The 115,343-nt window shown below is 71.3% G+C and carries 92 protein-coding genes, 4 pseudogenes and 1 riboswitch (1 of these 97 running past the window's edge); of the genes and pseudogenes, 52 read left to right on the top strand and 44 right to left on the bottom strand.

The genetic code is table 11. From position 1 onward, the window contains the following. From ACFYZQ_RS27190 to ACFYZQ_RS27175, 4 genes are all read right to left on the bottom strand, one after another. Positions 1 to 287, bottom strand: the 5' portion of a protein-coding gene (locus tag ACFYZQ_RS27190) for a MerR family transcriptional regulator (protein WP_389152810.1). The gene continues 58 nt to the left of window position 1, outside the view; only the first 287 of its 345 coding nucleotides appear in the window; it begins with the start codon at positions 285 to 287; the stop codon falls past the left edge of the window. A gap of 946 nt (positions 288 to 1,233) precedes the next feature. Next, positions 1,234 to 2,100 (bottom strand): class I SAM-dependent DNA methyltransferase, encoded by an 867-nt coding sequence (locus tag ACFYZQ_RS27185; protein ID WP_389152807.1) that lies wholly within the window; start codon positions 2,098 to 2,100, stop codon positions 1,234 to 1,236. Beyond that, a complete protein-coding gene (locus ACFYZQ_RS27180) occupies positions 2,097 to 2,741 on the bottom strand; it encodes a DUF2064 domain-containing protein (protein WP_389152805.1) in 645 nt (214 codons plus the stop codon). Before ACFYZQ_RS27180 ends, ACFYZQ_RS27185 begins: the two co-directional genes overlap by 4 nt. Further along, on the bottom strand, positions 2,738 to 3,463 hold the full coding sequence (locus tag ACFYZQ_RS27175) for a glycosyltransferase family 2 protein (protein WP_389152802.1): 726 nt from the start codon (positions 3,461 to 3,463) through the stop codon (positions 2,738 to 2,740). Before ACFYZQ_RS27175 ends, ACFYZQ_RS27180 begins: the two co-directional genes overlap by 4 nt. 99 nt (positions 3,464 to 3,562) lie before the next feature. Between ACFYZQ_RS27175 and ACFYZQ_RS27170 the strand changes: the two are divergent. Beyond that, positions 3,563 to 3,970 (top strand): annotated as a pseudogene (locus tag ACFYZQ_RS27170) (helix-turn-helix domain-containing protein); the annotation flags it as partial. Between the two features lie 12 nt (positions 3,971 to 3,982). Then, positions 3,983 to 4,258 (top strand): annotated as a pseudogene (locus ACFYZQ_RS27165) (sensor histidine kinase); the annotation flags it as partial. 98 nt (positions 4,259 to 4,356) lie between these two features. On the opposite strand, the gene ACFYZQ_RS27160 reads toward ACFYZQ_RS27165, so the two are convergent. The 4 genes from ACFYZQ_RS27160 to ACFYZQ_RS27145 form a co-directional block, all read right to left on the bottom strand. Continuing rightward, complete coding sequence (locus tag ACFYZQ_RS27160; protein WP_389152799.1) at positions 4,357 to 5,409, bottom strand: NAD-dependent epimerase/dehydratase family protein; 1,053 nt, start codon at positions 5,407 to 5,409, stop codon at positions 4,357 to 4,359. A 53-nt stretch (positions 5,410 to 5,462) separates the two neighbouring features. Beyond that, positions 5,463 to 6,083: a hypothetical protein gene (locus tag ACFYZQ_RS27155; RefSeq protein ID WP_389152796.1), complete on the bottom strand. Its 621-nt coding sequence runs from the start codon at positions 6,081 to 6,083 to the stop codon at positions 5,463 to 5,465. Between the two features lie 80 nt (positions 6,084 to 6,163). Then, complete coding sequence (locus ACFYZQ_RS27150) at positions 6,164 to 6,574, bottom strand: hypothetical protein (protein ID WP_389152793.1); 411 nt, start codon at positions 6,572 to 6,574, stop codon at positions 6,164 to 6,166. 2 nt (positions 6,575 to 6,576) lie between these two features. After that, positions 6,577 to 7,713, bottom strand: coding sequence for a molybdopterin-dependent oxidoreductase (locus ACFYZQ_RS27145; RefSeq protein WP_389152790.1), 1,137 nt, complete (start codon positions 7,711 to 7,713; stop codon positions 6,577 to 6,579). Positions 7,714 to 7,909: 196 nt separating this feature from the next. On the opposite strand from ACFYZQ_RS27145, the gene ACFYZQ_RS27140 reads away from it, so the two are divergent. Beyond that, a complete protein-coding gene (locus tag ACFYZQ_RS27140) occupies positions 7,910 to 9,268 on the top strand; it encodes a hypothetical protein (RefSeq protein ID WP_389152787.1) in 1,359 nt (452 codons plus the stop codon). 442 nt (positions 9,269 to 9,710) lie between these two features. Here the strand turns inward: ACFYZQ_RS27140 and ACFYZQ_RS27135 are convergent, their stop codons facing one another. From ACFYZQ_RS27135 to ACFYZQ_RS27120, 4 genes are read right to left on the bottom strand one after another with little or no spacing between them, the layout of a single operon-like run. Further along, on the bottom strand, positions 9,711 to 11,189 hold the full coding sequence (locus tag ACFYZQ_RS27135) for an NAD-dependent succinate-semialdehyde dehydrogenase (RefSeq protein ID WP_389153092.1): 1,479 nt from the start codon (positions 11,187 to 11,189) through the stop codon (positions 9,711 to 9,713). Positions 11,190 to 11,194: 5 nt separating this feature from the next. Then, entirely contained in the window at positions 11,195 to 12,469 is a 1,275-nt protein-coding gene (locus ACFYZQ_RS27130) for an aspartate aminotransferase family protein (RefSeq protein ID WP_389152784.1), read from the bottom strand. Positions 12,470 to 12,515: 46 nt separating this feature from the next. Beyond that, on the bottom strand, positions 12,516 to 13,250 hold the full coding sequence (locus ACFYZQ_RS27125; RefSeq protein WP_389152781.1) for an SDR family NAD(P)-dependent oxidoreductase: 735 nt from the start codon (positions 13,248 to 13,250) through the stop codon (positions 12,516 to 12,518). A 26-nt stretch (positions 13,251 to 13,276) separates the two neighbouring features. Next, positions 13,277 to 14,665, bottom strand: coding sequence for an amino acid permease (locus ACFYZQ_RS27120; RefSeq protein ID WP_389152778.1), 1,389 nt, complete (start codon positions 14,663 to 14,665; stop codon positions 13,277 to 13,279). A gap of 260 nt (positions 14,666 to 14,925) precedes the next feature. Between ACFYZQ_RS27120 and ACFYZQ_RS27115 the strand changes: the two genes are divergently transcribed. Continuing rightward, positions 14,926 to 15,603: a GntR family transcriptional regulator gene (locus ACFYZQ_RS27115; protein ID WP_389152775.1), complete on the top strand. Its 678-nt coding sequence runs from the start codon at positions 14,926 to 14,928 to the stop codon at positions 15,601 to 15,603. A 442-nt stretch (positions 15,604 to 16,045) separates the two neighbouring features. On the opposite strand, the gene ACFYZQ_RS27110 is transcribed toward ACFYZQ_RS27115, so the two are convergent. From ACFYZQ_RS27110 to ACFYZQ_RS27100, 3 genes are read right to left on the bottom strand one after another with little or no spacing between them, the layout of a single operon-like run. Beyond that, positions 16,046 to 16,690, bottom strand: coding sequence for a 3-oxoacid CoA-transferase subunit B (locus ACFYZQ_RS27110; RefSeq protein WP_389152773.1), 645 nt, complete (start codon positions 16,688 to 16,690; stop codon positions 16,046 to 16,048). Continuing rightward, positions 16,687 to 17,382: a 3-oxoacid CoA-transferase subunit A gene (locus ACFYZQ_RS27105; protein ID WP_389152770.1), complete on the bottom strand. Its 696-nt coding sequence runs from the start codon at positions 17,380 to 17,382 to the stop codon at positions 16,687 to 16,689. The genes ACFYZQ_RS27110 and ACFYZQ_RS27105 overlap by 4 nt, the downstream gene beginning before the upstream one ends. Further along, a complete protein-coding gene (locus ACFYZQ_RS27100; protein WP_389152767.1) occupies positions 17,379 to 18,584 on the bottom strand; it encodes a thiolase family protein in 1,206 nt (401 codons plus the stop codon). The genes ACFYZQ_RS27105 and ACFYZQ_RS27100 overlap by 4 nt, the downstream gene beginning before the upstream one ends. A 71-nt stretch (positions 18,585 to 18,655) precedes the next feature. Here ACFYZQ_RS27100 and ACFYZQ_RS27095 point away from each other — a divergent pair, with 71 nt between their 5' ends. Then, the gene (locus ACFYZQ_RS27095) at positions 18,656 to 19,537 is read left to right on the top strand and encodes a LysR substrate-binding domain-containing protein (protein WP_389152764.1); all 882 of its coding nucleotides are present in this window, start codon (positions 18,656 to 18,658) and stop codon (positions 19,535 to 19,537) included. 435 nt (positions 19,538 to 19,972) lie between these two features. On the opposite strand, the gene ACFYZQ_RS27090 is transcribed toward ACFYZQ_RS27095, so the two are convergent. Beyond that, on the bottom strand, positions 19,973 to 21,229 hold the full coding sequence (locus tag ACFYZQ_RS27090; RefSeq protein ID WP_389152762.1) for an SGNH/GDSL hydrolase family protein: 1,257 nt from the start codon (positions 21,227 to 21,229) through the stop codon (positions 19,973 to 19,975). Positions 21,230 to 21,649: 420 nt separating this feature from the next. After that, positions 21,650 to 22,438, bottom strand: a complete 789-nt coding sequence (locus ACFYZQ_RS27085) for an SDR family NAD(P)-dependent oxidoreductase (protein WP_389152759.1) — start codon at positions 22,436 to 22,438, stop codon at positions 21,650 to 21,652. Between the two features lie 74 nt (positions 22,439 to 22,512). On the opposite strand from ACFYZQ_RS27085, the gene ACFYZQ_RS27080 reads away from it, so the two are divergent. Next, positions 22,513 to 22,968 (top strand): MarR family winged helix-turn-helix transcriptional regulator, encoded by a 456-nt coding sequence (locus tag ACFYZQ_RS27080; RefSeq protein ID WP_389152756.1) that lies wholly within the window; start codon positions 22,513 to 22,515, stop codon positions 22,966 to 22,968. A 161-nt stretch (positions 22,969 to 23,129) separates the two neighbouring features. On the opposite strand, the gene ACFYZQ_RS27075 is transcribed toward ACFYZQ_RS27080, so the two are convergent. Next, on the bottom strand, positions 23,130 to 23,831 hold the full coding sequence (locus ACFYZQ_RS27075) for a TetR/AcrR family transcriptional regulator (RefSeq protein ID WP_389152754.1): 702 nt from the start codon (positions 23,829 to 23,831) through the stop codon (positions 23,130 to 23,132). 130 nt (positions 23,832 to 23,961) lie between these two features. On the opposite strand from ACFYZQ_RS27075, the gene ACFYZQ_RS27070 reads away from it, so the two are divergent. Next, positions 23,962 to 24,744, top strand: coding sequence for an alpha/beta fold hydrolase (locus tag ACFYZQ_RS27070; protein WP_389152751.1), 783 nt, complete (start codon positions 23,962 to 23,964; stop codon positions 24,742 to 24,744). A gap of 270 nt (positions 24,745 to 25,014) precedes the next feature. Here the strand turns inward: ACFYZQ_RS27070 and ACFYZQ_RS27065 are convergent. Together ACFYZQ_RS27065 and ACFYZQ_RS27060 are read right to left on the bottom strand one after the other, a co-directional pair. Continuing rightward, positions 25,015 to 25,228 (bottom strand): annotated as a pseudogene (locus tag ACFYZQ_RS27065) (Rrf2 family transcriptional regulator); the annotation flags it as partial. Between the two features lie 48 nt (positions 25,229 to 25,276). Beyond that, positions 25,277 to 26,500: an acyl-CoA dehydrogenase family protein gene (locus ACFYZQ_RS27060; RefSeq protein WP_389152748.1), complete on the bottom strand. Its 1,224-nt coding sequence runs from the start codon at positions 26,498 to 26,500 to the stop codon at positions 25,277 to 25,279. Positions 26,501 to 27,123: 623 nt separating this feature from the next. Between ACFYZQ_RS27060 and ACFYZQ_RS27055 the strand changes: the two genes are divergently transcribed. From ACFYZQ_RS27055 to ACFYZQ_RS26950, 22 genes are all read left to right on the top strand, one after another. Continuing rightward, positions 27,124 to 27,435, top strand: coding sequence for a hypothetical protein (locus tag ACFYZQ_RS27055; RefSeq protein ID WP_389152745.1), 312 nt, complete (start codon positions 27,124 to 27,126; stop codon positions 27,433 to 27,435). Between the two features lie 535 nt (positions 27,436 to 27,970). Then, on the top strand, positions 27,971 to 29,449 hold the full coding sequence (locus tag ACFYZQ_RS27050) for a sugar transferase (protein ID WP_389152742.1): 1,479 nt from the start codon (positions 27,971 to 27,973) through the stop codon (positions 29,447 to 29,449). Positions 29,450 to 29,519: 70 nt separating this feature from the next. Then, entirely contained in the window at positions 29,520 to 30,836 is a 1,317-nt protein-coding gene (locus ACFYZQ_RS27045; RefSeq protein ID WP_389152739.1) for a nucleotide sugar dehydrogenase, read from the top strand. Continuing rightward, positions 30,826 to 32,091 carry a glycosyltransferase family 4 protein gene (locus ACFYZQ_RS27040; RefSeq protein WP_389152736.1) on the top strand — a complete coding sequence of 422 codons (1,266 nt, stop codon included), beginning with the start codon at positions 30,826 to 30,828 and terminating at the stop codon, positions 32,089 to 32,091. Before ACFYZQ_RS27045 ends, ACFYZQ_RS27040 begins: the two co-directional genes overlap by 11 nt. Beyond that, positions 32,088 to 33,458: a Wzz/FepE/Etk N-terminal domain-containing protein gene (locus ACFYZQ_RS27035; RefSeq protein WP_389152734.1), complete on the top strand. Its 1,371-nt coding sequence runs from the start codon at positions 32,088 to 32,090 to the stop codon at positions 33,456 to 33,458. Before ACFYZQ_RS27040 ends, ACFYZQ_RS27035 begins: the two co-directional genes overlap by 4 nt. After that, the gene (locus tag ACFYZQ_RS27030; RefSeq protein ID WP_389152731.1) at positions 33,455 to 34,975 is read left to right on the top strand and encodes a Wzz/FepE/Etk N-terminal domain-containing protein; all 1,521 of its coding nucleotides are present in this window, start codon (positions 33,455 to 33,457) and stop codon (positions 34,973 to 34,975) included. The genes ACFYZQ_RS27035 and ACFYZQ_RS27030 overlap by 4 nt, the downstream gene beginning before the upstream one ends. Before the next feature lie 3 nt (positions 34,976 to 34,978). Beyond that, on the top strand, positions 34,979 to 36,913 hold the full coding sequence (asnB, locus tag ACFYZQ_RS27025; protein WP_389152728.1) for an asparagine synthase (glutamine-hydrolyzing): 1,935 nt from the start codon (positions 34,979 to 34,981) through the stop codon (positions 36,911 to 36,913). A gap of 18 nt (positions 36,914 to 36,931) precedes the next feature. Continuing rightward, positions 36,932 to 39,139 carry a bi-domain-containing oxidoreductase gene (locus ACFYZQ_RS27020; RefSeq protein WP_389152725.1) on the top strand — a complete coding sequence of 736 codons (2,208 nt, stop codon included), beginning with the start codon at positions 36,932 to 36,934 and terminating at the stop codon, positions 39,137 to 39,139. Beyond that, a complete protein-coding gene (locus tag ACFYZQ_RS27015) occupies positions 39,136 to 41,097 on the top strand; it encodes an alginate lyase family protein (RefSeq protein ID WP_389152722.1) in 1,962 nt (653 codons plus the stop codon). The genes ACFYZQ_RS27020 and ACFYZQ_RS27015 overlap by 4 nt, the downstream gene beginning before the upstream one ends. Before the next feature lie 9 nt (positions 41,098 to 41,106). Beyond that, the gene (locus ACFYZQ_RS27010; RefSeq protein WP_389152719.1) at positions 41,107 to 42,636 is read left to right on the top strand and encodes a right-handed parallel beta-helix repeat-containing protein; all 1,530 of its coding nucleotides are present in this window, start codon (positions 41,107 to 41,109) and stop codon (positions 42,634 to 42,636) included. Between the two features lies 1 nt (position 42,637). After that, complete coding sequence (locus ACFYZQ_RS27005; protein WP_389152716.1) at positions 42,638 to 43,873, top strand: O-antigen ligase domain-containing protein; 1,236 nt, start codon at positions 42,638 to 42,640, stop codon at positions 43,871 to 43,873. Positions 43,874 to 43,875: 2 nt separating this feature from the next. Beyond that, positions 43,876 to 45,126 carry a glycosyltransferase gene (locus ACFYZQ_RS27000; protein ID WP_389152714.1) on the top strand — a complete coding sequence of 417 codons (1,251 nt, stop codon included), beginning with the start codon at positions 43,876 to 43,878 and terminating at the stop codon, positions 45,124 to 45,126. Then, positions 45,123 to 46,373 (top strand): class I SAM-dependent methyltransferase, encoded by a 1,251-nt coding sequence (locus tag ACFYZQ_RS26995; RefSeq protein ID WP_389152711.1) that lies wholly within the window; start codon positions 45,123 to 45,125, stop codon positions 46,371 to 46,373. Before ACFYZQ_RS27000 ends, ACFYZQ_RS26995 begins: the two co-directional genes overlap by 4 nt. After that, positions 46,370 to 47,176, top strand: coding sequence for a glucose-1-phosphate cytidylyltransferase (locus tag ACFYZQ_RS26990; protein ID WP_389152708.1), 807 nt, complete (start codon positions 46,370 to 46,372; stop codon positions 47,174 to 47,176). Before ACFYZQ_RS26995 ends, ACFYZQ_RS26990 begins: the two co-directional genes overlap by 4 nt. Continuing rightward, positions 47,173 to 47,820, top strand: a complete 648-nt coding sequence (locus ACFYZQ_RS26985; RefSeq protein ID WP_389152705.1) for a PIG-L deacetylase family protein — start codon at positions 47,173 to 47,175, stop codon at positions 47,818 to 47,820. Before ACFYZQ_RS26990 ends, ACFYZQ_RS26985 begins: the two co-directional genes overlap by 4 nt. Before the next feature lie 3 nt (positions 47,821 to 47,823). After that, positions 47,824 to 48,849, top strand: a complete 1,026-nt coding sequence (locus tag ACFYZQ_RS26980; RefSeq protein WP_389152702.1) for an NAD-dependent epimerase/dehydratase family protein — start codon at positions 47,824 to 47,826, stop codon at positions 48,847 to 48,849. A gap of 32 nt (positions 48,850 to 48,881) precedes the next feature. Continuing rightward, complete coding sequence (locus tag ACFYZQ_RS26975; protein WP_389153089.1) at positions 48,882 to 50,135, top strand: DUF4910 domain-containing protein; 1,254 nt, start codon at positions 48,882 to 48,884, stop codon at positions 50,133 to 50,135. Continuing rightward, positions 50,132 to 51,439, top strand: a complete 1,308-nt coding sequence (locus tag ACFYZQ_RS26970) for a hypothetical protein (protein WP_389152699.1) — start codon at positions 50,132 to 50,134, stop codon at positions 51,437 to 51,439. Before ACFYZQ_RS26975 ends, ACFYZQ_RS26970 begins: the two co-directional genes overlap by 4 nt. Next, entirely contained in the window at positions 51,436 to 52,383 is a 948-nt protein-coding gene (locus ACFYZQ_RS26965) for a glycosyltransferase family 2 protein (protein WP_389152696.1), read from the top strand. Before ACFYZQ_RS26970 ends, ACFYZQ_RS26965 begins: the two co-directional genes overlap by 4 nt. Further along, a complete protein-coding gene (locus ACFYZQ_RS26960) occupies positions 52,380 to 53,618 on the top strand; it encodes a polysaccharide pyruvyl transferase family protein (protein WP_389152693.1) in 1,239 nt (412 codons plus the stop codon). Before ACFYZQ_RS26965 ends, ACFYZQ_RS26960 begins: the two co-directional genes overlap by 4 nt. Next, positions 53,615 to 54,166, top strand: coding sequence for a dTDP-4-dehydrorhamnose 3,5-epimerase (gene rfbC, locus ACFYZQ_RS26955; RefSeq protein WP_389152690.1), 552 nt, complete (start codon positions 53,615 to 53,617; stop codon positions 54,164 to 54,166). Before ACFYZQ_RS26960 ends, rfbC begins: the two co-directional genes overlap by 4 nt. 15 nt (positions 54,167 to 54,181) lie before the next feature. Continuing rightward, positions 54,182 to 55,525 (top strand): glutamate-1-semialdehyde 2,1-aminomutase, encoded by a 1,344-nt coding sequence (locus ACFYZQ_RS26950; RefSeq protein ID WP_389152687.1) that lies wholly within the window; start codon positions 54,182 to 54,184, stop codon positions 55,523 to 55,525. 15 nt (positions 55,526 to 55,540) lie between these two features. Here ACFYZQ_RS26950 and ACFYZQ_RS26945 read toward each other — a convergent pair whose 3' ends face one another. From ACFYZQ_RS26945 to ACFYZQ_RS26935, 3 genes are all read right to left on the bottom strand, one after another. After that, positions 55,541 to 56,227, bottom strand: coding sequence for a phosphatase PAP2 family protein (locus tag ACFYZQ_RS26945; protein ID WP_389152684.1), 687 nt, complete (start codon positions 56,225 to 56,227; stop codon positions 55,541 to 55,543). A 135-nt stretch (positions 56,228 to 56,362) separates the two neighbouring features. After that, a complete protein-coding gene (locus ACFYZQ_RS26940) occupies positions 56,363 to 56,962 on the bottom strand; it encodes a two-component system response regulator (RefSeq protein ID WP_389152681.1) in 600 nt (199 codons plus the stop codon). Then, entirely contained in the window at positions 56,959 to 61,131 is a 4,173-nt protein-coding gene (locus tag ACFYZQ_RS26935; RefSeq protein ID WP_389153086.1) for a HAMP domain-containing protein, read from the bottom strand. Before ACFYZQ_RS26935 ends, ACFYZQ_RS26940 begins: the two co-directional genes overlap by 4 nt. 261 nt (positions 61,132 to 61,392) lie before the next feature. Here ACFYZQ_RS26935 and ACFYZQ_RS26930 point away from each other — a divergent pair, with 261 nt between their 5' ends. Next, positions 61,393 to 63,246, top strand: a complete 1,854-nt coding sequence (locus ACFYZQ_RS26930) for a SpoIIE family protein phosphatase (RefSeq protein WP_389152678.1) — start codon at positions 61,393 to 61,395, stop codon at positions 63,244 to 63,246. 185 nt (positions 63,247 to 63,431) lie between these two features. Here ACFYZQ_RS26930 and ACFYZQ_RS26925 read toward each other — a convergent pair whose 3' ends face one another. Beyond that, positions 63,432 to 64,394 carry an SDR family NAD(P)-dependent oxidoreductase gene (locus tag ACFYZQ_RS26925; protein WP_389152675.1) on the bottom strand — a complete coding sequence of 321 codons (963 nt, stop codon included), beginning with the start codon at positions 64,392 to 64,394 and terminating at the stop codon, positions 63,432 to 63,434. Positions 64,395 to 64,594: 200 nt separating this feature from the next. Between ACFYZQ_RS26925 and ACFYZQ_RS26920 the strand changes: the two genes are divergently transcribed. Continuing rightward, complete coding sequence (locus ACFYZQ_RS26920; RefSeq protein WP_389152673.1) at positions 64,595 to 65,836, top strand: NUDIX domain-containing protein; 1,242 nt, start codon at positions 64,595 to 64,597, stop codon at positions 65,834 to 65,836. Between the two features lie 145 nt (positions 65,837 to 65,981). Here ACFYZQ_RS26920 and ACFYZQ_RS26915 read toward each other — a convergent pair whose 3' ends face one another. Continuing rightward, positions 65,982 to 68,222 (bottom strand): alpha-L-fucosidase, encoded by a 2,241-nt coding sequence (locus ACFYZQ_RS26915; protein ID WP_389152671.1) that lies wholly within the window; start codon positions 68,220 to 68,222, stop codon positions 65,982 to 65,984. A gap of 422 nt (positions 68,223 to 68,644) precedes the next feature. Here ACFYZQ_RS26915 and ACFYZQ_RS26910 point away from each other — a divergent pair, with 422 nt between their 5' ends. The 9 genes and pseudogenes from ACFYZQ_RS26910 to ACFYZQ_RS26870 all read left to right on the top strand — a co-directional run bounded on the left by ACFYZQ_RS26910 (position 68,645) and on the right by ACFYZQ_RS26870 (position 77,421). Beyond that, complete coding sequence (locus ACFYZQ_RS26910; protein WP_389152669.1) at positions 68,645 to 69,706, top strand: sugar ABC transporter substrate-binding protein; 1,062 nt, start codon at positions 68,645 to 68,647, stop codon at positions 69,704 to 69,706. A 45-nt stretch (positions 69,707 to 69,751) separates the two neighbouring features. Next, the gene (locus tag ACFYZQ_RS26905; RefSeq protein WP_389152666.1) at positions 69,752 to 71,326 is read left to right on the top strand and encodes a sugar ABC transporter ATP-binding protein; all 1,575 of its coding nucleotides are present in this window, start codon (positions 69,752 to 69,754) and stop codon (positions 71,324 to 71,326) included. After that, entirely contained in the window at positions 71,307 to 72,362 is a 1,056-nt protein-coding gene (locus tag ACFYZQ_RS26900; RefSeq protein ID WP_389152663.1) for an ABC transporter permease, read from the top strand. Before ACFYZQ_RS26905 ends, ACFYZQ_RS26900 begins: the two co-directional genes overlap by 20 nt. Positions 72,363 to 72,419: 57 nt before the next feature. Next, complete coding sequence (locus ACFYZQ_RS26895) at positions 72,420 to 73,754, top strand: L-fuconate dehydratase (RefSeq protein WP_389152660.1); 1,335 nt, start codon at positions 72,420 to 72,422, stop codon at positions 73,752 to 73,754. Beyond that, positions 73,747 to 73,887, top strand: coding sequence for a hypothetical protein (locus tag ACFYZQ_RS26890; protein ID WP_389152657.1), 141 nt, complete (start codon positions 73,747 to 73,749; stop codon positions 73,885 to 73,887). The genes ACFYZQ_RS26895 and ACFYZQ_RS26890 overlap by 8 nt, the downstream gene beginning before the upstream one ends. Further along, on the top strand, positions 73,884 to 74,945 hold the full coding sequence (locus ACFYZQ_RS26885; RefSeq protein ID WP_389152654.1) for a zinc-binding dehydrogenase: 1,062 nt from the start codon (positions 73,884 to 73,886) through the stop codon (positions 74,943 to 74,945). Before ACFYZQ_RS26890 ends, ACFYZQ_RS26885 begins: the two co-directional genes overlap by 4 nt. After that, positions 74,942 to 75,703: an SDR family oxidoreductase gene (locus ACFYZQ_RS26880; RefSeq protein ID WP_389152651.1), complete on the top strand. Its 762-nt coding sequence runs from the start codon at positions 74,942 to 74,944 to the stop codon at positions 75,701 to 75,703. Before ACFYZQ_RS26885 ends, ACFYZQ_RS26880 begins: the two co-directional genes overlap by 4 nt. Beyond that, positions 75,700 to 76,732: pseudogene (locus ACFYZQ_RS26875) on the top strand (aldo/keto reductase). The gene ACFYZQ_RS26880 and the pseudogene ACFYZQ_RS26875 overlap by 4 nt, the downstream one beginning before the upstream one ends. Then, entirely contained in the window at positions 76,723 to 77,421 is a 699-nt protein-coding gene (locus ACFYZQ_RS26870; RefSeq protein ID WP_389152648.1) for a FadR/GntR family transcriptional regulator, read from the top strand. The pseudogene ACFYZQ_RS26875 and the gene ACFYZQ_RS26870 overlap by 10 nt, the downstream one beginning before the upstream one ends. Before the next feature lie 48 nt (positions 77,422 to 77,469). Here the strand turns inward: ACFYZQ_RS26870 and ACFYZQ_RS26865 are convergent, their stop codons facing one another. Beyond that, positions 77,470 to 78,396, bottom strand: coding sequence for a LysR family transcriptional regulator (locus ACFYZQ_RS26865; protein WP_389152646.1), 927 nt, complete (start codon positions 78,394 to 78,396; stop codon positions 77,470 to 77,472). A 117-nt stretch (positions 78,397 to 78,513) separates the two neighbouring features. On the opposite strand from ACFYZQ_RS26865, the gene ACFYZQ_RS26860 reads away from it, so the two are divergent. Beyond that, positions 78,514 to 79,185, top strand: a complete 672-nt coding sequence (locus ACFYZQ_RS26860) for an FMN-dependent NADH-azoreductase (RefSeq protein ID WP_389152643.1) — start codon at positions 78,514 to 78,516, stop codon at positions 79,183 to 79,185. Positions 79,186 to 79,202: 17 nt separating this feature from the next. Here the strand turns inward: ACFYZQ_RS26860 and ACFYZQ_RS26855 are convergent, their stop codons facing one another. From ACFYZQ_RS26855 to ACFYZQ_RS26825, 7 genes are all read right to left on the bottom strand, one after another. Beyond that, positions 79,203 to 80,057 (bottom strand): ABC transporter permease, encoded by an 855-nt coding sequence (locus ACFYZQ_RS26855; protein WP_389152640.1) that lies wholly within the window; start codon positions 80,055 to 80,057, stop codon positions 79,203 to 79,205. Further along, the gene (locus tag ACFYZQ_RS26850) at positions 80,054 to 80,989 is read right to left on the bottom strand and encodes an ABC transporter ATP-binding protein (protein WP_389152637.1); all 936 of its coding nucleotides are present in this window, start codon (positions 80,987 to 80,989) and stop codon (positions 80,054 to 80,056) included. Before ACFYZQ_RS26850 ends, ACFYZQ_RS26855 begins: the two co-directional genes overlap by 4 nt. A gap of 105 nt (positions 80,990 to 81,094) precedes the next feature. Next, positions 81,095 to 83,200, bottom strand: a complete 2,106-nt coding sequence (locus ACFYZQ_RS26845) for a xanthine dehydrogenase family protein molybdopterin-binding subunit (protein WP_389153083.1) — start codon at positions 83,198 to 83,200, stop codon at positions 81,095 to 81,097. A 24-nt stretch (positions 83,201 to 83,224) separates the two neighbouring features. After that, positions 83,225 to 84,220: an FAD binding domain-containing protein gene (locus ACFYZQ_RS26840; protein ID WP_389152635.1), complete on the bottom strand. Its 996-nt coding sequence runs from the start codon at positions 84,218 to 84,220 to the stop codon at positions 83,225 to 83,227. Then, positions 84,217 to 84,786 carry a 2Fe-2S iron-sulfur cluster-binding protein gene (locus ACFYZQ_RS26835; RefSeq protein ID WP_389152632.1) on the bottom strand — a complete coding sequence of 190 codons (570 nt, stop codon included), beginning with the start codon at positions 84,784 to 84,786 and terminating at the stop codon, positions 84,217 to 84,219. Before ACFYZQ_RS26835 ends, ACFYZQ_RS26840 begins: the two co-directional genes overlap by 4 nt. Positions 84,787 to 84,882: 96 nt before the next feature. Further along, positions 84,883 to 85,722, bottom strand: a complete 840-nt coding sequence (locus ACFYZQ_RS26830; protein WP_389152629.1) for a hypothetical protein — start codon at positions 85,720 to 85,722, stop codon at positions 84,883 to 84,885. A 95-nt stretch (positions 85,723 to 85,817) separates the two neighbouring features. Next, the gene (locus ACFYZQ_RS26825; protein ID WP_389153080.1) at positions 85,818 to 87,710 is read right to left on the bottom strand and encodes an ABC transporter ATP-binding protein; all 1,893 of its coding nucleotides are present in this window, start codon (positions 87,708 to 87,710) and stop codon (positions 85,818 to 85,820) included. Between the two features lie 183 nt (positions 87,711 to 87,893). Here ACFYZQ_RS26825 and ACFYZQ_RS26820 point away from each other — a divergent pair, with 183 nt between their 5' ends. The 10 genes from ACFYZQ_RS26820 (at position 87,894) to ACFYZQ_RS26775 (ending at position 100,727) form a co-directional block, all read left to right on the top strand. Continuing rightward, positions 87,894 to 88,868: a YbhN family protein gene (locus ACFYZQ_RS26820; protein ID WP_389152627.1), complete on the top strand. Its 975-nt coding sequence runs from the start codon at positions 87,894 to 87,896 to the stop codon at positions 88,866 to 88,868. Positions 88,869 to 89,110: 242 nt separating this feature from the next. After that, the gene (locus ACFYZQ_RS26815; RefSeq protein WP_389152624.1) at positions 89,111 to 90,199 is read left to right on the top strand and encodes a mechanosensitive ion channel family protein; all 1,089 of its coding nucleotides are present in this window, start codon (positions 89,111 to 89,113) and stop codon (positions 90,197 to 90,199) included. A gap of 152 nt (positions 90,200 to 90,351) precedes the next feature. Next, a complete protein-coding gene (locus ACFYZQ_RS26810; RefSeq protein WP_389152622.1) occupies positions 90,352 to 90,933 on the top strand; it encodes a hypothetical protein in 582 nt (193 codons plus the stop codon). Further along, on the top strand, positions 90,930 to 91,604 hold the full coding sequence (locus ACFYZQ_RS26805) for a hypothetical protein (RefSeq protein ID WP_389152619.1): 675 nt from the start codon (positions 90,930 to 90,932) through the stop codon (positions 91,602 to 91,604). The genes ACFYZQ_RS26810 and ACFYZQ_RS26805 overlap by 4 nt, the downstream gene beginning before the upstream one ends. Beyond that, entirely contained in the window at positions 91,604 to 96,337 is a 4,734-nt protein-coding gene (locus tag ACFYZQ_RS26800) for a putative T7SS-secreted protein (RefSeq protein WP_389152616.1), read from the top strand. The genes ACFYZQ_RS26805 and ACFYZQ_RS26800 overlap by 1 nt, the downstream gene beginning before the upstream one ends. Next, positions 96,337 to 96,621 carry a hypothetical protein gene (locus tag ACFYZQ_RS26795; RefSeq protein ID WP_389152613.1) on the top strand — a complete coding sequence of 95 codons (285 nt, stop codon included), beginning with the start codon at positions 96,337 to 96,339 and terminating at the stop codon, positions 96,619 to 96,621. The genes ACFYZQ_RS26800 and ACFYZQ_RS26795 overlap by 1 nt, the downstream gene beginning before the upstream one ends. 46 nt (positions 96,622 to 96,667) lie before the next feature. Beyond that, complete coding sequence (locus ACFYZQ_RS26790) at positions 96,668 to 96,802, top strand: hypothetical protein (RefSeq protein WP_389152610.1); 135 nt, start codon at positions 96,668 to 96,670, stop codon at positions 96,800 to 96,802. Between the two features lie 126 nt (positions 96,803 to 96,928). Further along, a complete protein-coding gene (locus ACFYZQ_RS26785) occupies positions 96,929 to 97,294 on the top strand; it encodes a DUF4186 domain-containing protein (RefSeq protein ID WP_389153077.1) in 366 nt (121 codons plus the stop codon). A gap of 92 nt (positions 97,295 to 97,386) precedes the next feature. Then, a complete protein-coding gene (locus ACFYZQ_RS26780) occupies positions 97,387 to 99,606 on the top strand; it encodes an NADP-dependent isocitrate dehydrogenase (RefSeq protein ID WP_389152607.1) in 2,220 nt (739 codons plus the stop codon). Between the two features lie 320 nt (positions 99,607 to 99,926). After that, positions 99,927 to 100,727: an N-formylglutamate amidohydrolase gene (locus tag ACFYZQ_RS26775; RefSeq protein WP_389152604.1), complete on the top strand. Its 801-nt coding sequence runs from the start codon at positions 99,927 to 99,929 to the stop codon at positions 100,725 to 100,727. A 2-nt stretch (positions 100,728 to 100,729) separates the two neighbouring features. On the opposite strand, the gene ACFYZQ_RS26770 is transcribed toward ACFYZQ_RS26775, so the two are convergent. From ACFYZQ_RS26770 to ACFYZQ_RS26760, 3 genes are read right to left on the bottom strand one after another with little or no spacing between them, the layout of a single operon-like run. Then, positions 100,730 to 101,173: a hypothetical protein gene (locus tag ACFYZQ_RS26770; RefSeq protein WP_389152601.1), complete on the bottom strand. Its 444-nt coding sequence runs from the start codon at positions 101,171 to 101,173 to the stop codon at positions 100,730 to 100,732. Positions 101,174 to 101,178: 5 nt separating this feature from the next. After that, positions 101,179 to 101,817: an RNA polymerase sigma factor gene (locus tag ACFYZQ_RS26765; protein WP_389152598.1), complete on the bottom strand. Its 639-nt coding sequence runs from the start codon at positions 101,815 to 101,817 to the stop codon at positions 101,179 to 101,181. Further along, complete coding sequence (locus ACFYZQ_RS26760; RefSeq protein WP_389152595.1) at positions 101,814 to 103,265, bottom strand: S8/S53 family peptidase; 1,452 nt, start codon at positions 103,263 to 103,265, stop codon at positions 101,814 to 101,816. The genes ACFYZQ_RS26765 and ACFYZQ_RS26760 overlap by 4 nt, the downstream gene beginning before the upstream one ends. 119 nt (positions 103,266 to 103,384) lie before the next feature. Here ACFYZQ_RS26760 and ACFYZQ_RS26755 point away from each other — a divergent pair, with 119 nt between their 5' ends. Next, positions 103,385 to 105,988, top strand: coding sequence for a CHAT domain-containing protein (locus tag ACFYZQ_RS26755; RefSeq protein ID WP_389152592.1), 2,604 nt, complete (start codon positions 103,385 to 103,387; stop codon positions 105,986 to 105,988). Positions 105,989 to 105,995: 7 nt separating this feature from the next. Here the strand turns inward: ACFYZQ_RS26755 and ACFYZQ_RS26750 are convergent, their stop codons facing one another. From ACFYZQ_RS26750 to ACFYZQ_RS26715, 8 genes are all read right to left on the bottom strand, one after another. Continuing rightward, positions 105,996 to 107,729, bottom strand: a complete 1,734-nt coding sequence (locus ACFYZQ_RS26750; protein ID WP_389152589.1) for a LuxR C-terminal-related transcriptional regulator — start codon at positions 107,727 to 107,729, stop codon at positions 105,996 to 105,998. 209 nt (positions 107,730 to 107,938) lie between these two features. Further along, entirely contained in the window at positions 107,939 to 109,312 is a 1,374-nt protein-coding gene (locus ACFYZQ_RS26745) for an NtaA/DmoA family FMN-dependent monooxygenase (RefSeq protein WP_389152586.1), read from the bottom strand. Between the two features lie 20 nt (positions 109,313 to 109,332). Continuing rightward, positions 109,333 to 110,541 carry an LLM class flavin-dependent oxidoreductase gene (locus ACFYZQ_RS26740; protein WP_389152583.1) on the bottom strand — a complete coding sequence of 403 codons (1,209 nt, stop codon included), beginning with the start codon at positions 110,539 to 110,541 and terminating at the stop codon, positions 109,333 to 109,335. Positions 110,542 to 110,617: 76 nt separating this feature from the next. Continuing rightward, the gene (locus tag ACFYZQ_RS26735) at positions 110,618 to 110,728 is read right to left on the bottom strand and encodes a putative leader peptide (RefSeq protein ID WP_389152581.1); all 111 of its coding nucleotides are present in this window, start codon (positions 110,726 to 110,728) and stop codon (positions 110,618 to 110,620) included. Positions 110,729 to 110,840: 112 nt separating this feature from the next. After that, positions 110,841 to 111,860, bottom strand: coding sequence for an ABC transporter substrate-binding protein (locus ACFYZQ_RS26730; RefSeq protein WP_389152578.1), 1,020 nt, complete (start codon positions 111,858 to 111,860; stop codon positions 110,841 to 110,843). 40 nt (positions 111,861 to 111,900) lie between these two features. Beyond that, on the bottom strand, positions 111,901 to 112,689 hold the full coding sequence (locus ACFYZQ_RS26725) for an amino acid ABC transporter ATP-binding protein (protein WP_389152575.1): 789 nt from the start codon (positions 112,687 to 112,689) through the stop codon (positions 111,901 to 111,903). Continuing rightward, the gene (locus tag ACFYZQ_RS26720; protein ID WP_389152572.1) at positions 112,686 to 113,666 is read right to left on the bottom strand and encodes an amino acid ABC transporter permease; all 981 of its coding nucleotides are present in this window, start codon (positions 113,664 to 113,666) and stop codon (positions 112,686 to 112,688) included. The genes ACFYZQ_RS26725 and ACFYZQ_RS26720 overlap by 4 nt, the downstream gene beginning before the upstream one ends. A gap of 357 nt (positions 113,667 to 114,023) precedes the next feature. Continuing rightward, positions 114,024 to 114,134, bottom strand: a riboswitch (SAM riboswitch). Between the two features lie 76 nt (positions 114,135 to 114,210). Continuing rightward, a complete protein-coding gene (locus ACFYZQ_RS26715; protein WP_389152569.1) occupies positions 114,211 to 115,098 on the bottom strand; it encodes a glutathione S-transferase C-terminal domain-containing protein in 888 nt (295 codons plus the stop codon). Positions 115,099 to 115,343 lie beyond the last annotated feature (245 nt).

Genomic DNA, 115,343 nt, shown 5'->3' with positions numbered 1-115,343 from the left:
CGCTGCGCCTCTTCGAGCTGGCCTTCGAGGATGACGATGCGACAGGCGGCCTCTATGGCGGTGCCCTGGTCGACGAGTTCGCGAGCGCGGGCGGCGATGCGCAGCTGGTACCGGGAGTAGCGGCGATGGCCGCCGTCGGAGCGCAGCGGGGTGATCAGGCGGTGTTCATCGAGGGCGCGGAGGAAGGCGGGGGTGGTGCCGAGCATCTCGGCGGCCCGGCCCATGGTGTAGGCGGGGTAGTCGTCATCGTCGAGAGGATCGACGGGACGGGAACCGGCAGGCGGCACAGACCTCTTCTTTCGGGGACGCGTCGGGGGGCCCGGGTGCCAGTACGGCACCCGGGCCCCGAGCTTTCAACACCATCTACCGGCGCGCTGCGCCGGTCTTCTCTTTCCGCAGCTGCCGCCCGTGAGGGCGGGGTTGCGGGGATCGCGAATGCGTGACCGGGGACCACCTTCCAATCCGGGGCCTTGCGATACCCGGGCGGACCGCTTCCTCGCCCGGGCGATCCTGATGGCGTTCTGCTCCTTACCTTTCGATCACGCGGATACCGCGGGTGCTGCTCACAGCCCCACTGGAGCGGTGTCCTTCTGGTCTACCTGCACAGCAGTTCGTGCCTGCTGTGCCCACTTCGACTTCTGGGTACGAAGCCAACACTAACCCTGCGACGGCGGAATATCTACTGTCGCCATAGCAATTTTTATCCACAGAGTGTGCCTACTTCTACCGCAGGCACATCAGGAAGGCTTATCCGCTCGGCCGGCGCCGGGGACGGGGCCAGGCTGCCGGCAGCAGGGAAACGGTGTTCCAGACCGTGCCCCTTGCCTCCTGCCGATCATCAGCCGGTCAGGCCCACGATCGGCGCCGACCCCGGTGACGGCTGCTCGGGAAAGCGTGGAAGGCGTCGACGGACCGCCGGAATGGCCACCGACGTCGATCGCGCGCGCCTGCTGCGAGGGTCTCAGCGTGGCGAGGTCCGCGACGAAGTCGACCGGGGCGACGCCCCTCAGCTTCTCGATGCCGAAGCTGCTCACGGCGCCGCCTCGTACCGGACGGTGCTGAACCTCGACGATCACGGACTCCAGCGGCGTCGACACTCTCCTTAGGCGTACAGCCACACGTCGGCGCTCGACGACGTCACGTCGGGCAGCAACGGCTGCGCCCGCAGCCTCGCACGTCGCCGCACGCACCTGGCGGCGCGGCTGCAGCGAGGCTGCTCACGGCACGGGGTGGTCAGCACCGCTCATCCGTCGCCACCCTTCGTGCGGCCGTGCGGCCCGTGTCGTCGTGCTCCGGCTTCGGGCGGCGGAGTTCCACGAAGGGGCGTGCGCCGACCGTCCATCGGCCCGTCAGGATCCAGCCGGTCGCGTCCGCCGCGTGCAGCAGCGCCGTCGGGCCCAGGCGAGCCCAGGGGAAGGGCCGGCCGTATCTGCCCCGGGCGTCCTCGACGCGTGCGGTGAACCGGTCGTCCACGTCCTGCGGTGCGGCTTCGGCCAGCAGGCAGCCGCCGGGGGCGACCAGTTCGTGCATGCGGCCGAGCAGGGCGACCGGGTCACCGCCGATGCCCACGTTGCCGTCCATCAGCAGGGCGGTGCTCCAACGGCCCTCGCCCGGCAAGCGGTCGTACGCGGACCTGCGTACGGCGGCAGCGCCCTGGCGGCGGGTACGGGCGACGGCGGCCGGACTGAGGTCCACGCCCAACGCCGGTACCCCGAGCGCGGCCAGAGCGGACACCAGGCGCCCCGGTCCGCAGCCGACATCCAGGACCGGGCCCGTGCAGCGGCGCAGCACGCTCTTGTCACCGGCGTCCGGAGGGGCACACCAGCGCTCGACGTCCAGTGGCAGCATCCTCGGCTCCTCCGCGGTGTCCGGCAGCAGACGGCGCAGAAACAGCGGGCCCCGGCCGGTGCGTACCGCGTGGGCGTAGGGGTCGTCGGTCCACGCCTCGCCCGGTTCCGCGGGACGGATCCGGTCGGAAGAACGCGTAGGCGCGGAAACCCGGGTGGTGCGTATCGCCCGGGTCTGCGACCGGAGCGGTGCCGCGTTCGGCATCACGGCCTCGGTCACGGCGGAGCCGGTACCGGTTGCCGTCCCACTCATCGCGCGACCTCCGTGGACGAGGCCACGGTGGCGGCGAAGCGGGAGCCGGGCGGACAGCAGGCGGCGACCGCGGCTGCGTCGGAAGCGGTGTCCACGTCACGCAGTTCCGGGAGGTCGTGCACGAGCAGTCCTGCGTCGGTGAGGCGGCGCCGCTGGATCAGGCCCGTGCGGTCCGTCGACATCGGCACGCCGCGGACCAGGTCCCCGGCCCCTGCCGGGTCGGTGAGGCCCAGCGCCCAGAAGCCGCCGTCGGCGGCCGGGCCGAACCAGGCGTCGGCATCGTCCCGGGCGGGCTCGGCGAGGAGGTCCGGGGTCAGCTGCGGGGTGTCCATGCCCACCAGGAGCACCGGACCGTCGTCGCAGTGGGCGAAGGCGGCCGCGATCCGCTCGTCCAGGCCTCCGTGGGCCTGGGGTACGACCTGGAAGCCGGACGGCAGCCAGGAGCCGGGGGCACCGTCGAGGACGAGTACTCGGCGGCGTGCGGGCGTCCGGAGCACGGTGTACAGGGTGTCGGCGAGAGCCGCCTCGGCCAGGGCGGCCGCCTCCCGAGGCGTGTACGGCGGGGTGAGCCGGGTCTTGACCCGGCCGGGCACGGGTTCCTTGGCGATCACCAGCAGCGCCGCCCACGTCGGGGCGTTCATCGTCCGCCTCCCTGGGAGCTCGCGACCGCGGCCGTGCGGATCGGCTGCTCATCGAGCACGGCGCGCATGTCGCGTACCGCCTGCCAGGTGCCTCGCCAGGTGCCGGTGACCTTCGAGCGGCCGGTGCGCGGGTGGTAGGGCACGTCCGTCTCCTGCACGCGCCAGCCGGCGTCGGCCGCGCTGACCACCATCTGCAGCGGGTAGCCGCAGCGCCGGTCGGTCAGGTCGAGGGCGAGCAGTCCCTCACGGCGGGCGGCTCGCATCGGGCCGAGGTCCCGCAGGCGCAGGCCGGTGCGCCTGCGGATCAGGCGGGCCAGCTCCAGGTTGGCCAGCCTGGCGTGCGCCGGCCAGGCTGCAGGAGTGGTGGGCCGCCTCCGGCCCAGCACGAGGTCGGCGGAGCCGTCGAGGACGGGCGCGGCAAGGCCGGGCAGCAGGGCGGGGTCCAGGGAGGCGTCGCAGTCGCAGAAGCAGACGACGTCGGCCGTGGCGGCGGTCAGGCCCGCGTGGCAGGCCGCGCCGAACCCGCGGCGCGGCTCGTGCACCACGTGGGCGCCCAGCTCTCGGGCGATGTCCGCCGAGCCGTCGGTGGAGCCGTTGTCGACCACGATCGCGCGCCAGCCCTGCGGAATCCGGTCCAGTACCCAGGGCAGGGCCTGAGCCTCGTCCAGGCACGGCAGCACCACGTCGACCCGGGCGGGAGAAGAGGGGGATGTCTCGATCACCCCACTCACCCTACGAACCCAAAAGGAACATAAGGGACTTGGTGGCCTTACGAATCTCTGACGTCCGCAACCCTTACGGATCCCTGACGTCCACTGCCCATGTCGGTGACACCCGATCGCCGGTGCGAAACTCGTCGATGTGAAACGCGCACTCGTCGTGGACGACGACCCGACCGTCTGCGAGGTCGTCGGATACGTGGGCAGGGCGGGCTTCGCCGTCGATGTGGCGGCCGACGGCCCCGCTGCCGTGGCCGCGGCCACCGCGCAACCTCCGGCTGCGCGCCGCGCGGGAGCGGTGGCGGCCGCCGTGCGGGACCGCACCGGCCGCGGCAGAGTTTCGGACGGGGCCGCTCGCCCTGGACCCCAGGCGCCGCCGTGTCACCCCCGCTCGCGGGGTCGAACTCGCCTTGCAGATCCGGGAGTTCGACTTGCTTGAGTTTCCTGCGCAACCCTGGGCGGGCCACCAGCCGCGAGGAACTGATGCACCGCGTGTGGGGGTGGGAGTTCGGTGACCTGTCAACCGTCACCGTCCATGTGCGGCGGCTGCGCGAGAAGATCGAGGGCTCGTGGCGGCCGACGTCGGTGACCGACGGCTGCGGTGGCATCCCTGCCGAGGACCTGCCCCCCCCCGGCGTCTTCGACACCGGCCGGCGCGGCACCGACGCCCGAACCCCGCCCGCAGGCGCGGGCCTCGGTCTCGCCATCGTGCGCGGCATCGTCGAGGCGCATCGCGGTCACGCGGCGGTCCGCAGCGTCCCCGGCGGCTGCCGCTTCGAGGTCCGCCTGCCGGCGGCCGCCCGAGTCCCGGCCGATGTGAGCGGGGGAGGGCGAGAGCGAGGTGACCACCGGCTCCGCGCGTTCCACGCCGCGAGCTCGGGCAGCGTAGGAAGGGGTCAGCCGGCCCGCAGAGGTGCCACCGCGAATTCGGTCATCCCTTCCGTGAAGGCGACCTCCGGCATCCAGCCGTGTTCCTCGCGCAGCCTGCGCGAGGAGGCGGTGATGTGGCGGACGTCGCCGAGACGGTAGTCGCCCGTGACGATCGGGGACGGCCCGCCGTGGGCGGCGGCCAGGACGGCGGCCATCTCCCCCACCGTGTGCGGCTCTCCGCTGCCGACGTTGTACGCCCGCAGGGCGCCCTCCGGCAGACGGGGCAGGCCGTCCAGCGCCACGATGTTGGCCCCGGCGACGTCACGGACATGGACGAAGTCCCGTCGCTGACCGCCGTCCTCGAACACCCGCGGTGCCTCCCCCCGCTCGAGTGCGGACCTGAACAGCGAGGCGACGCCGGCGTACGGGGTGTCGCGCGGCATGCCGGGCCCGTACACGTTGTGGTACCGCAGTGCCGCCACCCGCCCACCGGTCGCCCGCGCCCACGCCGCGGCCAGGTGCTCCTGGGCGAGCTTGGTGGCCGCGTAGACGTTGCGCGGGTCGGCCGGCGCCTCCTCGTCGACCAGCCCCGCGGCGAGCGGCTCACCGCATCTCGGGCAGGGAGGTTCGAAGCGTCCCGACTCCAGCTCGGTCACCCGGCGCGGCCCCGGCCTGACGACGCCGTGGCGCGAGCACTCGTACCGGCCCTCGCCGTAGATCACCATCGAACTCGCCAACGCCAGGCTGCGGACGCCGGTTTCCGCCATGCCGGCCAGCAGCACGGCCGTGCCCAGGTCGTTGCAGCCGACGTAGTCGGGAGCGTCGGCGAAGTCCTTTCCGAGCCCGACCATCGCGGCCTGGTGGCAGACGGCGTCCACACCCCGAAGAGCGTCCGCGACCGCCTCCGCGTCACGGACGTCGGCGTGCCGCCAGTCGACGCCTGCGGGGATCGGCGGGGTGGTGCGATGGGCCGCGGGCAGCAGCGCGTCGAGCACGCGTACCTCGTGCCCGGCGGCGGTGAGAGCGGAGACGATGTGCGAGCCGATGAAGCCCGCGCCTCCGGTGACCAGGATCAACATGTCTCCGACCGTACGGCCGCTCAGGCGTCGGAGGACCCTTTGGTGAGCCGACGTCAGGACTTGGTAAGCCTTCGGCCGGTCGGGCGTACCGGCGGTGCGTGATCGCCGCGGGACGCCGCCACGGTCAGCAGTGCGAAACCGACGGCGAATCCGAGCATGGTGAACACTCCCCGTGGCCAGAAGATGTGGCTGTCGAGGAAGGACCAGCACGCCCCCAGCACCACCACGGCCCCGGGCAGCACCCGAACTCCCTTGCGCCGCAGCAGCACCACGCAGGTGGCGACAGTGGCTACCGCAAGCGCGTAGACCCCGGTCCTGCCCAGTTCGTCGCCGGTCGCGAACAGGTGCCCGACCACCCCGTGCACACCGAGACCGGCCACGGTTCCGGCGGAGATGCCCGCCACCGCGTCCAGCCCGGAGTAGTAGGCGGCGTAGCCCAGGCACCCGGCCCACGCCAGCACCGTGAGAACACCGTCGGCATCACGCCCGGGCCTGCCCCACAGCGGCACCAGCAGACCGAGGGACAGGAGGGGAAAGGCAGGCAGCAGGACAATGTGCAGGCCCGCCCAGTGGCCGGCCGTCGCCCCCGTCAGATGGCGCGGGTGGACCAGGCCCGCCACGGCGAGGAGCAACGGCGGCGCGGTCACGAGGAGTGTCGTACGAAGGGTTCGCATCGCGCCACCGTACGAACCCACCGGGTCGGGCACCGGCTCTCCCACCGGCGCGTAAGACACCCGTAATCAAGGCCGGTCGCTCAGGCAGGCGGACGTCCTCGGCTTCGCCGCACCCCCTGTGCGGTCACCAGCAGAGCGGTGACCGTCGCTACGGCCACCAGCGCGAGCAGCCAGTTGCGTGGGTAGTCCAGCGGCAGCACCGAGGAGTTGCCACGCGGCCCCGGGCGTAGCAGCGGCGGCAGGGCGACCACGGTCAGTGCCCCCGCGACCAGCAGGGCCCCGCGCACCGCCCCGCGTACGCGACCGCGCACCAGCCCCAGCCCCAGCCCTACGAGCAGCACCAGCGGCGCGATCAGTACGTCGTGCAACACCACGGCCCCGCCCAGCCACACCAGCACATCCGTCAGGTCCCGGACGTCCAGCAGCAGGGACACGCCGACGCCGAGGAGGGCGAGACCGGCAGCGCCCGTCATGACCCGCAGCACGCTCATCCTCATGACAGTGCCTCCAGTCGGCCGACCCACTTGGTCTGCAGCGCGCCCGGCCGGTTGGGGGCGATCAGACGTACCGGGTATCCGTGGTCCGGTGTGAGTTCCTCACCGTTCAGGCGGAGTGCGAGCAGTGTCAGCGGGTCACGGGCGTGCTCATGGCCCATCTCGGAGACCCGGTAGCCGCCGCGGGTCTGCAGCGACACCACCCGTACTCGGGCGTGTGCGGGGGCGCCCGCCCGTTCCAGCAGGTCCGTGACCCGTACGCCCGTCCAGTGAGCCGACTTGCTCCAGCCCTCCACGCAGGCGATGGGCAGCTCGACCTCGTACTGCGGCAGGGCGCGCAGTTCGTCGAGGGTCAGTGTGCAGGGGCGTGGTCCGTCGACTGTCAGGAGGTAGCGCTCCTCGTGAATCAGGCCCACTCCGGCCGCGGCGGCCGTCCGGTTGACCGGCAGGCCCTGCGAGCCGTGGTCAGGGTGGCGCGGTGCGAGCAGGACGAGGTCCTTCAGCGGGGTGAAGGACTGCCCGACCGTGGTCAGGGTGACGGTGCCGGCCGCGGCCGCCACCGCGGCGAGCAGCGAGCGCCGGTCGGCCCCTTCCTCGGCCGGCAGCGCGAGCGTGCCCGGCGACCGCCGGCTCCAGTGGTCCCGGATCTCCGGTGCCTTGACCGCGATGTGCAGCACCAGTGATCCGGCGGCCAGCCAGGCGACGGCATAGTGCACCGGGACGAAGGAGAAGGGCCACGGGTACCACTGGGCGGTGTTGAGCAGGCCGGTGGCCACCTCGAAGACGGCGGCCGCCACCAGCAGGGCCACCGACAGCCGTTCCAGACCGTGGCGCACCGAGCGAACCGGCGGCCACTCGAACAGCCGCGGATAGACCGTCCACAGCTTGGCCAGCAGCAGCGGAACGGCCGCGATACCCGACGCAACGTGCAGCCCCTGGGTGAAGCGGTAGCCCCACACGGGGCGGCTCGGCAGATCGTTGGCGAGCCACTGCGGGGGATGCTGCACCCAGTGGCTGATCAGTCCGGTGGCGAAGCACACCGCGAAGGCGAGCCCCAGCCACCGCCCGATCGAGGTCGCCGTGCGGGCGTCGTGCAGCCTGCCCTGGAACACGGGCGGGAAGAAGCGCGATCTCATGGCGTCCATCCCACCGATGGGCAGCCCTTCGTGGAACGCCTCAGCCCCTTACGGAACACGGACGTCTTGTCGACGGGGCCTGCGGTCCCCCGCGCGCAGAAGCGCAGGCCGACGTACTCGTCGAATTGCTTACGATCCGCTGACGCCCGCACCGCCGGCCACAGTGTCGCCCTTTCCAGCGATCTAGCGTTCCCCTGTGAGACGCATCCTCTCCCGCGACCTGTACGCCGCCGCGGCCGCCGCCCTGCTCGTCCTGACGGCGGTGATCGTCGGCCAACACATCGAGCACACCCACCACACACTGCGTGTCAACTGGCCGCCGCTGCTCGGCTCCTGGGGACCACACACAGGTCCGGGAACCCCTGCGGCCCTACTGTTGGCAGCGGTCACGGTGGCGTACGGGCCCTCTGTGGCAGCCCGTCTGCCCTGGCGTGCCGTGCCCTGGACCGCCTGGGCCGCCTCCATGGCCTGGATCTGGTCACTGGCGCTGATCGACGGCTGGCACACGGGCGTCACGGTACGCCTCACCACCCGCTACGAGTACCTGCAGGTCATCGACCGCTTCCACGACATCCCGGCGACGCTGCGGGACTTCACGCACCACATCCTGCTCCACTCCCCCGACAACTGGCCCGCGCACGTCGCGGGACATCCGCCCGCCGCGACGCTGACCTTCGTCCTGCTGGATCGGATCGGGCTGGGCGGCGGTGGCTGGGCCGGGGCCTGGTGCATCACCACCGGCGCCACGGCGGGCGTGGCCGTCATGATCGCGGTCCGGGCACTGGCCGACGAGGAACTGGCAAGGCGGGCGGCCCCGTTCCTGGTACTGGCGCCGGCCGCGGTGTGGATGGGCACCTCGGCCGACGCGTACTTCGCAGCCGTCGTCGCGTGGGCCGTCGCCCTGCTGTCCTTGGCGGTCACCCGCGGGTCGGCCTGGTGGGCGGCCGTTTCCGGGCTCCTGTTCGGCCTCACCTGCTACCTCTCCTACGGTCTGACCCTCTTCGCCCTCATAGCCGCGGCGGTGCTGCTGCTCGGCCGTCACCGGATACGGGAGCGGCCCTTCCTGCTGGTGCCGCTCTGCGCCGGACTGGCTGTCGCGCCCGCTGTGTTCACCGCCGTCGGCTTCAACTGGTGGGAGGCTTACCACCTGCTGGTCACGCGCTACTACCAGGGGGCCGGCGGCGTCCGGCCGTACGGCTACTGGGTGTGGGCGAACCTCGCCTGTGCCGTTCTCATCACCGGCCTCTCCGTGGCGGCGGGCCTGGCGCGCGCGGGCAGCGTACTGACCCGGCGACGCGGCGACGCCCTCACCCGACCGGGCACCTTCCCCGCCGTGGCCGAAGCGCGCCTCGCCCTGGTGGTGGCCTCCGCCCTGCTGTCGCTGCTGATCGCCGACCTGTCCGGTATGAGCAAGGCGGAGACCGAACGCATCTGGCTGCCGTTCGCGATGTGGCTGCTGCCCGCCTGCGCGCTCCTTCCCCGCCCCCGCGCCTGGCTCGCTGCCCAGGCCGTACTGGCCCTCGTGATCAACCACCTGCTGCGGACCGGCTGGTAGCCCGTGGGCGAAGACCGGCGGAAGCCGGGCCACCATCGGACGCCATCGCTTACCTCCGGAAGGCCGCTGGGTGAACAAGGCGACACCACCGCATCGGCCGCGCCCTGGGGGTGGACAGGCATACCAGGCGCAGGTCGAAGTTCCGGGTTGGGATGACCATCGCCGGGGCCGGCATCCTCGCGTCGGCGGCGGTCGCGACCACGGTGGCGACCGCCTCGGCGGGGGAAGTCGCCCACCCCTGCCAGGGGGCGACGACGAAGAGCGCCACGGGAGGAGCCGACCACGCCGTCTTCGTACAGCGCAACGAACTCGCCGGACACCATCCTTCTACCCCGTCCCCCGTCACCGGCCCGGTACCGTCTGGCGCCCCGACGCCCTTGAACCGCCACGTCGGCCGGCGGGCGGTCTCGGCAGGTCGTTGCCGCGGGCCAACGAGAGCCTGTCAACTGGTCGGACGCAAAGAGAGGTTGTAGTAGCGGATCTCCTCGTACTCCTCGAGTCCCTCGCTGCTGCCCTCGCGTCCGAGGCCGGACTGTTTGACCCCGCCGAACGGTGCGGCCGCGTTCGAGGGGACGCCCTGGTTGATGCCGACAAGGCCGGTGTCCAGTCGGTCGGCCACGTTGAAGGCGCGGTCGAGGTTCTCGGTGAAGACGTAGCCCGCCAGGCCGTGCTCGGTGTCATTGGCGCGGGCGATGGCCTCGTCCTGGTGCGAGAAGCGCTGGACGGCCGCGACCGGCCCGAAGATCTCGGTCCGGGCGAGGTCGGCGTCGGCCGGTACGTGGTCCAGGAGCGTCGGCTCGAAGAACGTGCCGGGGTGGCGGGGAGCCGAGCCGCCGACGAGCAGGTGTGCGCCGCGGCGGGTCGCGTCCTCGACCAGGGCGGCGAGTCTGGTCACGGCGCTGTGGTCGATGACGGGGCCGAGGTCGACGTCCGCGGCGAGCCCGTTGCCGACCTCCACGGCGGCCAGTCGCTCGGTCAGGGCGTCGACGAAGGCGCCGGCTATCCCGTCCTGGACGAAAATGCGGTTGGCCGCGATGCAGGACTGGCCGCCGTTGCGCATCTTGGCGGCGAACGTTCCGTCGACGGCCCGCTCCAGGTCGGCGTCGTCGAAGACCAGCAGCGGGGCGTTGCCGCCCAGTTCCATCGAGCTCTTCAGTACGTTGTCGGCCGCGAGGCGCAGGAGCGTCTTGCCCACCCCGGTGGAACCGGTGAAGGACACCTTGCGCACTCGTGGATCGGCCAGCACGGCGGTGCTGAAGGCGGGAGCGTCCGTGGTGGTCGTGACCTGCACCAGGTCTTCGGGGACACCGGCTGTGACCGCGAGCCGGACCGCGAAGATCGTGGTCAGGGGGGTGTGCGGCGCGGGTTTGATGACGACGGGGCAGCCAGCGGCCAGCGCCGGGGCGATCTTGCGGGTGGCCATGGCGAGCGGGAAGTTCCACGGCGTGACGAGGACCGACAGGCCCACCGGTGCGCGTCGGGTGAGCAGACGGGCGCCGCCGGCCGGAGCGTCGCGGAAGCTTCCGGCGGGGCGTACCGCTTCCTCGGCGTACCAGCGGACGAACTCGGCCCCGTAGGACACCTCGCCGCGGGCCTCGGCGAGGGGCTTGCCCATCTCGCGGGTGATGAGCAGGGCGATCGTCTCGGCGTTGTCGAGAATCAGCTCGTACCAGGTGCGCAGGACGTCGGCGCGGTGCCGGGTGGTGGTGGCGGCCCAGGAGCGGCCGGCTTCGTCGGCGCGGGCGACGGCGTCGAGGGCCTGCTGGACATCGAAGTCGGGGACCTGGGCGATCGCCTGGCCGGTGGCCGGATCGTGGATGTCGAAGGTGCGGTTGACGCCGGACACGGCGAGATCGAGGTCGGCCAGAACCTTGTCCGAGTCGGCCAGGCGGGCCGGATCGGCGTCGGGGAGGAGGCGCATGGTGGTCACTTGGCTTCCTGGACGGAGAGGACGGTGTCGATGGCGGCCACGAGCTGCCGTATCTCGTCGTCGGTGGTGATGAACGGCGGGCTGATCTGCACGGTGTTGCCGCGCAGCGGTCGAGTGATGAAACCGTGCTCGACCAGTTCGTCGGTGACCGCTTCGGCGCTGACGTCGTCCGTGAGCGTGATGCCGCCCAGGAAACCCGCCACACGCGTCTCCACCACGGTCGGGCGGGACGTGAGGCCGTTCAATTCGCGGCCGAGTAGTTGCTCCAGTTCGCTCACTCGGGGCAACAGCTTGTCCTCTTCGAGGAGGTCGAGGTTGCGCAGGGCGATGGCGGAGGCGGTCGCGTGCCCGGCGTAGGTGGCGCCGTGGCGGAAGACGGGGGTGTCGGAGGAGTCGCGGTAGAACGGCCGCCAGATGTGGGGCGCGACGAGCACACCGCCCAGCGGGGCGTATCCGGACGTGACGCCCTTGGCGAAGGTGATCAGGTCGGGCCGCAGGCCGTACCGCTCGGAGGCGAACATGTGGCCGGTACGTCCGAACCCGGTGATGACCTCGTCGACGATCAGGAGAATGTCGTTCTCCCGGCAGATGCGCTGCATCCCCTCCAGGTAGCCGGGGGCGGGCGGGTTGACGCCGCCGGTGCCCTGGATGGGCTCGGTCACGATCGCCGCGATGTTCTCCGAGCCGATGGCGCGCACCGTGCGCTCGACCGCGTCGATGTCGTGGGGCGAGACACGCGCGGTTTCGGGCACCAGGGACTCGGTGCCGTAGCCGGCGCGGTTGAAGTCGAGGCCGGCGATGCTGGTTCCGTACGCATGCAGGCCGTGGTAGGCGAACTCACGGCTGAGTATCACCGTCTTGCCGGTGCGTCCTTCGCGCTGCCAGTGACGGCGGGCGAGCTTGCAGGCGACGTCGATGGCGTCGGAGCCACCGCTGTTGAGGATGACCTTGGGGTCGTCGATCGGAGAGAGCCAGGCCAGGCGCTCGGCGAGTTCGACGGCCCGATCGTTCAGATAGCGGCCGAAGATGTGGTACGTCTCCAGGCGCCGCATCTGCTCGTGGGCGGCCTCCGCGAGTTCGGGGCGGGCGTGACCGACGTTCGCGTGCCACAGACCGGCCGTGCCGTCGAACAGACGGCGACCGTCCGTGGTGAAGACGTAGCTTCCTTCGGCGCGGTCGACGGTCAGCTGGCGTCCCAGGACGGACGGGAGGTGGGCCTGGGCGCTCCAGAGGGCGGGGCCGGTCAGGACGGGCGGGTTTTCGTGGGACATGACTGCTCCCTGGGGTGTGCGGGTTGTCGGGCGGTGTGGCCGCTGTTCATCGGGCGGTGTAGCCGCCGTCGACGGGAAGGGTGATGCCGGTGATGTAGTCGGAGTCGGGTGAGGCCAGGAACGCGATGGCGTTCGCGACGTCCTGCGGGGTGGCCGGCTGGCCGAGCGGAATGCTGTCCGCGACTCTGCGGGCGACGGCTTCCGGGTCCTTGTGGGAGCTGAGCCATGCCTCGTGGAGCGGGGTGCGGGTCATGCCGGGTGCCACGGCGTTGACGCGGATGTCGTATGGCGCGAGTTCCACCGCGGCCGCTGCCGTCAGGGCCCTCATCGCGCCCTTGCTGGCGCTGTAGACGCCCATCGTGGGGACACCGACCGTGGCCAGCCGGGAGGTGACGTTGACGATGCTGCCGCCCGACTGCCGCATGGCGCGCCCTGCCGCCTGGAGGACGGCGATCGCGGCGAAGGTGTTGATCTCGAAGGTGTCGCGGATCTCGGCGGCCGGGACGTGCAGCAGTTCTCCGGTGTGGTCGGCTGCCGCGTTGTTCACCACCGCGTCCACCCTGCCGAACCGGTCGACGGCGTGTTCCAGGAGGCGGTCGGGTTCGCCGTCCCGGGTAAGATCGGCCGGGACGAAGCAGGCCTCTTCGCAACCGAGTTCACGCGCAAGGGCCTCACCTCGTTCGCCGCTGCGACCGGTGAGGAGCACGGCGAATCCGTCATGGTGGAGGCGCCGGGCGGCTTCGGCGCCTATCCCGGAGGTGGCGCCCGTGACGAGAGCCACCCGGGACCGCCTCGGTACCTGGCTTGTCATCGACGTGCGACAGCCTTCTGCACGTACCGCACGACCACGTACGTGGCGAGGATGACGGCCAGGCTGAGGACGCTGAGGTAGAGCTGCGAGCGGGCGTCCGGAACCAGCAGCATGGAGCTCACCACGACCAGGATGCCCGCGAGGGTGATCCAGCTCAGGTACGGATAGCCCCACATGCGCAGCTTGAGCCGCTCGGGGGCCTCGCGCTCCAGGCGGCGCCGCATGCGCAGTTGTGATCCGGCGATGATCGCGTAGACGAACAGACCCACGGCACCGGCGGAGTTGATGATGAAGTCGAAGACGGTGTCCGGGGCGACGTAGCTCATGACGACGGCGACATAGCCGGCGGACGTGCAGGCCAGAATGGCCTTCCAGGGCGTTCCCTTCCGGTTGCGGTCGGCGACCCATCTCGGCGCCCAGTTGTGGCGCTGGAGTGCGAACAGCATCCGCGAGGCGGTGTACAGGCCGGAGTTCAGCACGGACAGCACCGAGGTGAGGACGACCACGTTGATGATGGTGGTCGCCGCGGGGATGCCCATCTTGCCGAAGGCGGCCGCATACGGGCTGGTCTGGGTCGGGATCTGGTCCCACGGGGTGATCATCACCAGCAGGGTCACCGAGCCGACGTAGAAGATGATCACCCGCCAGACCGTCGAGGAGGTCGCCTTGACCACCGACTTCACCGGGTCGGCGGATTCCGCCGCGGCGATGGTCACGATCTCCGTGCCGACGTAGGCGAAGATCACCATCACTATGCCGTGCAGGACCGCCGACATGCCGTGGGGAGCGAAGCCGCCCAGGGTGACGTTGCCGACCGACAGCTTCGATCCGGGCCAGACACCGAGCGCGAAGAGAGTGCCGGCCAGGAGGAAGACGACGATCGTGGCGATCTTGACTGAGGCCAGCCAGAACTCGGTTTCGCCGAACGAGCGGGTGGACACGAGGTTCGAGGCGGTCAGCAGGGTCATCAGGATCAGGGAGAAGACCCATTGGGGTACGCCTGGGATCCACAGCATGAGCAGTTTCGCGCCGGCCACCGCCTCGAACGCCACGACCCCCACCCAGAAGTACCAGTACAGCCAGCCGATGGTGTAGCCGGCCCAGCCGCCGAGCGAGGCGCGGGCGTATTCCATGAACGACCCGAGGGTGGGCGAGGCGGTGGCCATCTCCCCCAGCATCCGCATGACGAGGATGACCAGGAGGCCGCCGAGGGCGTAGGAGAGGATGCTCGCCGGACCCGCGGTGTGGATGACCGCTCCACTGCCGACGAAGAGGCTGGCTCCGACGATGCCGCCGAGGGCGATCATCCGGACGTGTCGTTGTCTGAGCGGTCCCGGCGCGTCGGCCTGGCGGCGCTCCGTTGTGACTTCGGGGATTGTCTGCACTGTTCTGAGCCTTTCTGCGGCGTCGTTGCCGGGGTCGCGCATGCGACAACGGGGGCCGTGTGAGCGTCAGGCGGTCCATGGGGTCACAAATGGGCGTGGAGCGCCTGGCATCGCGGCGGCTGGGCGGGGCAGGACTTGCGGCGTCGACTGACGACGCGGAGACGCCGCCCCGGGCAATTCGAGCGGTACGACCGTCGGTGTGGAACTGTAGAACAGTTCTACTGTTGAGCGCTAGAGGTCGGAATCGGTACTATGACGCCATGACGGCACTGGACGGGTTGGTGGCCCGCAGGACGACGACCGCACAGCAGATCGCGGACGGGCTTTCGCACCGGATCCTCGCGGGGGCCTTCCGCCCCGGTGAGCGTCTGCGCGAGAGCGCGATCGCCGCCGAACTCGGCATCGCGCGCAACACGGTCCGCGAGGCGGTCCGCCTGCTCGAGCACGGCGGTCTGGTCCGGTTCGAGGTGAACCGCGGGGCCGTGATCATCTCCCCGACGCACGAGACCGTCGCGGAGCTCTACACCGCTCGTCAGCGCTTGGAGACCGCCGCGCTGGCGGCGCCCCTCTCCGGGGAGCGACTCGCGGTCGTGGAGGAGGCCTACTCCCGCCTGGAGACGGTGACCATGTCACACGAGAGTGCTGACATAGTGGCCGCGGACCTGGCCTTTCACGCGGCGATCGTGGCAGCCCTCGGCAGTAGCCGCATCGACGCGTTCCATGCGGGACTGACCCGGGAACTGCGCTTCTACCTCATGGCCTTGTCCGCGCACGAGCGGGAGTTCGAGAACCCGCGCAAGGTGGTCAGCGAACACGAGCCGCTCATGGAAGCGATCAGGGCGGGCGACGCCCGGCGTGCACAGCGGGAGGCGAGTCATCACATCGAGACGAACGCCGAAAGAGTGCAGCGCATCCTGGCTGCCGACAACGACCACTGACGCCCGCACCCCGCGCACGCGGCCGGCGTCGGCGGCGGCGTGCACGACGGAGGCATCGATCAGGGCTCTGACCGGCAGAAGGGCCCCGACGCCCTTCCCCAGTCATCGGCCCCGGCGCCGGCTTCGTCCGTGACGGCCCGAAGACCGGCCGCCGTGAGCGTCGCGCTCCTCAGGGCATCGGGGGCTGTCCGGACCAGGCGGCCTGGAGGAGCCGGCCGAGGCCCTCCGCGTCCTCCCGGGAGTTGGCGTACGGGCGCGACCGGGGTGACCGCATCGGCCGACGGTGGGGCTTCACCCACCTGAGCCGTTTCTCCGCCGCCTGCCGCCGACGCTTCGGTACCGCTCCCTCCGAGACACTGGCCAGGGCCGGGATGAGCGGAGACAGCTGACCGCGGCTCGCCCTGCGGGGGACGTCCCGACACGTCGGCGGAGCACCACGGTCTCACCGTCTGACGCCGACTCGCTCCGCGAGGTCGTGGGCGCTGACGCCGTACGTCTCGCGGATGCGTATGCCCTCGGAGCCGACGTCGAAGACTCCGTGATCCGTGTAGACGCGGCTGACACAGCCGAGGCCGGTGAGCGGGTAGGTGCACCGCGGCACGAGCTTGGGCTCTCCGGAGCGGGTGAAGAGCGTCATCATCACGTAGACGTCCTTGGCGCCGATGGCTAGGTCCATGGCGCCGCCGACGGCGGGGATGTCGTCGGGTCTGCCGGTGTGCCAGTTGGCGAGGTCGCCGTTGAAGGCGACCTGGTACGCCCCGAGGACGCAGACGTCGAGGTGCCCGCCGCGCATCATGGCGAAGGAGTCGGCGTGGTGGAAGTACGCCGCCCCCGGCAGCTCGGTCACCGGGACCTTGCCGGCGTTGGTCAGGTCGGGGTCGACCGCGTCGCCCTCGGCCTTCGGCCCCATGTTGAGCATGCCGTTCTCGGTGTGCAGCACCACCCCGGAATCGGCCGGCAGATGGTCGGCGATCTTGGTGGGCTGCCCGATGCCGAGGTTGACGAAAGAGCCGGCCGGGATGTCGCGTGCGATGACGGCGGCCAGTTCGTCCATCGAGAGATGATGGTCGGTGGACGTGGTGGTCATCGTGCCCCCTGCACGGTGTAGTGCCGGGTCGCCACCTGGACGACCCGATCGACGTAGATGGACGGGGTGACGACGGCCTCGGGGTCGAGCTTGCCGGGCTCGACGACCTGTTCGACCTGGACGATCGTCGTGGTGGCGGCCGTGGCCATGACCGGGCCGAAGTTGCGGGCGGTCTTGCGGTAGACGAGGTTGCCCATGGTGTCCGCGACATGGGCGGCGATCAGCGCGTAGTCGCCCTTGATGGGGTACTCCAGCAGGTATCTGCGGCCGTCGATCTCCCGCTCCTCCTTGCCCTCGGCCAGCGGTGTGCCGACCGCCGTCGGGCAGTAGAACGCGCCGATGCCGGCACCGGCGGCGCGCATCCGCTCGGCGAGGTTGCCCTGCGGCACGACCTCGAGTTCGATCCTGCCCGCGCGGTAGAGGCCGTCGAAGACCCAGGAGTCGGCCTGGCGCGGGAAGGAGCAGAGCACCTTGCGCACCCGTCCGGCGGCCAGCAGCGCGGCCAGGCCGACGTCGCCGTTGCCGGCGTTGTTGGACACGATCGTGAGGTCTTTCGCGCCCTGCCGGATGAGCGCGTCGATCAGATCGAACGGCATCCCGGCCAGGCCGAAGCCGCCGACCAGGATGGTGGACCCGTCCTCGATACCGGTGACCGCCGCATCGGCGGAATCGAGGATCTCCGCCCGGCTCACCGGGCCACCCCCGTGGAGTCACAGTTCTCCAGTACGACGGCCAGCCCCTGGCCGACCCCGATGCAGATCGCGGCGACGCCGTAGCGCTGCCTCGTCTCGCGCAGCACCTTGGCCAGCGTGCCGAGGACGCGACCGCCCGAGGCGCCCAGCGGGTGGCCGATCGCGATCGCGCCGCCCTTCTGGTTGACGATGGCGGGGTCGACCTTCCACGCGTCCAGGCAGACGAGCGACTGAACGGCGAAGGCCTCGTTGAGTTCGACCGCACCGATCTGCTCCCAGCCGATCCCGGCCCGGGCCAGCGCACGGTTCGCCGCCTCGACCGGGGCGTAGCCGAAGGCCTGCGGCTGAAGTGCCATCACGCCGCGGCCGGCGATGCGGGCGATCGGGTCGGCCCCGATCTCTGCCGCGGCCTTCTCACTGCCCAAGAGCACCGCGGAGGCGCCGTCGTTGAGCGGGCTGGCGTTGCCCGCGGTGATGGTGCCGCCCTGCTCCGGTGTCCGGAAGACGGGCTTGAGCCCCGCCAGCACCTCCGGTGTGGATCCGGGGCGAATGCCCTCGTCGCGGGTCAGCTCGACGCCCTCGACCGACACCACCAGGTCGTCGTAGAAGCCGGACTCCCAGGCCGCGTGGGCGAGTTGGTGGGAGCGGGCGGCGAACTCGTCCTGCCGCTCGCGGGAGATCCCGAAGCGCTCCCGAAGCTGCTCGTTGGACTCGCCGAGGCTGACGGTCCACTCCTTCGGCATCCGGGGATTGACCAGCCGCCAGCCGAGTGTGGTCGAGACCGCGGTGACGTCGCCGGCCGGGAACGGTTTCGCCGACTTCGGCAGTACCCACGGCGCACGCGTCATCGACTCCACGCCGCCGGTCAACACCACCTCGGCATCGCCGGACTCGATCACCCGGCTCGCCATCATCGCCGCGTCGAGGCTCGAGCCGCACAGCCGGTTGACCGTGGTGCCGGGCACGCTCACCGGAAGCCCGGCGAGGAGCGCCGCCATCCGGCCGACGTTGCGGTTCTCCTCGCCGGCGCCGTTGGCGTTGCCCCACACCACGTCGTCGATCGCGGCGGGGTCGAGGCTCGGCACCTTCGCGAGCGTCGAGGTGATCGCGGCGGCGGCCAGGTCGTCGGGGCGGACACCGGCCAGGGTGCCGCCCAAGCGGCCGAACGGCGTCCGCGTCGCGGCGTACAGGAAAGCACTCATGGCAGCGACGCTAGTCGTCGTCGGCGATATGCTGAAGTACGCATATCCGATCCGATCGATATGGACGACATATGGATCTGCGCCATCTCCGGTACTTCGTGGCGGTGGCCGAGGAACGCCATTTCGGTCGCGCCGCCGAGCGGCTCCACATGGCCCAGCCCCCGCTCTCCCAGCAGATCCGGCAGCTGGAGGCGGAGCTCGGCGTCGAGCTGCTGCACCGCACCACACGGCGTGTGGACCTGACCGAGGCCGGCCGGGCCTACCTGGAGCGGGCACGCGCGATCCTCGCCGACGTCGACGAAGCCGCCCACCACGCACGGCTCGTCGCGGCGGGCTCGGTCGGGCACCTCGCGATCGGGTGCGTGGGCTCGGCGACGTACAGCCTCCTGCCCGCGCTCTCGCGCCGGCTCACGGAGGAACTGCCCGGCGTCGACTTCTCCTTCCGCGGTGAGATGCTCGCGCCCGACCAGGTCGAGGCGTTGCGCACCGGCGCGATCGACGTCGCGCTGCTGCGCCCTGTGGCGGCCGACCTCTCGCTCACCGTGCACACCCTGCGCCGGGACCGGCTCGTCGTCGCCGTACCCGTCGACCACCCCCTCGCCCACCGCAAGCGGTTGCGCGCCGCGGACCTCGCCGGTACCGACATGATCGTGCACTCCGCCGGCCGCCGGTCGGTGATGTACGACGTCGTGCTGGGGCTCCTGCGCGACGCCGGCGTCGAGCCCCGCATCCGCCATGAGGTCGGCGAGACCTCGACGCTAGTCACACTCGTGGCCGGCGGCCTCGGCGTCGCGGTCGTGCCCGAGCCCGTGACCGCGTTGGCACTCGACGGTGTCGCCTACCTGCCGCTGGCCGGGGCCGGTACGCGCGTGGAGCTCGCCGTCGCCCACCGCGCCGACCGCTCCGAACCGCACCTGGCCCGGACCGTCAGGATCATCCAGGCGACTTTGTGAGCTGCCACCGGCGCGACCCGGCAGAGCGGACAACCCGGCGTCCCCGTCCCCATGGACAACGCCCCTACCGGCCCCGGCTGCACGCCCCGCTGGGACCGGGGCCGGTACATGCCGGTGCGGCCGTGAGTGCGCCCCCGGTGCTCAGAGCCCGCCTGCCGACCCGGCTGCCCGAGGACTCCCCCTCCCCCCGATCTCCCGACGGCCGGAGTTCCCCAGCAGCATCGTCATGCTCTACGCCCCGCGCGACGTCGACGAGCTGGAGGTCGTCGCGACGGTTGTGCAGGCGTCGTACGAACAGGCCGTCCGCCGGCCCACGCGGCAACACGACTCCACGATCTTCTGACACACCGGCCGGCTGAACCACCAAGTCGCTCTGCCCCGAAGAGGCCGCCCGGCCCGCGGCCGGTACAGCCCCGGCGGCACACATGGTGCGATTCAACGCAGCCGCGTGAGGTCGATGGCGTTCGCCATCGCCTGGTCGCCCACGGAGTTCGGGTGCAAGTGGTCTCCGCTGTCGTAGGCAGGGAGGAGCTTCAGTGGGTCGGAAGGGTCGGCGACGGCCTTGGCGAAGTCGATGGTGCCGTCGAAGGCATGACTGGTGAGGATCCAGTGGTTGACCTTCTGGCGGATCGCGTCTCCGGAGGCGGTGTAGTAGGGGCCACCCTTGGTGTTGGTGTAGGCGGCGTCCTTGTAGGGGAGGAGGGTGCCGCCGTAGATGTGGACGTGGGCGGCGTGCGCCTTGGCGATCAGGGCGCGGTAGCCGTCGATCAGGTCCTGTGCGGTGAGTGCCTTGCCGTCAGGACCGGCGTTGTTCCCGATGTCGTTGATGCCTTCGAGCAGGATCACGCTGCGGACCCGGGGTTCACCGAGAGCGTCGTGGGCGAAGCGTTCCAAGCCACTGACGCCGAGGTCGGGCTCGGCGGCCGGTGCGTCGGTCAGGACCCGGTTGCCGCTGACACCCGCGTTCACGACACCCACCCGGCTGCCACCCGGCTGCGCGGCGAGGCGGCGGGCGAGGTCGTCCGGCCAGCGGGTGTTGGTCCCCGGTGCAGAGGCGAATCCGTCGGTGATGGAGTCGCCGAAGGCGACCAGCGTGCCGCGTGCGCGGGGGTCGAGAACGTCCAGGCCTTCCAGGAAGTACCAGGAGCTGGTGGTGGTGGGGTAGTTCGCGGTGCCGGTGTCCGCTGTGTGGTCGCCCGTCCTGGAGACGTAGCTGGTGTCCCGGGCGACGGAGTGGAAGGTGGCGGGGCCTGTCGTCTTCGGAAGGTAGACGCTCACCAACAGGTCCTCGTCGGCGGAGACGGTGAAGTCGACGGCGTCGCTGCGGAGTTCGCCACCCACCGGGATCACCGCCCGGGGGGCGCCGTGAAAGGTGACCTCGTGCCGGGAGCGGGCATCGACACTCCCGCCCGAGGCGCGCACGGCGACGTTCACGGCACCGATCACCAGTGGCGCGTTGCCGTACTTGTTGCTCAGCCGCAGCCGCACCTTCTTCCCCGCGACGTTGGTGTGCACCGCCATCCGCACCGTCTGGTCGGAGAAACTCGGCCCGCCGGCCGTCATACCGGCTTGCCAGCCGCCGACCCATGGCTGCCCTGCGGCGTCGGCCGCCGCCGTCCCGAAGGTGGCGAGCATCCCGGACACCAACAGCGTCAACGTGACCCTGCGGGTGCGTCGCGTGCCGAATTTCATCCTCATCCACTCCACCGATAAGTCGCTGCGCGCGATCGCCCAGCCGTGGTGGACGCCGTCGACGGGAAGACGCGCTGTTGTGCCGTCCACCCTTGCACGGCGGCTGAGCGATGTGAGGGGGGAGAAAACTTCCCCGTTTCCTTTCCCCCCAGGGGGTATGGCCCTCCTCCTCGCGGCGCGCCGGCGGGGACGTGACGGTGGATCACGGGCCGGTGAGTGGAGGGTCGGCACGGGGCGACTGCCTGCGCGGTGAGCGCGGCCACGCGTCCCGCCATGTCCTCGAAGAGCCCTTGGGTTCTGATGCCCGAGGCCCTGCCGGACCGGCGACGCAGCGATCACGGGCAACGGCGCGGGCTCGTCCGGATCCCATCAGGAACACCCGACTGCACTGCGGCGGGCGCGTCGCACCTTCAGGAGGGGTCAACGACGCGCCTCGGTGTAGCGGGTGGCAGGGGTGGGGCGCCTTCCTCCGGCAAGGATCTCGCTCTCGGCTGCGAGGAAGGCGTCGAAGGCGGTTCGGTCCTCCAGGCCGGGGACGCAGACGGTCTCGCCCAGGCGGAGCCCGGCCAGGCTGGCCGAGGCGACGTCCGTGGGGGACATGGCCCAAGGGACGTGGTGACCGGCGCCCCCTTCGAAGTCCGTGGCGACGACGCTGGGACACGCCACCTGCATGCGGACCGGCGTGTCGGCGAGTTCCCCGGCGAGGGTGCGAACGAAGGCGAGCATGCCGGCCTTGGCGCCGGCGTACAGGGTGCGGCGCGGCACTTGTGGGTCAGCGCTGGCCGCGCTGAAGGCGAGCAGTGAGGCGACGGCGACGATCGAGCCCTCCCCTGCGGCGAGCATTCCGGGGAGCGCGGCGCGGACCAGTTGGACGGGGGCGATGAAGTTCAACGTGAGCAGGTGGCCGATGTCGGCGGGGTCGACCTCCGTGAGCGGTGCGTAGCCGCCGACGCCGGCGTTGCTGATCAGCATGCGGACGTCGCCCGCGGCCAGGCGGCCGGTGACGGAGGCGATGCCGTCGTCGCTGGTGAGGTCGGCGGACAGCACCTCGACGGCAGAGCCTTCGGCGCGGAGCTGCTCGGCCAGGTCTTCGAGGCGGTCGGCGCGCCGGGCCACCAGGATCAGGTCGTGGTCGGGTGCCAGGAGGCGGGCGTAGGCGGACCCGATGCCGGAGGAGGCGCCGGTGACGAGAGCAAGAGTACGAGACATGACCTCATCGTTATTCAGCCGCTTGCGAGGTGTCAAGATGCTTGATACCTGTCCGGGTGTCATAGGGTCGCCGAGTGAAACAGGACGATGAGGACCCGATCGCTCCCGACGCGCTGAACCGGGTGACCTGGTGGCTACGGCGGGTCAATTGGGATGTGCAGGCTCACAAGGAGCAGCGGCTGCGTACGCGGGGCATCGCGGCCGCGCAGTACACCCTCCTGATCTGCGTCCACACCGAACCCGGCCTGACCGGCGCGGAAGTGGCCCGCCGCCTGAACGTCACCCCGCAGGCGGTGGCCTCCCTGGTGGCCCGCCTGGAGGAGCGGGGGCAGATCGAACGTCGGCCCCATCCGCGCCACCGTCACGTCCGGGAGCTGCATCTCACCGACGACGGTCGTGAAGCCCTGCGCCACGCCGACGCCGTGATCGAGGAGATCGAACAGCGGATCAACGAGAAGCTGGGGCGCGAGAGGGCCGCACAGCTCAAGGCACTGCTCAGCGAGGTGGCCGATGTGATCCGCGAGGCGTGACCGACCCGGCTCCCGTCAGCTCCTTTGCTGTCACCCCATCGCGGCGCCCCCCTGCACCGCCGACCCTCCCCACGCCGGCCTCCCGGGTACTGCGGTACGGCATCGGGAGCAAGCCCACTCGCGCGACGGCGCCGGACGGCCCGCGTAGGGCATGGACGATGTCACGCCTCCTGACGTTCGGTTCGGTCGGCGGGGTGAACGGGTGACGCGGGGAAGCGGGAGGACGGTGCCGCCGACCCCGCCCGGGACGGTGCTTCCGGCCAGGCCGCCATCGCCGCGTCGGCGACGCGCTCGAGCGTCTCCCGTGTCGCCCCGTCGCAGGCTTGCTGGTTCATCCCCTGGATGACCGCCGCGTAGAAGGCCGCCAGTCCGTCGGTGTCCGTATCGGCGAGGAGCAGCCCCGCATCCACGTCGGCGCGGATGCGGGCGGCGATCGAAGCCTTGGTCTCCTCGCGCATCGCGCGCAGCTTGTCCTTCACGTCCTGCGAGCCGGGGGCGCAGTTGGTCGCCCCGGTGATGATGAGGCAACCCGGCGGGTGGCTCGGGTCGGTGTAGTCGGCGGCGAGGTACCGCAGCAGCGCCGCGACGGCCGAGCGGGCGTCCGAGCCTTCCCGCAGGCGGGCCCCGTGGGTGCGCGTGTACAACTGGACGGCCTCGTCGAACAGTTGCCGCTTGTCACCGAAGGCGGCGTACAGGCTCGGCGGCTTGATTCCCATCGCCTTGGTGAGTGAGGCGATGGACGTCGTCTCATAACCGTGCGTCCAGAACTCCCGCAGGGCGGCGGCAAGGGCCTGATCCCGGTCGAACGCGCGCCGGCTCCGCTGCCCGGACGCGGTTTTCGCCGGGGTGTGTCCGCTGCTCATGAACGCAGCCTACCGCGACCCTGTAGCGATCGCTAAAGAAATCCTGCTATCGTCGCCGGCATCGTCCAGCTTTAGTGATCGCTAAAGATAATTGTCGGACCAGCAGGCCGACGCCATGAAGGGGAACCTGATGACCACACCCTCAACCGCCGCCTTCGCACGCACCGTCCGCGGCAGCGGCCCCGGCCTCCTCCTCGCCCACGGCGCGGGTGGCGGCGTCGAGGCCAACTACGGGCCGATCATGGAGGGCCTCGCCGCACGGCACACCGTCGTCGGGGTCGACTACCCCGGCACCGGCGCCACCCCGAAGGCCCGGATCGCCCTCGACGTCGACGAACTGGCCGACCAGTTGCTCGCGGCAGCCGACGCCGAGGGGCTCGGCACTTTCGCCGTCAGCGGGTACTCACTCGGCGGACCCGTCGCCATCCGCCTCGCCGCACGTCACCCCGAGCGGGTCACCTCACTCGTGCTGAGCGCGTCGTTCGCGCACGCCGACACCCGCGCCGCTCTCGCCGCCTCCCTCTCGCAGCAGCTGTTCGCATCCGGTCAGCACATCCTTCTGGCGCAATACCTGAACCTGATGGTGCTGAGCGAAACGACTCTGAACGCCCTCACCTCGGCGCAGGTTCAGGCCACCGCCGAGCAGCTCGCTCGCACTTTCCCGGCCGGCACCGGTGACCAGTTCGACCTCGTCCGAAGGGTCGACGTCCGAGACGACCTCGCCGGCATCGCCGTACCGACGCTCGTCGTCGTCACCACCGCCGACCCCCTGATCTCCCCCGCCCTGCAAAGGCAGCTCGCCGCCGCGATCCCCACCGCCGAGACCGCGGAACTCCCCACCGGACACCTGCCGTTCGCCGAACGCCCTCAGGAGTGGCTGGAACTCATCAGCGATTTCCTCACACGAAGCTGAGGGCCGCGGGACATCCCGTACCGCCCCCGCACCACCCCGCGGAGTGCGGCCCTGTCCGCACTCGCCTCCGGAGCGCTTCCCCACGATCCGCCGCCGATCGTCCCGTGGGCGGAGGTCGCGCAGGTCCACCAGCGCTTCGAGGCCGGAAACACCCGCGGGAAGACAGTGCTCGACATCGTGGGGACAGACGCCGCGTGAGCGGCATCCGCCATCGCAGGCACGACCACACGAGCGAGCGGCAAGCGGGGCGGAGAAGGCTGACCGTCACACCGCCGGACGGGCGAGCCGGTAGCCGCCCTTGCCGCCCGGCCGGCTGACCACGAGCCCGCCCCGGCGCAGGTCACCTGGGATGCCCTCCAGGAACTTGTGCGGAAATGCCCTGCGCCGCGGCGATCGCCTCGGCCTTGAGTGAGGCCTCGCCCCCTGCTGCGGCCGGCTCCAGTACCGCCCGCACCGCGTAGTCCGCCCGCGCCGAGATCCGCATGCCGCGATCGTCCGCCCCTGCCGTGTCCACCCGTCGCCGAACGCGCCGTCAGGCAGGAAGGGTGAACGGTGGGTGCACACCGTTGAGGAAGTAGTCCCCGATCTCGCGCAGCCTGTGGCCGACCGGCTCGCGCAGGGTGTGCGTCCGGGCGTTGCGCCAGAAGCGGTCGAAGCCGTGCCGCGCGGAGGCGGCGTCGGCGCCCATGACGTCCAGGGCACGGGTGGTGATCTCCTGCGCGGCCCGGGAGGCGGCCGCCTCCGCCACACTTGCCAGGACGGCGATCTCGGCGCACTCCTCGTCGTCGAGATCATCGCCTTGGGCGAGGCCGCGCAACAGGGCGTCCACCGCCTGACCGGCGAGGGCGGACGCGGCACGTGCGAGGACGGCGAGCTCGCCGTACACCGTCAGCGCGTACGGATCCTGTGGGGAGCCGCCCGGCCACGGCTGGGGCGAGAAGGGCTGCCAGGGGGACCGTACGGTCCTTCCGTGCTCGTGGACTTCGCCCAGCAGCCCCTCGGCGATGCCGAGACAGAACTGGGCGGAGACCAGACGTGCGGTCGGCACGGCCAGGGAGGCGAAGGGTGACAGGACGCCCTCGTCCGGCGAGAGGGAGCCGAGCACGTCGTCCGCCGCGACCGGCACGGAGTCGCACTCCACGGCGCCACCGGCTGCCGGCCGCTGGCCGAAGGTGTCCCCGCTGCTGCCGCTCACCACACCCGGGTGGGCGGGGTCGACGAGGACGGCCAGCGGCTCGCCGGTGCCGTGACTGGCGGCCCGGACCACCAGCCTGTCGACGACCCCGGCTCCGGCGGCATGCCTCTGGTAGCCGTCCAGCAGATAGCCGTCCGCGGTGGGAGTCAGGATGAGCGGCGGTTCGTGTGAGGCGATGCCGCCTCCCCAGCACCACTTCCGCGCCGCCGACTCAAGCTCGATGCGGGCGGCACGAGTGGGGTCGGCGAAGAAGCGGGCGCTGAAGGACAGGAAGTAGTGGCTTCCCAGCAGGTGACCGATGGCCCCGTCGGCCGCGGCGACGGTCCGGACAGCCGTGCAGGCCGCGCGCCAGTCCGCGCCCCCTCCCCCGTGCTCGGCCGGCACCAGCAGCGTCAGCAGTCCCGACTCGCGCAGCCGCGCGACCTCGTCGAGCGGTGCCTTACCGGCCTGTTCACGTTCGACCGCGTCCGTGGCCAGGTCGTCCGCCAGCTCACGGGCTATGCGCAGCCAGTCGGCCTGCCCGGCTCCCGCGTCGGTCACCTCGTCCGCCGTCACCGTCATCTCCGCACCCGCTTCTTGCGACTGCGGCTGTGGGGGCAGCTCGATGCTGGTGTCATGGCGTCTTCCTTCAGGGAACCGAGGACGACGCGGAGCGCGGCGATGCGGTGTGGGTGCGCAGCGGTGCGCGGTGACGCGTCGGCCTCATCATCCTCACTCCTGCGTTCGACCACCGTCAACGTTTCCCTAGTAATCCGATAGGAAAAATAGGAATAATGGAACGCTCCGGCTTGTCCACGCTCAGGGACAGCGAGTTCACGGCAGCGGGCCGGCCCGCGCGCGGCAGCGCGATCAGACCCGGTCGTCACCGACAAGTGGACCGAGTACACCGGCACCACGCGCGGGAGCACCTCGGGCTGCGCCGACCCCTCACCCACCGGTCCACACCGGACCGACGGCCGGCGGACCGCGCACCGGGACGGCGCTTCCGCCCATGACCGAGGACACGGACCGAGTGCAAACTGGGCGAACTCGCCCGCTGAGCACGGCTGTCGAGCCGATGGCCGCCGACGCTTCAGGAAGCGGACCGGTGAGCCCTGTTGGGCCGGCCCCACGTCGTGGGGAGGGACCCGGCGCGGGGACCAGCGCGTCGCCCGCCAACCGCGCTGACCGGACGCCCGGGGTGCGTGTGCGCCGACCCGGCCCGCCTGTGGGCTCACCAGGACGGCCGGGTCCGTGCCGTGGCTCTCTTCGCGGGCAGGTCGCCGCCGGAGCGGGCCGCTCACATGTGCACCTTCCGGCGCTCCCGAGGCACGGCTCCGCGCCGCCTGCCGAGCACGCAACTCGTCCGGCCGGAGACCGGGTTGGCGGCCGCGCTGGTACGCGCAGGCCGGGCCGCGGGCAGCTCCCCCGCCTCCGTCGACGCACGGGAAGCCATCGCCGAGCCGGGCACCGTGGAGGGCCCGCTGGAACGCACGGTGACGGCAAGGCCACCGTAGGCGTTCACCCGCCGGTGGGGCCGGTCTCGGACCTTGAACGCACAAATTACCCACATCCTCTCTTCATACCGGCCCTGATGGTCTAGATTGACCGTGCTTCGGCTGTTCGGGCACGAGGCGACCAGTAATGATCTATAGGTCCGGCGCTGTGGCAAGCCAGTAGGCATGCCCCCGGCGCCAGACGTGGGGGTGATCAGTGGCTGGAGCTCGGGTGGGGGCCTTGGGTGCGGGGAGCACCCGAGGTGTCGACGGGTTCCCGCGCATCTCGGAGATCTGGCAGGACGTGCGAGTCCCCTGCCTCCGGGATGAGTTGTTCGAGTAGCTCGGAAACAGCCGGGATGTCATGAGCGGGGAGGCGGGGGCCTCCTCGTGGGAAGAAACAGCGCTGCGTGGGAGGCGGGGGCCTCCCGAGGGGAGGAGCAGTGCGGGAGGCGGGGGCCTCCTGAGGGGTGGCGCAGTGCGGGGGGCGGGGGCCTCCCGTGCGGAGAACGGTGTTAGGCGAACACGTCGAATCACTGGGAACCTGGGGGGTTCTGTGCGGCAAGGGGGCGTAGTCAGCCCGTTTCCGTCGGCGCGCGAGCGTCTGGGGGACGGGGCAATCAGCCAGACCACGATCGACTGGGAGCAGCGGTACCGCCGTACCGTCATCACCAGCGATACCGTGGCAACCGCCATCGTGGTGGCGGGGATCGGCAACTTCTTCGGGGCCCGGGACGCGGCCAACTGGCATGAGAAGTGGGGCATTCTCGCATTCGGCACCGAGCTGCTGGTGCTGGGGTCGCTCGCGGTGAGCCGGTCGTGGGCTCCGGCCGTGCTCGGCCAGGGTGCCGAGGAATTCCGCCGGCTCGGACGCTCACTGTTCACGGCGACCGTCGTGCTGGCGCTCGGCGGGATAGCCCTCACCTCGCGCAACATCAAGCTCTGGATTTTCGTCGCGGTCCCCGCGATCGCGCTCGTCACCATGACCGAGCGGTATGTGCTCCGCCTCTGGCTGCACAAACAGCGCAAGGAAGGGCTGTGCCTGAGACCGGTGCTCGCTGCCGGGAGCCCGGCCACCGTGCGCGACCTGATCACCCGGACCCGCAAGTTCCCGCACCTGGGATGGCGGGTGGACGGAGTGTGCACGACGGACGACCTCGAGCTCGACGGTGACCAACTCGACGGAGTACCGGTCGTCGGCCGGCTGACGGACGTCGCCAAGCACGTCGAGCACGACGGCTACCGTGTCGTCGCGGTCACGCCGGACCCGTACTGGACACCGGACCGGCTGCAGCGGCTGGCCTGGAACCTCGAAGGCAGCGACGCCGAGATGGTCGTGGCCCCCGTGCTGATGGAGGTGGCCGGCCCCCGGCTGCACGTCGACGCGGTGCTGGGGATCCCGCTGCTGCGGGTCAGCATGCCCGCCTTCACCGGGGGCCGTCGGGCGATCAAGGGGGTCGTCGACCGGGTGGGCGCGGCGGTCCTGCTGCTGCTGTTCGCGCCGCTGATGCTGCTCGTCGGACTGCTCGTGCTGGTGGACAGCAGGGGCGGGGTGTTCTACCGCCAGCGCAGGGTCGGCAAGGACGGCCGCGAGTTCACCATCCTCAAGTTCCGCACCATGGTCGCCGGGGCCGACAGGGCGCGTGCCGAGCTCGCCCACCGCAACGAGGGCGCCGGCCCGCTGTTCAAGCTCCGCCGGGATCCGCGGGTGACCCGGGTGGGAGCGGTGCTGCGCCGGTACTCGATCGACGAGCTCCCGCAGCTCTTCAACGTGCTCACCGGATCGATGTCGCTCGTCGGTCCGCGGCCCCCGCTGCCGGAGGAGTCCGCCGCGTACGGCCCGGACATCCGGCGGCGGCTGCTGGTCAAGCCCGGGCTCACCGGCCTGTGGCAGATCAGCGGACGCAGCGACCTGCCGTGGGAGGAGGCGGTCCGCCTCGACCTGCGGTACGTGGAGGACTGGTCGCTCGCCCTGGACACGGTGATCTTGTGGAAGACGCTGCGCGCGGTGCTTTACGGCCAGGGGGCCTACTGATGCGCGGGGGCCGTCCGGCCGGCGCGCGGACCGCAGGCCGTCAGGGCCTGCCTGGGGGGAGGAACGGGTCATGAGAGTCAGCGTTTTCGGGCTCGGCTACGTGGGCTGCGTGTCGGCCGCGTGCCTGGCCGGCATGGGTCACGAGGTCATCGGGGTGGACGTCAACCAGGTGAAGGTCGACCTGGTCAACGACGGCAAGGCCCCGGTGGTCGAGGAACGGATCGGCGAGCTCATCGCCGAGGTCGTGCGGACCGGGGCGCTCCGCGCCACCGGTGACGTCCGCGAGGCCATCATGGGCAGCGAGGTGTCGCTGGTCTGCGTGGGCACGCCGTCGGAGCCCAACGGCAGCCTGTGCACCACCTACTTGGAGCGGGTCACCGAGCAGATCGGCGCCGCGCTGGCTGAACGAGGCGGACGGCAGACCGTCGTGTTCCGCAGCACCATGCTCCCCGGCACCTGTCTCAACCTGCTGGTGCCGATCCTGGAGAAGAACACCGGCGGCACGGCCGGGGTGGACTTCGGGGTCGCGGTCAACCCGGAGTTCCTGCGCGAGGGTACGAGCGTGCGGGACTTCTTCGATCCGCCCAAGACCGTCATCGGCGAGCTCGACCCGGCGAGCGGCGACGCGGTGCTGGCACTGTACGACGGCTTGCCGGGCGAGGTGTTCCGGGTGCCGGTACCGACGGCCGAGGCGATCAAGTACGCGGACAACGCGTTCCACGGCCTCAAGATCGGCTTCGCGAACGAGCTGGGCGCGGTGTGCCAGGCGCTCGGGGTGGACTCGCACCAGGTGATGGACGTGTTCCTGGCCGACCGCAAGCTGAACATCAGCCCCGCCTACCTGCGGCCCGGCTTCGCCTTCGGTGGCTCCTGTCTGCCCAAGGACCTGCGCAGTCTGGTCCACGCGGCGCAGCGGGCCGACGTCTCGGTGCCCATCCTCTCCCACGTGCTGCCCTCCAACTCCGACCATCTGCAACGCGCGGTGGAGCTGGTCGAGCGCACCGGCAAGCGCCGGGTGGGGATGTTCGGGCTGTCCTTCAAGCCCGGCACCGACGACCTCCGCGAGAGCCCGCTCGTCGAACTGGCGGAGAGGCTCCACGGCAAGGGGTACCACCTGCGGATCCACGACGCCAACGTGAGCCTCTCCCGGCTGCTCGGCGCGAACCGCGAGTACATCGAGACCCGGCTGCCGCACCTCGCGCAGCTGCTCGCGGACTCCGTCGAGGAGGTGCTCGAGCACGCCGAGGTGTGCCTGGTCGGAACCAGGGATCCGGCCGTCGTCTCGGCACTGCCCCATGGCGGCGGCCCGGTGATCGTCGACCTCGTCCGCCTTCCCGACGCCGAGGCGCGCCGGGCCGAACCGGGGTACGTGGGCCTTGCTTGGTAACGCAGTCAGCGGTGACGGGTCGGGCCGGCGCGCGCTGATCCTGGTGGAGAACCTGTCGGTGCCGTTCGACCGGCGGGTGTGGCAGGAGTGCACGACGCTGCGCGACGCGGGCTGGGAGGTGCACGTCATCTGTCCCCGGGGGGAGAAGCGGGACACGGAGCCGGAGGCGTTGATCGACGGGGTGCGGATCCACCGTTACCCGTTGCGCGCGGCCACCGGAGGGCCGGCCGGCTACCTGCGGGAGTACGGATCGGCGTTGTGGCACACGGCCCGGCTGGCCCGCAAGGTCGGCCCGGTCCACGTGGTCCACGCCTGCAACCCGCCCGACCTGCTGTTTCTGTCGGCCCGTTGGCTGAGGCGGCGCGGCGCGCGGTTCGTCTTCGACCAGCACGACCTGGTGCCCGAGCTGTACCTCTCCCGGTTCGGCCGCGGTGAGGACCTGCTCTACCGCGCCGTGTGCGCGCTGGAACGGCGGACCTACCGGGCCGCGGACATCGTGCTCGCCACGAACGAGAGCTACCGGGAGGTCGCGGTGCGGCGTGGCGGCCGACGTCCTGAGGACGTCTTCGTGGTGCGCAGCGCGCCCCAGATCGAGCGGTTCCAACCGGTGCCGCCCGAACAGGAGTTGAAGCGCGGGAAGCCTCATCTGCTGTGCTACCTCGGTGTGATGGGCCCGCAGGACGGCGTCGACTACGCCTTGCGCGCCCTCGCGAAGCTGCGCGACGAATTCGGAAGGACCGACTGGCACGCGGTGTTCGTCGGCTCCGGTGACGCCTTCGACGCGATGGTGGAGCTGTCCCGGCGGCTCGGGCTCACCGAGCAGGTGCAGTTCACCGGGCGCGTTCCGGATGCCGACCTGGTGCGCTACCTGTCCACCGCGGACGTGTGCCTCTCCCCCGACCCGCGCAATCCGCTCAACGACGTGTCGACGATGAACAAGGTCCTGGAGTACATGGCGATGGGCCGGCCGATCGTCTCGTTCGACCTGAAGGAGGCGCGCGTCTCCGCCGGTGACGCCGCCGTCTACGCGCCGGCCAACGACGAGGGCCGATTCGCCGAGCTCATCTCGGTGTTGCTGGACGATCCGGAGAAACGGGCCCGGATGGGCAAGATCGGCCAGGAGCGGATCGGCGGGCAGCTTTCCTGGCGCAACTCGCAGACGGCGCTGCTCGCCGCCTACGCCGCCGCCTGCGGTGACCGCACCGCGGTGTCGGCGGGCGGCCCGGTGCGCACAAGGAAGAGGCAGCGCAGTTGAACGAAGACACCATCCGCCTCGTCACGATCGGGCGGATACTGCGTCGGCGGTGGCGGCTTCTCGCCGTCCTCGCCGTGATGGGCGCACTCGTCGGCTACGGCACCTCGGTGGTGGTGTTCCCGCCGCGTTACACGGCGTCGGCACCGGTACTGCTGCCCGGGGTGTGGGAGGACCGCGAGCTGCTCACCCAGGTGGACATCGCGACCAGTTCGGCGGTGGTCGACCGCGCGGCCGCCGCTCTCCACTGGTCCGGCGTCAGCGGCACCGAGCTGCGGGACCAGGTGAGCGCCAAGGCAGCCGACGGGAACATCATCAACATCTCGGGGACGGCCGACACCCCTCAGCGCGCGCAGCGGCTCTCGGACCAGATGGCCCGGCAGTTCGTGCAGTTCACCGCGCAGATCGCGGGCAGCGGCACCGACGCCGGAGCGGCTTCGGGAACCGAGGCGCTGCGCAAGCAGGTGGCGCAGACCAACCGCCGCATCACCGACCTGGCCAAGGCGGCCGATCCGGGGCAGACCGTGGAGAGCGTGCAGGCCCGCACAGCGCTTGAGAACCTGCGCACCTCGCTGGAGGCGGCCATGAAGAAGCTGGACGACGCCGACCCGGCGACCAACAAGGCGGGCCTGGTCGTCATGGGACCGGCTGCCCGGCCGACCGGCGAGGCGCCCCCGACGAGGATGCAGCTCATCGGCGGCGGGGCGCTGCTGTTCTTCCTGCTCGCGGTCATCGGCCATCTCGTCGCCGCGCGGAGGAATCGCTGGCTGCGCACCGAACCGGAGATCGCCGCCGCACTGGGCGCGGCGTCGCTGGGCACCGTCGACGTGCCCGGTGAACGGCGCGCGCACCGGCCGGAAGGCGGGGGCCGGCGATCCTGGATCCGGCGGCTCCTCGGCCTCGACACCCGGTGGGACGTGCCGGCCCCGCAGAGGTCCGGCGACGAGGCCGGCCGACGGATCCGCTACCGGCGGGTGTGCGCTCGCCTCCGGGATCAGCTGCCGGCTCCCCGTCGGCTGCTGGTCGTCGTCCCGGACGGTGACGAGATCGCCCGCCGGGCCGCGGGGCAGCTCGTCGCCGAGGCCCAGAGCGATCCGCTGCTGCGGATGGTGGAGGTGTCGGTGGAGCGGCCGGCGGTGCCGGACCGCGACACCGAGTCCGGTGCCCTGGTGGTCCTCAGCGCGGGCAGCCGGACCGCGGAGGAGCTCGCCGGTATCGCCGACGCGTGCGCGGACGGCAGGCACGACATCGTCGGCGTCGTCGTCGCCGACCTGGTCCAGGACCACTCCACGCGGTCTGCCAGCCGGCATCCGGACGACGCCACTCCGGCGTTCGCGGTGCGCGGCCACGCGACGGGAGGTTCAGCGTGACGACCAGCACGACCTCGGAGTCGTCGGCCGCCGCTCCGCTCCTCGACCTGCAGGCGCTGGTGGTGTCGGTGCGCAGGCGCCGCCGCCTGTGGTGCGCCATGGCGCTCCTCGGACTGCTGCTCGGCGCCGCGGTGGCGGTCCTGATGCCGCCCCCGCCGAGCGCGACGACCAAGGTGCTGGTCGCGCACGAGGAGGACCAGCCGAACGACACCGGGACGCTCATCCGCACCGACGTCGCGGTGCTGCAGACCTCGCGGATCGCCGGCCTGGCCCTGAAGTCCCTCAAGTCCTCCGAGAAACCCGCGGACTTCATGCGGGACTACCGTGGCACCGGTCTGACCAACAACCTGCTGCAGATCGATGTGACCGGTGGCAGCGACGCGGAAGCGGTGGCCCGGGCCAAGGCGCTGGCCGACGCGTTCGTGGCGGACCATGTGCAGCGGATGCAGGAAACCGCGAAGGCCGAGGCCCAGGCCCTGCTCGACCAGCGTGACCGCACGCGGGACGAACTCGCCCAGGTCAACAAGGAGATCGGGAACCGGTCGCCGGACAGCGACCCGACGGCGTCGGCGAGCATCGAGTCGCTCTTCGCCCGCCGGGCCGAACTCAACTCGCGCATCGCCGATTTCGACCAGCGCGCCGCGGACGCGCGTACCGGCACGCCCAGGGTCGTCGCCGGCACGCAAATCGTGGACGCCCCGCGCGCGGTGCGACACTCCCTGCCCAAGGCAGCCGCCACGGACGCCGCCATCGGGGCCGTCCTCGGGCTGGTCCTCGGGCTCGCGCTGGCCGCGGTCGGCGTCGTGGTGGCGGACCGCCCCGTGCTGCGCCGGGACATCGCGGCGAACCTGGGTGCCTCGGTCATCGCGGAACTGCCCCGCCGCTCGGGCAGGCTGTGGCAGCGCCGACGGACCCGGACGGCACGTGAACGGCTCACCACGTCCCTGGCCCGCACCGTGCGCGGCTCCGCGGAACCGGTGTCGCTGCTGGAACTGGGCTGTGCGCGCAGCACGAGCGTGATCGCGCTGGACGTGGCCAGGGCACTGGCGGACGAGGGGCCCGTGGCCGTCATCGACGGTCTGCCCGGCCCGCACCTCTCGGGCCATCGCCCGAAGCCGGGGGATCCCACCGTGGTCAGCGGCGAGCGTGCCGCGGCCGTGCAGCATCAGGGGCGCCTGCTCGGCGTCGGCTCGGTGGCGCCCGGCACCGCGTGGACCGACCTGCAGTACCTCGGCACCCGGACCGTGCTCGTCGTACGGGCCGGGCACGGCAGCGCCGCATGGCTGCACACCGTGGCGCGGCAGCTCGCGGACCAGCGCATCCCGGTGATCGGGGTGGTGCTGATCGACCCCGATCCGCGGGACCGCACCGACGGCACGCTGTGGGACGGGCTGAACATCGCGCTGCGCGGCCGTGCCGAGCGGATGCCCCGGCAGAAGGGCACGAACCAGCCGCGGACGGAGCGGCAGCCGATCTGGGCCGCACGCGTCCCGGGCAACGACCAGGAGGCGCGGTAGGACATGTGTGGCATCGCAGGCACTTACCGATGGCCGGACGGAAAGATCGTGACCGACCGGCTCACCGACACCCTCGCCCACCGCGGCCCGGACGGGGCGGGCCGGTACAGCCACCCCGTCGCTGACGGCGAAGTGCACCTCGGGCACCGCCGGCTGGCCATCATCGACCTGTCCGAGACCGGGGCCCAGCCGATGGTCTCGGACGGCCTCGCCCTGACGTACAACGGCGAGCTGTACAACGCGCCCGAGCTGCGCGCCGAACTGGCGGCCGCCGGGGTGCGCTTCCACGGTACCTCCGACACCGAGGTGCTCCTCGAGGCCTGGCGGCGCTGGGGTACGGACTGTCTACCGCGGCTGCGCGGGATGTTCGCGTTCGGGATCTTCGACGAGCGCACCGGTGAACTGGTGCTGGTCCGCGACCAGTTGGGCATCAAGCCGCTGTTCCTGCTCCGGCGCGGCGAGGGCCTGGTGTTCGCTTCCGAGCTCAAGGCGCTCGCCGGCGCGACCGGCGGGTCCCTGGACGTGGACCATGCGGCGCTGGTGGCCTCGCTGCTGTACTACTGGGTGCCGGACTCACGGTGCGCGTTGCGTGAGGCGGAGAAGCTGTCGCCGGGGAGCTGGCTGCGGTGCCGGCCCGACGGCCGGGTGGAGCGCGGCAGGTTCTGGAACCTGAAGGACGTCGCCGCCGAGGGCCGGGAGCGGGCCCGGGCCGGCGAGCAGCCGGACCTGGCCGCCGTCGTCGAGGAGTCGACCCGCCGCCATCTGCTCTCCGACGTACCTGTGGCGACCTTTCTCTCCGGTGGCCTCGACTCCAGCTATCTGACCGCGCTGGCGGCCCGCCACCAACCGGGGATCTCCGCCTACACGATCGGGTTCCGCGCCGAGGACGCCAGGTTCGAGGCGATGCCGGACGACCTGCGCTACGCCCGGCAGGTGGCCGGGCGGTTCGGCGTCGACCTGCACGAGATCGAGATCGCCCCGAACGTGCTCGATCTGCTGCCGCAGATGACGTACCACCTCGACGAGCCGATCGGCGACCCCGCCGCGATCAACACGTACCTCATCTGCTCGGCCGCCCGGGAGGCCGGGGTCAAGGTGATGCTCTCGGGGATGGGCGCCGACGAGCTGTTCGCCGGGTACCGCAAGCACCTGGCCAACCTGATCGCGCTGCGCTACCAGCGTGTCCCACGGCCCCTGCGGCGCGGGGTGTCCGCGGCCGTGGACCGGCTGCCGGTCGCCACGTCCCGCCGGGGGTACCGGTCGGTGCGCTTCGCGAAGCGGTTCCTCTCCTTCGCGGACCTGCCGGAGGAGACCGCGTTCCGGCGCAGCTACACCATGTACGACCGGGACGAGCTGCTCGCCCTTCTCGATCCGGACCTGGCCGGGACGGTCGACGACGTGCTGACCGAACACCGGGACGTCTACCAGGACAACGACCTCGACGACTTCGTCAACCGCATGTGCCTGACCGACGCCCGGATGTTCCTGCCGGGTCTGAACCTCACGTACACGGACCGCTCCAGCATGGCCGCGTCGACCGAGGTGCGGGTGCCGTACGTGGACGTCGAGGTGGTCAGGGCGGCGTTCGCCGTGCCCGGCGACCGCAAGATCGTCGGACGGCAGGGCAAACGCGTCCTGAAGGAGGCGGCCACCTCGGTCCTGCCCCGGGAGATCGTGTACCGGCCCAAGGGCCTGTTCAGCGCCCCGCTGCGCGCCTGGATGAGCCGGGACCTGGCGCCGCTGGTGCGCGAGGTGGTCAACGACGGCGAGCTCGTCCGCTCCGGGTTCCTGCGCCGCGACGCGCTTCAGCGGCTCGTCACCGAGGACGCCGCCGGGCAGCGGGACTTCTCCAAGCATCTGTGGCATGTGCTGACCCTCGAGTACTGGTATCGCGACGCGACCTCTGGGTCCGGCCAGAGCACTCGGCAAACGGCTTAGGAAGACAGAGGAGTTCGGGTGAAGCAGGTTGTACAGAACTACAAGAGCGGCGAGCTGGCGGTGCTCGACGTTCCGGTGCCGGGGTGCAAGCCGGGGGGTGTGCTGGTCCGCAGCGCCTACTCGTTGATCTCCACGGGGACCGAGCTGATGAAGGTGTCCGAGGCCGGCATGTCGATGCTGGGCAAGGCACGCTCCCGTCCTGACCAGGTGGCCAAGGTCATGCAGAGCGTGGCCACCAACGGAGTGCCCGCCACCTACCGCAAGGTGATGGGCAAGCTGGACTCCTACACGCCGCTGGGCTACTCGCTGTGCGGGGTGGTCGAGCAGGTCGGCGCCGGCATCGACGATGTGAAGGCCGGCGACGTCGTGGCCTGCGCCGGCAACGAGCACGCGCTGCACGCCGAGCTGAACTGGGTACCGAAGAACCTCTACACCCCGGTGCCGGACGGTCTCGCTCCCAGGCACGCGGCGTTCGGCACCGTCGGGTCGATCGCGCTGCAGGGCGTCCGCCAGGGCGAGCCGCAGCTCGGCGAAGTGGCCCTCGTCATCGGCCTCGGGCTGATCGGGCAGCTGGTGGTGCAGCTCCTCGCCGCCTCGGGAGTCCGCGTCGTCGGCGCCGACCCCGACCCGGTGCGCTGCGAACTCGCCGAGCGGCTGGGTGCGGCTGCCTGCGGCGACCCCGCGTCCGCGACCGTGGAAGCCGCGGTCGCCGAACTCACGGGCGGGCACGGAGTGGACCAGGTGTACCTGGCCGCCGGCGGCGGCAGCAACCAGCCCGTCGAGCTCGCCGCCAAGCTCTGCCGGGACCGCGGCCGGGTCGTCGACATCGGCAAGTGCCGCCTGGACCTTCCGTGGAACGCGTACTACGAGAAGGAACTCGACGTCCGGTTCTCGCGTTCCTACGGGCCCGGGCGCTACGACCCGTCGTACGAGCTGGAGGGGCGCGACTACCCGATCGGCTACGTGCGCTGGACCGAGCGCCGCAACCTGGCGTGCTTCCTCGACCTCCTCGCCCGCGGCAGCGTCGACGTGGAACCCCTGATCTCCCGCATCGCCGACTTCGACGACGCCGTCGAGACGTACCAGCGCCTCAAGGACGGCGAACTGAAGGCCGTGGCCGTGCTGTTCCGCTACCCCGAGCACCCGGCGGAGGCGGAGGAAGCGGCGGAACCGGCGGCCGTGTCGGTGGCCGTTCCCGCGGTGAAGGTGCAGCCCGGTCCGGCCCGGCTCGCCAAGTCGCGCGTGCGGCTCGCGTTCATCGGCGCGGGCAACTACGCGACGTCGATGCTGCTGCCGCACCTGGCGCAACGCGAGGGCGTGGAGTTGTCGACGGTCGTCACGACGACGGCGCTGTCCGCGGCCAACGCGCAGCGGAAGTTCGGCTTCGCCGAGGCGACCACGGACCTCGACGCCGTGCTCGGCGACAAGTCCGTCGACGCGGTGTTCGTGGTCACCCGGCACAGCTCGCACGCCGAACTGACCCGCAAGGCGCTCCTCGCCGGCAAGACCGTGTTCGTGGAGAAGCCCCTCGCCCTCACCGAGGACGAGCTGGCCGGTGTGCTCGCGGCGGTGGAGGAGTCCGGCAACGACCGGCTCCAGGTGGGCTTCAACCGGCGGTTCGCGCCGTTGCTGCAGGAGGCCAGGAAGCGGTTCGGCGCCCGGACCGGTCCGGCCGGCCTCCGCTACCTGGTCAACGCCGGACGCCTCGACCACGGCAGCTGGTACCTCCAGCAGGGCTCCGAGGGCTCGCGGTTCCTGGGCGAGGGCGGGCACTTCATCGACACGGCGAGCTGGTTGCTCGACGCCGACCCGGTGTCCGTGTACGCGACCGCCCCGGCCGGCAACGAGGACCTGCAGATCGTGCTGCGCTACCCGGACGGGTCCACCGCCACCATCAGCTACGTCACCTCCGGCCCGTCCGCCTTCCCGAAGGAGACGCTGGACCTGATCGCGGACGGTCGCGCGCTGCGGCTCGACGACTTCGTGCGTGCCTCGGTGTATTTCGAAAAAAGCACAGCCGGCCAGAAGCGGTGGGTCAGTTCGCGGCTGCCCAAGGCCCGGGACAAGGGCCAGAACGCCGAACTGGCCGCGTTCGTCAAGGCCGTGCGGACCGGCGGGCCGATGCCGGTGTCCTTGGAGTCGCTGGTCGCCACCACGGCGGCCACCCTCGCCGTGCAGACCGGTCTGGCCGGCGGTGCGCCGGTGACGTTGGCGAGGGCACGATGAGCATGAGCGCGGGCTGGTACCTCCGGCGGCTGTCCCGGATGGGACCGCGGGAGGTCGGCGGCCGGGCGGGCGACGCGGTGCGCAGACGGCGGTGGCGGTCGGCGCGGCCGGAGTGCCCGAGGGTGACCGGCGTCCGGTTCACCGCCGTCCTGCCCGCCGGGACGATCGCCGCGGTGCCACCGGACGCCGCGAAACGGCTCATCGCCGAGGCCGACCGGCTGATGGCCGGGCACGCCGAGTATTTCGGGGTGGTCCGCGACGACCTGACCAATCCGGACTGGTGGCGCGACCCGAAGACCGGGCGCCGGGCTCCCTCGGGTTACGCCTTCGACGTGCCGTACCGCAACGAGGACGCGGTCGGCGACATCAAGCAGATCTGGGAGCTGTCCCGGCATCAGTACCTCACCGTGCTCGCCGCCGCCTACGCGCTCACCGGGGACGAGCGGTATGCCGAGCGCGTGGCCGAGCACCTGCGGTCGTGGTGGGCGGTCAACCCACCGCTGCGCGGCGTCCACTGGATCAGCGGCATCGAGCTGGGGATCCGGCTGCTGTCCTGGGTGTGGGTCCGCCGGCTGCTCGACGGCTGGCCGGGCGTGGCCGCTCTGTTCGAGGACAACCCGGTGGCGCTGAACCAGATCTGGCACCACCAGCGCTGGCTGGCCGCCTTCCCCAGCCGGGGGTCGTCGGCGAACAACCACGTCATCGCCGAGGCCGCCGGGCAGTTCGCAGCGGCCTGCGCGTTCGCATGGTTCCCCTCCTCGGTGCGTTGGCGAGCCGACGCGCTGCGGTCGCTGGAGCGGCATCTGCGCGGCAACACCTACCTTTCCGGCATCAACCGTGAGCTGGCCACCGAGTACCACGGACTCGTCCTCGAACTCGGTCTGGCCGCCGTGGCCGAGGCGGACGCCGCCGGCGTACCGGTCCCCGCGTCGGTCCGCCTGGTGCTGCTGCGTATGACCGACGCGCTCGCCGCCATCGTGGACGACCGGCTCCGGCCGCCGCGTCAGGGGGACGCGGACGACGGGTACGGCCTGGTCGTGGACGGCGCGGGCACCGACCGCTGGGGCTCGCTGCTGGCCACCGGCGACGCCGTCTTCGGCTCGCTCCCCTGGTGGCCGGCGGTGACCGGCACCGACGTGCGCACCCCGCTGCTGGCGGCGCTCATCAAACCCACGGAACCGTCCGCGCGCCGTCCGGCGGAGCGACCGGCCCACTTCGCCGACGCGGGGCTCACCATCCTGCGCGGTCCGCAGGAGATCTGGTGCCGCTGCGACGGTGGCCCGCACGGCTTCCTGTCCATCGCCGCGCATGCCCACGCGGACGCGCTGTCCGTGGAGGTCCGGCACGACGGGGTCGATGTGCTCGCCGACCCGGGGACGTACTGCTACCACGGGCAGCCCGAGTGGCGGCAGTACTTCCGGTCTACCCTCGGCCACAACACCCTGCAGCTGGACGGCGGTGACCAGTCCGCCTCCGGCGGCCCGTTCCTGTGGACCCGGCATGCCCACAGCCGCGTCCTGGTCGCGGACACGTCCGGCGCCTCGGCAGGGGGGACGGCCCGCTGGTGTGCCGAGCACGACGGCTACCAGGGCTCCGTGCACCGCCGCCGGGTCGAGCTGACGGCCGCGAGCCGGGAGCTGAGGGTGGTCGACGAGGTCCGCGGCGGGCACGGCCCGCGGCGGACCGTACGCCTGGCGTTCCACCTCGGCCCGGCGATCAGCGCGGACCTGGCCGGGAACCGGGCACAGCTCACCTGGACCCGGGACGGCGAGGACCGCTCCGCGGTGCTCGACCTGCCAGGGCAGTTGTCCTGGCGGGCGCATCGTGGTGAGACCGATCCGCCGCTGGGCTGGTACTCCGCCGGCTTCGGGCGCAAGGAACCCGCCACCACGCTGGTCGGCACCGGCTTCACCGACGGCGCGGAGGACTTCACGACCGTGCTCAGGTTCCGGGGCTAGGGGGGACGCGTGGAGATCAAGTGGCGGAATCTGGCGTTGTCCGCGGCGGCGCTGGCCCTGCTGGCGGCGACCGGCTGTCAGAGCACGCCGGGCGCCTCGGCGGCAGAGCCGACCGCCGCGCCGTCCACGCCCGTGACCCGACCCGTGGCAAGGATGTGCGCCGAGCCCGGGGCCGGGCCGGCGAAGGCGCCGGCACACGCTGTGACGGTCGACCCCGCGGTGGTCGGTGACCTGGCCGCGAAGACCAAGAACAGCCCCCCGAACACCACGTTCTGGCTTCGCCCGGGCAGGCACAGGCTCGAGCCGGACCGCTACGCCCAGGTCATCCCCAAGAACGGGGACCGCTACATCGGCGCGCCGGGCGCGGTGCTCGACGGCCGGAAGAAGAACCAGTACGCCTTCGGCGGCAGCGCCCGGGGCGTCACCATCCGCTACCTGACCGTGCAGGGTTTCGTCGCGCCGCAGAACGAGGGCGTGGTCAACCACGACTCCGCCGACGGGTGGGTGATCGAGCACGCGACGATCCAGCACAACTCGGGTGCCGGGCTGATGGCCGGTTCCCGCCAGCGGGTCCGCGCCAGCTGCCTGCGCGACAACGGCCAGTACGGCATGAACGCCTACAAGTCCAAAGGCCGTGTCAGCGGTCTGCTGGTCGAGGGCAACGAGATCGTGGGCAACAACACCGGCGACTGGGAGCGGCGCACGCCGGGCTGCGGCTGCACAGGAGGCGTGAAGTTCTGGGCCGTCGACGGCGCCGACGTACGCGGCAACTGGGTGCACGACAACCGCGGAGCCGGGTTGTGGGCGGACACCAACAACAACGACTTCCGCATCGAGGACAACGTGCTCGATGCCAACGACGGTGCCGCGCTGATCTACGAGACCAGCTACAACGCGGTCATCCGGAACAACACGATCCGGCGGAACAACTGGGTCGACGGCCGCAGGCAGGCCGACCGCGGCGACAACTTCCCGTATCCGACCATCTACCTGTCCGAGTCGGGTGGCGAACCCCGGATCAAGGCCCGCACCGACAAGATCGAGATCTACGGGAACCTGCTGGAGAACAACTGGTCCGGGATCACCCTGTGGGAAAACGCCGACCGGTTCTGCAACAGCCCGGCCAACACCTCGTCCGGTGACTGCACCTTGCTGGTCGGGGACGTCCACCGCTGCGTCAAGCCGGCGATCACCAGACCGCCGCTCTACTCAGACTGCCGGTGGAAGACCCAGCGGGTCGACATCCACGACAACCGCTTCGTCCTGGACAAGTCCGTCGTCAAGTGCACGGCGAGGTGTGACCGAATGGCGTTGCTGGCCAACTACGGCACCTATCCGGACTGGTCGCCGTACAAGGGCGAGCGGGTGGCCGAGTCGATCACCCGCAAGCAGCACAACCGCTGGCACCACAACGTCTACCTCGGACCATGGAAATTCGTCGCCTACGACCCGAGCCGGGTGCTCGACTTCGGTCAGTGGCAGGGCGCGCCGTACCAGCAGGACGCGGGCAGCACCTTCCACGCGCGGGACGGTGGTTGAGATGGGCGGGGACAACAGCGCACCGAAGATCGTCGGGACGGTGTGGGGGCTGCTGGTCCTCAACACGCTCGGCTCCGCGGGGGCGAAGACCATCGTCCCGCTGCCCCGCTCCCTCATCCAGATGGTCACCATGGGCGCGCTGGTCGCCGCGTTCGCGCTGGCGCTCGCGGTCAATCTCCGGCTGCGCATCCGAGCCAGTGCGTACGTGTTCCTGCTCACCCTGCTGCTGGTTTCGAGCGTGATCTCCAGCGCGGACCTCGAGTCCGGGTTCGGTGCGCTGTTCCGCTGCTTCCGGCTGGCTCTCTTCGTCGGCACCCTGTGGCTGCTCGGCCGCTGGTGGGACGGCGGCCTGACGTTCGTCCGGCACCACATCCGGATGTACTTCGCGGTGCTCGGGACGGTGGCCGTCGGCCTGGTCGTCTCACCGGGCGCCGCCCTGCCCGACCTCTACGGCGGACGGCTGGTCGGCGCACTGTGGCCGCTCACCCCGCCGCAGATCGGGCAGTACGCCGCGGTGATCATCGGGCTCACCGTGCTGCTCCTGCTGGGTGGCCGGACCGACAGGACCAGTGCGGCGGTGGTCATCGTGCCGTCACTCGTGCTGCTCGCGCTGACCCATACCCGAACGGCCACGCTGGGGCTGCTGCTCGGGCTGGTGCTGGCGATCGGCTCGCTCCTCCTCACCAGCGCCGCGGCCCGCCGCTTCTTCACCTGGGCGGTGCTGTGCGCCACGGTGGCCGCGGTGGGGTTCGCCTCCGTGCTCCAGGCGTGGTTCCTGCGCGGACAGAGCAAGGAGAACTTCTCCAGCCTCACCGGTCGGGCCAAGGTCTGGGACGCCCTGCTGGCCGCACCGCGGACGACCGGGGAGAAGTTGTTCGGCGTGGGCCTGGGCGACAAGTCGTTCGGCGGGCTGCCGATCGACAACAGCTGGCTGGCCGTCTACAACGAGCAGGGGCTGATCGGCGTCACCCTTGTCGCGGCGTTCCTCATCGTGCTGGGCGGCGTCGCGTTGCTGCGGCCGCCGTCGCTGCAGAGGGCCTGCGCGATCTTCCTGATCAGCTACTGCGCGATCGCGTCGTACACCGAGGCCGGGCTGGGCGACGCCTCGCCGTATCTGCTGCACCTCGCCGTGGCCGCCTCGCTGCTGGCGACACCCGCCGCGGCCACTCCCCTGTCGGCGCCCGAAGTCCCTCGACGACGCGTCCCACGCTGGGCCCAGAAATCGGAGGTGACTTGAGCATGGACGGCCTTCACGTGCTGGTGGTGCACAACCGCTACGCCTCGGCGCAGCCGAGCGGGGAGAACAGGGTCGTCGACCAGGAGGTGGCGCTGCTGCGGGGGGCGGGTCACCGGGTCGAGGTGTTCGAGCGGCGCAGTGACGACATCGCCGCGCGGTCCCTGCTGGGCAAGGCCGCGCTGCCGCTGCTGGTGCCGTGGAACCCGGCGGTCCGCACGGAACTCGCCGCCCGGCTCCGCACCGAGCGACCGGACGTGGTGCACGTCCACAACGTCTTCCCGCTTCTGTCACCGGCGGTGCTGGCCGCCTGCGCCGACGCCGGTGTACCCGCCGTCGCCACGCTGCACAACTACACCCAGGTCTGCCCGCCCGGCACGCTGCAGCGGGACGGCCGGCCGTGCACCGAGTGCGTCGGGACGACACCGCTGCCCGCCGTCCGGCACGGCTGCTACCGGAACTCCCGCCTCGCGACGGTGCCGCTGGCGGTCAGTCTGTCGGTCAACCGGCGGCGGTGGTGGTCCGGCGTGGAGCGGTTCTTCTGCATCTCCGCGGCGCAGCGCGACGTCCTGGTGCGGGCCGGCATGCCGGCCGAGCGGCTGACGGTGAAGCACAACTTCGTGCCCGACCCGGACGTACGCAGGACGGGTGCCGGAGAGCATCTGCTCTATCTGGGCAGGCTCGCCGAGGCCAAGGGCGTACGGCTGCTCATGGCCGCGTGGGACGAGGTCGCGGCGAGCGGCGGTGTGGGCGTGTCGCTCGTGATCGCCGGCACGGGGCCACTGGAGCCGGAGGTGACCGCCTGGGCGGCAGGCCGTGACGACGTGCGCCACGTCGGCCTGTTGGACCCGGCGGAGTGCCAGAAGGCCATCGCGCGATCGGTCGCCGTGGTGGCTCCCTCGACGTGGCTGGAGGCGTTCGGCCTGGTGGTCGTGGAGGCGATGGCGGCGGGGGTCCCGGTCGTCGCCGCCGGTCACGGCGCCTTCGTCGAACTCGTCGAGGACGGCGTGACCGGGCTGCTGCACCGGCCGGGCGAGTCCGCCTCGCTCGTGTCCTGCATACGCCGGGTCGCGGCCGAGCCGGGGCCGGGCCGGGAGATGGGACGGGCGGCCCGGCTCCGTTACGAACAGGGTTTCAGCCCGGCTGTCGGGTTGGAGCGCCTGGTGGAGGAGTACCGCACCGCGATCGCGGGTCGGTCAGCACTGACTCGTGGCGGGGAGACCCGCGCGAGCAGGGGGGATGGGAACAGCAGATGACACGATGCCGACTGTGCGGCTCGGAGGCGATGGCGAGCGTCGTCGACCTCGGGGCGACGCCACCATGTGAGAGCTTTCTCGCCGCGGACCAACTGGACCAGCCGGAATCGGCGTACCCGCTGCACCTGCGGGTCTGCACCGACTGCTGGCTCGCGCAGATCCCGCCGCTGATCACACCGGAGGAGACGTTCAAGGAGTACGCGTACTTCTCCTCCTACTCGACGTCCTGGGTGGAGCACGCGCGCACGTTCGTCGCCGGCGCCGTGCGGCGGCTGGGTCTGGGCACCGACGCCTTCGTGGTCGAGGTCGCGAGCAACGACGGGTACCTGCTGCGGCACGTGGTGGACCGCGGGATCCGCTGCCTCGGCATCGAGCCGTCGGTGAACGTCGGCGCCGCGGCCCGGGACGCGGGTGTGCCCACGCTCACGGAGTTCCTCGGCCCGGACACCGGCGCGGCCGTCCGCGCCGAGCACGGCCCGGCGGACCTGGTCGTGGCCAACAACGTGTACGCGCACATCCCCGACGTGGTCGGGTTCACCCAGGGGCTGCGCGCCCTGGTCGCCGACGACGGCTGGGTCTCCATCGAGGTGCAGCACCTGCTGACCCTGATCGAGGAGAACCAGTACGACACGATCTACCACGAGCACTTCCAGTACTACACGGTCGCCTCCGCGATCCGGGCCCTGGCGAGCGGCGGACTCGCTCTCGTGGACGTCGAGTTGCTGCCCACGCACGGTGGCTCCATCCGGCTGTGGGCCAGGCCGGCCGAGGTGGCCGGCGAGCCGAGTCAGCGGGTGGCCGACGTGCTGGCCCGGGAGAAGGCCGCCGGACTGCAGGAGCTGTCCGGGTACACCGAGTTCTCCGCCCGGGTGGCCAAGGTGCGCCGGGACCTGCTGAGGTTCCTCATCGAGGCGGCCGAGCGCGGCGAGACGGTCGTCGGCTACGGCGCCCCGGGCAAGGGCAACACCCTGCTCAACCACTGCGGCATCCGTCCCGACCTGCTGCCGTACACGGTCGACCGCAACCCCTACAAGCACGGCCGGTTCACCCCGGGCACCCGCATCCCGATCCTGCCGCCCGAGCAGATCGCCGCCGACAAGCCGGACTACGTGCTCGTCCTCCCGTGGAACCTGCGGGCCGAGCTGGTCGAGCAGCTGTCCTTCGTGCACGACTGGGGCGGCCGGCTGGTCTTCCCCATCCCGGAACTGAGCATCGTCGACGTCGCGTCTCGAGAGGGCACAGCATGAAGGTCGTTCTGTTCTGCGGCGGTTACGGGATGCGGATGCGCGCCTCGGGCTCCGACGACGTGCCCAAGCCGATGGCGATGGTCGGCCCCAGACCGCTGATCTGGCACGTCATGCGCTACTACGCGCACTTCGGGCACACGGAGTTCGTCCTGTGCCTCGGGTACGGGGCCCACCACATCAAGGACTTCTTCCTCAACTACGAGGAGACGACGTCCAACGACTTCGTACTGCGGGGCGGGCGGACGGAGTTGCTGTCCACCGACATCTCGGACTGGACGATCACGTTCGCGCAGACCGGTATCGAGTCGCCGATCGGGGAGCGGCTGCGCCGGGTACGGCACCACCTGGACGGCGACGAGATGTTCCTCGCCAACTACGCCGACGTGCTCACCGACGCCCCGCTGCCGGAGATGATCGACAACTTCGCCCGGCGCGACGCCGGTGCGTCGATGATGGTGGTCCCGCCGCAGTCGTCGTTCCACTGTGTGGACCTGGGCGAGGACGGCCTGGTGGGGGGCATCACCGCGGTGAGCGAACTGCCGCTGTGGGAGAACGGCGGCTATTTCGTGCTCCGCCAGGAGATCTTCGACCACATCCCGGAGAACGGGGACCTGGTCGCCGACGGATGCGCCCAACTGGCCAAGCGTGGCCGCCTGGTGGCACACCAGCACCGCGGTTTCTGGAAGCCGACCGACACCGTGAAGGAGCGGGCCGCGCTCGACGCCGCCTACGCCCGCGGCGACCGCCCGTGGGCGGTGTGGGAACGGGACGGCGCGGGAGCCGGCGCCGGAGCGAGGGCGTGATCCGGCTCGGGGCCGGGCGCCCGGACCGGATCGTCGCGGTGGGCGCGCACTGCGACGACATCGCCATCGGCGCCGGCGGCACGCTGCTGACGCTGTGCCGCGCGCGGCCGGGCATCCGCGTCGACGCGCTGGTGCTCTCCGGTGGCGGTGGCGAGCGGGAGCAGGAGGAGCAGGCCGCGCTCACCGCCTTCTGCCCGGACGCCGACCTTCGGCTGACGGTGCACAAGCTGCCGGACGGCCGGCTGCCCGCGCACTGGGAGGAGGCCAAGGCCGCGGTCGAGGAACTGCGCGCGCAGTCGGAGCCGGACCTGGTGCTGGCGCCGCGCACCGACGACGCGCACCAGGACCACCGCGGCCTGGCGCGGCTGATACCCACCGCCTTCCGCGACCACCTCGTGCTCGGCTACGAGATCGTCAAGTGGGACGGCGACCTCGGCCGTCCGGCGGCCTACCAGCCGCTGTCGCCCCGGATCGCCGAAGAGAAGGTGCGGCTGCTGCAGGAGCACTACCCCTCGCAGCGGCACCGGCCCTGGTACGACCGGGAGGCCTTCCTCGGCCTCGCGCGGATCCGCGGCATCGAATGCCACGAGCGATACGCCGAAGCGTTCGCCGTCACCAAGCTCACGCTCAACCTGGGGGGTTGAACCTTGCGCGTACTGCTGACCGGACACCAGGGATACCTGGGAACCGTCATGGCCCCGGTCCTCGCCGCCGCCGGGCACGAGGTCGTCGGACTCGACTCCGGCCTGTTCGCCGACAGTGTCCTCGGCCCGGCACCCTCCGACCCGCCGGGACACCGGGTGGACCTGCGTGACGTCACACCCGAGCACGTGTCCGGGGTGGACGCCGTCATCCATCTGGCCGCGCTCTCCAACGACCCGCTGGGATCGCTGGCGCCGGAACTCACCTACGACATCAACCACCACGCGTCGGTGCGCCTCGCCCGGCTGGCCCGCGAGGCCGGAGTGCGGCGCTTCCTGTACGCGTCGACCTGCTCGGTCTACGGCGCCGCCGGCGGTGAGGACCTGGTGGGCGAGGACGCCCCGCTGCGCCCGGTGACGCCGTACGCGGAGTCCAAGGTGCGGGTGGAGGACGACCTGCACGAACTGGCCGACGGTGACTTCACCCCCGTGTTCATGCGCAACGCCACGGCCTTCGGCTACTCGCCCCGGCTGCGTGCCGACATCGTGCTGAACAACCTGGTGGGCCACGCGCTGCTGTCCGGCGAGGTGCTGGTGATGTCCGACGGCACCCCCTGGCGCCCGCTGGTGCACGCCGTCGACATCGCACGGGCCTTCACGGCCGTGCTGACCGCGCCGCGCGAGGCGGTGCACGACCGGGCGTTCAACATCGGCAGCGAGACCAACAACGTCACGGTCGCCGAGATCGCCGAGCAGGTCGCCGAGGCGGTGCCCGGCTCCAAGGTGGTGATCACCGGGGAGACCGGCGCCGACCCGCGGTCGTACCGGGTGGACTTCTCCCGGTTCCGCGCGGCGATCCCGGGCTTCGACTGCGAGTGGACGGTGAAGCGGGGCGCGCTCGAACTCGCCGACGCCTACCGCGCGCACGGGCTGACCCAGGAGGACTTCCGGCAGCGCTTCACCCGCCTCGCCGTGCTGCGCGCGGCGTCCGAGGCCGGCACCGTCGACGACACCCTGCGGTGGCGCCGGTGACCACGCATGTGGAAAGAGGTGCCGGCGAGGAGATGTACGCCCTGGTGGAGCGGCTGTACCCGCTCTGCCGGAGCATCACCGGCGACGGTGTGCGCGCCACCCTGGACATCGTCGGCGAGTACGTCCCGCTGCAGGTGCACGAGGTGCCGACCGGGACGCAGGTGCTCGACTGGACGGTGCCGCAGGAGTGGAACATCCGGGACGCGTACATCGCCGACCGGGCGGGCAACCGGGTCGTCGACTTCGCCGCGTCCAGCCTGCATGTGCTCGGCTACAGCGTGCCGGTGGCGAGGACCATGCCCCTGTCCGAGCTGCGCGCGCACCTGCACACCCTGCCCGACCAACCGTCCTGGGTGCCGTACCGGACCAGCTATTACAAGCCGGACTGGGGGTTCTGCCTGGCCCAGGAGACCCTGGACGCGATGCCGGACGGCGAGTACGAGGTGCGCATCGACTCCACGCTCGCCGACGGCCACCTCACCTACGCCGAGCACGTGGTCCCGGGTCAGGTCGCCGACGAGGTGATCGTCTCCTGCCATGTCTGCCACCCGTCGCTGGCCAACGACAACATGGCCGGCGTGGCGGTGGCGACGTTCCTGGCGCGGGAGCTGGCGCGGCGGACGCCGTACTACACCTACCGGTTCGTCTTCGCGCCAGGCACCATCGGCGCGATCACCTGGCTGGCCCGCAACGCGGAAAGGGTCGAGCGGGTCAAGCACGGGCTGGTGCTGGCCTGCGCCGGCGACCCGGGATCGTTGACGTACAAGCAGAGCAGGCGCGGCGACGCGGAGATCGACCGGGTGCTGCGGCATGTGCTGACCGCCTCCGAACGACCGCACCGCATCACGGAGTTCACTCCCTACGGCTACGACGAGCGGCAGTACTGCTCGCCCGGGTTCAACCTCGGTGTCGGCTCGCTCACCCGTACCCCGTACGCGGGCTATCCCGAGTACCACACGTCGGCGGACAACCTGGACTTCGTCTCCCCGGAGGCGATGGCGGACACCCTCGCCGTCTGCCGCGAGGCGTTCGCCGTCCTGGACCGCAACCGGCGCTACCTCAACCTCAGCCCCTACGGCGAACCGCAGCTGGGCCGACGCGGGTTGTACGACGCGCTCGGCGGGCGCAGCGACACCAAGCAGGCCCAGATGGCCATGCTCTGGGTGCTCAACCTCTCCGACGGCGAGCACAGTCTGCTGGATGTCGCCGAGCGGTCCGGGCTGCCGTTCGACACCGTCGCCGACGCGGCCGGCGCCCTGCACGAGGCAGGGCTGATCAAGACATGACGTCGATGCCCGTCGAGGGGGAGAACCCGCAGACCGTGGCGCCACCGGCGGTATCCGCCAGGCGGGCCCTCGTCGGCCGGCTGTCCTGGGGGCTGGCCGACCAGGCGGCCTCCAGCATCAGCAACTTCGCGGTGGGCATCTACGTGGCCCGCTCGCTGGGGGTGACCGCGTTCGGCGTGTTCAGCCTGGCCTGGGTGACCTACGGCGTGGTGCTGAACGTCTCGCGCGGCCTGTCCACCGACCCGCTCGTGGTGCGCTTCAGCGGTGTGCCGGAGGCGTCCTGGCGGGGGGCGGTGGCCCGGTCGACGGGTACCGCGCTCGGCGTCGGTACCGCCATGGGTGTGACGTCCGTGGCGGCCGGGCTGGGTCTCGGCGGCCGGCTGGGGCCCGCGTTCGTCTGCCTGGGCGTCATGCTGCCGGGGCTGCTGCTGCAGGACGCCTGGCGGTTCGCGTTCTTCGCCGCGGGCAACGGGCGGAAGGCCTTCCTCAACGACATCGTGTGGTGCGTGGCGCTGGTGCCCGCCATGGTGCTGGCGGCCCACGTGGACACCGTGGCCGCCTTCGTGCTCGCCTGGGGCGCGTCCGCCGCGGTGGCCGCCGCGTACGGCTGCCTCCAGTCCGGTATCCGGCCCCGGACGGCCGGCGCGCGCGGGTGGCTCCGCGAGCAGCGCGACCTCGGCTACCGGTACCTGGTCGAGAACGTCAGCCTCAGCGGCGCGAGCCAGCTGCGGGCCTACGGGCTCGGCGCGATCGTCGGGGTCGGCGCGGTGGGCGCGGTGCGGGGCGCCGAGCTCCTGATGGGCCCGTTCCTCGCCGTGCTGATGGGACTGTCCCTGGTCACCGTCCCGGAGGCGGCACGGGTACTGCGGCAGGCCCCGCACCGCCTCGGCCCGTTCTGCCTCCTGCTGGGCGGCGGACAGGCCGCCGGCGCGCTGCTCTGGGGCGGGACGCTGCTGCTGACGCCGGACCGGCTCGGCGAGCTCGTGCTCGGCGGAGTCTGGCACTCCGCCGCGCAGCTCATCGTGCCGATCACCCTCGGCGTGGCGGGCGCGGGCCTCGGCACCGGCGCGGCGGCCGGGCTGCGCGCGCTCGGCGCGGCCCGGCGCAGCCTGCGCTGCCAGCTGTTCGCCTCCGCCTGCTATGTCGGCGGCGGGCTCGGCGGGGCGGCCGTCGCCGGCACGGTCGGCTCGGCCTGGGGCGCCGCTGCCGCGACCGTCAGCGGCTCGGCCGTGTGGTGGCTGCAACTGCGGTCCGCCCTGCGCGAGCGGCACCACAACTCCGTTCCCGAAGTGAGGACCTCATGACCGACCGTCCCAGGCTGAGCATCGGCCTGCCCGTGTACAACGGCGAGGAGTACCTGGCCGAGTCGCTCGACGCCCTGCTCGGCCAGACCTACGAGGACTTCGAGCTGGTCGTCTCCGACAACGCCTCGACCGACGGGACCGAGGACATCTGCCGCAAGTACGCCGCGCAGGACTCGCGCATCCGGTACCTCCGGCTCCCCCGGAACGTCGGCGCCACGCCGAACCACAACTACGTGTTCACCCAGTGCCGCGGCGAGCTGTTCAAGTGGGCCTCGCACGACGACCTCTACGCCCGCGATCTGCTGCGCGCCTGCGTCGAGGCGCTGGACGAGCGGCCGGACGTGATCCTCGCGCACGCCGACCAGGCGGTCATCGACGGCGACGGCCGGGTGAAGGTCCCGTACGAGTACACGCTCGACACCGGCTCACCGCACGCGCCCGCGCGCTTCCGCAGCATGCTGTTCGAGCCCGGCGGCGACGACTTCTACGGGGTGATCCGGGCCGCCGCGCTGCGCCGGGTGAAGCCGATGGACAGCTACCACCACGCGGACCGCACGTTCGTCGCCGAGATCGCCCTGCACGGGCGGTTCCACCAGGTCCCGGAACTCCTGTACTTCCGCCGCGACCACCCCACCCGCGCCGAGCGGGCGAACCCGTCCAAGCGCGCCCGGTGCGTCAACCTGGACCCGCGCCGGGCGGGCCCGCTGCACCCGACGCCCCGGCTGCTCGCCGAGTACGTCCTGGGCTTCGTCTCGGCGATCCGGCGGGCGCCGTTGTCCCCGGCCGACCGGCGTGAGTGCTACCGCCACCTGGCCGCGTGGATGACCAGCCGGGTCCGGCCTGGCGCCGGTGAGCGGGTCGAGGACCGCGCCCCGGTCGACCCGGCGAAGCTCACCGTCTCCGTCGACGCCCTCGTCGCCGGACGTGAGGGGAGGCAGGCGTGACGGCAGCGGGCAGCGCGCCGGTGCGCGTCGGGGTGTTCGGTCTGCTCGGTTCCGGCAACCTCGGCAACGACGGGTCGCTCGAGGCCGTGCTCGGATACCTCCGTGCCGAGCACCCGGATGCGGTCGTGGACGCGTTGTGCGGCGGACCCGAGGCGGTGACCGCCAAGTTCGGCATTCCCGCGACGCGGTTGCACTGGAACCGCGCGGAGTACCGGACCGCGTCACGGGCGGGCGCGGTCGCGTCGAAGGGACTCGGCAAACTCGTCGATGCCTTCCGCACCGCCGCCTGGGTCCGGCGGCACGACGTGGTCATCGTGCCGGGCATGGGCGTCCTGGAGGCCACGCTGCCGCTGCGGCCGTGGGGTTTCCCGTACGCGCTGTTCCTGCTCTGCGCGAGCGGCCGGCTGCTGGGCACCCGGGTCGCGCTGGTCAGCGTCGGCGCCGCCGGGATCCGGAGCCGTCCGACCCGGGCCCTGGTGCGCTGGTCGGCACGGCTCGCCGCGTACCGGTCGTACCGCGACGCCCAGTCCCGCGACGCGATGCGCGCGATGGGTGTGGACACCGCGCGCGACGAGGTCTACCCCGACCTCGCGTTCTCCCTGCCGGCACCACGGTCGAGCGCGCCCACCGGCACGCCGGGTCCCGTCTGCCTCGGCGTCATGGACTTCCACGGAGGCAACGACGACCGCGCCCGGGCCGAGGAGATTCACCGGCGCTACCTCGACGGGACGATCACGTTCGTCCGCGCGCTCGTCGAGGAGGGCAGACCGGTCCGGCTCCTCACCGGTGACCAGTGCGATCTGTCGGTGGTCGCCGCGATCCTCGACGCCGTCGACTCACCGCTGGTCACCGCGGCCGAACCGGCCTCACTGGCCGACCTGATGAACGAGATGGCGGCCGCCGACGCCGTGGTGGCCGTCCGCTACCACAACCTGATCTGCGCGCTGAAGACCGGAACGCCCGTGCTCGCCCTGTGCTACGCGGCGAAGAGCGACGCGCTCATGGACCGGATGGGCCTCGGCGCGTACTGCCACCCGGCACGCGAGGTCGACGCCGACCGGCTGCTCGAACAGTTCCGGGACCTGGAGAAGAACGCGGCGGAGGTGCGGCAGACCCTCACCGAGCGAAACCGGGTCGCAGCCCGTCAACTCGCCCAGCAGTTCACCGCCTTGACCACGACCCTGTTCCCGGCGCACACCCACGCCCACGCCCACGCCCCGCGGAAGGCTCCATGAAAGCGACCGCAGTCCCCGAGATCGCCGGAGCGTACCTGTTCGAGCCGACGCCGTACGCCGACGAACGCGGCTTCTTCTGCCGCACTTTCGACGCCGACGTGGTCCGCTCGGTGGGGCTCGACCCGGACGCCTTCGTCCAGGACAGCCTGTCCCGCTCGGTCCGGGGCGTGCTGCGCGGTCTGCACCTGCGCTCCGGCGCCGGCGAGGCCAAGCTGGTGCGCTGCTCGTACGGCAGGATCTTCGACGTCGTCGTGGACCTGCGGCGGGACTCGCCGACATACCTGGGCCGGGCCTTCTTCGAACTGTCCGGCGAGACCCAGGTGACCCTGTACATCCCGGCGGGTTGCGCCCACGGCTTCCAGGCGCTGACCGAAACCGCCGACACGTCGTACCGGATCGACCGCCCGCACGATCCGGCCGAGGACGTGACGATCGCCTTCGACGACCCGGAGCTCGCCATTCCCTGGCCGCTGCCGGTCACCTCGATGTCCCAGCGGGACCGGGCGGCGCCGAGCCTCGCCGAGGTCCTGAAGCACGAAGACAGTTAGAAAGTTGAGGTCGGTGTGGACACCGTAGACACCGCGGCCACCGCAGAACTCCTCCTGCCCCGCTCGCGCATGGCGAACGAGCGGCTGCACGCCCTGATCCCCGGGGGCGCGCACACCTACGCCAAGGGCGACGACCAGTACCCCGAGAACCTGGCGCCGGTCATCAGTCACGGCCGCGGTGCCCACGTGTGGGACATCGACGGCAACCGCTACGTCGAGTACGGCTCCGGCCTGCGGTCGGTCAGCCTCGGTCACGCCCACCCACGCGTGACCGAGGCGGCGCGGCGGGAACTCGACCGCGGCAGCAACTTCGTCCGGCCGTCCATCGTGGAGGTCGAGGCCGCGGAACGCTTCCTGGCCACGGTGCCGACCGCCGAGATGGTGAAGTTCGCGAAGAACGGCTCCGACGCCACCACCGCCGCGGTGCGCCTGGCACGCGCCGCCACCGGACGCCCACGGGTGGCCATCTGCGCCGACCATCCGTTCTTCTCCGTCGACGACTGGTTCATCGGCACCACGCCGATGTCCGCCGGCATTCCGGCGGCGGCCAATGAACTCACCGTGGCGTTCCCTTACGGGGATCTGGCCGCCACGGAGGAGCTGCTCACCCGCTACCAGGACGAGGTCGCCTGCCTGATCCTCGAACCCGCCACCCACACCGAGCCGCCGCCCGGGTACCTCGAGGGCCTGCGCGAACTGGCCGACCGGCACGGCTGCGTCCTGGTCTTCGACGAGATGATCACCGGCTTCCGCTGGTCCGAGGCAGGCGCCCAGGGGCTGTACGGCGTCGTCCCCGACCTCTCCACGTTCGGCAAGGCGCTGGGCAACGGGTTCGCCGTCGCCGCGCTGGCCGGGCGCCGCGAGCTGATGGAGCTGGGCGGGCTGCGTCACTCCGGCGACCGAGTGTTCCTGCTGTCCACCACGCACGGTGCCGAGACGCACTCCCTGGCAGCCGCGATGGCCGTGCTCACCACCTATGTCGAAGAGGGCGTCACCGCGCGGCTGCACGCCCTCGGCGAGCGGTTGGCCGCCGGTGTCCGCGACGCCGCGGCCCACATGGGCGTCGGCGACCACGTCCTGATCCGGGGCCGGGCCAGCAACCTGGTCTTCGCCACCCTCGACGAGAACCGGCAGCCGTCGCAGCCCTACCGCACCCTTTTCCTGCGCCGGCTCCTCGCGGGCGGGGTGCTGGCCCCGTCGTTCGTGGTGAGCAGCGCGCTCGACGACGCGGACATCGATCACACCGTCGAGGTGGTGGCCCAGGCATGTGCGGTGTACCGGAAGGCACTGGAGTCCGGGGACCCCACCCCCTGGATGGCCGGACGACCGGTGAAGCCCGTGTTCCGCCGCCTGGCGTGACGACGTGACGTGACGTCAGTGACGCTCCCGCAGACCGGCGTCGTCCGTCCGCTCGGCGAGCCGGTCGGCCATCCGGTCGACGAGCCACGCGGTCGCCGGTGTCACCGCAAGCGCGGTGCACCAGCCGCCGAGGACGTCGGTCGGGTAGTGCGCGCCCAGGGCGACCTCCGCCCAGCCCATGGCGGCGCCGGCGACCAGCGCCGCGGCGAGCACGAGTGACGTGCCGAACGTCCTGTCCAGGCCGGGCCGGCCGGTGGCGAGCAGCGCCACCACGAGGGCGAGCGTGGTGAAGAAGGCTGTGTGCCCGCTCGGATAGGACAGGTTGCCGGGGCCGTGGATGGTACGTCCCACCACGTGCTTCAGCAGGGTCGTCGTCCCCACGCCCACGGCGGCGCCGGCGACGAAGAGCGCCGCCGCGCGGGGACGCCGCAGCAGCAGACAGCACACCACGATGGCCGCGACCAGCATCGTCGATCCGGCGGGCTCTCCCAGGAAGTCCAGGACCAGGGCGACATGCCGCCAGGTCCCCTGGACACTGTCCTCCGTCGGCAGGACGAACCACCTGTCCACCCTGCCGGGCTCGCTGTGCCCGGCGAACAGGACCCCGAGCACACCGACCACCACCGCGGCGACGACCGCGGTCGCCCCGAGCCACCCGCGAAGCGACGGAGGCAGCACCGGGGGCGCCGACCGGCCGGTCACACGCCCACCGCGTCCGGTCGCCCCGCCCGCCGCACACCGTCGCAGACCATCCGGCAGATGCGATGCACCCCCACCCCGTCTCTGCCTGCCACCCTAACCAACAGCGCGGTCGCGACACACCGCCGTCGGAAAGTTCTACCCGGTCCCGGTTCCGTTCCCGGTGCCGTCCGGCAGGAGGGCCTCGACGGCGCGCTCCACCTCCGAGATGCGTTCCGCGAACCCGGCCATGTCGGGTTCCGCCCTGTTGCGCAGCAGCAGCTCGATCTGCTCGAGCCGCTCGGTGATGTCGGTGAGCCGGTCCGCCTCTCCCGTCCCCGCGCGTATCGCCAACTGGCGGTTCTTGCGGTGCAGATCGAGAAACACGTTGACCTTGGTGCGCAGCACCCACGGGTCGATGGGCTTGGCGATGAAGTCGGCGGCTCCGATCGCGTATCCCCGGTAGGCGTAGTCCGAGCCGCTCTCCGTGCCGGTCACCAGAATGATGGGCACGTGTTTGGTCTGGTCGAGGCGCTTGATGTTGGCTGCGGTCTCGAAGCCGTCCATGCCGGGCATCCGGACGTCCAGGAGGACGACGGCGAACTCCTGGCGCAGCATCGCCTTCAGCGCCTGCTCCCCCGAGCGCGCGCGGACCAGGTGCTGATGCAGCGGGCTGAGTACGGCTTCGAACGCGATGAGGTTCTCCTCGATGTCGTCGACGAGGAGGATGCTGCACGTGTCGACCGGGTTGGGGCTCATGGCGCGTCCTCGGACGGTTCGTCGGCAGAGTCGTGCGCGGCCGGCTGCTCATCGGCGACGCCGCGGTCGTGCGCCGGTGCCGGGGAGTCGCTCTGCGGGTCGAGCAGATCGCAGATGACCGACAGCAGGCGGTCGACGTTCACCGGCTTGGGCACGTAGCCGTCGGCGCCGCTGTCGATCGCCTTTTCCCGGTCTCCGGGCATCGCCTTGGCGGTGAGCGCGATGATCGGCAGGTGGGCGAGACGAGGGGTGTCCCGGATGATGCGAACGGCCTCGTAGCCGTCCATCTCCGGCATCATGATGTCCATCAGGACCAGGGAAACGTCAGGGGACCGCTCCAGGACCTCGAGACCCTCCCGGCCGTTCTCCGCGTACCGCACGGTGATGCCGACCCGGCCCAGCGCGTGCGTGAGGGCGAAGACATTGCGGATGTCGTCGTCGACGATCAGGATGCGACGGCCCGCCAGGGCGCGGCCGGGGCGCCCGCTGAGCCATTCCTTGAGTCGGGTCGTCTCCGGCCAGGTCTCCTCGCGGTCCTCGGCGGTCCCCGTGCCTGCCCTGCCCGCCGGGTCGTCCGTGAGGCCGCCCGGAGCCAGGACGTCGGCGCTGCGGCTCCTCGCACTGTCGAGCACATGCTCGGGCGACGCGTCCCCGGCGACTTCCGCCGCCGGTGCCAGGGTCTCCACGGGCAGCGAAGGCGCGGTGCCGACGGTGTGCCGGGTCGCCGGGCCCTGCCCGGCGACGGCACCAGGGTGACGCGCGGGAATGTAGAGGGTGAACCGCGAGCCGACACCCGGCTCGCTCTCGGCGACGATCTTGCCGCCGAGCATCCCGGCGATCTCCCGGCTGATGGACAGGCCGAGGCCGGTGCCGCCGTACTTGCGGTTGGTGGTGCCCTCGGACTGCTGGAACGCGTCGAAGACCATCGGAAGCTTCTCGGGTGCGATACCGATCCCCGTGTCCTTCACGGAGAACGCGATGACGGCTTCCGCGTTCTTCAGTGTCTCCTCGGCGAAGTCCTTCCCCGGCACCCGGCTGACGCGCAGCTCCACGGTGCCGCTGTGGGTGAACTTCACCGCGTTGGACAGCAGGTTGCGCAGCACCTGCTGGAGACGCTGTTCGTCGGAGTAGAGCTCGGCCGGTACACCCTCGTCGACCGCGATCTCGAAACCCAGACCGCGGTCGATGGTGAGCGGCCGGAAGGTCGCGTGGACGTAGTCGAGCAGCTTGATCAGCGGGAGCACCCGCGGACGGACGTCCATCCGCCCGGCCTCGATCTTCGACAGGTCGAGGATGTCGCTGATCAGCTGGAGCAGGTCCGAACCCGACCGGTGGATGGTGGTCGCGAACTGCACCTCCTGTTCGCCCAGGTGTCCGTCGGGGTTGTCGGCGAGCAACCGGGCCAGGATCAGCAGTGAGTTGAGGGGTGTGCGCAGCTCGTGCGACATGTTCGCGAGGAACTCCGACTTGTACTGCGAGGCGGTCGCGAGCAGGGCGGCCTTGTCCTCCAGCTCGGCGTTGGAGCGCTGGAGTTCGTCCGACCGCTCGCGCAGTTCGGAGGTGAGCCGCTGGGACTCCGACAGCAGCGACTCCGTACGCGAGTTGGCGATGATCGTGTTGATCGAGACGCCGATCGTGTTGACGAACTGGTCGATGAAGGCCAGGTGCACATCGTTGAACTTGCTGAGCGAGGCCAGCTCGATCACTCCGAGCACCTGGTCCTCGAAGAGGATGGGCAGGATGACGATGCTGGCCGGGGCGGCCGTGCCGAGTCCCGAGTTGATGGTGATGTAGTCGGCCGGGACGTCCGTGACGATGATGCGTTTCTTCTCCTGCGCGGCCTGGGCGATCAGACCGCGGCCCGGGGTGCCGGTGCCGGGGAGCGGGCTGCCCCCGCCGGCCTGGTCGGTGGCGTATCCGGCGATGAACTGCAGCCCCTCGCCGGGCAGCGCTCCCGTCTCGGCCAGGAAGAACGCCCCGAACTGCGCGTTCACCAGTGGGGTCAGCTCGCGCAGGATCAGATCGGCGACCTCCACCAGGTCGCGGTGGCCCTGCATGAGCCCGGCCATGCGGGTGAGGTTGGACTCCAGCCAGTCCTTGGCACGGGTGGTCTCGCGGAGGTTGGCCACCATCAGGTTGATGTTGTCCTTCAGCTCGGCGACCTCGCCCTTCGCCTCGACCGTGATGGCGCGGGACATGTCGCCCTGGGTGACCGCGTCGGCCACCTCCGCGATCGCCCGGACCTGGGTGGTGAGGTTCAGGGCCAGCTCGTTGACGTTGGTGGTCAGCCGCTTCCACGTCCCGTAGACGCCCTCGACACGGGCCTGACCGCCCAGCTGCCCCTCGCTGCCGACCTCCCGGGCGACACGGGTGACCTCGGACGAGAACGAGGAGAGCGTGTCGACCATCGTGTTGATGGTGGTCTTGAGCTCCAGGATCTCACCACGCGCGTCCACGTCGATCTTCTTCGACAGGTCGCCCTGGGCGACGGCCGTGGCGACCTGGGCGATGTTGCGGACCTGCGAGGTCAGGTTGTCCGCCATGAAGTTGACGTTGTCCGTGAGGTCCTTCCACACCCCGGACACCCCGCGGACCTGTGCCCGGCCGCCCAGTGATCCCTCCGTGCCGACCTCGCGCGCGACCCGGGTGACCTCGTCGGCGAACGCCCGCAGCTGCTGGACCATCGTGTTCACGGTCTCCTTCAGCTGCAGGATCTCACCGCGCGCATCGACCGTGATCTTCTTCGACAGGTCGCCGTTGGCGACCGACGTGGTCACCTGGGCGATGTTGCGGACCTGCGAGGTCAGGTTCGACGCCATGAAGTTGACGTTGTCCGTCAGCTCCTTCCACACGCCCGAGACGCCGCGGACCTGGGCCTGTCCACCCAGGTTGCCCTCGGTGCCGACCTCGCGCGCGACCCGGGTGACCTCGTCGGCGAACGCCAGGAGCTGGTCGACCATCGTGTTGATGGTCGACTTCAGTTCCAGGATCTCGCCCTTCGCCTCCACCGTGATCGTCTTGCCGAGGTCGCCCTGGGCGACGGCCGTGGCGACCTGGGCGATGTTGCGGACCTGCGAGGTCAGGTTGTCCGCCATGAAGTTGACGTTCTCCGTGAGGTCCTTCCACACCCCGGAGACGCCGCGGACCTGTGCCCGGCCACCGAGCCGGCCCTCGGTTCCGACTTCACGGGCGACGCGGGTGACCTCGCCGGCGAACGCCGACAGCTGGTCGACCATCGTGTTCACGGTGCTCTTGAGCTGCAGGATCTCGCCCCGGGCGTCCACCGTGATCTTCTGACTCAGATCGCCGTTGGCGACCGCCGTGGTGACCTGGGCGATGTTGCGCACCTGCGAGGTCAGGTTCGACGCCATGAAGTTGACGTTGTCGGTGAGGTCCTTCCACACCCCCGAGACGCCCGGTACCTGTGCCCGGCCGCCCAGCTGCCCCTCCGTGCCCACCTCGCGCGCGACCCGGGTGACCTCGTCCGCGAACGCGCGCAGCTGGTCGACCATCGTGTTCACGGTGAGCTTCAGCTCCAGCAGCTCGCCGGTCGCCTCCACCGTGACCTGCCGGGTCAGATCGCCGCGCGCGACCGCCGTGGTCACCACCGCGATGTCACGCACCTGCGCGGTGAGCCGGGAGGCCATCGTGTTGACGGCCTCGGTCACGTAGCGCCAGTCGCCGGCCAGACCGTCCACCGTGGCACGCCCGCCGAGACGGCCTTCGGTTCCGACCTCCTGGGCGACGCGGGTCAGCTCGCCGGTGAACAGCGACAGACGCTCCACCATGCGGTTCACCCCGCTCCCCAAGTGGCGCAGGTCGCCGCGGAGCGGGCGTCTGCCGTCGTGCAACTCGGCGTGCTGGGTCAGATCACCGTCCGCGACGGCGTCCAGTACGCGCGTGGCGTTCATGATCGGGACGGCCAGCGCCTCCAGCAGCGTGTTGGCCGCCTCCACGCTCGTCGTCCACCCTCCCGGCCCCGGACTCGCGGTGACCCGCTCGTCCAGCCGCCCCTGCCGGACCACCTCCCGGCGCACCCGCTCGAGCTCCGCGGCCAGGTGCGCGTTCCTCGTGATGATCCGGTTGAACACGCCCGCCATCTCGGCGAGGACCCCTTCGGACACACACCCCATGCGTACGGTGAAGTCGCCGTCACAGAGTGAGTTCATGGCCGCGAGCAGCGGACGCAGTTCGGTCACGCGCACCCACTCGCCGTCCTCGGCGGGGCCGGGCCGGCCTACGGACCCGGGGCTGGTTGCAGCGGCCCCCCGCTCATGAGGCTCGGCCTCGGCCTCGGCCTCGGGGGCAGCGGAATCGGGCTGGTTGGCAGATTCCATAGCAACACTTTTCCGGAGCAAACATACGATTACTTCCGATTTAGGCTACATTCGTCCCGTATTGTTCGGAAGCGAGCTTGCCGGGGGTCGCCAATGGGGCCGTCCCGTGAACCGCGTGGCGCCACGGCGCGGATACGCGTACCCGCCGACGAGCTCGCGGCCTCGGCGGCACGCAAGTTCCTGCGTGTCGTGCTCACTGAGAGAGCCGCACCGCACTTCCCCGAGGTTCCGACGATCAGCGACCGGTCCGTCGACGATGCCGTGCTCCTCGTCAGCGAACTGGTCACCGGCGCTGTCACACATGCCGGGTTCGAGGTCGAGGTGTCCTGCCGCATCGAGACCCGTTCTCCCTCTCCGACCGGTTCCGAGCAGACCGGGGCCGGGGGCGTGGAAATCGAGGTCGAGGTGCTGGAGCACGGGACCCATGGCTTCCCCGATGGCGAGGAGGGCGAACCGATCCACGTGCGCGGCCCCAGCAGACAACTGCTGCACAACCTGGCCGAGTCCTGGGGTGTCACCTACCGGCGCACCGGGACGGTCACGTGGTTCCGCCTGGAGTGCGCGGTGACGAACCCGCTCGCAACCGCCGGGCAGGGCGTCGCGGTCTCCCCCACCCCGGCGGTCCCGCCGCCGCGCAACCGTCCGGGCCGCAGCGCCCTGTGGGCGGAGCGCGAAGGGCAGTCGTTCCTCACCGAGGCCGGCGAGCTCCTCGCCGGGCAGTTGGACGAGGACATGGTCGCAGCGCTCGCCGGACAGCTCCTGGTCCCGAGGCTCGCCGACTGGTGCGGCGTATGGCTGACCACGGACAATGCCGAGATGCGGCTCTCCCATGTCTGGCACGTGGACGAGCGGCGGATCCGCACACTCCGCCTGGCACTGCAGAAGGACCGTCCTGTCGCCGGACTGAGCACGGCAGGTGTCCCATGGCCCTGGCCCCAGTCCGGAGGCGCCGAGAACGCGGGCGGCTCGGCACTGGCGTTCTCGCTCGTCGCGGGAGGCCGATGCCACGGCACCCTTCTGATCGGCCAGGCGGGACTGTCCCAACTGACCGACGCCGTGGTACGGCTCGCGGAGAACGTGGCCCGGCGCATGGCCCAGTCAGTGGTCACCGCCCGCCACTACGCACGGCAGGTGAGCATCAGCCGGACGCTGCAGCGCAGCCAGCTCCCCACGTCCCTCGCGGCCGTCCCGGGCATCGACACGGCGATCGTCTACGAGCCCTGGGGCGAGGACCAGACCGTGGGCGGGGACTTCTACGACCTGTTCCCGGCAGCGGACAGCCGGTGGTGCTTCCTGCTCGGCGACGTGAGCGGCCATGACGTGGAGGCGATGTCCGTCACCGGTCTGGCACGACACCTGGTAAGGCTGTTGGCACGTGAGGGTCACGGCGTCGCGTCCCTCCTCACCCGGCTGAACCTCGCCCTGGCGGAGGAGGCCGCCGAGGCCATGACGCTCCGCGGCGAGCGGGAGGGCTCCCGCTTCCTGAGCCTGCTGTACGGCGAGTTGGAGCCCGACTCGGTGGCCGGCGGCGCACGGTGCACGGTGGCCAGCGCGGGCCACCCGCCGCCGCTCAGGCTGACGACGGACGGTTCCGTGACGCCTGCCGCGGACCCGCAGATGCTGCTCGGCATCGAGGAGCACGCGGAGTTCCGCGCCGACTCCTTCACCCTGGCGCCGGGTGAGACGCTGCTGTGCGTGACCGACGGTGTGACCGAACGCCGCAGAGGCACACGGCAGTTGGATGACGACGACGGCCTGGCGAAGGTGCTGCGCAAATGCGTGGGGCTCGGCGCGAAGGCCGTCGCGGAATGCGTCCGGCGAACCGTCCACGACTTCAGCACCGAGCCGCTCAAGGACGACCTGGCCGTACTGGTGCTGGAGGCGTTGCCCGCCCCGCGGAGCGCGGGACGGATGGCGACGGCTCTCCCGGGCGGCCGCAGCGGCTGACACCGGCGGGCAGGTGCACTGCGTGCCCCGAGGCCGCGGGGACCTCTTACAACCGTTCGGGCTCCCGAGTCGACGGTGCAGCGCACCCTGGTGACGCGCCCGCGTCCTCGCCGTACGGCCCGCCGCTCTTGGCGCTCACCGCGCCCGACGTTCTGCGGGTGCGCTGACGGGGCCACTCGTCGGTTCTATCCGGCGAACGCGTTGACGCCCGTCAGTTCCGCCGACAGCTCCCACAGCCGAGCGGCCTGCTCCGGGTCGATGGCCCACTCCTTGACACCAGCGCGTTCGTCGCCCTCCACCGCGGGCTCGGCGACGTCGCAGTCCTCCAGGTAGACGCCGCCCATCCCGTCGAGTTGCGGCGAGGTCGCCGCCCACACCTGGGTGGCCGCACCCTGCTGCGGGGTCTTGAAGCCCTCGGGGTTGAGCACGTTGCCGTCCTCGTCGATCCAGCCGCGCTCGATCATCTCCTCCTTGGGCAGATGCCGTTGGAGCGGGGTGATGATGCCTCCGGGATGCAGGGCGAAGGCCCGGACACCGGCATCGCGGCCGAGCTTGTCGAGCTGGACGGCGAACAGGACGTTGGCGGTCTTGGCCTGACCGTAGGCCTCCCACTTGTCGTAGCCCTGCCGCCAGTGGATGTCGTCCCAGCGGATCCCGGAGAAGTGGTGGCCGCGAGAGGAGACGGAGACGACCCGGGCGCCGCCGGGCGCGATCGCGGGCCACAGGCGGTTGACGAGGGCGAAGTGACCAAGGTGGTTGGTGGCGAACTGGGCCTCCCAGCCGGGCCCCACCCTGGTCTCCGGGCAGGCCATGATCCCGGCGCTGTCGATCACGATGTCGATGTTCCGTCCGGAGGCGAGGAACCGCTCGGCGAAGCCGCGCACGCTCTCCAGGTCGCCGAGGTCCAGCTCGTCCAGTTCGACTCCGGAGATACCGGTCAGTGCCTGTTCGGCCGTGTCCGGGCGGCGGGCGGGTACGACCACGTGGGCGCCGGCCGCGACGAGCGACCGGGTGGTCTCCAGGCCGATCCCCGAGTAACCGCCGGTGACAAGGGCGAGCTTCCCCGTCAGGTCGATGCCTCGCAGAACGTCGTCGGCAGTGCTGGTTGCGCCGAACCCGGACCCGATCTTGTGCTGTGCAGTACTCATGCCCGGAACGCTATGGGTTGGAGTGCACTCGAAGTCAAGGAAAACCCCTGAGCCGACCGGGTCGTTGAGCCTCACGGACCAACCGTACGACCAGCCCGTCGCGCGGACGGCGGCGAACGACCAGCCCGGCCCGGCGCCCCGGGACGCGGCCATAACCTGGCTGCGTCAGCCCGCATCCCTCTGCCATCAGGGAGTACCTCGTGGCCGCAGAAGACCTCAACGCCGAAGCATGGCTCACGTACGGCCGACGCCAGTTGGCGCGCGCGTACGTTCCGCCCGTTCCCGAGCGATTGGAGTGGACTCCCTGGCCGGGGGTCGGCCCGGGTGCGGAGATCCTCGGTGACATCACCGGCAAGCGCGTCCTGGACATCGGCTCCGGCGCCGGCCACCACGCCGTGCACCTGGCCCGCACGCACGGTGCGCTGGTCACCGCGGTCGAACGGTCCCCCACGCAAGCCCGACGCGCGACCAGCACGCACGCGGGCACTCCGGGCGTGCGGTTCGTGCAGGGCGATGTGGTCGACCACCTCCGCGACGCCGAACCCTACGATGCCGCGTACGCCATCAACAGCCTGGCCTTCACCGACCCGCACCGCTGTCTGCCCGTGCTGCGCGATGGTCTGCGGCCCGGTGCGCCTCTGGTCCTCTCCCTCCTCCACACGGATCTGCACGGCCGCGGCCCGTCCACGGCGCTCGCTCCACGCGAGGAAATGATCAGGCTCCGGGACGACCCGCCCCTGCCCACCCGCATGTGGGTCCTGGCACCGCAGCTGTGGGAGGACCTGCTCACCGAGTACGGCTTCCGCGTCGAGGCCGTCGACCTCCTGCGTTCCGGTGACGAGACGAACCCCGTGGTGCAGCAGCTCATCCGGGCCCGCCGCCTCCCCGGCCAACCCCCACGCGTATCGAGCCGCCCCCGCACCGCGCGGCCGCCCGTCCCGCACGCGGCGATCGGCGTCGGCGCCATCCTCCTCAGCGGCCAGGCCGTGCTCCTGGGCCGCCACCGTCGTGGCACCCTCGAACTGCCGGGCGGAACGGTGGAGGCCGGGGAATCCCTGGAGGAAACCGTCACCCGTGAACTCGCCGAGGAAACCGGTCTGATCGCACGGACCGACGACGTCACGCTCCTGGGCACGCTCGTCGACCACGTCGGAGACGTCGTACGCGTCACCGTCGGCGCCCTGGTGACGGCTTGGGAAGGCCGGCCGGCCACGCAGCCCGACGAGAGTGTCGGCGACTGGGCCTGGTACCCGCTGGACCAGCTCCCTGACGGCCTGTTCGTGTGCAGCGCGCAGATCCTCACCGCCTGGCGCCCCGACCTGCCCATCGACCACACCCCGGCGCACTTCAGTCCCTACGCCGGCCGCACGGCGTGCGCGACGACCCCGATGCCCGACCCGCTCGCGAAGGAGCCGCATGACGGCCGTCACCGCCACTCCTGACCACTGGGAACCGCTGTGGGCGGGCGGCTGCCGGTACCGGCAGGTCGGCCCCGCCGAGACCACGCTCCTGTCGGAGTACCTCGGCCGCGGATCCGGACGTTCTGCGCTGCTACGCCCTCCGCCCCTGAGGCCACGGCCCGCTGGGTCAGAGGCTGGTGAAAGTCCACAGGAGGTTGGTGCTGCTGTCGTACGTCCACTGCTTTGCGACGGATCCCGAGGCCACGTCGCCGCCTCCGTCGAGGACCAGGCCGGTGGTGCGGTTGGCGATGGAATAGCGGCCGTCCCCGCGGTGGGTGATGGTCCACTGCTGGTCGCTGCCGCCGTTCCAGGCCGCCTGCCGCACCGCTGAGCCGTCGGACGTGGCGCCCCAGCCGTCGGCGACCATGCCGTTGGCGCGGTTGACCAGCTTGTAGTAGCCGCCGGTGACCTCGACCGCCTGCCACTGCAGGTTGGGGCTGCCGTCCCAGGTCCACTGCTTGAGGTTGGATCCGGAGGCGACGTCGCCCCCGCTGTCCAGGGCCAGGCCGTCGGTGACGTTGGTGATCCGGAAGTACGTCGACGGGTCGAACTGGACCTTCAGCGAGGTGATCTTGTCGTTGTTGCCGGTGACCCGGAGGTCGGGGCTGTCGGCGGTGAAGGTCCAGGAGGTGCCGGTGAAGTTGCCGCCCGAGTAGCCGATGAGCCGGTAGCCGGGGGCCAGCCGGAGGGAGGAGAGGGTGCGGGCGCCCAGCCCGGCCGAGGTCAGCTGGTCCGCGGTGTAATCGCCTACGGCGAGCACTGCGGCGGTGCCGGAGTAGTCGACGTCCTTGAAGGCGACCGCGCCGGCGAGCGGCCGCAGGCCGGGGATCGAACCGGAGAAGGCGAGCTTCAGGACGTAGGCGCCCGCGCTGTACGGGGCCGAGGACGGCAGGGTCACCGTCAGGCCGGTCGAGTCCTGCCTCGGCGTCGCCAGGCCGATGTAGTTGCCGGCGGTCGAGTCGAGGAGCTTCACCGAGGTCAGCGACGAGAGGTCGATCCGGTCGGAGCTGAGGGTCCTGATCGTCAGCGAGCCGCCGGGCCAGCCGAGGACGGTGGCGTACAGGACGTTGCCCGCCTTGTTGCGGGTGAAGCGGATGTCCTGGGCGGTGCCGGCCGTGGGTTTGGTGAACGAGCCGCCGCCCATCTTCGTCGGCCCCTCGCCGTACGCCGTCCACGCACGCGTCGAGTACACCGACTCCCCGAAGCGCTTCAGGTGGTCGCCTATGCCCAGCAGGACGTCCTTCTGCGCCTGCGGAATCGTGCCGTCGGCCATCGGCGCGATGTTCAGCAGCATGTTGCCGTTCTTGCTGACCCGGTCGAGGAACGCGTGCAGCATCTGCTGCGTGCTGTAGTACCCGATGCCCTGGGTGTAGCACCAACTGCTGCTGGAGATGCTGTCGTCGGTGAGCCAGTACGGGGCGGTGATGTCGGCGGGGCCACCGCGCTCGTAGTCGAAGACCTCCCCCTTCGCGTCGAGCCCGTCCTTGTACGTGGCGACGACCTCGCGGCCCCAGTCGTTCGCCTGGTTGTAGTAGTAGGAGAGGAATCTCAGGCGCTGCGTCTCGTCGACGGCGTCGAGCTTGAAGTCCTGCCAGAGGATGTCGGGCCGGGCGAGGTCGATGACCTCCTTGAGCTTGTCGTACCAGAGCTGGTTCTCCTCCGCCGAACTCAGCTGGCCGTAGAGCTTCCTGAGGCTGCTGTCGGTCTGGGCGGGGGCGTACTCGTAGTAACCGTTGAAGTTGTACGCGTGGTGCATGGCCACCAACAGCTTGAGGCCCTTGGCGCGGATGGCCGTGGTGAAGAGCTGGAGCAGGTTCAGCCCCGGCCCCTTGTCCACCGAGTTCCACTCGTTGACCTGGCTGTTCCACATGGAGAAGCCGTCGTGGTGCTCGGCGACGGGCCCGGCGAACCTGGCGCCGGCGTCGACGAACAGCTGGGCCCACTCGTCGGGGTCGAAGTTCCCGCCCGCCGACTTCAGCTTCGGCGCGAACTTCACGGTGTTGCCCGCGAGGTCCCGCGCCCCGTCGATGAAGTTGTGGAACGGCCACACCGACGGGTCGCCGTAGGTCGCGACATGGTGCTTGTTGGCGTTGCTCCCGCTCGCGTACATGTTGCGCGGGTACCACTCGCTGTCGTAGGCGGGAACGCTGAAGGCGCCCCAGTGGAAGTAGATGCCGAACTTGGCGTCCTGGAACCACTCCGGGGCCGGCGGGTGCTGGTCGACCGAATGCCAGTCAGGGGTGTAGGTGCTGGGCGCGGCCTGGGCGACGCCCGCGCCGAACACGCCTCCGGCGACGGCCACCGCCGCCACGGACGTGGCACCGGCCAGGAACTGGCGCCTGTTGATCGGACTCGACGAACTCGACATGGAACATCCCTGTGGGGGAGGGGACTGGGGCGTCAGCTGTTACGCATGAAGGTCGGTCATGTGTCCGTCGAATGTCAACGGGCGTGCAGGGATGAAAGGCATGACCGGACGAGGCGTTCTGCTTGGTTTCATGATGTTCATCCAAATTTTTCCCCACTCAGACATGGCATGTCTGGGCGATGCGAGGTGACTGGATCACACCGGCAGTGAAGCTGATATTGATGGGATGGATTCGCTTCGCTGGCCCTCTAGGCACGACCAGCTGACCACAGTGAACTGCAACGTCGCAGAATTACGCCCGGAAGCCTGGACAACCATCGACCGCAGGCCTATACATACATCCCATCTCTCCGAGAGAGTGACGCACAGACACCGCTCAGCCGAATCGTCTCCCGCTCCGGGACCAGCGCGAGGAAGTATCGATGAGACTCAGAACCGTGCTCTGTTCCACCGCTTCCGCACTGTCCGCACTGACGCTGCTCAGCGCATGCGGCGGCTCCGGCGCCGCCGCCACGTCGAGCGACCGGCCGCTGGTCGGCGTGGACTACCCGCGCTCCGACACCGACTTCTGGAACTCGTACATCAAGTACACGCCGAAGTACGGGGCGCAGCTTGGCCTCTCCCTCAAGACCACCAACTCGCAGAACGACGTCGCCAAGCTCACCGCCAACGCGCAGACGTTCATCAGCCAGGGCGTCAAGGGCATCGCGATGGCCCCGCAGGACACCGCGGCCATCGCGCCGACCCTGGCACAGCTGGACGCGAAGAAGATCCCGGTCGTCACCGTCGACACCCGCCCGGACACCGGCAAGGTCTTCATGGTGGTCCGGGCCGACAACCGCGCGTACGGCGAGAAGGCGTGCAAGTACCTGGGCACCAAGCTCGGGGGCAAGGGCCAGGTCGTGATGCTGGAGGGCGGGCTCGACTCCATCAACGGCCGTGACCGCACCGAGGCGTTCAACGAGTGCGTGAAGGCGAACTACCCCGGCATCAAGGTGTTCGGCGAGGCCACCAACTGGGACGGCGCGGTGGCCGCACAGAAACTGCAGACCGATCTGACCGCCCACCCGGACATCAGGGGCGTCTACATGGAGTCCAGCTTCGCCCTGTCCGGCACCCTGCAAGTACTCAAGCAGAAAGGGCTGTTGGTCGGCCCGAAGGACAAGAAGCACGTGTTCGTCGTCTCCAACGACGGCATCCCCGAGGAACTGAAGTCCATCGCCGCGGGCAAGATCGACGCCACCGTCTCCCAGCCGGCCGACCTCTACGCCAAGTACGCCCTGTACTACGTGAAGGCCGCGATCGACGGGAAGACGTTCAAGCCCGGCAGGACCGACCACGACAGCACCATAGTCCAGGTCCGCGAGGGCCTGCTGGAGGACCAGCTCTCCGCCCCGCTCGTCACCGCCGACGGCGGTACCTACGGCGGCATTCCCAGCCTCAAGAGCGACGACAAGTCCCTCTGGGGCAACAACCTCGGCTGACGGTCCCGAACCCATGCGACGGCTCACGAACACAAGGCGGTTGAGATGAGCGACGGGGAGCGGGCAGCCGGCCCCGCGCCCGCCCCGGCGGACAGCGGGCGGGTCCCGGCCGATCCACCCGTCGTCGAGGCGACGGGCATTGTCAAACGATTCGGTCCGACGGTCGCCCTGAACGGCGCCCGGATCACCATCCGGACCGGCGAGACGCACGCGCTCGTCGGCCGCAACGGAGCCGGCAAGTCGACCCTGGTGTCCGTCCTCACCGGACTCCAGGCTCCCGACGAGGGAACGGTCGCCTTCGGCGGCACCCCGGCTCCCCGGCTGGGCGACCGCGACGCCTGGCGGCAGCGCGTGGCCTGTGTCTACCAGAAGTCGACCATCATCCCGACCCTGACCGTGGCCGAGAACCTCTTCCTCAACCGGTACGGCCACGGACGGGGCAGGCTGATCAGCTGGCAGGGCGTGCGCCGCCGGGCGCAGGACCTGCTGTCGGCCTGGCAGGTGGACGTGGATCCGCAGACCCCGGCCGGCGAACTCGACGTCGAACAGCGGCAGTTCGTCGAGATCGCCCGCGCCCTGTCCTTCGGCGCCCGCTTCATCGTCCTCGACGAACCGACCGCCCAGCTCGACGGCGCGGCGATCAACCGGCTCTTCGACCGGATCCGCGACCTGCAACAGCATGGCGTGACCTTCCTGTTCATCAGCCACCACCTGCAGGAGGTCTACGAGATCTGCGACATGGTGACGGTGTTCCGGGACGCCCGCCACATCCTGACCGCGCCGGTCGCGGAACTCCCCCGCGCCGAGCTCGTCGCCGCCATGACCGGCGAGGCGGCGGCGGACCGGCACGAGGAGCGGGAGAGCACCGCCGACGCCGGCGCCACGGCAGCGCTGAGTGTGCGGGGGCTGACCGGCGAGACCTACGGCGACGTCACCTTTCAGGTGGGCGCCGGCGAGATCGTGGGCCTCGCGGGGGCGGCCGGCAGCGGTCGTACGGAGGTCGCCGAGACCGTCGTGGGTCTGCGCGCGGCCCGGGCCGGAGAGGTGGAGATCGCCGGCCGGCGGCCACGGCCCGGCAGTGTGCCGGCGGCGCTCGCGGCCGGTGCCGGGTTCGTCCCGCAGGACCGGCACCACCAGGGGCTCGTGCCCGGCATGTCGATCGCGGACAACGCCACCCTGTCCGTGCCGAAGCGGCTCGGGCGAGGTGGTTTCCTGAGCCGCGGCCGCAGGGACCGGCTCGCCGAGGGCATGATCGAGCACCTGGCGATCAAGACTCCCGGACCCGAGCTGCCCGTCTCCGCGCTGTCCGGAGGCAACCAGCAGAAGGTCGTCATGGCCCGCGCCCTCGCCGACGATCCCCGGCTGCTGGTCCTGATCAGTCCGACCGCGGGTGTGGACGTGCGGTCCAAGGAGTTCCTCCTCGACAAGGTGGAGGAGACCGCGCGCAACGGCACCGGAGTGCTCATCGCCTCCGACGAACTCGACGACCTGCGCATGTGCGACCGGGTCCTGGTGATGTTCCAGGGCCGTGTGACCTCGGAGATCGCCCGCGGCTGGCACGACCACGATCTGGTCGCCGCGATGGAGGGAGTGGACCTGCATGCTCGAAGCGAAGCCTGAAAGCGTCCTCAAGGACGCGCCCGCGCCGCGGACCACCGGCCGCGGTGCCGGGCGGCGTGGGCTGTTCGGCGGCCGGATACCGGTGGCGCGACTGCGCGACCTCGCGCTCGTCCCCGCGATCGTGGTCATCGCCGTCGTCGGCCAGATCGTCAACCCGGTGTTCCTGCAGGCCGACAATCTCATCAACGTACTGCAGACCATGTCCGAGATGGCCCTGCTGGTCCTCGCCCAGACGATGATCCTGATCGTCAAGAAGATGGACCTGTCGCTGGAATCCACCATGGGCCTCGCGCCCGGCGCCGCGGCCTGGCTCGTGGTGCCGGCCGGCGCGGGCCACGGGCTCGGACTGCTCTCCGGCGCCTGGGCGGTCCCCGTCACGCTGGCCGTGGGCGTGCTGGTCGGCGTGATCAACGCCCTGCTGATCATCCGCTTCGGCCTCAACGGTTTCATCGTCACCCTCGGCATGCTGATCGTGCTGCGCGGCATCCTCACCGGCATCTCCGGCGGTCAGACCTTCTTCCAGCTGCCGGAGTCGATGCTCTACCTGGGCACCGCCGAATGGTTCGGGATGCCCGCCTCCATCTGGATCTGCCTGCTGCTGTTCGCCGTCGCCGTCGTCGTCCTCGGCTGGACCGGCTTCGGCCGCTCGCTGTACGCCATCGGCGGCAACGTCGACGCAGCGAAGGCGGCCGGCATCCGCACCGACCGGGTGCTGTGGATCGTCATCGTCACCGGCAGCACGCTCGCCGCCCTCGCCGGGCTGCTGCTCTCCGGGCGTCTGGCCTCGGTCGCGTCCGCGCAGGGCAACGGCTACATCTTCACCGTGTTCGCCGCCGCCGTCATCGGGGGGATCAGCCTCAACGGCGGCAAGGGCACCGTGTTCGGGGCCTTCAGCGGCATCCTGCTGCTCTTCATGATCCAGAACGTGCTGACCCTGGCCGGTGTCCCCGCCCAGTGGATCGGCGCCCTCAACGGCCTGATCATCCTGGTCGCGCTGACCATCTCGCGCATCACGGGCGGCAAGGTACAGGACTGATCCCGCCGCCCCCTCTCGTCGCAGGGCCGTGTACCCCCTGCTCCCACAGGAGTCGCCATGTCCTCCGCTGTGTCCCCGCCACCGACATCCGCTCGCATCACCGCCCTGGACGTCCTCGACGTACGCTTCCCGACCTCCGAGCACCTGGACGGCTCGGACGCGATGAACCCCGAACCCGACTACTCGGCCGCCTACGTCGTGCTGCGCACCGACGCCACCGACGGGCTGGAGGGGCACGCGCTCGCCTTCACGACCGGACGCGGCAACGACGCGCAGGCCGCCGCCATCGCCACGCTCGCCCCGCATGTGGTCGGCCTGTCCGTGGAGGAGGTCTGCGCCGACCTGGGGGCTTTCTCGCGCGGCCTCGTCCACGATCCCCAACTGCGCTGGCTGGGCCCGGAGAAGGGCGCCATCCACATGGCCACGGGGGCGGTCGTCAACGCCGCCTGGGACCTGGCCGCGAAGCGTGCGGGCAAGCCCGTCTGGCGCTTCCTCGGCGAGATGTCACCTGAGGAGATCGTCGCGCAGGTCGACTTCCGCTGGCTCAGTGACGCGCTCACCCCCGAGGAGGCGCTGCGGATCCTGCGCCGCGCCGAACCGGGCCGGCAGGAGCGTACCGACCGTCTGCTGGAGCACGGCTACCCCGCCTACACCACCACCCCCGGCTGGCTCGGTTACTCCGACGAGAAGCTGGCCCGCCTGGCCCGCGAGGCCGTCGCCGACGGTTTCACCCAGATCAAGCTGAAGGTCGGCGCGTCCCTGGAGGACGACGTACGGCGCATGCGTGTGGCACGCGAGACCGTCGGCGACGGCATCCGCATCGCGGTCGACGCCAACCAGCGCTGGGACGTCGGCCCCGCGATCGACTGGGTGCGGGCGCTGGCCCCGTACGACCCGTACTGGATCGAGGAGCCCACCTCCCCCGACGACATCCTCGGCCATGCCGCCGTCCGCAAGGCCGTCAGCCCCGTCAAGGTCGCCACCGGCGAACACGTCGCCAACCGGGTCGTCTTCAAGCAGCTCCTCCAGGCCGGCGCGGTCGACATCGTGCAGATCGACTCCGCGCGGGTCGGCGGCGTCAGCGAGAACATCGCGATCCTGCTGCTCGCCGCGAAGTTCGGGGTGCCGGTCTGCCCGCACGCCGGTGGTGTCGGTCTGTGCGAGATGGTGCAGCACCTGTCGATGTTCGACTACGTCGCCGTGTCCGGCACCCTCGAGAACCGGGTCATCGAGTACGTCGACCACCTGCACGAGCACTTCGTCGACCCGGTGCGCATCGCCGACGGCCACTACCTCGCCCCGACCGTGCCCGGGCTCGGCGCGCAGATGCACCCGGAGTCCCTGAAGGAGTACACGTACCCCGACGGCCCTGTCTGGTCCGCCCGTGTCTGACGTGCCGTACCCCTGCGACGCCGCCCGGTCCCCCGACCCGGCGCCGGCCGTCGTGACCGCCGGCATCCGTACCCACGACAACCTGCCGCTGACCATCGGTGTCCGCGCGGAAGGGACCCTGACCCCACGATGACACTCGCAGTGCGCTACACCGCCGCGCGAACCCTGGACACGGCACCCGTCGACACCTCACCGCCCGGCCCCGGCGAGGTCGAACTGGCTCCCGCCTACGTCGGCATCTGCGGCACCGACCTGCACATCTTCCACGGCGACATGGACGCCCGGGTCAGCGCACCGGCCGTGCTCGGGCACGAGATGTCCGGCCGGATCGTGCGCGTCGGACCGGACGTGGAGGGCTGGCGACCGGGCGACGCGGTGACCGTGATGCCGCTGCGCTGGGACGGCACGTGCCCCGCCTGCCGGGCCGGCCACCGGCACATCTGCGGGAAGCTCGACTTCATCGGCATCGACTCCCCCGGCGCGATGCAGCAGCGCTGGACCGTGCCCGCCGCCACGCTCGTCCGGCTGCCGACGTCCCTCCGACTGGACCGCGCCGCCCTCGTGGAACCCACCGCCGTGGCCGTGCACGACGTGGGCCGGGCAGGAGTGCGGGACGGCGAGCGGGTCGTCGTGGTCGGCGGCGGCCCGGTCGGCGTCCTCATCGCGCTCGTCGCACGGGCGGCCGGAGCCGAGGTCCGGGTCGTGGAGCCGAGCCCGTACCGGCGGTTGCTCGCCGAGGAACTGGGCCTGAGCACCTGGGATCCCGCCGCCGACGACATGCCCGCGCTGCTGCGGCGGTGGACCGGCGACGCCGGTGCGGACGTCGCCTTCGAGGTGTCCGGCGCCGCGGGCGGCGTGGCGACCGCGGTCGAGGTGCTGGGCGTACGCGGCCGGTTGTGCCTGGTGGCCATCCACCCCCGGCCACGGGAGGTCGACCTGCACCGCTTCTTCTGGCGCGAACTCACCCTCGTCGGCGCCCGGTTGTACGACCGTGCCGACTTCGAGCGGGCCGTGGCACTGGTCGCCGACGGCACCGTCCCCGCCGACCGGCTGATCAGCAAGGTCGTGCCGCTGGCCGAGGCACCGGCCGCGTTCCGGGCTCTGGAGGGCGGCGGCGACGTGATGAAGATCCTGGTGGACTGCGCCGACGGGGCCCAGGGAACCACCGAGGTGCGGGGAGCCGCCGTATGAACGCCTTCGACCTCACCGGCAGGCTGGCCGTCGTCACCGGCGCCCGCCGTGGCATCGGGCGGGCCATCGCGCGCGCGCTCGCCGAAGCCGGCGCCGACGTCATCGGGGTCAGCGCCTCGCTGGAGGCGTCCGGCAGCGACGTGGAGAAGGACGTCGTCGGCGCGGGACGCTCCTTCGAGGCGATCCGCACCGACTTCGCCGACCCGCGGGCCGTGCGCGACCTGGGCGCCGATCTGGCCGGCCGGGAGCGTCCGGTGGACATCCTGGTCAACAACGCGGGCACGATCCGGCGCGCACCGGCCGCCGAACACCCCGACTCAGACTGGGAGTTGGTCCTCCAGGTGAACCTCAGCGCCCAGTTCGCGCTCACCCGTGCCGTGGGCGCGACGATGGTGGCCCGCGGACAAGGAAAGGTCGTTTTCACCGCGTCGCTGCTCAGTTTCCAGGGCGGCATCACCGTGCCCGGCTACACGGCCGCCAAGCACGGCATCGCCGGTCTCACCAAGGCACTGGCCAACGAGTGGGCCCCGCACGGGGTCAACGTCAACGCCATCGCCCCGGGATACATCGCCACCGACAACACCCGGGCGCTGCGGGACGACCCGGTCCGCAGCAAGGCGATCCTGGACCGTATCCCGGCGGGCCGCTGGGGCAGCGCCGACGACCTCTCGGGTGCCGCCGTCTTCCTGGCCTCGGACGCCGCCGCCTACGTCCACGGCACGGTCCTGCCCGTCGACGGCGGGTGGCTGGGCAGATGACCGTGAGGCGTCGGCCCGTCGCGCGCCGGAGGATCGGCGACACCCCTGTCGAGCTCACCGCGCTCGGCTTCGGCGCCTCCGGCATCGGCAACCTCTACGAAGCCATCCCTCCCCGCGACGCGGAGACCGCTGTCGAGGCGGCGTGGGAGGCCGGCATCCGGTACTTCGACACGGCACCGCACTACGGCCTCGGCCTGTCCGAGCGGCGCCTGGGCGCGGCACTGCGGCGCCGGCCGCGTGCGGGGTACGTCGTCTCCTCGAAGGCCGGCCGGCTGCTCGTGCCCAACGAGCGGCCTCGCGGCAGCGACGACCAGGGTTTCGTGGTACGGGACGATCTACGCAGACAGTGGGACTTCAGCCGCGACGGGGTGCTGCGCTCCATCGAGGAGACCTTGGAGCGCATGAGTCTGGACCGCCTCGACGTCGTCTGTCTGCACGATCCCGACGACCACTGGGAGCAGGCCGCCGGGGAGGCCATGCCCGCCCTGGCGGAACTGCGCGTCCTGGGGGTGATCGGCGCGATCGGCACCGGCATGAACCAGTCGGCCATGGCGGCCCGCTTCCTGCGCGAGACCGCCGCCGACGTCGTGATGCTCGCCGGGCGCTACACGCTCCTCGACCAGTCGGCGCTGGACGACGTGCTGCCCGCGGCCCAGGAGTCGGGCAAGAGCGTGGTGGCCGTCGGCGTGTTCAACTCGGGGCTGCTCTCCCGGGACCGGCCCGCCGAGGGCATGAAGTACGACTACCGGGACGCCCCGCCGGCTCTGGTCGCCCGCCCTGGCGCTCGCCGAGATCTGCGAGGCGCACGGCACGACCCTGCCGGCCGCCGCGATCGCCTTCCCGTACACGCATCCAAGTATCATCAATGTCACCCTCGGTATGCGGAATGCGGAGCAGGTCGTACGAAACGTGGAACTCCACCGTCAGCACATCCCCCAAGGCCTCTGGGACGATCTTCGTGCCCACGGGCTGATCAGGGCTGACGTGCCGACGGCGAACGCGCGGGAAAGGGGTTCGCGGTGTCTTTGACGGACAGGGCGATCGAGCAGATCCGTGAGCTGATCAGCACCGGGGCGCTGCCTCCGGGGTCGAAGCTCCCACCGGAGCCGGACCTGGCCGCCCAACTGGGCCTGTCCCGCAACCTCGCCCGTGAGGCGGTCAAGGCGCTGGCCGTCGCGCGGGTCCTGGAGGTCCGCCGGGGCGACGGAACATATGTGACCAGTCTTCAGCCGAGCCTCCTCCTGGAGGGGCTCGGCGGAGCGGTGGAACTGCTGCAGGGTGACTCCGCCGCCCTGCAGGACCTCATGGAGACTCGGCGCCTCCTCGAACCGGTCGCCACGGCACTGGCCGCCACCCGGATCTCGGACGACCAACTGGCCGAGGTCAAAAAGCACTTGGACGCCATGCGCGAGGCCCGTGACGACGTCGAACGGCTCAACGCCCATGACGCGGCCTTCCACCGAGCCGTCATCTCGGCCACCGGGAACGAGACCCTCCTCACGCTCCTCGAGGGCATCTCCGGGCGCACACTGCGCGCCCGCATCTGGCGCGGTCTGGTCGACGACCAGGCCGCGGGCCGCACCCTGGCCGAACACGAAGCGATCTTCAGGGCGCTGTCCCACCGCGACGCCGCCCTGAGCCAGGCCGCCGCGCTGCTGCACGTGAGCACCACCGAGCAGTGGCTGAGGGAACATCTGCGTTCGAACGACACCCTGTGATCCCGGCCGTCTCGATCGCTCACGCCCACCGTCAAGGGATGTTTTGGTTCACGCCTGAGCGCGGCGCAGATCGTCGGCCGCCTCTCGGACGGTGGGGAGCAGGGCGGCCACCGGTGGGCTGTCCAGGGAGCCCTCGCGCACGACGAGGGTGATCCTGCGGACGGGCCGGATTCCCTCCAGGGTGACGCGGGCGACCGGGTGGCCCGGACGGCCGGGAACCAGGTCGGGCGCCAACGCGACGCCCCAGCCCAGCGACACCAGTGCGAGGACCGCCTGCATGTCCGCGATGTCGGAGACGACGTCGGGGACGAAACCGGCGTCGGCACACAGGTGCAGGGCCAGTTTCCCGAGCCTGGACGTGCGGTCCAGCAGCCACGGCTCCTGCGCGAACTCGGCGAGGGTGCGCGTCCCTTCCGCCCGGGCAAGCGGATGGCCGGGCGCGATGACGAGACGGATGCGGTCGCTGATCACCTCCTCCTCGTACAGGCCCGGCACCGCGGGCTCGGGTACCTGCGGATAGCCGGTGGCCAGGACGGCGTCGAGCTGTCCGAGGCGGACCGTCCGACGGCCCTCGTCGGGATCCACCCCGTGGAGGGTGATGCGCAGCTCCGGATGCCGTTCGCGCAGCCGGTTCAGCGCCGGCACCAGCAGCGCCGGTCCCTCGTGCAGCGGCACACCGACCCGCAGTTCGCCGGTGACCTTGCCGTCCTCCCGGGCGAGGAGGTGCGCCTGGGCCGTCTCGAGTGCGGCGAGGATCCGCTCCGTGTGCTCCACGAGCAACCGCCCGGAGGCGGTGAGTTCGGCTCGCCTGCTGCCCCGGTCCAGGAGCGCGGTGCCGGTCTCCGCCTCCAGGGCGGACAACTGCTGGGAGACCGCCGAACGCGTGTAGTTGAGCGCCTGCGCCGCCGCGGCGATCGATCCCCGGGCCCCTACCTCGCGCAGCAGTACGAGTTTCCGCACGTCCAGCACCGTCACCCTCGCTAACGCGTCCGGTCAGGAAGTATCACGCCAGATTACGGGACAACGGCCGACGCGGTGCTTTCAATGGAGTCGCTCCCGTCCGACGCACCCTCCACGCAAGGGGTTTCCTCCATGCCCACACTCCTCCACCTCGACTCCAGCCCTCGCAAGGGCTCGATCTCCCGCCGGATCTCCGGCGAGTTCGCGGAGGCCTGGCGGAAGGCCGACCCCGAGGCGGCGTACGTCTACCGCGACCTGGCCGCCTCGCCCGTCCCGCACATCGACGACGCGCAGATCCAGGTCATGCACCGCCTGGAGGCGCAGGGCGTGCGCGACCTCGCGGCGGCCCGGGAGGCCGCGGCGTCGCCCGAGGAGAAGGCGAGTTGGGCGGTGACCTGGCCGCTGGTCGAGGAGCTTCTCGCGGCCGACACCATCCTGCTCGGCGTCCCCATGCACAACTTCTCGGTGTCCTCGACGTTCAAGGCGTGGTTCGACCGTGTTCTGATCCCGCCGCTGATCGTCGACCCGGTCTCCGGCGAGGGCCCGCTGTCCGGCAAGAGGGTCGTGGTGGCCTCCGCGCGCGGCGGCGCCTACGGTCCCGGCACGCCCCGCCACCACTGCGACCACCAGGAGCCGTACCTGAGGGCGGCCCTCGGCATGGTGGGTCTCGCCTCCGACCTGACCTTCCTGCACGCGGAGCTCACCAAGTCGGCGCACGTGCCCCGGCTCGCGCACCTGAAGGACGTCGCGGCCACCTCCTACGAGGCGGCGCTCGACGGCGCCCGCGATCTCGGCGGTGCGTGACGGGTCGTGGCGGCACCTCAGGCGTCGGTGCGCAGCAGGCGGTACGCGGCGCCCGTGAGGGCCAGCGCGGTCCAGCCGAGGAGGACCAGGAGCCCGGCGGCGGGCGGCAGGCTCGTCGGGTCGTGGGTCAGCGCGAACAGCGACGCACCGGCGTTGCTGGGCAGGAACTCGCTGATGTCGTCCTGCCAGGAACTGGGCAGCAGTGAGACCAGGCCGGGCACCAGCATCAGCGAGGCGATCAGGACGGCGATGGCGCCGGCGACGGAGCGCAGCAGCGCGCCCAGGGCAACACCGATCACGGTGACCAGGCCGAGGTAGAGGCCGGCGCCCAGCAGGCTGCGTACGACACCCGGGTGGGAGAGCGACAGGGCCGCCGGTGTGCCGGAGACCACGCCGGCGCCGATCGGGAAGGCGGCGAACACGCCGGCGGTGGCGACGAGCAGGGCGACCAGGCCGAGCACGGCGGCCTTCGACCACAGCACCGGCAGGCGGCGCGGGACCGCGGCGAGGGTCGAGCGGATCGTGCCCGTGGAGTACTCGCCGGCGGTGGCCAGCACGCCCAGGACGCCCAGGGCGAGCTGGGCGAAGTTGGTGCCGAAGAGGGACAGGCTCAAGGCGGTGGCGTGGGCGTCGTAGGGGCGCATCTGTCTGCCCGAGGTGGAGTCGGCGTGATAGTGCACGGCGGCGATCACGCCGAAGCCCAGGAGGAAGAGCAGGCCCAGGCCCAGGGTGATCCAGGTGGAGCGCAGGGACCACAGTTTGGCCCACTCCGAGCGCAGCACGCGGCGCGCGGTGACCTTGTACGGGGGGCGCGGCACGTGGGCGGGTGCCGGTGCGGGCGTCGGACTCCCGTTCAGGGTGGTCTGGCTCATGCGGCGCTCCGGGGGGTCTCGACGGTGGTGGTGCCGTGGTATTCGATGGCGTCGCCGGTCAGCTCCATGAACGCCTGTTCGAGGGAGACGGTCCTGGAGCTGAGCTCGTACAACGGGATGCCGTGCTCGGCGGCCCTGCGGCCGATGGCACGCGCCGACAGGCCGGTCACCTGCAGTTCCTCGGAGCCGACCGCGCCGGTGATCTCGACTCCGGGGCCGGAGAGGATCTCGCGCAGGCGGTTCGCCCGGTCGGAGGCGACCGTCACGGTGTCGCCCCCTACCTGGCGTACCAGGTCCCGCACCGTGGTGTCGGCCAGCAGGCGGCCCCGGCCGATGACGATCAGATGGTCGGCGACCTGCGCCATCTCGCTCATCAGGTGTGAGGAGACGAAGACGGTACGGCCCTCGGAGGCGAGCCGGGTGAGCAGGTTGCGGATCCAGCGCACGCCTTCGGGGTCGAGCCCGTTGACCGGCTCGTCGAGCATGAGGGTGGCGGGGTCGCCCAGCAGGGCCGCGGCGATGCCCAGGCGCTGGCCCATGCCGAGCGAGAAGGAGCCGGCGCGCCGCCTGGCCACGGACCGCAGACCGGTGAGCTCGACGACCTCCTCCACCCGGCGGCGTGGGATGCCGTGGGTATGGGCCTGCGCCATCAGGTGGGCGAACGCGGAGCGGCCCGGATGGACGGACCTGGCCTCCAGCAGGGTGCCGACCTCCTGCAGCGGCGCCCGGTGCTCGGCGTACCGCCTGCCGTTCACGGTCACGCTGCCACCGGTGGGTGCGTCCAGGCCGACGATCATGCGCATGGTGGTGGACTTGCCCGCGCCGTTGGGGCCCAGGAAGCCGGTGACGGTGCCCGGCCTGACGGTGAAGTCCAGCCGGTCGACCGCCGTCTTCTCCCCGTACCGCTTCGTCAGCTGCCGCGCCTCGATCATCGCCGCTCCCTCGCGCCGGACTGTCGGATCCTTCCGGTCCAACGCAACGCCAGGTGCCGTGCGGCCGCAAACCGGGGTAGGCGGGCGGTGTCACGCCCGGCGAGGTCACACCCCGGCGAGGCCGGTCAGCACACGGTCCGGGGTGAGGGGCAGTTCGCGGAAGCGGACGCCGGTGGCGTGGTGGACGGCGTTGCCGATGGCGGCGGCGGTGCCGACGATGCCGATCTCGCCGATGCCCTTGCTGCCCATGGGGTTGAGGTGGGGGTCGTCCTCCTCGATCCAGTGGGCCTCGATGTCGGGGACGTCGGCGTTTGCGGGCACGTGGTAGGAGGCGAGGTCGGACTCGGTGAAGTCGCCGAAGGCGGGGTCCATGGTGCTGCCCTCGGTCAGCGCCATGCCGAGTCCCATGGTCATGCCGCCGACGAACTGGGAGCGGGCGGTGCGGGCATTGAGGATCCGCCCGGCGGCGTAGACGCCGAGCAGCCGGCGCACCCTCACCTCGCCGGTGACGGTGTCCACGGTGACCTCGGCGAAGTGGGCGCCGAAGGCGTGGCGGGCGTACGGACTGTCGGCGTCGGCCCGGCCGGTGGTGTCGGCCCGCTCGACCAGGCCGGTGCCGGGCAGCGGCCCGGTGTGGCCGGCCAGGCGCTCGGCGAGCCGGGTGCACGCCTCGTGCACGGCCCAGCCCCAGGAGGCGGTGCCGGAGGAGCCGCCGGCCAGCGAGGCGGACGGCAGGTCGCTGTTGCCGACCTCGGTGCGCACCCGGTCGAGCGGCACCTGGAGGGCGTCGGCCGCGACCTGCGCGAGGACGGTGCGGGCGCCGGTGCCGATGTCGGCGGCGTTCACCCGCACCAGGAACGTTCCGTCGGGCAGCGCGTGGGCCGCGGCGGTGGACGGGAAGACCACGACGGGGTAGGTCGCCGCGGCCACGCCCGTGCCGATGAGCAGCGGGCCCTCGGCGCGGGCCCCGGAGTGCGGGTCGCGGTGGGCCCAGTCGAAGCGGCGGGCGCCCTCGCGCAGGCACTGAACGAGGTGCCGGCTGCTGAACGGCTTGCCGCTGTGGGGCTCGGCGTCCGGTTCGTTGCGGATCCGCAGCTCCACCGGGTCCTCGCCGAGCGCGTCGGCGAGCTCGTCCATCGCGGACTCCAGGGCGTACATGCCGGGCGCCTCGCCGGGGGCGCGCATCCAGGACGGGCCGGGCACGTCCAGCGGGACCACCCGGTGGGCGGTGAGCATATGGGGGGCGGCGTACATGAACCGGGCCGGGACCGCCGCCGACTCCACGAATTCCCGTACGCGGGAGGTGTACGTGGTCACCTCGTGCAGCAGGGTGGTCAGGCGGCCGTCGGCGGTGGCGCCCAGGCGCAGCCGGTGCAGGGTGGGGGCGCGGTGGCCGACCACGGCCGCCAGGTACTTGCGCGGGAGGTTGACGGTCACGGGGCGGCCGGTGTGGCGTGCGGCCAGGGCGGCGAGGACGACGTCGGGTCGCGGGGTGCCCTTGGAGCCGAAACCCCCGCCGACGTGTTCGGAGACGACGGTGACGTGGTCCTCCGGCATGTCGAACATCCCGGCGAGCACCGAGCGGACGGTGGTGCCGCCCTGGCTGGAGGTGTACAGGGTGAGGCGGTCGCGGGCCCGGTCCCAGTGCGCGGTGGTGGCGTGCGGCTCCATGGGGTGGTTGTGCAGGGGCGGCACCCGGTACTCGGTGTCCACCCGGACCGGGGCGGCCGCGAAGGCACCGTCGGGGTGGCCGTGTTCGGTGCGGGCGGGCTGGCCGTTGGCCTCCTGGGGTTCGTAGGCGCCTGGGTGCTCCGGCCGGAGGGTGACGTCGTGCTCCTCGGCGGCGTACGTGACCCGGACCGCCCGGGCGCCGGTGCGGGCCGCCTCCAGGCTGTCCGCGACGACCAGGGCGACGAACCAGCCGCGGTGCGGCACCCGGGGGTTCTGCAGCACGGCCAGGGTGGCGTCCTCCGGTTCGGCGAGCCGGGGTGCGTTCTCGTGGGTGAGCACGGCCAGGACGCCCGGGACCTCGCGGGCGGCGGCGTCGTCGATCGCGGTGACCCGGCCGCGGGCCACGGCGGCGGGCACGGGCCAGGCGTGGGTGCGGCCGGGCAGGTGGTGTTCGGCGGCGTAGCGGGCCTGGCCGGTGACCTTCTCCCGGCCTTCCCGGCGCTCGACCGGGGCGCCCAGGGCGGTGCCGGTGCGGGCCATGGTGTCCTCCTGTGGCATACCGGTTCAGCTCCCTACGGGCGTCGGCGCGAGCCGGTTCAGGACGTCCAGGGCGAGGTTGTGGGCGAGGGGCACCTTGTAGGCGTTGTCGCGCAGCGGCTCGGCGGCGTCGAGTTCGAGGTCGACGGCGCCTTCGAAGGCGGGCGGGGTGGCGGCGGCCCCCAGCAGGGCCTCCTCCGCCAGCCGGGCCCGCCACGGCCGGTGCGCGAGGCCGCCGAAGGCCAGGCCGACCTGCGTGACCCTGCCGTCCCGCACCCGCAGCAGGACGGCGACGGAGGCGAGGGCGAAGGCGTAAGAGGCCCGGTCGCGCGCCTTGCGGTAGGCGGAGGGCGCCCCGGCGGTGGCGGCCGGCAGGACCACACCGGTGATCAGTTCGCCGGGCCGGATCTCGGTGTCCCGCTCGGGGTGGTCGCCGGGCAGCCGGTGGAATTCGGCCACCGGAACGCTGCGGGTGCCCTCGGTCCCGTACAGCTCGACTCGGGCGTCGAGGGCGGCCAGGGCGACGGCCATGTCGGAGGGGTGGGTGGCGATGCACTGCGGGGAGTGGCCGAGGACCGCGTGGTCGCGGTGCACGCCGTCGCGGGCGCCGCAGCCGGTGCCGGGAGCGCGTTTGTTGCAGGGCTTGGACAGGTCCTGGAAATAGGGGCAGCGGGTGCGCTGCAGCAGGTTGCCGCCGGTGGTGGCGGCGTTGCGCAGCTGGCCGGAGGCTCCCGCGACCAGGGCCTGGGACAGTGCGGGGTAGCGGTCGCGGACCAGCGGGTGGGCGGCGAGGTCGCTGTTGCGGACGGTGGCGCCGACGCGCAGGGAGCCGTCGTCGAGCTCTTCGACCGTGTCCAGGGGCAGCCGGCTGACGTCGACCAGGACGGCAGGCCGGGCCACGCCGAGCTTCATCAGGTCCACGAGGTTGGTGCCGCCGCCGAGGTACTGGGCGCCGGGGTGCGCGGCGTACGCCTCGGCCGCTTCCTCGACGCTGCGGGCCCGTACGTATCCGAAGGGCTTCACCGGTTCACGTCCTCCACGGCGTCGACGATGCGCGGGTAGGCCCCGCAGCGGCAGAGGTTGCCGCTGAGACGCTCGCTGATCTCGGCCCGGTCCAGCGGGACGGGGCGGCCGGAGGGGGCCGCCGGGTCGGTGACGTGCGAGGGGTGGCCGGCCGCGGCCTCGGCGAGGACACCCAGGGCGGAGCAGATCTGGCCCGGTGTGCAGTACCCGCACTGGAAGGCGTCGCGGTCCAGGAAGGCCCGCTGCAGCGGGTGCGGTTCCTCCCCGTCGCCCGCGAGGCCCTCGACGGTGGTCACCTCGCTGCCGTCGAGGCAGACGGCGAGCAGCAGGCAGCTGTTCACCCGGCGCCCGTCGACCAGGACCGTGCAGGCCCCGCACTGGCCGTGGTCGCAGCCCTTCTTGGCGCCGGTGAGGTCGAGGTCCTCGCGCAGCAGGTCGAGCAGGGCGCGTCGGTGGTCGACGAGCAGGGTGTGGGGTTTTCCGTTGACCCGGAGGGTGACCTCGGAGCGGTACGGGGGCGGGGGTGCCGTCTCGTGCTGTTTCTCGCTGTACGTGTCACTGCCCATGGCGTGGAGACCTTCCGGACGCGCCGTGCTGCCGTGGTTGACCGCGTATCCAGGCTGCGGCAGCTGACACCTTCCGGCACCCCGGGGGCGCCGGGGTCAGCCGGTCTGTGCGGACCCGCCCGACTTCGCCAGCCGGTCGGTGACGTCCGCGGTGTCCGACGCGGGCGGCGCCGCGACGTCCGCCCTGGTACCGAAGTCGGTGAACCGCAGGACGGTGGTGCTGGTCACCTGGGTGTTCTCCTTGCCCGGCGTCCTGCCCTTCAGGGGGTGCAGGGCCAGTCGTACGCTCTCCTGCCGCAGACGGCCCTGGTCGTCGAGCCACAGGTCCACCGGCAGGGAGGACTTCCCGAGCTGCCGTCGCAGTTCCTCGGCCTGCCGCGGGTTGTCCTTCGCGAGCGAGGAGACGGGCACCGGGACGCGGTAATGGGTGGTGCGGGTGCCGTCGAGGGTCTGGGTGCCGACCCGGGTGACGTCGTCGCGGCCGGCTCCCTTGAGGTAGTGGAACGGCTCCGCCGGGTCGCCGGCCTGGGACTGTCCCGAGGCGCCGGACCGGTTCAGCCGGGCCAGGTCGATCTTCATCCAGGTCTTGCCGCCCGGGATCTCGGCCCGCTGCCCGCCGGACGGCTTCTGGTAGACCACGCCGTCGACGACGCGCTGCTCGATCTCGGTGCCCTGTGAGGTGAGCGTGATCCGGCTGGCGCCCTTGCGCAGGTCGACCACGCCGGCGCCGTGCGCGGTGACGGCCTGTCCGTCGGCGACGGCCTTGCTGCTGACCGTCATCTTCGCGGTGTCCTCGGCCACGGTGTTGCGGTAGGCGTTCTGCACGGCTTCGGCCTTGGGCGTCGCGCTCGCGCCGGCCTTGGCGTCGCCGCCCTTCCCGGAGCCGTCCTCGCTGCCGCAGGCCGCTAAGCCGGCTGCCAGGACGAGCGTGGCCACGGCACTTCCGATCTGCGCTTTCGACACGGTGTCTGCCTCCCGGGCAAGCGTAGGTCCGTACTTGACGCCTGCTCGGGTGCCCGGCCGGCCGCCGGTCACGCCCCGGCGGCCACCTCGGTCCCGGTCTCGGTGTCCCGCTTCTCGAACTGGGTCCGGTACAACTGCGCGTACCGGCCGCCGGCGGCCAGGAGTTCCTCGTGCGTACCGCGTTCCACGATGTGCCCGGCCTCGACGACCAGGATCAGGTCGGCGGCGCGGACGGTGGACAGCCGGTGGGCGATCACCAGGGCGGTGCGGTCCCTGAGGGCCTCGGTCAGCGCCTCCTGCACGGCCGCCTCGGAGGTGTTGTCCAGGTGGGCGGTGGCCTCGTCGAGGATGACGACGCGCTGCCGGGCCAGCAGCAGCCGGGCGATGGTCATGCGCTGCCGCTCGCCGCCGGAGAGACGGTAGCCGCGCTCGCCGACCACGGTGTCCAGACCGTCGGGGAGGGACCGTACGACCTCGTCGAGGCGGGCGCGGCCGAGCGCGTCCCACAGTTCGTCGTCACTCGCCCCGGGGTGGGCCAGCAGCAGGTTGGCGCGGACGGTGTCGTGGAAGAGGTGGCCGTCCTGGGTGACCATGCCGACGGTGGCCCGCAGGGAGGCCGCGGTCAGGTCGCGGATGTCGACGCCGCCGACGCGGATCGCGCCCTCGTCGACGTCGTAGAGGCGCGGCAGAAGCTGCGCGACGGTGGACTTGCCGGCGCCGGAGGAGCCGACGAGGGCGACCGTCTGCCCGGGTTCGGCGCGGAAGGTGACGCCGTGCAGCACCTCGGCGCCGCCGCGGCCGTCGAGCGCGGCGACCTCTTCCAGGGAGGCGAGGGAGACCTTGTCGGCGGACGGGTAGCCGAAGCGGACTTCGTCGAACTCCACCGCCACCGGCCCCTCGGGCACCTCACGGGCGTCCGGCTTCTCCTCGATGAGCGGCTTCAGGTCCAGCACTTCGAACACCCGCTCGAAGCTGACGAGTGCGGACATCACCTCGACGCGGGCCCCGGCGAGCGCGGTGAGCGGCGCGTACAGCCTGGTCAGCAGCAGTGCCAGCGACACCACCGCACCGGGCTCCAGGTGGCCGCGCAGCGCGAACCAGCCGCCGAGTCCGTAGACCAGGGCGAGGGCCAGTGAGGAGACCAGGGTCAGGGCGGTGATGAACGCCGACTGGGCGGTGGCCGTGCGGACACCGATGTCCCGCACCCGCGCGGCGCGGTCCATGAACGCCGCGGACTCCTCCTCCGGGCGGCCGAACAGCTTGATCAGGGTGGCGCCGGGGGCGGAGAAACGCTCGGTCATCCGGGTGCCCATCGCGGCGTTGAGGGCGGCGGCCTCCCGCTGCATCCGGGCCATCCGGCTGCCCATCCGGCGGGCGGGCACCACGAACACCGGCAGCAGCACCAGCGCGAGCAGGGTGATCTGCCAGGACAGGGTGAGCATGACGGCGAGGGTGAGCAGCAGCGTGACGATGTTGCTGACGACTCCGGACAGGGTGTTGCTGAAGGCGCGCTGGGCGCCGATGACGTCGTTGTTGAGACGGGAGACGAGCGCTCCCGTACGAGTGCGTGTGAAGAACGCGACCGGCATGCGCTGCACATGATCGAACACAGCCGTTCTCAGATCGAGGATGAGCGCCTCCCCGAGCGTCGCCGAGAGCCGTCTGCCGAGGATCCCGAGGGCGGCCTCGGCGACCGCGATGAGCGCGATCAGCACGGCGAGGCGTACGACCGTGCGCTCGTCGCCGTGCGACACGATCGCGTCCACGACACGGCCCGCGAGCACGGGGGTCGCGACGGCGAGCAGCGCGGTCACCACCCCGAGCAGCACGAACCAGGCGATGCGGCGGCGGTGCGGGCGGGCGAACGCCCCGATGCGGCGCAGTGTCCGGCGGTCGAAGGGGCGTCGTTCCGCTTGCGCGTTCATCACGCTGTGCAACTGTGTCCACGCGGTGGTCTCCATGCTCATGGCACAGACCGTAGAACCTCGAGCTGGATTGAGGTCAATATCCGCCCGTCGTCCCCTCGCTCGAAGGACCCGATGACCCCTCCCCCGCAGCTTCCCCCTCAGACGCTTCCCGCCCGTAAGCCGTCGGCCCCGTCTCCGCCACCCGCCGTTGGCACGGCGCGGAAACCCTCTTCGGGTGTGACAGCGGTACAACTCCCCGAACTCCGCCAGGGACGACTCCCCCGACGCGTCCCCGTCCGTCAGGCCCTGTGCCTGCTCCCGCTCCTGCTCGTCACCGTCGCCGCGGTGCGGCACCGTTCCGTGCTCGCCGACGGCTTCGGACAGCTGCGCACGGCGTCCTGGCCGTGGCTTCTCGCGGCGGTCGGCGCCACCTGTCTGACCTGGGTCGCCGCCGCCTTCACCCGGCAGGGCGCGGTCGTGCAGCCGCTGCCCAAGCGACGGCTGCTGGCCACCCAGTTCGCGGCCGGCGCGGCCAACCACCTGCTGCCGACCGGGCTCGGCGCGAGCGCCGTCAACCTGCGGTTCATGACCGTGTGCGGGGTGCCGCTCGCCCGCTCCTCGGCCGCCCTCGCGCTGTACATGATGGCGGAGTGCGTCGGCCGGCTGGTCCTGCTGGCCGGGCTGCTGCTCGCCTTCCCCGACGCGCTCAGACCGGGCAGCCTGGTGCCGGCCGGTGCGGTGGGCCCGCTGCTGCTGGCCGTCGGCGTGGTGCTGCTGGCGGCAGTGGCCGCGCTGACGCTCGTACGACGGCTGCGCGGGGCCGTGTGCTCGTTCCTGCGGACCGCGCTGGGCGAGGCGCGGTCGGTGCACGCCCGTCCGCGCCGGGCGCTGGCCCTGTGGGGCGGCTCGCTGGCGTTCCCCGCGCTGCAGGCGGCCGGGCTGGCGGCGGTGGGGCAGTCGCTGGGGCTGCCGGTGCCGGTCGCGCACATGGCGCTGGCGTATCTGGCGGCGACGGCCGCGGTGGCCCTCGTGCCCACGCCGGGCGGCATCGGTTCCGTCGAGGCGGCGCTGATAGTCGCCCTGGTCGCGGTGGGCGGCCCGGCGGCCGTCGCCACCGCGGTGGTCCTCGCCTACCGGATCATCACGGTGTGGGTACCGCTGGTGCCGGGCGCGCTGACGCTGGGGGCGCTGGTACGGCTGAAGGTCATCTGAGGGCGGGCCCTTCCGCCACCCGGTCGTGAGGGACGACACGGCTCGTTCTCGCTCCGAGGGGCCGCACGCGTGCGAACTGCCGTGCGGGATACGGCAGGATGAAAAGTCGCGCCGGTCGTCGACGTCCAACCGGCCCGGCGCGACCGCACATCCCTGAAACGAGCAGGTGACAACGTGACGCTTCTTCACACTGGGCCGTCGGCGACGCCGTTCGCCGCAGCTTCCCGTCCCGGAGGTGACCGGTGAACCGCGCGCTGACCCTGGACGACCTGATCCTCGCGGGCATCGCCCTGGCGGCGGGCCTGCTGGTGGCCTTCTCCTCCCGCACGCTGCTGCGCTGGCTGGCGAAGCACGCCAAGCGCACCAAGTGGAGCGGCGACGACGTGATCGTGGACGCGCTGCGCACGGTGGTGCCGTGGGCGGCGATCGCGGCGGGCGCGGCCGGTGCGGGGGCGGCGCTGCCGCTGACCCGGACCGTCCAGCACCACACCAACCAGTGCCTCCAGGTACTGCTCATCTTCGTGGTGACGCTGTCCGCGGCACGGGTGATCGCCGGTCTGGTGCAGAGCGTCACCCAGTCCCGCTCGGGCGTCGCCGGTTCGGCCACGATCTTCGTCAACATCACCCGGGTGCTGGTCATGGCGATCGGCTTCCTGGTGGTGCTGCAGACACTGGGCATCTCCATAGCGCCCATGCTGACCGCCCTGGGTGTGGGCGGTCTGGCGGTCGCCCTGGCCCTGCAGGACACCCTCGCGAACCTCTTCGCGGGCATCCACATCCTCGCCTCCAAGACCGTGCAGCCCGGCGACTACATCCGGCTGAACACCGGCGAGGAGGGCTACGTCGTCGACATCAACTGGCGCCAGACGACGGTCCGCCAGCTGTCCAACAACCTGGTCGTCGTCCCCAACGGGGAGCTGGCGAAGAGCAACATGACCAACTACACCCGTCCCGAGCAGCAGCTGACGATCCTGGTGCAGGTGGGAGTGAGCTACGACAGCGACCTCGACCACGTCGAGCGGGTGACCACGGAGGTCATCGCCGAGACGATGACCGAGGTCACCGGCGCCATCCCGGACCACGAGCCCGCGATCCGCTTCCACACCTTCGGCGACTCCCGCATCGGCTTCACCGTCATCCTGGGCGTCGGCGAGTTCAGCGACCAGTACCGGATCAAGCACGAGTTCATCAAGCGCCTCCACCGGCGCTACCGCGAGGAGGGCATCCGCATCCCCGCCCCCACCCGGACGGTCGCGCTGCAGCAGGGCTCGGTGGTCATCCCGCACCAGCGCAACGGGGAGGACGTGTCGTCGGGGACGACTGCCTCCTAGCTCCGCGTCCAAGGTGCGAGGTCGAGCGCGGCCCGGATTCTCCTACTGGGCTTCGAGGGGCGGTGGTGTGGGGCCGCCGCCCCGGGGCGTGATCGCCTGGCCTCGTCAACCCGCCCCTCTACCCACGTTGCAATCCGGAACTTGCCGATGTAATGATCCAGTTCGTGGATGTACACGGGGGCGAGGCAGGATCGGCGACACGAGCTCCGAGATCGCGACTTTACGACTACGTGGACCTGGCCCGCGCCGACCAGCCGGAGGCGACCGGACCGGAGACATCCGAGGGCACCACTTCGCCCGACCCCGCGGCGCCCTCCGCCGATGCCGCGGACGCCGTTGCGCGCAGGCGCCGCGAGTTCGCCGTCCTGCTCGGCGAGTTCCGTCGCACCCCGGTTCTGGTGCCGCTGGGGGACGGGCCCGGGGGCGGTCCCGACGAGGAACGTGGTCTGCTGACGGCCGACTTGAACGGCATCCGTTTCATCCTGGCGTTCTCCGACGAGCAGGCGCTGGCCCGTTACGCCGTGGCGCGCGGTGAGGCGGCGCGGGAGTGGACGTACCAGACGATCCTCGGCGCCCGTCTGTTGGACGTGGCCGTTCCCGCGGCCGGGGTGCCGTGCGGGGTGGCGCTGGACTGCGCGGACGGGGAGGACGGGATGGTCTTCCCGCCGGTGCGGGGGATCGTGCCGGACGGGGCGGCGGTCGACCTCGGTGCGGAGACGGGGGACGGGGCGTGAGCGGTGGCGACAACGACCTGACGGCAGACGGGCTCGGTCTGATCGCCAAGGGGCTGACCGATGCGCTGGGTGAGCTGAAGGAGCTCGGCATGGTCGGGGAGGCCGGGGCGGGACGAGGGTTCGGTGACATCGCCCTGTCCGGGCTGGAGTTGGGCCATGAGGGGCTGACGGGGGCGTTGGAGTCGTTCTGCGAGCGCTGGGAGTGGGGCGTGCGCTCGCTGATCAACGAGGGCAACGGGTTCGCTGTGAGGACGGGCCTGGCGGCGGGCACGTACTACGAGAACGACCAGTATGTGAAGGGCACCTTCAAGGTCGTCGAGAACGCGGCCATCGGCAATCCGTACGCCTCCGAGGAGGAGGTGGAGAAGATGGGCTGGGGGGACATCGCCAAGTCCGGTGCGTTCGGCGGGGACGTGGACTACAGCAAGGCCTCCTTCGACCAGGCGCTGGCCAACAGTGAGCAGGGCTGGAAGGACGCGGGCCGGGACGTGATGACCTCCAGCACCGCCGGGCCGCTGGGCATCAACCCCGAGAACCTGCACGGCGCGTTCGGTGTCTCGGACCAGGAGTACGACCAGTACCTGGACGACACCTTCGGCCCCTCCCCCGAGGCCCGGGCCGAGGCCGCCGGGGGCGCCGAGGCCGCCGGGCAGCAGGGCGGTGAGGGCTGATGGGCATCGGAGACATCACCAACTCGCTGCTGGGCGGGGCCGAGGACCTCTACGACGCGGGCAAGAAGAAGCTCGGCGAGGGCGTCGACTGGGCCACCGACAAGGTGGGCGAGGGCCTGGACTACGTCGGTGCGCACGACTGGGCCGACAGTGTGGAGGACTGGGGCGACGAGATCGCCTCCGACCTGGGCGCCACTCCGGGCGAGCAGCAGCTCGGCCAGACCGAGGAAGCGAACGAGCTGGTCCACGGCAGTCCGGACAAGATCCGCGAAAGTGCCAAGCACCTGCGCGATTTCCATGGTGCGTTCGACAACGTGAGTTCGGGGCTGCGGAAGGTCGACTCCTCCGGCTGGCAAGGGGAGGGCGGTGACGCGTTCCGGGAGAAGTTCGGCGTGCATCCCGCCAAGTGGGCGCAGGCGGCCGAGGCGTGCGAGACGGCGGCGGGGGCGCTGGAGTCGTACGCGGGCACCGTCAAGTGGGCGCAGGGGCAGGCCAAGGAGGCCGTCGAGCTCTACGAGAAGGGTGTGCAGGCGTCCAAGGACGCGGTCGACGCCTACAACAAGAAGGTCGACGCCTACAACGCCAAGATCAAGGCGAACCAGGACCCCGGCCCGAAGCCCGAGACGTTCCACGACCCGGGCAAGGCCGACATCAAGGCCGCCGCCCAGAAGCTCGCCGAGGCCCGCAAGCAGCGCAACACCGCCGCCTCCGAAGCACAGGGCAAGGTCAAGGCCGCACTCGCCCACGCGCCCGCGGAGCCCCCGCCCCTGGACCGCCTCGGCAACGACTTCAAAGACGGTTTCCAGGCGGCCAACACCGAACTCACCCATGTGGTGGGCGGCGCTCTGAAGGGCACGGCCGGCCTGGTGAACTTCGCCCGCGGCCTCGACCCGATGGACCCCTACAACCTGACCCATCCGGCCGCCTACATGCAGAACGTCAGCATGACGCTGTCCGGGCTGGTCTCCACCGCCGCGCATCCCGAACGGGTCGTCCAGACGGCCGTGGACGGCTTCAAGAAGGATCCCTCGGAGTTCGTCGGCCGCATGATCCCGGAACTCATCGGCACCAAGGGCGCGGGACTCGCCCGGGGCGGACTGCGGCTCGGGCTGAAGGAGGGCGCGGAGGGACTCGCTGAGCAGGGGTTGCGCAAGGGCGCGCGGACTGCTCGGGGCCGGGTGACCGAGGACGCCGCGGAATCCTCCCGCGCCGGCCACTCGGTGGAGAGCAAGGGCACCGACCCGATCGACCTCGCCACCGGCAAGATGTACCTCCCGCAGGCGGATGTCACCCTCCCCGGCGCACTGCCGCTGGTGCTGACCCGGCGGGTGGAGTCCGGCTACCACCTGGGGCGCTGGTTCGGCCCGTCCTGGTCCTCCACCCTGGACCAGCGCCTGGAGATCGATAGGGAGGGCGTCGTCTACGTCACGGAGGACGGCCTCCTCCTGTCGTACCCCCACCCCGCACCTGGCCTGCCCACCCTACCCAGCCACGGCCCCCGCCTCCCCCTTGACCGGGTCGACGACGGCTACACCGTCACGGATCCGCAGACACGCCGCACCTGGCACTTCGCCGACCACGGCCCCCACCTGGCGGTCCTGGAACAGGTCGACGACAGCAACGGCAACTGGATCACCTTCGGCCACGACGAGACCGGGGCGCCGTCGGCCATCGCCCACAGCGGTGGCTACCGTCTGAGGATCGACAGTGCCGACGGGCGGGTCACCGGCCTGCATCTGACCGGAGCAGGCGAGGACGGAGCCGATCTCCAACTGGTCGGGTACGGGTACGAGCAAGGCAATCTCACCAAGGTCAGGAATTCGTCCTGGCTGCCGCTCAGGTTCGCCTACGACGATGAGGGCCGGGTCACGTCGTGGACGGACACCAACGGGCACGCCTACACGTACGCGTACGACGAGAGGGACCGGTGCGTCGCGCAGGGCGGTACGGACGGGCACATGAGCCTCCAGCTGTCCTACGGCGAGAGAGATCCGGAAACCGGGCTGCGGACCACGAAGACGGTCAACGGCGAGGGTGCCGTACGCCGGTACTACGTCAACGACCGGCACCAGGTCGTAGCCATCGTGGATCCGGCAGGGCACACCCGGCGCTTCACCCGTGACCGGTTCAACCGCCTGCTGTCCGAGACGGACGCCGTCGGCCGTACCACTGCCTACCGCTACGACCCCCTGGGGAACCTGACGGAGATCGTCGGTCCGGACGGACGGCGAACGACGCTCTCCTACGACGACCGTGGACTGCTCACGCGCGTGGTGCGCCCGGACGGGAGCTCGCTCCGACAGGAGTTCGACGCCCTCGGCAACCGCACGTCGGTCACCGATGCAACAGGCGGCAGGCAGTCCTTCACGTACGACGAGCACGGTCATCTGTGCGCGGTGCGCGATCAGTACGGCCGGGTGACCGAAATCCGCTGCGACGCGGCCGGTCTGCCCGTCGAGGTCCGCGATCACGCCGGCAACACCATGCGCTACCGGCGTGACGCCTTCGGTCGCGCCACCGCCATCACGGACCCCTTCGGGGCGACCGGGGAGATGGAATGGTCCGTCGAGGGCCACGTCACCCACCGGCGGAACCCGGACGGGACCGAGGAATCGTGGACGTACGACGGCGAGGGAAACTGCCTCACCCACACGGACACGGTCGGCGGAATCACCCGTTTCGAATACGCCCAGTTCGACCTGCTGACGGCGCGCACCGAACCGGATGGTTCCCGATACGAATTCGCCTACGACAACGAACTGCGCCTGACCCGCGTGACCAATCCCCTCGGGCAGACGTGGACCTATGAGTACGACGCGGTCGGCAGGCCCACCACTGAAGCCGACTTCGGCGGCCGGGTCACTCGGTACTCCTACAACGCGGCCGGTGAGCTGATCTCCCGCACGAACGCCCTCGGGCAGGTCGTCTTCTTCGAGCACAACGACCTCGGACAAGTCGTCCGCAAGAGTGTCGACGGGGAGGTGTCGACGTACACCTACGACTTCACCGACCAGATCGCGCAGGCAGCCAATGCCCATACGAACCTGACTCTCCTGCGCGACCGGCACGGGCGTCTGGTCTCCGAGCGGATCAACGACCGGGAAGTGGCGTACCGCTACGACGAGTTCGGCAGGCTGACGGGACGCAGGACGCCCTCGGGCGCCGAGAGCGTCTGGGAATTCGATTCCGCGGGACAGCCCTGCCGGCTCACGGCGGACGGTCGTGCCATCACGCTGGAGTACGACCGGATCGGCCGCGAAACCGGCCGCCGGTTCGGTGAGTCCCTGACCGTGTCCCGGTCGTTCGACGTAATGAACCGGCTGATCTCCCAAGCAGTGGACCACCACCGCGGACGTATCCAGTCGAGGACCTACGAATATCGCGCGGACGGCAGCCTGACCAAGGTCCATGACCAGCTGGACGGCGTTCGGCAGTACGAGCTGGACCTTGCGGGAAGGACGACGAGGGTCAGCGGAGAGGGATGGGCGGAGTCCTACTCCTACGATCCGCTCGGCAACCAGGTGGCGGCCGGTTGGCCGGCCCGTCCGTTCGGAGACGACGGCTGCGGCGAACGCGCCTACCAGGGCGCCGACCTCGTGCGGGCCGGCCGGATCCGCTACGAGCACGACGCGGCCGGACGTGTCGTACTCCGCCAGAAGGCCCGGCTGTCCCGCAAGCCGGACACGTGGCGGTACAGCTGGGACGCGGAGGACCGGCTCACCCAGGTCGTCACTCCCGACGGCACGGTGTGGCGGTACCAGTACGACGCCCTCGGCAGACGCACCGGCAAGCAGCGCATCGCTGAGAACGGCATCGACGTACCGGAGCAGGTGGACTTCACCTGGGACGGTGTTTCGCTTTGCGAGCAGACGACCAGGTGGGGCGAGTCGAGCGACTCGGTGACCCTGACGTGGCATCTCCACGGCCCCGAAGCAGTCGCCCAGAGCGAGCGCCGGACCATGGCCGCGGCCTCGCAGGAAGAGATCGACGCCCGCTTCTTCGCCATCGTCTCCGACCTCTCGGGATCTCCCTGCGAACTGATCGACGAGTCCGGAGAAATCGCCTGGCGCTCCCGCGCCACGAACTGGGGAAAGCTTTCCTGGTCGGTCAAGAGCCAGGCCTACACACCACTCCGTTTCCCGGGCCAGTATTTCGACTCCGAGACGGGCCTGAACTACAACTACCTCCGGTATTACGACCCCGAAGTCGCCCAGTACATCAGCCAGGACCCTCTTGGTCTGGCGCCGGCGGCCAACCCGGTCGGGTATGTGGATCGGCCTTCCGTTTCCTGCGATCCGTTCGGGCTCGCCCCACAGAAGTCACCGATCCCGCCGAAGCCCTATGAGACACCGAATCTTTCCGACTGGGCAAAGCACTTCAATCCCGAGGGAGGGATGGAAAACTGCACCTATGTCGGTGAGGCACTTGATCGGTACCTTGGCGGCGAAGGTCTGAAGTCTGTGCCAGGGGACGTGGGGGGAGTCCAGTCCCTTGATCGACTGCAGAATGCGTATGGAAGAACCTTCAATGACACCAGTTTCTGGAACATGGTTGACCACATCCGAAACTCGGGAGACGGCGCTCGTGGTTTGGTTGCCGCGCTACCGGAAGAGGGAGCGGGCCATGTTTTCAATATCGTGAACCAGCAGGGTCGGGTACTCTTCCTCGACGTGCAGACAGGTTTTGTCGATCCCATGGCCTTCAAGTCATTCAAACTTATGAGGACGAACTGATGTATACGCTGGAGCAGGCAGAACGACTGGCGGCGGATTTCCTCCGCCAGGAGACTGCCACGTCGGATCGCGAGGCTGCCCTGGTCGATAAGAACAGCTGCAAGGGGGAAAAGGGCGACTCCTTCTACTTCACCTACAATTCTGTCGAATATCTCGCTACCGGGGACAACAGGCATGCCCTTTACGGTCCGCCTGCCATTGCGGTGCACAAGGAAACCGGCGAATGCCGATGGGTCGGTAGGCGGGAATTCTCGGAAGTAGATCCTTTCGATCGCCGGCAGTGACAGATGGCCATGCGCGGTAGCGGTGCCCCTTGAAGAGGGTGAACTGATGTACGCGCAGGAGCAAGCAGAGGAGATGGCCGCGGATTATCTCCGACGGGTATCTGCTGATTGGGGCCATGAGGTCGCCCTGTTCGTGCAGGACCTGCAGTCGGCTGGCGATCCGTTCAACTGGTGGCACTGAAAGACCAGGTCGCGCGGGTCCGGCCCGGCAGCCGGCCCGTGGGGGCGGCCGCCGCATTACCCTCGAAGCACATGGAACCTCCGCCCCCACCCCCCCGATTCCAGCCCCCGCTCGCTCGACCAGCGGCTGGACGCGATCTCGCGGCAGCCGTTCCGGGCGAAGTTCCGGCTGCGCGGGCGGGAGCTGGCCACCGCGGAGCTGAAGGGGCCGGCCACGATGCGGTGGCACGCGTACGACCTGATCGCCAAGCGGGTGGCCCCGGCCGAGCCGGTCAAGGACGGCAAGCAGACTCCGTACCGCGGGCATCCGGTGTTCGTCGCCCAGCACGCGACCGCCACCTGCTGCCGGAGCTGCCTGCAGCGCTGGCACGGCGTTCCCAAGGGCCGGGAGCTCAGCCGCGCCGAACTGGTCTACGTCGTGGACGTGATCTGCCGGTGGATCGAGCGTGAGGTGGCGGGCGGAGGCGGCCCGGACCGGGACCGCCGTCGCTGAGGGGTTCCGAGTTCCGGACCCCTGTCGAGGCCGGGGCGGCCACGAGATATCTTGATGTCGAGCAATGTTGCAGACGTGGAGCGGAGCACCCGGTGACTGACTCGACCATCATCTACACCTACACAGACGAGGCCCCGGCCCTGGCGACGCATTCGTTCCTGCCGGTGATCAAGGCCTACGCCTCGCAGGCCGGTGTCGACGTGGAGACCCGCGACATCTCGCTGGCCGGGCGCATCATCGCCGTCTTCCCGGAGTACCTGAAGGAGGAGCAGCGCATCCCCGACGCCCTGTCGGAGCTGGGTGAGCTGGCCAAGACGCCCGAGGCCAACATCATCAAGCTGCCGAACATCTCGGCGTCCATCCCGCAGCTCAAGGCCGCGGTCGCCGAGCTGCAGGCCCAGGGCTACGCGCTGCCGGACTACCCGGACGACCCCAAGACCGACGAGGAGCGCGAGATCCGCGCCCGGTACGACAAGGTCAAGGGTTCGGCCGTGAACCCGGTGCTGCGCGAGGGCAACTCCGACCGCCGTGCCCCTGCCTCGGTGAAGAACTACGCGAAGTCCCACCCGCACCGCATGGGTGCCTGGTCCGCCGAGTCCAAGACCGACGTGGCGACCATGGGCGTCGACGACTTCCGCTCCACGGAGAAGTCCGTGGTGATCTCCGAGGCCGGTGCGCTGCGCATCGAGCTGAAGGGTGACGACGGCTCCACCACCGTTCTGCGCGAGTCCGTGCCGGTCCTTGAGGGCGAGGTCGTCGACGCCTCCGTGATGCGCGTCGCCGCCCTGCGTGAGTTCCTCACGGCGCAGGTCGCCCGTGCCAAGGAGGAGGGCGTCCTCTTCTCCGTGCACCTGAAGGCCACGATGATGAAGGTCTCCGACCCGATCGTCTTCGGTCACGTGGTGCGCGCCTTCTTCCCGCAGACGTTCGCCAAGTACGGCGAGACGTTCGCCGCGGCCGGTCTGACCCCGAACGACGGTCTCGGCGGCATCCTCAAGGGCATCGAGTCGCTGCCCGAGGGCGCGGAGATCAAGGCGTCCTTCGAGGCCGAGCTCGCCGAGGGCCCGGCGCTGGCCATGGTCGACTCCGACAAGGGCATCACCAACCTGCACGTCCCGTCCGACGTCATCGTCGACGCCTCCATGCCGGCCATGATCCGCACCTCCGGCCACATGTGGGGCCCCGACGGCCAGGAGGCCGACACCCTGGCCGTCCTGCCCGACTCCTCGTACGCGGGCGTCTACCAGGCCGTGATCGAGGACTGCAAGGCCAACGGCGCCTACGACCCGTCGACCATGGGCTCGGTCCCGAACGTCGGCCTGATGGCGCAGAAGGCCGAGGAGTACGGCTCCCACGACAAGACGTTCGAGATCCCGGTCACCGGCACGGTCCGCCTGGTCGACCAGGCCGGCAACGTGGTGATCGAACAGACGGTCTCCGCCGGCGACATCTTCCGCGCCTGCCAGACCAAGGACGCGCCGATCAGGGACTGGGTGAAGCTGGCCGTCACCCGTGCCCGCGCCACCGGCGACCCGGCGGTGTTCTGGCTGGACGAGACCCGTGCCCACGACGCCAACCTGATCGCCAAGGTGAAGCAGTACCTGACGGAGCACGACACCGAGGGCCTGGACATCCGGATCCTCTCCCCCGTCGAGGCGACCAAGCTGTCGGTGGAGCGCATCCGCCGCGGTGAGAACACCATCTCCGTCACCGGCAACGTGCTGCGTGACTACCTCACCGACCTGTTCCCCATCCTGGAGCTGGGCACCAGCGCCAAGATGCTGTCGGTCGTCCCGCTGATGGCGGGCGGCGGCCTGTTCGAGACGGGCGCCGGCGGCTCCGCGCCGAAGCACGTCCAGCAGCTGGTCAAGGAGAACTACCTGCGCTGGGACTCCCTGGGTGAGTTCTTCGCCCTGGTGCCGTCCTTCGAGCAGTACGCCGAGTTCACCGGCAACGCCCGCGCCAAGGTCCTCGCCGACACCCTCGACCGGGCCACGGCGACCTTCCTCAACGAGGACAAGTCCCCGACCCGTCGCATCGGCGGCATCGACAACCGCGGCAGCCACTTCTACCTGTCCCTGTACTGGGCGCAGGAGCTGGCCAAGCAGACCGCCGACGCCGACCTGGCCAAGGCCTTCGCGCCGCTCGCCGAGACCCTCTCCGCCAACGAGCAGAAGATCGTCGACGAGCTGAACGCCGTCCAGGGCTCCTCCGCCGACATCGGCGGCTACTACCAGCCCGACAAGGCCAAGGCGGACGCGGTCATGCGCCCGTCGGCCACCTGGAACGAGGCGCTCGCGTCCCTGAGCTGACGCGAGCGGCCCCACGGCCGTTCCCGTGCACGACTCCTCCGCCCCGGCCGGCACACTGCCCTGGCCGGGGCGGAGCCGTACGGGGCGGAGTCGTGCGGGCCGGCCGGCCGGGTATGCCGTCGCCGGCCGCGGGTATCCGACCGGGCATGCTCGCCATCATCGGCTACCAGTCCCACAACACCGCCGCGACCTTATGGGCGTTCACCGTCTCGCTGCTGATCGTGCTGGCGGTGAGCTGGTACGCCCGGCACCGGAGGTAGCCGCGGTCCGCCGCGCCTCGCTTCCCGTGCCCTGCCGCCGACAACGCCCCGGAGCCGCCCGTGTCCCCTCCCCCGCCCTCGTTCGAGCTCCTGCCCGGCGCGGACGACTCGCCCGTGATCCTGCACGTGCCGCACTCCGCGCGGGAGATACCGGACGCCGTGCGGGAGGGGATCGTCCTGGACGGCGCCGCGCTGGAGCGGGAGCTGGACCACATCACCGACGCGCACACGGCCGAGCTCGCCGAGGCCGCGGCCGGGCTGGCCGCGGTGACGCCCTGGCGGTTCGTCAACCGGCTGTCGCGGCTGGTCGTCGACCCGGAGCGGTTCCCGGACGAGCGGGAGGAGATGCTTACGGTGGGGATGGGCGCGGTGTACACGCGGACCACGCACCGGACCGAGCTGCGGCCCGGCGACACCGACCCCGAGCCGTTGATCGAGCGGTACTTCCGGCCGTACGCGCGTGCCATGACGGAGGCGGTGGCCGGGCGGCTGGCCGCGACGGGGCGGGCCGTGGTGATCGACGTGCACTCGTATCCGCGCGAGGGGCTGCCCTACGAGCTGCACGGCGCGGGCCCCCGGCCCCCGGTGTGTGTGGGCACCGACGCCTTCCACACCCCGCCGGAACTGGCGGAGCTGGCCGGGAAGCTGTTCGCGCGGTGCGGGGAGACGGGGCTGAACAGCCCGTTCAGCGGTGCGTACGTGCCGCTGGAGTTCTACGGCAGGGATCGGCGGGTCGGCGCACTGATGGTGGAGATCCGGCGGGACACCTACATGACCGAACCCGGTGGAGCAGTCGTCGGACCGGGACTGTCCCGGCTGGCCTCGGCCCTGGCCGGCTTGGTGGACGGCGCCTCACGCTGAGGTCAGGCCCGTAGCCACTCCGTGACGATCACGTCGCCGCCGGTGTGCAGCCTCAGCGCGAACGGGCCGCGCGGGGGCACCGCGGCCGTGAAGCGGCCCAGGGTGTCCGCCGTGACCTCGGCCGCCGTCCGCGGGCCGCCGAGCACCTCGACGCGCGCCGGCCGCGGGGGCAGTACCTGCCCCATCAGCCCGTCGCCGCCGATCTCGACGTCCACGGTGAGCTCGCCGGCGCTGAAGGTCAGCATCCGGGGGGCGCCCCGGGCGCCCCGGACCGGCGCGGCGTCGAGCAGGGAGTCGAAGGTCAGCTCGGCGACCCGGGCGTCCACGTCGTGCAACACGTAGGCGTCGATGGCCAGTTGGCGCAGCCCGGCGGGGACCGGGTCCAGTATCGCGGCCGCCTGGCGCAGTTCCTCCTCCAGGAGCCCGGCGTCGAACTCGTCGGGCATGCCCCTCACACCGCCCCCCGGGCTTCCAGCCGGGCCCGCAGCCGGCGCAGACAACGCTGGCGCAGGGGCCCGATGCTGCCCACCGCGACCCCCAGTGCGGCGGACACCTCCAGATAGCTCGGCGGTGGCGAGGCCATCAGCACGCGCAGCAACTGGCGGCAGCGCTCGCCGAGTTCCTCGAACTCCTGCCACAGCCGGCGGATCCGCTCGGCCTCGGCGACGGCCTCCTCCGAGTCGAGCAGCGACTGCTCGGGCGTGACGTCCTCGCTGACCCGGTCCAGGACCCGCGGATCGTCCGTCGGCATCAGCCGGGTCAGCCCCTTGATCACCTTCAGGCACTCGTGCCGCGCCGTGCTCGCCAGCCAGGACCCGGCCTTCTCCGGCTCCCGGATGCGGCCCAGGTGCTGGGCGAAGCGGAACCACACGGTCTGGTAGACCTCCGAGCCGTCGGCGTCGGAGAGCCGGTGCGCGCGCACGACGGACCAGACCAGCGGACTCAGCCCTTCCACAAGCGCTTTCCAGGCCGCCGCGTCACCGTCGACGGCTGACTGAACCAGCGCCCCGACGTCTGCTCGGTCCACGGCCCCACCCCTCGTGTACGGCAAGTCATCGTACGCCGCGGAGGGGACGCATCCGGTCCTCATGCGTCAGGAGCCGGTCGCAGGACGGGCGTCGGGCGCCAGGTGGGTGGCCTCAGTGCCGGCACGTGCGCACCGCGCACTTCGGCGTACTCGGTGTTGGCGCCGAGCAACTGCCGTGATGCGGTGCGCGGGTCGCGTTCCTTGTGCGCCGTCATGTGGGCGGCCACCAGTGCGGCGGCGACCGGGGTGGCGAAGGACGTTCCGCTCCACTGCGCGTAGCCCTCGAACATCACCTGGTCCGGCTTGCCCGGGTTGCTCGGGTCGCTCCGTCCTTCCTCGCTCAGCACCCCGGTGTGGGCGGGGTACTGGCAGGTGCAGGCGTAGGTGAAGCCGAATCGGCAGGCGTCGTAGCTCGAGTGCTGGTACACGTACGGCACGGGACGGTCGAAGCCGGTGAGGGCGCTGGTGAGCCGCTCACCGGGCGCGTACACCCGTACCCAGGGGCCGTGGTTGGTGAAGCAGGCGCCGAACTCGCCGTCCGCGCGCAGCGCCCCGACCGACAGCACGGCGTCCTCGTAGCCGGGCAGCGTGGCGTAGGCCGCGGGCCAGAAGGGTGTGGCGCCGGCGTTGTTGCCGGCCGCGGCGACCAGCAGGGTCTCCCGGTCGCGCAGTTCGCGCATGAAGGCTTCCACGCCGAGGAGGCCGTCGGTGCGGCCGTTGGAGGTGCCCGCGGAGAGGCTGATGATGTCGGGCCAGCCGCCCCGGTCGACGGCCTCGAAGAGCCTGGCGCCGAATTCGGACTCCAGTACGGCGCCGGCGTCGTCGAGCGTGTTCCGGACGGTGACGTCGGTGCCCGGCGCGACGGCGGTGAGCACTCCCGCGATGAACGTGCCGTGTCCGACGTACTGCCTGAGGACGCCGTCCTGGTCGGTCTCCTCGAGCTGGGCGTCGCCCTCGGTGTGTGCGAGCTGCGGGCAGGAGCGGTGGTCGTGCATGAGACCGGTGTCGATGACGAGGACGGCGACGGCGGTGTCCGGGTCGTACGGCGTTCCGTCCGGCGCGGGGTTGCACGGCTCGGTCGGGGGTACGGGCACGGGCTCGTCGCCGGGGCAGGCGTTGACGTGGCCCGCGATCGACACCACGTGGTTGCGGCCGACCAGCCGGCGGCCCCGGCGTCCCTCGTGCTCGCGCATCGCCCGCAGCGCGTGCGCGACGGCGCGGTCCGCGCCGTGGTCGCCCTGGCCCGGGTCGCCGACCCGGATGCGGGTGACTCCGGTGCGGTTGGTCTCGGGGCCCTCCCGGCGCACATGGCCGGCGACCAGCCCGGTGGCCTCGGCGAAGTGGCCACGGACCGTGTCCTCGACGAGGCGGGCCTCCTCGCCGTCGCGGGCGAGGACGACGCCCTTCTCGTAGAGGAACTCGGGCGCGTCGTCCGGCCCCATCGCGAGCGGGACGTCCGGCATCGAGCGCTGGACCTGTCGGAACTGTTCGTGGAATCGCTGCGGTGCCATGGCGTGTCCTCCCCCTGAGGCCGGTTTCGTCAGTCTGATCCCGCGGACCGCCGATTGATACAGCTTGATACGGCACAGCCCATGTGACGGGCCGTGAGGAGGCCACTACCATCCGAGGGGTGACAGCGGGAAACGCGTCGGTCCTCGAGCTGCTGCCGATGGTGTTCGCCGCCCCCAACGAGGCCCTGGCTGGGGCGCGGCGGGTGCTGGACGCCGATCCGTCGCCGTTGCACGCCTCGGTCGCCCACCAGGTGATGGGCATCTGGCACCGGGACTTCGGCGATCTGCGGGTCGCCCTCAGCCATCTGCGGCGTGCCCGGGATCTCGCTGCGCGGGCGGAGTCGGCCGATCGGGAGGCGGACGTCCTCGCCACGCTCGGGGTCGCGCTGGTGCATGCGGGGCGCACGAGGCGGGGGCTCACGGCGTTCGAGCGCGGGGTCGCGCGCGGCACCGGGCACACCCGGGCCCGGGTGCTGTTCCGCCGGGCCTATGTCTGGTGGGTGCTGGGCCGTCACCGGGAGGCGCTGGAGGACGTCCGCCGGGCGATACCGGTGCTGCGGCAGGCCGACGACGTGATCTGGACCGCGCGGGCGCTGACCCTGCGGGCGACCGTGCACCTGGCGCTGGGCGCGGTGGACCGGGCGGACGCCGACTTCACGGCGGCCGAGCGGCTGTGGGAGACCACCGGACAGGAGCACGACAAGGCCGACGCGGTGGAGAGCCGGGGTCTTGCCGCGTTCCGCTCCGGTGACATCCCGGCGGCGCTGCGGCTGCTCGACGAGGCGGAGGAGCGGTACGGCAAGCTGGGCACGCCCACGTTCATGCTGTGCATCCGGCGCTGCGAGGTGCTGATGGCCGCCGGGCTCGCCCCGGAGGCGCTGGCCGAGGCGGACGCGGCGATCGCCGAACTCGACGGGATCGGCGGGCAGTCCACCCGCAAGGCCGAACTGCTGCTGGCCGCCGCCCGGGCCGCCCGCTCGGCAGGGGACCCGCACACCGCGATCGACCGGGCCGCGGTCGCCGTACGGCTGTTCGCCGGGCAGCATCGCACCTGGTGGGAGACGCACGCCCGGCTGGTGCTGATCGAGGCGCGAGTGGCGACCGGGCGGCGGTCGGGACGGATGGTCACGGACGCGGCCCGGGTCGCCGAGCGGCTGGCCGCCTTCGGTTCGCCCGCCGCACCGGAGGCCTCCCTCCTCGCGGGCCGGATCGCGCTCGCCCTGGGCCGGCCGGAGGTCGCGGAACGGCACCTGGCGGTGGCCGCGCGCAGCAGACGGGCCGGGCCGCCGCTGGCCCGGATGACGGGGTGGGCGGCGCAGGCGCTCAGAGCGCGGGCGGCCGGTTCCGGGCCCGGCCTGCTCCAGGCGTGCCGGCGCGGCCTGGACGTGCTCGACGACCACCGGATGACGCTGGGTGCCTCGGAGCTGAGGGCCCGGGCCACCGCTCAGGGCGCCGAACTGGCGGCGCTGGCCCAGCAGGCGGCCCTCGCCCGGGGCGGTCCGCGGCGGCTGCTGGAGTGGAGCGAGCGGTGGCGGGCCACCGTACTGGCCGCGCCGCCCACCCGGCCGCCCGCCGACCCCGCGCTGCTCGGGCGCCTGACCGCGTTCCGGGAGATCGCCGCCCGGGCGGAGGCCGCCCGTACGGAGGGCCGCCCGGTTCCCGTCCTGGAGCGCGAACAGCGGCGTCTGGAGCGGGACATCCGCTCCCGCACCCTGCACCTGCGCGGCGCCGCCCCCGGGTACGGGGACCGCTTCGACCCGGGCCGGCTGCTGGACCGGCTCGGGGACACCCGGCTGGTCGAACTCGCCGTGCTGGACGGGCGGGTGCACGTCCTGCTGTGCGGGCAGGGCCGGGTCCGGCGGTTCGAGGGCGGGGCGCTCGCGGAGGCGGTGGCCGAGGCCGAGCACGTACAGGCGGGACTGCGGCGGCTCGCCCACCCGGGGGCTCAGGCCCGGCTGCCGGTGGTGGAGGCCGCGGGCCGCAGGCTGGAGGAGCTGCTGCTCGCCGGGGCGGTGCGGCACCTGGGCCCGGGGCCGGTCGTGGTGGTGCCGCCCGGCGCGCTGCACCGGGTGCCGTGGGCGCTGCTGCCGTCGCTCAGGGAGCGGGTGCTCAGCGTGTCCCCGTCGGCGGGCAGCTGGCTGCGCGCCCGCGACACCGAGCCACCGCCGGGCGGCCGGCACGTGCTGGTGCGCGGGCCGGGGCTGGCGACGGGCGGCGCCGAAGTACCGGAGCTCGCGGACCGCTACGGCAACGCCACGGTCCTCGAGGGCGACGACGCGCAGGTGCCCCGTGTACTGGGCGAGCTGGACGGCGCCGCGCTCGCCCACCTCGCCGCGCACGGCACGTTCCGTGCGGACAGCCCCCTGTTCTCGTCCCTGCGGATGGCCGACGGACCGCTCATCGTGCACGACTTCGAACGCCTCGGCCGCAGCCCGTACCGGATCATCCTGTCGAGCTGCGACACCGCCCGGCTCGCCTCGGTCGGCGCCGACGAACTGCTCGGCCTGGTCACCGCGCTGCTGCCGCTGGGCACCGCCGGGGTGGTGGCGAGCAGTGCACCCGTCAACGACGCGGCGGTGGTGCCGTTGATGCTCGCCCTGCACAAGGGGCTCGATTCCGGACTGTGCCTGGCCGAAGCCCTCCGTGACGCCCGTGCGGCGCTGCCCGGAGACGCGGTGCACCAGGCGACGGGATGGGCGTTCGCGGCGTTCGGGGCGGCGTGACGCCGGGTCACGCGGTCTTCCCGGCCGGCGGTTCCACGAGCCACGGCAGTTGGTCCCGGTCGCCCGCCCCGAGCCGCGCGTAGGCGCTGTACAGGTGGTTGCCGACCGTACGCACCGACAGGGTGAGCCGCTCCGCGATCTGCCGGTTGCTCAGCCCGGCCGCCGCGAGGGCGACGATCTGCCGCTGCCGGGCGGTGAGTTCGCCCAGCACCAGCCCGGACAGGGCCGGGGTGCGGGCGCCCTGGCATCGGCGTGCCAGAGTGAGCGCGCGGGTGCGGGAGGTGCGGGCCGCGCTCGGGTCACGGTGCGCGTGGGCTGCCTGGGCGTACGCCTCGGCCGCGAACAGCAGGAAGCCGCGCTGCCGCAGTGCCTCGGCCGCCCGGTCCAGCGCGGGTCCGTCCCCGCGGGCGAGCGCGTCGGCGTGCCCGGCGAACACGCCGTGCGCCAGCCGTCCCAGGACCCGCTCCGGAGTGCCGAGACGTACGGCGTCATAGCGGGCGTACAGGTCGTCCTCGGCGCTCGTCAGCGGTGACCGGGGTACGGGGAGCGCGAGTTCGGCTCGGCAGGCCGGATCGTCCGGGGTTTCCCGCAACCCTTCCCGCGCCCAGGCCGCAGCCTCCAGCACCTCCCCTCGCAGCCGTGCGAACCGGGCGCGGACGGCGGCGTATCCGGCCGGTACCGGGCCGCCCTCCCCCGCCAGCCACTCGCCCACCGGCGTCGGCAGATCCCGTACGTCCGCCTCCTCGATCCGGCGGGCCAGCGCGGCCTGTTCGGCCGCCAGGGCCGGGCCGCAGTCCTCCGGTGTGCGCGCCGCCCGCCGGGCACGCAGCCGTCCGGCGGCGGCGCGCAGCACCGGGCCGTGCAGGGGGTGCGCGAGGCGGACGGCACTCTCGTCGTCGACCTGGACGAGACCCCCGTCCTCCAGGCCCTCCAGGGCGTCGAGGTCCAGGTCGTCGAGGCGCAGGGGCAGCGGTTCGGCGAAGGCGAGGCGTTCCAGACAGTCACGCTCGCCGGGGCTTCGGCCCGCCAGGGCGGGGCCGACGCGTTCGCGTACGGCGGCGGTCACCGGCACCGGACCGCGCCAGGCCCATTCGTGCGCCTCGTGTCCCTGTGTCACCAGGCCGCGCTCGCGCAGCGCGCCCACCAGTTCGCGCAGCAGCCGGAGGTCTCCCCCGCACAGCCGGTGCAGCCGCCCCGCCGTGAGCGGCTCCGGGGTGCGGCCCGTGCCTGCGGTGAGCAGCCTCGCGGTCTCCTCGCGCGGCAGCGGCGCCACGGCCAGCCGGGGCAGCAGCTCGCCGGTCCACAGCCGGGACACGGCGGCGGGCACCGGGGCGCCACCGTCCGCCGCGATCACCACGAGGCGGGTACGGCCGTGCACCGCGAGCTGGTGGACCAGGGCGGCGGAGGCGTCGTCCAGGAGGTGGGCGTCGTCGACCACGAGCAGGCGTACGCCGGACAGCAGCCGCACCGCGCGGTGCAGCGAGACCTCCCCCGGCAGCAGATGCGCGAACGCGGCGAAGTCGAGCCGGCGCGTCCCCGGCGTCCCGGTCACCCGGGCGCAGCCGGTGCCCCGGACGGCCTCGGTGACCAGCCGGGTCTTGCCGTGGCCGGGCGGTCCGGTCACCACGATGCCGTGCCGTCCGCCGGTCAGGCACCGGCCAACCAGCTCCAGTTCGTCGTCCCGGCCGGTGAACGGCCAGGGCGGCTCCGGTGTCCGCGTGTCCGGTTCGTAGATCGTCACGTCAGTGAGAGACGGGGTACTCACGTCTGATACAGGGGGACTTGAGTATGCCCCGACTCAGGCGCCCGGCGGGGGACGAGGGCAGGCTGTGCGCATGACCGCCCGCTCCGTGAAGTCCGGCACCGGGGGAGCGGCCGCGGACGTCGCCATCGGGGGAGGGGACGTCCGCGGCCACGCCGTTCAGGCGCCCGGCTCGGGCCGGACGGCCTTCACGACGCCACCCGCTCGTGGGGCACCTCGTCGGGGTGCGCGAGCCCGAGGTGGTCGCGCAGGGTGGTGCCCTCGTACTCGGTACGGAACACACCTTGCTCCTGCAGCAGCGGCACGACCTTGTCGGCGAACGGGTCGAGGCCGCCGGGGGTGATGTGCGGGACGAGGATGAAACCGTCGGAGGCGTCGGCCTGGACGAAGTCGTTGATCGTCTTCGCGACGGTGGCCGGGGAGCCGACGAAGGTCTGCCGGTTGCCGGTGTTGATGACCAGGTCCCGGATGGACCAGTTGTTCGCCTCGGCCAGCTCCCGCCACTCACGGGCGATGGCGATCGGGTCACGGTACATCCGCACCTGGGCGCGGCCCCGCGAGATGTGCTCCTCGCCGACCACCGGGTCGACGTCCGGCAGCGGGCCCTGAGGGTCGTACGCCGACAGGTCCCGGTTCCAGACGAACTCCAGGTGCTTGATGGCGGTGGCCCCGCTGACCTGCTGCCGGCGCACCTCCCGGGCCAGGTCCTCGGCCTCGGCGTCGGTGTCGCCGAGCACGAAGGTCGCGGCGGGCAGGATGAGCAACTGGTCGTGGCGTCGGCCGTACTTGGCGAGACGGCCCTTGACGTCGCTGTAGAAGGCCTGCCCCGCCTCCAGGGTGGCGTGCCGGCTGAAGATGGCGTCGGCGGTGGAGGCGGCGAACTCCCGGCCCTCCTCGGAGTCGCCCGCCTGGAAGATCACCGGGCGGCCCTGCGGGGAGCGCGGCACGTTGAACCGGCCGTGGATGTCGAACTGCTCGCCCCGGTGCACGAAGGCGCCGGCCTTCGCGTCGCTCAGGAAGGTGCCGGTGGCCTGGTCGGCGAGGATCTCGTCGCCGCGCCAGGAGTCGAAGAGCTCGTTCGCGGTGGCCAGGAACTCCTTGGCGCGGGAGTAGCGCTGCTCCTGCGGCAGGAAGCCGCCGCGGCGGAAGTTCTCGCCGGTGAAGGCGTCCCAGGAGGTGACCACGTTCCAGGCGGAGCGGCCGCCGGAGAGGTGGTCGAGGCTGGCGAACTGGCGGGCCACCTCGTAGGGCTCGTTGAAGGTGGAGTTGATGGTGCCGGTGAGGCCGAGGTGCTCGGTGACGGCGGCCAGCGCGGCGAGCACGGTGAAGGTGTCGGGGCGGCCCACGACGTCCAGGTCGTATATCTGGCCGCCCTGTTCGCGCAGCCTGAGTCCCTCGGCGAGGAACAGGAAGTCGAACTTGGCGCGTTCGGCGGTCCGGGCGAAGTGGGCGAAGGAGCTGAACTCGATGTGGCTGCCGGCGGCCGGGTCGCTCCACACGGTGGTGTTGTTGACGCCGGGGAAGTGGGCGGCCAGGTGGATCTGCTTCAGCGGCTTGCTCATGGTGGGCGGTTTCCTCCGGCTCAGACAGTGGCTGCGGCGTAGCGGTTGGCGGGGCGGGCGAGTCCGAGGAGGCCGCGCAGGGTGTCGGCCTCGTAGGCGCTGCGGAACAGTCCGCGGCGCTGGAGTTCGGGGACGAGCGCCCGGGTGATGCCCGGCAGGTCGTGGCCGAGCACGGCGGGCCGCAGCCGGAAACCGGAGAGCCCGGCGCCGTGCAACTCCTCCAGGACATTGGCGAGTTGACCGGGAGTGCCGGCGAAGATCCGGGCGTCACCGGTGTACGGGCTGCCCGCGAGGGCGTCGAGCCGCTCGCGCCGGGCCGCCGCCCGGGCCGGGTCCGCGTCCAGGAAGACCACCAGGTCGCCGAAGACGTGCAGCCTGTCGTCGGCGCGCCCGGCCGCCTCCTGCTCGGCGCGGATCTCGGCGACGATCGCGCGGGCCTCGGCGGCGTCGTGCGGGGTGACGTAGCCGACGTCGGCCTGCCGGGCCACGAGCCGGTACGGCACCGTCTGGTGGGCCAGCGCGGTGACCAGCGGCTGCCCCTGGGGCGGCCTGGGGGTGATGGAGGGGCCCTTGACGCTGAAGTGGCGGCCCTCGAAGTCGATGTAGTGCAGCTTGTCCCGGTCGACGAAGCGTCCCGTCGCCGCGTCCCGGATCTCCGCGTCGTCCTCCCAGCTGTCCCAGAGCCTGCGGACGGCCTCCACGTAGTCGGCGGCCTCGTCGAACAGGTCGGCGACCAGGTTCTGCGCGGCCGGGCTGTCGTACGCGTCGATCGGGGGGATCGTGCGACGGCCGAAGTGCGCGGCCTCGTTCGGCCGGGCGGTGATCTGCACGCGCAGTCCCGCGCGTCCGGTGCTGACGTAGTCGAGGGTGGCGATCGCCTTGGAGATGTGGAACGGCTCCGTGTGCGTGGCCACCACGGTCGGCACCAGGCCGATGTGCCGGGTGAGCGGGGCGATCCGGGAGGCGATGAGGACGGCGTCCAGACGGCCGCGTACCTGGTCGGTGCGTTCGTCCGGCTCCAGGAAGTGCGAGGACTGCGGGCCGAGGCCGTCCTCGATGGTCACGAAGTCGAGGAGACCGGCCTCCGCCTCGGCGACCAGGTCGGCCCAGTAGCCGGCGGTGAACAGGTCCCGGGGCCGGGCGGCCGGCTCGCGCCAGGACGCCGGGTGCCAGCCGGTGCCGTCCAGGGCGACGGCGAGGTGCAGGGGGGAAGAGGGAGTCGATGACACGAGGGTGCCTTCCTGGAGGTCCGTACGAGAGCGCCGGCCCGGAGATGGACGGGCGCACGGCGAGGGAGAGGACGGATCAGGAGCAACAGAGGGCGCCGGCCACGCGCTGCAGGTCGATGTGCGGCCGGGAGTGCAGTACGACGGAGCGGCTCGGCTTCAGAGCGCGGGGGCGGACCACACGTGTCATGTCCGCCACCTCCGTACGCATCTCGTGGTGAGTCACAACAGCCCTCTCCGGCCGGATGTTCCCGGACTGCGCACCTGTGACGTGCATGGTCGACATGCCGGGTGAGGGCTGGTCAGGAGTTGTCCAGCGGCAGCCCGGGCGGGTTGACCTCGGCCTTGGCGACGGCCTCGTCGGAGAGGTTGTAGGCGGCCAGCCACTTGGCGTACTGACCGTTCTTGATCAGGTGGTTGATGGCGTCCGCGAACGGCTTGGCCAGTCCGCTGTCCTTCTTCGTGGTCGCCGCGATCAGGCCCTGCAGGCCGGCGCCGGCGCCGGAGAAGGTGCCCGCGCTGCGGGTGGGGTTCGGCGACTTGGCGGTCTGCCGGACGTGGTAGGCGACACCGGGGTTGGCGGCGAAGTAGGCGTCGATCCTGCCGCCGCTCAGCGCCAGGTAGGTGGCGTTCTTGCTCTGGTAGTGCTTGACCGTGAGGGCCTTGCCCTCCTTCTTCAGCTTCGTCTGCCACTCCAGCAGGATCTTCTCCTGGTTGGTGCCGTTGTCGACGGCGACCGTCTTCCCGGCGAGGTCCTCGTAGTTGCCGTCGAAGTTCCAGGTGCTCTTCTTCAGCACCTCGAAGCCGACGTTGTCCTTGCGGTAGGAGGCGAAGTCGTACTTCTTCTTGCGTTCCTCGGTGTCGGTGATGTTGGCGAAGGCGGCGTCGTACCTGCCGCTGTCGATGCCGACGAACATGTTCTCCCAAGTGGCGTCGGAGAACTGCGGCGCGAGTCCGAGAACCGCGGCGACCAGGCGGCCGAGGTCCGGTTCGGCTCCGGTGAGGGTCTTCTGGTCGCCGCCGATGTAGGCCAGCGGCGGGAAGCCGTCGGGCAGGGCGCCGACACCGATCCTCAGGGTGCCACTCTTGCGGATCGCGGCGGGCAGCTCGGCGTTGAGAGCCTTCACCTCGGAGACCTTCAGCTCGGTCTGCTTGGCCGCGCCGTTGGACACCCGGCCCACGGTCACCGTGCCGGCGGCGTCGGTGGTGGTGGCGGCTTCGCTGTCACCACCGCAGGCGGCGAGCCCGGTGGCCAGGGTGGCGACCGTGGTCGCCGCGGTGATGCCGCGTATCAGGCTGCGTCGGGAGAAGTGGCTGGGCATGGCTGTCCTTGTCGTTCGGGACGGGTGATGGTGAGGGGGTTCAGAGGACCCTGCTGAGGAAGTCCCGGGTCCGCTCGTGCTGGGGACGGTCCAACACCTGGGAGGGCGGCCCCTGTTCGACGATCCTTCCGCCGTCGATGAAGACGACCCGGTCGGCGACCTCGCGGGCGAAGCCGATCTCGTGGGTGACGATGACGAGCGTGGTGCCGCTGGTCGCCAGGTCCTTGATGACGGAGAGGACCTCGCCGACGAGTTCGGGGTCGAGCGCCGAGGTCGGCTCGTCGAAGAGGATGATCCCGGGACGCAGCGCGAGGGCGCGGGCGATGGCGACGCGCTGCTGCTGGCCGCCGGACAGCTGCCGCGGGTAGGCGCCGGTACGGTCGCCGAGGCCGACCCGGGTGAGCAGTTCGCGTGCCAGTTCCTGTGCCTGGGCCCTGGTCAGCTTTCCGGTGGCGACGGGGGCGGCGGCGACGTTGTCGAGGACGCTCAGGTGCGGGAAGAGGTTGAAGTTCTGGAAGACGAAACCGATCCGGCCGCGCTGGGCCAGGATGGCGCGCTCGCTGAGTTCCTTCAGCCGCGCCCCGTTCCGCTTCACACCGATCAGCTCGCCGCCGACGCTGACATGGCCCACCTCGGGCTTCTCCAGGTGGTTGATGACCCGCAGCAGGGTCGACTTGCCGGAGCCGGAGGGCCCGAGGATCACGGTGACCTCGCCGGGGCGCACGGTCAGGTCGATGCCGTCCAGGACGCGGTGGGTGCCGTACCACTTGTGGACGTCGTGCACCTCCAGGGCGGCCGGGGTCGTCTCCAGGGTGTCGGTGGCGGTCATACGGTGGCCTCCCTGCGCAGCCGGGCCCGGAAGTCCGCGAGGCCCGCCCGCGCCTTCTGCAGCGGGGTCGGCGGCAGGCTGCGGGTGGCACCGCGGGCGAAGTACCGCTCGACGTAGAACTGGACGACGGACACGACGCTGGTCAGGATCAGGTACCAGACGGTGGCGACGAGCAGCAGCGGCACGATGTCGCCGGGGTAGGTGCTGCCCATGGTCTGCACCGAGCCGAACAGGTCGAGCAGGGAGACGTAGAACACCAGGGACGTGCTCTTGATCAGGCCGATGAGCTGGTTGACGTAGTTCGGGGTGATGGACCTCAGGGCCTGCGGGAAGACGATCCGGGTGAACTGGTAGCCCTTGGGCAGACCGAGTGCGGCCGCCGCCTCGTGCTGGCCCTGGTCGACGGAGAGGATGCCACCGCGCACGACCTCGGCCGCGTACGCCGCCTCGTTGAGGCTGAGGCCGATGACGGCGACCGTCATGTCGGTGGCCAGCTTCGACTCGTCGAAGGTGACGAAGGCCGGCCCGAAGGGGATGCCGAGGCTCAGCGTCTTGTACAGGGCTGAGAAGTTGTAGAGGAAGATCAGGACGACGATCAGCGGGACCGAGCGGAACAGCCAGGTGTAGGTCCAGCTCACCGCCCGGAGCACCGGGCTGCCGGACAGCCGGCCGAGGGCCAGCACGATGCCGCCGAGCAGACCCAGCACGGCGCTGAGCGCGGCCGCTTCGAGGGTGACGACGAGCCCGTCGAGGATCGTGGGACGCAGGAACCAGTAGCGGAAGCGGTCCCACTGGTAGAAGGGGTTCGTGGCCAGTCCGTGCAGGATCTGTGCGACGAGCACGAGGACGACGGCGGTGACGATCCACCGTCCGGGCCGCCGCAACGGCTGAACGCGCTGTGCTACGAAGGCCTTTGACGGTGTTTCGGCGGGTGGTGCCTCGGCGAGGGACACGGCTGCGCCTGGGGGTTCACTCATGGCGGGCTCCGGGGATTCGGACACCCCGGGACCGCGGCGGACCGGACGCGGGCCGCTACGGCGCTGGGGCACGAGGCGGCACACGGGAACGCACGGGAACCGGGGGCTGGTCGGACGACGGCACACCGTACGGACGGTGTCCGTCAGGACGCGGGGGCCGGCTGGGAGGTGGGGTCAGCCCCGACAGCGGGCACGGCCCGGTGCGGTACACAGTGCGCTGTTGACCCGGAGCAGGTCGACGGCACGATCGGCGACGAGGAGTCCGGCGTACGGCGGTACGCAGCCCTGGGTACGGCCCGTGGCCGTCCTGGGAGCTGCGTACATGGCGTCACCTGTCACTGTTCCGGCCCCAGGGGGCCCTCGCGCTTACCGAAGTCGTCGTCCGGTCCGGTCGTCACCTGGGGCACCCCACCGCGATGCGAGGGTTGCCGGTCAGCGAGCCAGGGCTTGGCGCTGACGCTCATGACCTTCTGAGCTGCAAGTAATGCAGTCGGCCGTTCCAATGTCAACGGCCGTCCGAGGAGTGGACCTGGCTGACCCGGTCTCACCTGCGGTAAGAGCCCTGCGGGTCCGTGGCGTGCCCCGTCCAGTCCAGGATCTGGACGGCCGCTCCGGCGGCCTCCAGGCCCTGGCAGTGGCCGTGGTGACGGAGTGCGATGCCGTCCAGGTCGAGGTGGGTCCCGAAGGCGGGGTGGGCCGCCAGGCGCCGGGCGTAGGCCCACAGCACCGGGTACCCGGCGATGCGGTGCACGGCACCGGCGTCGAGGTGGCAGCGGTGCACGGTGTCCAACTGCACCAGGGCCACCCAGAGTTCGACGTCGGCGGCGGTGAGCCGGCCGGCGACGAGGTACTCCTCGCCGTCCAGATACCGCTCCAGCCTGCCCAGCGTGTCCAGCAGCAGATCGAGTGCGGCGGCACGCTGCGCGGGATCCGCGTCGGCCTGTCCGGCGCGCTGCGCGGCCTCCTGGATGCCTTCGGCGCAGAGCCTTTCGACGGCTTCGATCTGGCTCTCGGTGCCGCACGGATACAGCGAGGTGGGGCCGTCCGGGCAGAAGCGGTCGAGGTCGCGCAGGATGTCCGGGGTGTGGGTGCTGACGATGCGCCCTGACCAGTCGTCGCTGAGCACCGGGGCGAGGGCCGGCCCGGTGTAGTGGTGTGCGCTCGCCTCGTACAGCGGACCCAGGGCCGAGTGGCCGCCGCCGGGACGGTCCGGTACGGCCGGCAGGAGCGTGACCGGGCATTCGTGGTCGAGGCCGAGCAGGCTGTGCCCTATGGCCAGGCGCAGCCCGTCGGGACAGGCGGTGGAGAGATGGAGCCGGTAGCGGTGCGGCACGGCGTGGTGGCCGCTGCGCGCGTCCCGGCCGAGGCGACCCCGGAAGACGGGGACGGTGCGGTGGGCGGACGGGACGGCGGCGAGCGGTGTGATGGACATGCGTCTCCCCGGGAGCGGGCGCGCGGACGTACGCGCGGCGGAAGCGTCGTCGGACAGTGGGCGCCAGGGTGTGCGGGAGGGTCCGGGGTGCCCGGACGGGCCGGGCGGGTCAGGGGGTCGCCCGGGACCGGCTCAGGAGGCTGATCGCGCGCTGCAGACACGCAGCAGGTCGATGTGCCGGCGGGAGGTGAGCAGGGGCGAGGTCGGCGTACGGCTCACTCGGCTGGTGACCGTCTCCAAGCGCC

Origin of the sequence: Streptomyces sp. NPDC001843, from assembly GCF_042891955.1 — a bacterium.
Classification (GTDB): domain Bacteria; phylum Actinomycetota; class Actinomycetes; order Streptomycetales; family Streptomycetaceae; genus Streptomyces.
The sequence above is the reverse complement of the archived record's forward strand: the minus strand, read 5'-3'. Positions and strand labels throughout refer to the sequence as shown.

Excerpts from the sequence above, each read along its gene's own strand:
- ACFYZQ_RS27185 (WP_389152807.1), bottom strand. The coding sequence starts at position 2,100 with ATGAGTGGGACGGCAACCGGTACCGGCTCCGCCGTGACCGAGGCCGTG.
- ACFYZQ_RS27180 (WP_389152805.1), bottom strand. The coding sequence starts at position 2,741 with ATGAACGCCCCGACGTGGGCGGCGCTGCTGGTGATCGCCAAGGAACCC.
- ACFYZQ_RS27160 (WP_389152799.1), bottom strand. The coding sequence starts at position 5,409 with ATGTTGATCCTGGTCACCGGAGGCGCGGGCTTCATCGGCTCGCACATC.
- ACFYZQ_RS27155 (WP_389152796.1), bottom strand. The coding sequence starts at position 6,083 with ATGCGAACCCTTCGTACGACACTCCTCGTGACCGCGCCGCCGTTGCTC.
- ACFYZQ_RS27150 (WP_389152793.1), bottom strand. The coding sequence starts at position 6,574 with ATGAGCGTGCTGCGGGTCATGACGGGCGCTGCCGGTCTCGCCCTCCTC.
- ACFYZQ_RS27145 (WP_389152790.1), bottom strand. The coding sequence starts at position 7,713 with ATGAGATCGCGCTTCTTCCCGCCCGTGTTCCAGGGCAGGCTGCACGAC.
- ACFYZQ_RS27135 (WP_389153092.1), bottom strand. The coding sequence starts at position 11,189 with ATGCGCCTCCTCCCCGACGCCGATCCGGCCCGCCTGGCCGACTCGGAC.
- ACFYZQ_RS27130 (WP_389152784.1), bottom strand. The coding sequence starts at position 12,469 with ATGTCCCACGAAAACCCGCCCGTCCTGACCGGCCCCGCCCTCTGGAGC.
- ACFYZQ_RS27115 (WP_389152775.1), top strand. The coding sequence starts at position 14,926 with ATGACGGCACTGGACGGGTTGGTGGCCCGCAGGACGACGACCGCACAG.
- ACFYZQ_RS27110 (WP_389152773.1), bottom strand. The coding sequence starts at position 16,690 with ATGACCACCACGTCCACCGACCATCATCTCTCGATGGACGAACTGGCC.
- ACFYZQ_RS27100 (WP_389152767.1), bottom strand. The coding sequence starts at position 18,584 with ATGAGTGCTTTCCTGTACGCCGCGACGCGGACGCCGTTCGGCCGCTTG.
- ACFYZQ_RS27095 (WP_389152764.1), top strand. The coding sequence starts at position 18,656 with ATGGATCTGCGCCATCTCCGGTACTTCGTGGCGGTGGCCGAGGAACGC.
- ACFYZQ_RS27090 (WP_389152762.1), bottom strand. The coding sequence starts at position 21,229 with ATGAAATTCGGCACGCGACGCACCCGCAGGGTCACGTTGACGCTGTTG.
- ACFYZQ_RS27085 (WP_389152759.1), bottom strand. The coding sequence starts at position 22,438 with ATGTCTCGTACTCTTGCTCTCGTCACCGGCGCCTCCTCCGGCATCGGG.
- ACFYZQ_RS27075 (WP_389152754.1), bottom strand. The coding sequence starts at position 23,831 with ATGAGCAGCGGACACACCCCGGCGAAAACCGCGTCCGGGCAGCGGAGC.
- ACFYZQ_RS27070 (WP_389152751.1), top strand. The coding sequence starts at position 23,962 with ATGACCACACCCTCAACCGCCGCCTTCGCACGCACCGTCCGCGGCAGC.
- ACFYZQ_RS27060 (WP_389152748.1), bottom strand. The coding sequence starts at position 26,500 with ATGACGGTGACGGCGGACGAGGTGACCGACGCGGGAGCCGGGCAGGCC.
- ACFYZQ_RS27045 (WP_389152739.1), top strand. The coding sequence starts at position 29,520 with ATGAGAGTCAGCGTTTTCGGGCTCGGCTACGTGGGCTGCGTGTCGGCC.
- asnB (WP_389152728.1), top strand. The coding sequence starts at position 34,979 with ATGTGTGGCATCGCAGGCACTTACCGATGGCCGGACGGAAAGATCGTG.
- ACFYZQ_RS27015 (WP_389152722.1), top strand. The coding sequence starts at position 39,136 with ATGAGCATGAGCGCGGGCTGGTACCTCCGGCGGCTGTCCCGGATGGGA.
- ACFYZQ_RS27005 (WP_389152716.1), top strand. The coding sequence starts at position 42,638 with ATGGGCGGGGACAACAGCGCACCGAAGATCGTCGGGACGGTGTGGGGG.
- ACFYZQ_RS27000 (WP_389152714.1), top strand. The coding sequence starts at position 43,876 with ATGGACGGCCTTCACGTGCTGGTGGTGCACAACCGCTACGCCTCGGCG.
- ACFYZQ_RS26995 (WP_389152711.1), top strand. The coding sequence starts at position 45,123 with ATGACACGATGCCGACTGTGCGGCTCGGAGGCGATGGCGAGCGTCGTC.
- ACFYZQ_RS26990 (WP_389152708.1), top strand. The coding sequence starts at position 46,370 with ATGAAGGTCGTTCTGTTCTGCGGCGGTTACGGGATGCGGATGCGCGCC.
- ACFYZQ_RS26975 (WP_389153089.1), top strand. The coding sequence starts at position 48,882 with ATGTACGCCCTGGTGGAGCGGCTGTACCCGCTCTGCCGGAGCATCACC.
- ACFYZQ_RS26970 (WP_389152699.1), top strand. The coding sequence starts at position 50,132 with ATGACGTCGATGCCCGTCGAGGGGGAGAACCCGCAGACCGTGGCGCCA.
- ACFYZQ_RS26965 (WP_389152696.1), top strand. The coding sequence starts at position 51,436 with ATGACCGACCGTCCCAGGCTGAGCATCGGCCTGCCCGTGTACAACGGC.
- rfbC (WP_389152690.1), top strand. The coding sequence starts at position 53,615 with ATGAAAGCGACCGCAGTCCCCGAGATCGCCGGAGCGTACCTGTTCGAG.
- ACFYZQ_RS26940 (WP_389152681.1), bottom strand. The coding sequence starts at position 56,962 with ATGAGCCCCAACCCGGTCGACACGTGCAGCATCCTCCTCGTCGACGAC.
- ACFYZQ_RS26935 (WP_389153086.1), bottom strand. The coding sequence starts at position 61,131 with ATGAACTCACTCTGTGACGGCGACTTCACCGTACGCATGGGGTGTGTG.
- ACFYZQ_RS26930 (WP_389152678.1), top strand. The coding sequence starts at position 61,393 with ATGGGGCCGTCCCGTGAACCGCGTGGCGCCACGGCGCGGATACGCGTA.
- ACFYZQ_RS26925 (WP_389152675.1), bottom strand. The coding sequence starts at position 64,394 with ATGAGTACTGCACAGCACAAGATCGGGTCCGGGTTCGGCGCAACCAGC.
- ACFYZQ_RS26915 (WP_389152671.1), bottom strand. The coding sequence starts at position 68,222 with ATGTCGAGTTCGTCGAGTCCGATCAACAGGCGCCAGTTCCTGGCCGGT.
- ACFYZQ_RS26910 (WP_389152669.1), top strand. The coding sequence starts at position 68,645 with ATGAGACTCAGAACCGTGCTCTGTTCCACCGCTTCCGCACTGTCCGCA.
- ACFYZQ_RS26905 (WP_389152666.1), top strand. The coding sequence starts at position 69,752 with ATGAGCGACGGGGAGCGGGCAGCCGGCCCCGCGCCCGCCCCGGCGGAC.
- ACFYZQ_RS26900 (WP_389152663.1), top strand. The coding sequence starts at position 71,307 with ATGCTCGAAGCGAAGCCTGAAAGCGTCCTCAAGGACGCGCCCGCGCCG.
- ACFYZQ_RS26895 (WP_389152660.1), top strand. The coding sequence starts at position 72,420 with ATGTCCTCCGCTGTGTCCCCGCCACCGACATCCGCTCGCATCACCGCC.
- ACFYZQ_RS26885 (WP_389152654.1), top strand. The coding sequence starts at position 73,884 with ATGACACTCGCAGTGCGCTACACCGCCGCGCGAACCCTGGACACGGCA.
- ACFYZQ_RS26880 (WP_389152651.1), top strand. The coding sequence starts at position 74,942 with ATGAACGCCTTCGACCTCACCGGCAGGCTGGCCGTCGTCACCGGCGCC.
- ACFYZQ_RS26860 (WP_389152643.1), top strand. The coding sequence starts at position 78,514 with ATGCCCACACTCCTCCACCTCGACTCCAGCCCTCGCAAGGGCTCGATC.
- ACFYZQ_RS26855 (WP_389152640.1), bottom strand. The coding sequence starts at position 80,057 with ATGAGCCAGACCACCCTGAACGGGAGTCCGACGCCCGCACCGGCACCC.
- ACFYZQ_RS26850 (WP_389152637.1), bottom strand. The coding sequence starts at position 80,989 with ATGATCGAGGCGCGGCAGCTGACGAAGCGGTACGGGGAGAAGACGGCG.
- ACFYZQ_RS26845 (WP_389153083.1), bottom strand. The coding sequence starts at position 83,200 with ATGGCCCGCACCGGCACCGCCCTGGGCGCCCCGGTCGAGCGCCGGGAA.
- ACFYZQ_RS26835 (WP_389152632.1), bottom strand. The coding sequence starts at position 84,786 with ATGGGCAGTGACACGTACAGCGAGAAACAGCACGAGACGGCACCCCCG.
- ACFYZQ_RS26825 (WP_389153080.1), bottom strand. The coding sequence starts at position 87,710 with ATGGAGACCACCGCGTGGACACAGTTGCACAGCGTGATGAACGCGCAA.
- ACFYZQ_RS26810 (WP_389152622.1), top strand. The coding sequence starts at position 90,352 with ATGATCCAGTTCGTGGATGTACACGGGGGCGAGGCAGGATCGGCGACA.
- ACFYZQ_RS26800 (WP_389152616.1), top strand. The coding sequence starts at position 91,604 with ATGGGCATCGGAGACATCACCAACTCGCTGCTGGGCGGGGCCGAGGAC.
- ACFYZQ_RS26795 (WP_389152613.1), top strand. The coding sequence starts at position 96,337 with ATGTATACGCTGGAGCAGGCAGAACGACTGGCGGCGGATTTCCTCCGC.
- ACFYZQ_RS26790 (WP_389152610.1), top strand. The coding sequence starts at position 96,668 with ATGTACGCGCAGGAGCAAGCAGAGGAGATGGCCGCGGATTATCTCCGA.
- ACFYZQ_RS26770 (WP_389152601.1), bottom strand. The coding sequence starts at position 101,173 with ATGCCCGACGAGTTCGACGCCGGGCTCCTGGAGGAGGAACTGCGCCAG.
- ACFYZQ_RS26765 (WP_389152598.1), bottom strand. The coding sequence starts at position 101,817 with ATGAGGACCGGATGCGTCCCCTCCGCGGCGTACGATGACTTGCCGTAC.
- ACFYZQ_RS26760 (WP_389152595.1), bottom strand. The coding sequence starts at position 103,265 with ATGGCACCGCAGCGATTCCACGAACAGTTCCGACAGGTCCAGCGCTCG.
- ACFYZQ_RS26745 (WP_389152586.1), bottom strand. The coding sequence starts at position 109,312 with ATGAGCAAGCCGCTGAAGCAGATCCACCTGGCCGCCCACTTCCCCGGC.
- ACFYZQ_RS26735 (WP_389152581.1), bottom strand. The coding sequence starts at position 110,728 with ATGACACGTGTGGTCCGCCCCCGCGCTCTGAAGCCGAGCCGCTCCGTC.
- ACFYZQ_RS26730 (WP_389152578.1), bottom strand. The coding sequence starts at position 111,860 with ATGCCCAGCCACTTCTCCCGACGCAGCCTGATACGCGGCATCACCGCG.
- ACFYZQ_RS26725 (WP_389152575.1), bottom strand. The coding sequence starts at position 112,689 with ATGACCGCCACCGACACCCTGGAGACGACCCCGGCCGCCCTGGAGGTG.
- ACFYZQ_RS26720 (WP_389152572.1), bottom strand. The coding sequence starts at position 113,666 with ATGAGTGAACCCCCAGGCGCAGCCGTGTCCCTCGCCGAGGCACCACCC.
- ACFYZQ_RS26715 (WP_389152569.1), bottom strand. The coding sequence starts at position 115,098 with ATGTCCATCACACCGCTCGCCGCCGTCCCGTCCGCCCACCGCACCGTC.